The 115,343-nt window shown below is 59.0% G+C and carries 98 protein-coding genes and 2 pseudogenes (1 of these 100 running past the window's edge); 65 read left to right on the top strand and 35 right to left on the bottom strand.

Features of this window, described 5'->3' with window-relative positions; all coding sequences use genetic code 11:
- Nucleotides 1-88, bottom strand: partial view of a helix-turn-helix domain-containing protein gene (locus M0D64_RS29305; RefSeq protein ID WP_266260321.1) — the 5' end (the start) only. It extends 839 nt beyond the left edge of the window; only the first 88 of its 927 coding nucleotides appear in the window; the start codon lies at nt 86-88; its stop codon lies off the left edge, out of view.
- A gap of 784 nt (nt 89-872) precedes the next feature.
- Here M0D64_RS29305 and M0D64_RS29300 point away from each other — a divergent pair.
- The 3 genes from M0D64_RS29300 (at nt 873) to M0D64_RS29290 (ending at nt 4,797) form a co-directional block, all read left to right on the top strand.
- Nucleotides 873-1,826: a GlxA family transcriptional regulator gene (locus M0D64_RS29300; RefSeq protein WP_266260320.1), complete on the top strand. Its 954-nt coding sequence runs from the start codon at nt 873-875 to the stop codon at nt 1,824-1,826.
- Nucleotides 1,827-2,301: 475 nt separating this feature from the next.
- Nucleotides 2,302-3,183: a UTP--glucose-1-phosphate uridylyltransferase GalU gene (gene galU, locus M0D64_RS29295; protein WP_266260319.1), complete on the top strand. Its 882-nt coding sequence runs from the start codon at nt 2,302-2,304 to the stop codon at nt 3,181-3,183.
- A gap of 702 nt (nt 3,184-3,885) precedes the next feature.
- Entirely contained in the window at nt 3,886-4,797 is a 912-nt protein-coding gene (locus M0D64_RS29290) for a GlxA family transcriptional regulator (RefSeq protein ID WP_266260318.1), read from the top strand.
- Nucleotides 4,798-4,899: 102 nt separating this feature from the next.
- Here M0D64_RS29290 and rfbC read toward each other — a convergent pair whose 3' ends face one another.
- Nucleotides 4,900-5,448, bottom strand: coding sequence for a dTDP-4-dehydrorhamnose 3,5-epimerase (gene rfbC, locus M0D64_RS29285; RefSeq protein WP_171925590.1), 549 nt, complete (start codon nt 5,446-5,448; stop codon nt 4,900-4,902).
- Between the two features lie 2,343 nt (nt 5,449-7,791).
- On the opposite strand from rfbC, the gene M0D64_RS29280 reads away from it, so the two are divergent.
- The 16 genes from M0D64_RS29280 to M0D64_RS29205 all read left to right on the top strand — a co-directional run bounded on the left by M0D64_RS29280 (nt 7,792) and on the right by M0D64_RS29205 (nt 27,657).
- Nucleotides 7,792-8,049 carry a hypothetical protein gene (locus M0D64_RS29280; protein WP_266260317.1) on the top strand — a complete coding sequence of 86 codons (258 nt, stop codon included), beginning with the start codon at nt 7,792-7,794 and terminating at the stop codon, nt 8,047-8,049.
- Nucleotides 8,050-9,274: 1,225 nt separating this feature from the next.
- Nucleotides 9,275-10,804 carry a mannose-1-phosphate guanylyltransferase/mannose-6-phosphate isomerase gene (locus M0D64_RS29275; protein WP_266260315.1) on the top strand — a complete coding sequence of 510 codons (1,530 nt, stop codon included), beginning with the start codon at nt 9,275-9,277 and terminating at the stop codon, nt 10,802-10,804.
- A gap of 46 nt (nt 10,805-10,850) precedes the next feature.
- Nucleotides 10,851-12,230 carry an undecaprenyl-phosphate glucose phosphotransferase gene (locus tag M0D64_RS29270; RefSeq protein ID WP_266260314.1) on the top strand — a complete coding sequence of 460 codons (1,380 nt, stop codon included), beginning with the start codon at nt 10,851-10,853 and terminating at the stop codon, nt 12,228-12,230.
- Between the two features lie 393 nt (nt 12,231-12,623).
- Entirely contained in the window at nt 12,624-13,670 is a 1,047-nt protein-coding gene (locus tag M0D64_RS29265) for a polysaccharide biosynthesis/export family protein (RefSeq protein WP_308102516.1), read from the top strand.
- Nucleotides 13,667-14,107 carry a low molecular weight protein-tyrosine-phosphatase gene (locus M0D64_RS29260; protein ID WP_266260313.1) on the top strand — a complete coding sequence of 147 codons (441 nt, stop codon included), beginning with the start codon at nt 13,667-13,669 and terminating at the stop codon, nt 14,105-14,107. Before M0D64_RS29265 ends, M0D64_RS29260 begins: the two co-directional genes overlap by 4 nt.
- 3 nt (nt 14,108-14,110) lie before the next feature.
- Nucleotides 14,111-16,315: a polysaccharide biosynthesis tyrosine autokinase gene (locus tag M0D64_RS29255; protein ID WP_266260311.1), complete on the top strand. Its 2,205-nt coding sequence runs from the start codon at nt 14,111-14,113 to the stop codon at nt 16,313-16,315.
- A 66-nt stretch (nt 16,316-16,381) separates the two neighbouring features.
- The gene (gmd, locus tag M0D64_RS29250; protein WP_266260308.1) at nt 16,382-17,500 is read left to right on the top strand and encodes a GDP-mannose 4,6-dehydratase; all 1,119 of its coding nucleotides are present in this window, start codon (nt 16,382-16,384) and stop codon (nt 17,498-17,500) included.
- Nucleotides 17,501-17,505: 5 nt separating this feature from the next.
- A complete protein-coding gene (locus tag M0D64_RS29245) occupies nt 17,506-18,456 on the top strand; it encodes a GDP-L-fucose synthase (RefSeq protein ID WP_266260305.1) in 951 nt (316 codons plus the stop codon).
- Nucleotides 18,457-18,733: 277 nt separating this feature from the next.
- A complete protein-coding gene (locus M0D64_RS29240; protein WP_266260304.1) occupies nt 18,734-19,984 on the top strand; it encodes a hypothetical protein in 1,251 nt (416 codons plus the stop codon).
- 24 nt (nt 19,985-20,008) lie between these two features.
- Nucleotides 20,009-21,169 carry a glycosyltransferase family 4 protein gene (locus M0D64_RS29235; RefSeq protein ID WP_266260303.1) on the top strand — a complete coding sequence of 387 codons (1,161 nt, stop codon included), beginning with the start codon at nt 20,009-20,011 and terminating at the stop codon, nt 21,167-21,169.
- A complete protein-coding gene (locus M0D64_RS29230; protein ID WP_266260301.1) occupies nt 21,166-21,768 on the top strand; it encodes a putative colanic acid biosynthesis acetyltransferase in 603 nt (200 codons plus the stop codon). Before M0D64_RS29235 ends, M0D64_RS29230 begins: the two co-directional genes overlap by 4 nt.
- Complete coding sequence (locus tag M0D64_RS29225; RefSeq protein ID WP_266260299.1) at nt 21,765-23,078, top strand: glycosyltransferase WbuB; 1,314 nt, start codon at nt 21,765-21,767, stop codon at nt 23,076-23,078. The genes M0D64_RS29230 and M0D64_RS29225 overlap by 4 nt, the downstream gene beginning before the upstream one ends.
- A gap of 400 nt (nt 23,079-23,478) precedes the next feature.
- The gene (locus M0D64_RS29220) at nt 23,479-24,768 is read left to right on the top strand and encodes an oligosaccharide flippase family protein (protein WP_266260298.1); all 1,290 of its coding nucleotides are present in this window, start codon (nt 23,479-23,481) and stop codon (nt 24,766-24,768) included.
- Between the two features lie 74 nt (nt 24,769-24,842).
- Complete coding sequence (locus tag M0D64_RS29215; protein ID WP_266260296.1) at nt 24,843-25,571, top strand: DapH/DapD/GlmU-related protein; 729 nt, start codon at nt 24,843-24,845, stop codon at nt 25,569-25,571.
- Nucleotides 25,568-26,488, top strand: coding sequence for an NAD(P)-dependent oxidoreductase (locus tag M0D64_RS29210; protein WP_266260294.1), 921 nt, complete (start codon nt 25,568-25,570; stop codon nt 26,486-26,488). Before M0D64_RS29215 ends, M0D64_RS29210 begins: the two co-directional genes overlap by 4 nt.
- The gene (locus M0D64_RS29205; RefSeq protein WP_266260292.1) at nt 26,485-27,657 is read left to right on the top strand and encodes a glycosyltransferase family 1 protein; all 1,173 of its coding nucleotides are present in this window, start codon (nt 26,485-26,487) and stop codon (nt 27,655-27,657) included. Before M0D64_RS29210 ends, M0D64_RS29205 begins: the two co-directional genes overlap by 4 nt.
- Before the next feature lie 354 nt (nt 27,658-28,011).
- Here the strand turns inward: M0D64_RS29205 and M0D64_RS29200 are convergent, their stop codons facing one another.
- The 5 genes from M0D64_RS29200 to M0D64_RS29180 form a co-directional block, all read right to left on the bottom strand.
- Entirely contained in the window at nt 28,012-29,370 is a 1,359-nt protein-coding gene (locus tag M0D64_RS29200; protein WP_266260291.1) for a hypothetical protein, read from the bottom strand.
- A gap of 33 nt (nt 29,371-29,403) precedes the next feature.
- Complete coding sequence (locus tag M0D64_RS29195; RefSeq protein ID WP_266260290.1) at nt 29,404-30,906, bottom strand: hypothetical protein; 1,503 nt, start codon at nt 30,904-30,906, stop codon at nt 29,404-29,406.
- A 679-nt stretch (nt 30,907-31,585) separates the two neighbouring features.
- Nucleotides 31,586-32,800 carry a glycosyltransferase gene (locus M0D64_RS29190; RefSeq protein WP_266260326.1) on the bottom strand — a complete coding sequence of 405 codons (1,215 nt, stop codon included), beginning with the start codon at nt 32,798-32,800 and terminating at the stop codon, nt 31,586-31,588.
- A 43-nt stretch (nt 32,801-32,843) separates the two neighbouring features.
- Nucleotides 32,844-33,461, bottom strand: coding sequence for a hypothetical protein (locus tag M0D64_RS29185; protein ID WP_266260289.1), 618 nt, complete (start codon nt 33,459-33,461; stop codon nt 32,844-32,846).
- Between the two features lie 204 nt (nt 33,462-33,665).
- On the bottom strand, nt 33,666-35,039 hold the full coding sequence (locus tag M0D64_RS29180) for a UDP-glucose/GDP-mannose dehydrogenase family protein (protein WP_266260288.1): 1,374 nt from the start codon (nt 35,037-35,039) through the stop codon (nt 33,666-33,668).
- A gap of 699 nt (nt 35,040-35,738) precedes the next feature.
- On the opposite strand from M0D64_RS29180, the gene M0D64_RS29175 reads away from it, so the two are divergent.
- From M0D64_RS29175 to M0D64_RS29160, 4 genes are all read left to right on the top strand, one after another.
- Nucleotides 35,739-36,227 (top strand): GDP-mannose mannosyl hydrolase, encoded by a 489-nt coding sequence (locus M0D64_RS29175; protein ID WP_266260287.1) that lies wholly within the window; start codon nt 35,739-35,741, stop codon nt 36,225-36,227.
- A gap of 538 nt (nt 36,228-36,765) precedes the next feature.
- Nucleotides 36,766-37,068 carry a hypothetical protein gene (locus M0D64_RS29170; RefSeq protein WP_266260286.1) on the top strand — a complete coding sequence of 101 codons (303 nt, stop codon included), beginning with the start codon at nt 36,766-36,768 and terminating at the stop codon, nt 37,066-37,068.
- Nucleotides 37,069-38,113: 1,045 nt separating this feature from the next.
- On the top strand, nt 38,114-40,489 hold the full coding sequence (locus M0D64_RS29165) for a YjbH domain-containing protein (RefSeq protein ID WP_266260285.1): 2,376 nt from the start codon (nt 38,114-38,116) through the stop codon (nt 40,487-40,489).
- Nucleotides 40,490-40,508: 19 nt separating this feature from the next.
- Nucleotides 40,509-41,243, top strand: a complete 735-nt coding sequence (locus M0D64_RS29160; protein WP_266260284.1) for a carboxypeptidase regulatory-like domain-containing protein — start codon at nt 40,509-40,511, stop codon at nt 41,241-41,243.
- Between the two features lie 231 nt (nt 41,244-41,474).
- Here M0D64_RS29160 and M0D64_RS29155 read toward each other — a convergent pair whose 3' ends face one another.
- Both M0D64_RS29155 and M0D64_RS29150 read right to left on the bottom strand, forming a co-directional pair.
- Nucleotides 41,475-41,783 carry a hypothetical protein gene (locus M0D64_RS29155; RefSeq protein WP_171925641.1) on the bottom strand — a complete coding sequence of 103 codons (309 nt, stop codon included), beginning with the start codon at nt 41,781-41,783 and terminating at the stop codon, nt 41,475-41,477.
- Nucleotides 41,784-42,236: 453 nt separating this feature from the next.
- Nucleotides 42,237-43,220 (bottom strand): GlxA family transcriptional regulator, encoded by a 984-nt coding sequence (locus M0D64_RS29150; protein WP_266260283.1) that lies wholly within the window; start codon nt 43,218-43,220, stop codon nt 42,237-42,239.
- Nucleotides 43,221-44,292: 1,072 nt separating this feature from the next.
- Between M0D64_RS29150 and M0D64_RS29145 the strand changes: the two genes are divergently transcribed.
- A complete protein-coding gene (locus tag M0D64_RS29145; RefSeq protein ID WP_120298521.1) occupies nt 44,293-44,478 on the top strand; it encodes a hypothetical protein in 186 nt (61 codons plus the stop codon).
- A 119-nt stretch (nt 44,479-44,597) separates the two neighbouring features.
- On the opposite strand, the gene M0D64_RS29140 is transcribed toward M0D64_RS29145, so the two are convergent.
- The 4 genes from M0D64_RS29140 to M0D64_RS29125 form a co-directional block, all read right to left on the bottom strand.
- Nucleotides 44,598-44,795: a hypothetical protein gene (locus M0D64_RS29140; protein WP_171925604.1), complete on the bottom strand. Its 198-nt coding sequence runs from the start codon at nt 44,793-44,795 to the stop codon at nt 44,598-44,600.
- 397 nt (nt 44,796-45,192) lie between these two features.
- Nucleotides 45,193-45,366 carry a hypothetical protein gene (locus tag M0D64_RS29135; protein ID WP_174825310.1) on the bottom strand — a complete coding sequence of 58 codons (174 nt, stop codon included), beginning with the start codon at nt 45,364-45,366 and terminating at the stop codon, nt 45,193-45,195.
- 144 nt (nt 45,367-45,510) lie between these two features.
- The gene (locus tag M0D64_RS29130; protein ID WP_266260279.1) at nt 45,511-46,926 is read right to left on the bottom strand and encodes an MFS transporter; all 1,416 of its coding nucleotides are present in this window, start codon (nt 46,924-46,926) and stop codon (nt 45,511-45,513) included.
- Nucleotides 46,927-46,965: 39 nt separating this feature from the next.
- Entirely contained in the window at nt 46,966-48,006 is a 1,041-nt protein-coding gene (locus M0D64_RS29125; RefSeq protein ID WP_266260277.1) for a porin, read from the bottom strand.
- A 196-nt stretch (nt 48,007-48,202) separates the two neighbouring features.
- Between M0D64_RS29125 and M0D64_RS29120 the strand changes: the two genes are divergently transcribed.
- The 5 genes from M0D64_RS29120 (at nt 48,203) to M0D64_RS29100 (ending at nt 53,386) form a co-directional block, all read left to right on the top strand.
- Nucleotides 48,203-49,057 (top strand): fumarylacetoacetate hydrolase family protein, encoded by an 855-nt coding sequence (locus M0D64_RS29120; protein ID WP_266260324.1) that lies wholly within the window; start codon nt 48,203-48,205, stop codon nt 49,055-49,057.
- 93 nt (nt 49,058-49,150) lie between these two features.
- Nucleotides 49,151-50,818, top strand: coding sequence for a bifunctional 3-(3-hydroxy-phenyl)propionate/3-hydroxycinnamic acid hydroxylase (locus tag M0D64_RS29115; RefSeq protein WP_266260276.1), 1,668 nt, complete (start codon nt 49,151-49,153; stop codon nt 50,816-50,818).
- A gap of 10 nt (nt 50,819-50,828) precedes the next feature.
- Nucleotides 50,829-51,671, top strand: coding sequence for a VOC family protein (locus M0D64_RS29110; protein WP_266260275.1), 843 nt, complete (start codon nt 50,829-50,831; stop codon nt 51,669-51,671).
- Entirely contained in the window at nt 51,656-52,378 is a 723-nt protein-coding gene (locus tag M0D64_RS29105; protein ID WP_266260274.1) for a class II aldolase/adducin family protein, read from the top strand. Before M0D64_RS29110 ends, M0D64_RS29105 begins: the two co-directional genes overlap by 16 nt.
- Nucleotides 52,379-52,618: 240 nt before the next feature.
- Nucleotides 52,619-53,386 carry an IclR family transcriptional regulator gene (locus M0D64_RS29100; RefSeq protein ID WP_154563621.1) on the top strand — a complete coding sequence of 256 codons (768 nt, stop codon included), beginning with the start codon at nt 52,619-52,621 and terminating at the stop codon, nt 53,384-53,386.
- A 15-nt stretch (nt 53,387-53,401) separates the two neighbouring features.
- Here the strand turns inward: M0D64_RS29100 and M0D64_RS29095 are convergent.
- Nucleotides 53,402-53,653, bottom strand: a pseudogene (locus tag M0D64_RS29095) (hypothetical protein); the annotation flags it as partial.
- Between M0D64_RS29095 and M0D64_RS29090 the strand changes: the two are divergent.
- The 14 genes and pseudogenes from M0D64_RS29090 to M0D64_RS29025 form a co-directional block, all read left to right on the top strand.
- Nucleotides 53,654-53,920: pseudogene (locus M0D64_RS29090) on the top strand (FAD/NAD(P)-binding oxidoreductase); the annotation flags it as partial.
- Entirely contained in the window at nt 53,917-54,276 is a 360-nt protein-coding gene (locus M0D64_RS29085; protein WP_266260272.1) for a RidA family protein, read from the top strand. The pseudogene M0D64_RS29090 and the gene M0D64_RS29085, both read left to right, overlap by 4 nt.
- A gap of 99 nt (nt 54,277-54,375) precedes the next feature.
- On the top strand, nt 54,376-55,473 hold the full coding sequence (locus M0D64_RS29080; protein ID WP_154563623.1) for a branched-chain amino acid aminotransferase: 1,098 nt from the start codon (nt 54,376-54,378) through the stop codon (nt 55,471-55,473).
- 652 nt (nt 55,474-56,125) lie between these two features.
- Nucleotides 56,126-57,172 carry an LLM class flavin-dependent oxidoreductase gene (locus M0D64_RS29075; RefSeq protein WP_266260271.1) on the top strand — a complete coding sequence of 349 codons (1,047 nt, stop codon included), beginning with the start codon at nt 56,126-56,128 and terminating at the stop codon, nt 57,170-57,172.
- 47 nt (nt 57,173-57,219) lie between these two features.
- On the top strand, nt 57,220-58,692 hold the full coding sequence (locus M0D64_RS29070) for an aldehyde dehydrogenase (protein ID WP_266240908.1): 1,473 nt from the start codon (nt 57,220-57,222) through the stop codon (nt 58,690-58,692).
- Nucleotides 58,693-58,702: 10 nt separating this feature from the next.
- Nucleotides 58,703-59,017, top strand: coding sequence for an NIPSNAP family protein (locus M0D64_RS29065; protein ID WP_154563629.1), 315 nt, complete (start codon nt 58,703-58,705; stop codon nt 59,015-59,017).
- A gap of 60 nt (nt 59,018-59,077) precedes the next feature.
- Entirely contained in the window at nt 59,078-60,139 is a 1,062-nt protein-coding gene (locus M0D64_RS29060) for an ABC transporter substrate-binding protein (RefSeq protein WP_308102515.1), read from the top strand.
- A gap of 85 nt (nt 60,140-60,224) precedes the next feature.
- Entirely contained in the window at nt 60,225-61,058 is an 834-nt protein-coding gene (locus M0D64_RS29055) for an ABC transporter permease (protein WP_266240940.1), read from the top strand.
- A 1-nt stretch (nt 61,059) separates the two neighbouring features.
- Entirely contained in the window at nt 61,060-61,857 is a 798-nt protein-coding gene (locus M0D64_RS29050; RefSeq protein WP_154563633.1) for an ABC transporter permease, read from the top strand.
- Nucleotides 61,854-62,936, top strand: coding sequence for an ABC transporter ATP-binding protein (locus tag M0D64_RS29045; RefSeq protein ID WP_168435831.1), 1,083 nt, complete (start codon nt 61,854-61,856; stop codon nt 62,934-62,936). The genes M0D64_RS29050 and M0D64_RS29045 overlap by 4 nt, the downstream gene beginning before the upstream one ends.
- 91 nt (nt 62,937-63,027) lie before the next feature.
- Nucleotides 63,028-63,720: a GntR family transcriptional regulator gene (locus M0D64_RS29040; protein WP_154563635.1), complete on the top strand. Its 693-nt coding sequence runs from the start codon at nt 63,028-63,030 to the stop codon at nt 63,718-63,720.
- Nucleotides 63,721-63,905: 185 nt separating this feature from the next.
- The gene (locus M0D64_RS29035) at nt 63,906-64,493 is read left to right on the top strand and encodes an amino acid synthesis family protein (protein ID WP_154563637.1); all 588 of its coding nucleotides are present in this window, start codon (nt 63,906-63,908) and stop codon (nt 64,491-64,493) included.
- On the top strand, nt 64,483-65,310 hold the full coding sequence (locus M0D64_RS29030) for an alpha/beta fold hydrolase (protein ID WP_154563639.1): 828 nt from the start codon (nt 64,483-64,485) through the stop codon (nt 65,308-65,310). The genes M0D64_RS29035 and M0D64_RS29030 overlap by 11 nt, the downstream gene beginning before the upstream one ends.
- An 11-nt stretch (nt 65,311-65,321) precedes the next feature.
- Nucleotides 65,322-66,248, top strand: a complete 927-nt coding sequence (locus M0D64_RS29025) for a flavin reductase (protein ID WP_266240909.1) — start codon at nt 65,322-65,324, stop codon at nt 66,246-66,248.
- 49 nt (nt 66,249-66,297) lie between these two features.
- Here the strand turns inward: M0D64_RS29025 and M0D64_RS29020 are convergent, their stop codons facing one another.
- From M0D64_RS29020 to M0D64_RS29005, 4 genes are read right to left on the bottom strand one after another with little or no spacing between them, the layout of a single operon-like run.
- On the bottom strand, nt 66,298-66,393 hold the full coding sequence (locus M0D64_RS29020; RefSeq protein WP_266240910.1) for a 4Fe-4S dicluster domain-containing protein: 96 nt from the start codon (nt 66,391-66,393) through the stop codon (nt 66,298-66,300).
- Between the two features lie 53 nt (nt 66,394-66,446).
- Nucleotides 66,447-67,388: an electron transfer flavoprotein subunit alpha/FixB family protein gene (locus M0D64_RS29015; protein WP_301717697.1), complete on the bottom strand. Its 942-nt coding sequence runs from the start codon at nt 67,386-67,388 to the stop codon at nt 66,447-66,449.
- Complete coding sequence (locus M0D64_RS29010; protein WP_266240941.1) at nt 67,385-68,158, bottom strand: electron transfer flavoprotein subunit beta/FixA family protein; 774 nt, start codon at nt 68,156-68,158, stop codon at nt 67,385-67,387. Before M0D64_RS29010 ends, M0D64_RS29015 begins: the two co-directional genes overlap by 4 nt.
- Before the next feature lie 46 nt (nt 68,159-68,204).
- Entirely contained in the window at nt 68,205-69,392 is a 1,188-nt protein-coding gene (locus tag M0D64_RS29005; RefSeq protein WP_266240911.1) for an FAD-binding oxidoreductase, read from the bottom strand.
- Between the two features lie 186 nt (nt 69,393-69,578).
- Between M0D64_RS29005 and M0D64_RS29000 the strand changes: the two genes are divergently transcribed.
- On the top strand, nt 69,579-70,544 hold the full coding sequence (locus tag M0D64_RS29000; RefSeq protein ID WP_266240912.1) for a LysR family transcriptional regulator: 966 nt from the start codon (nt 69,579-69,581) through the stop codon (nt 70,542-70,544).
- A 258-nt stretch (nt 70,545-70,802) separates the two neighbouring features.
- Here M0D64_RS29000 and M0D64_RS28995 read toward each other — a convergent pair whose 3' ends face one another.
- On the bottom strand, nt 70,803-71,408 hold the full coding sequence (locus M0D64_RS28995) for a helix-turn-helix domain-containing protein (RefSeq protein WP_154563653.1): 606 nt from the start codon (nt 71,406-71,408) through the stop codon (nt 70,803-70,805).
- Between the two features lie 224 nt (nt 71,409-71,632).
- Here M0D64_RS28995 and glnT point away from each other — a divergent pair, with 224 nt between their 5' ends.
- The 6 genes from glnT (at nt 71,633) to M0D64_RS28965 (ending at nt 79,340) form a co-directional block, all read left to right on the top strand.
- On the top strand, nt 71,633-73,021 hold the full coding sequence (glnT, locus tag M0D64_RS28990) for a type III glutamate--ammonia ligase (protein ID WP_266240913.1): 1,389 nt from the start codon (nt 71,633-71,635) through the stop codon (nt 73,019-73,021).
- Nucleotides 73,022-73,032: 11 nt separating this feature from the next.
- Nucleotides 73,033-73,941, top strand: a complete 909-nt coding sequence (locus tag M0D64_RS28985; RefSeq protein WP_266240914.1) for a glutamine amidotransferase family protein — start codon at nt 73,033-73,035, stop codon at nt 73,939-73,941.
- A complete protein-coding gene (locus M0D64_RS28980; protein WP_266240915.1) occupies nt 73,929-74,618 on the top strand; it encodes a protein glxC in 690 nt (229 codons plus the stop codon). Before M0D64_RS28985 ends, M0D64_RS28980 begins: the two co-directional genes overlap by 13 nt.
- A gap of 25 nt (nt 74,619-74,643) precedes the next feature.
- Nucleotides 74,644-76,005, top strand: coding sequence for an FMN-binding glutamate synthase family protein (locus tag M0D64_RS28975; protein ID WP_154563659.1), 1,362 nt, complete (start codon nt 74,644-74,646; stop codon nt 76,003-76,005).
- 80 nt (nt 76,006-76,085) lie between these two features.
- Nucleotides 76,086-77,522 carry an APC family permease gene (locus M0D64_RS28970; protein WP_154563661.1) on the top strand — a complete coding sequence of 479 codons (1,437 nt, stop codon included), beginning with the start codon at nt 76,086-76,088 and terminating at the stop codon, nt 77,520-77,522.
- The gene (locus tag M0D64_RS28965; RefSeq protein WP_266240916.1) at nt 77,523-79,340 is read left to right on the top strand and encodes a bifunctional protein-serine/threonine kinase/phosphatase; all 1,818 of its coding nucleotides are present in this window, start codon (nt 77,523-77,525) and stop codon (nt 79,338-79,340) included.
- 82 nt (nt 79,341-79,422) lie between these two features.
- Here M0D64_RS28965 and M0D64_RS28960 read toward each other — a convergent pair whose 3' ends face one another.
- Genes M0D64_RS28960 through M0D64_RS28930 form a run of 7 tightly spaced genes read right to left on the bottom strand, consistent with a single transcriptional unit; the run spans nt 79,423 to nt 87,652 of the window.
- Nucleotides 79,423-81,774 (bottom strand): DUF1989 domain-containing protein, encoded by a 2,352-nt coding sequence (locus M0D64_RS28960; RefSeq protein ID WP_266260270.1) that lies wholly within the window; start codon nt 81,772-81,774, stop codon nt 79,423-79,425.
- Between the two features lie 22 nt (nt 81,775-81,796).
- Nucleotides 81,797-83,164 (bottom strand): NAD(P)/FAD-dependent oxidoreductase, encoded by a 1,368-nt coding sequence (locus M0D64_RS28955; RefSeq protein ID WP_266260269.1) that lies wholly within the window; start codon nt 83,162-83,164, stop codon nt 81,797-81,799.
- A 28-nt stretch (nt 83,165-83,192) separates the two neighbouring features.
- A complete protein-coding gene (purU, locus tag M0D64_RS28950) occupies nt 83,193-84,050 on the bottom strand; it encodes a formyltetrahydrofolate deformylase (RefSeq protein WP_054041202.1) in 858 nt (285 codons plus the stop codon).
- 51 nt (nt 84,051-84,101) lie between these two features.
- Nucleotides 84,102-85,232, bottom strand: a complete 1,131-nt coding sequence (locus M0D64_RS28945; RefSeq protein WP_266240919.1) for an aminomethyltransferase family protein — start codon at nt 85,230-85,232, stop codon at nt 84,102-84,104.
- 51 nt (nt 85,233-85,283) lie between these two features.
- Nucleotides 85,284-86,300: a DUF3445 domain-containing protein gene (locus M0D64_RS28940; RefSeq protein WP_266240920.1), complete on the bottom strand. Its 1,017-nt coding sequence runs from the start codon at nt 86,298-86,300 to the stop codon at nt 85,284-85,286.
- Between the two features lie 12 nt (nt 86,301-86,312).
- Nucleotides 86,313-87,248 carry a PDR/VanB family oxidoreductase gene (locus tag M0D64_RS28935; protein WP_266240921.1) on the bottom strand — a complete coding sequence of 312 codons (936 nt, stop codon included), beginning with the start codon at nt 87,246-87,248 and terminating at the stop codon, nt 86,313-86,315.
- Nucleotides 87,245-87,652 carry a dimethylamine monooxygenase subunit DmmA family protein gene (locus tag M0D64_RS28930; RefSeq protein ID WP_266240922.1) on the bottom strand — a complete coding sequence of 136 codons (408 nt, stop codon included), beginning with the start codon at nt 87,650-87,652 and terminating at the stop codon, nt 87,245-87,247. The genes M0D64_RS28935 and M0D64_RS28930 overlap by 4 nt, the downstream gene beginning before the upstream one ends.
- Nucleotides 87,653-88,108: 456 nt before the next feature.
- Here M0D64_RS28930 and M0D64_RS28925 point away from each other — a divergent pair, with 456 nt between their 5' ends.
- From M0D64_RS28925 to M0D64_RS28915, 3 genes are read left to right on the top strand one after another with little or no spacing between them, the layout of a single operon-like run.
- Complete coding sequence (locus M0D64_RS28925) at nt 88,109-88,825, top strand: sensor histidine kinase (protein ID WP_301717696.1); 717 nt, start codon at nt 88,109-88,111, stop codon at nt 88,823-88,825.
- Complete coding sequence (locus tag M0D64_RS28920; protein WP_266260267.1) at nt 88,797-89,444, top strand: response regulator; 648 nt, start codon at nt 88,797-88,799, stop codon at nt 89,442-89,444. The genes M0D64_RS28925 and M0D64_RS28920 overlap by 29 nt, the downstream gene beginning before the upstream one ends.
- A 15-nt stretch (nt 89,445-89,459) precedes the next feature.
- A complete protein-coding gene (locus M0D64_RS28915) occupies nt 89,460-90,200 on the top strand; it encodes a PAS domain-containing protein (protein ID WP_266260266.1) in 741 nt (246 codons plus the stop codon).
- Nucleotides 90,201-90,266: 66 nt separating this feature from the next.
- On the opposite strand, the gene M0D64_RS28910 is transcribed toward M0D64_RS28915, so the two are convergent.
- The gene (locus tag M0D64_RS28910) at nt 90,267-91,955 is read right to left on the bottom strand and encodes an APC family permease (RefSeq protein WP_266260265.1); all 1,689 of its coding nucleotides are present in this window, start codon (nt 91,953-91,955) and stop codon (nt 90,267-90,269) included.
- Between the two features lie 193 nt (nt 91,956-92,148).
- Between M0D64_RS28910 and M0D64_RS28905 the strand changes: the two genes are divergently transcribed.
- Entirely contained in the window at nt 92,149-92,844 is a 696-nt protein-coding gene (locus tag M0D64_RS28905; RefSeq protein ID WP_266260264.1) for a mobilization protein, read from the top strand.
- Nucleotides 92,845-92,861: 17 nt separating this feature from the next.
- On the opposite strand, the gene M0D64_RS28900 is transcribed toward M0D64_RS28905, so the two are convergent.
- Nucleotides 92,862-93,815 carry a LysR substrate-binding domain-containing protein gene (locus M0D64_RS28900; protein WP_266260323.1) on the bottom strand — a complete coding sequence of 318 codons (954 nt, stop codon included), beginning with the start codon at nt 93,813-93,815 and terminating at the stop codon, nt 92,862-92,864.
- A 342-nt stretch (nt 93,816-94,157) separates the two neighbouring features.
- On the opposite strand from M0D64_RS28900, the gene ansP reads away from it, so the two are divergent.
- The 5 genes from ansP to M0D64_RS44940 all read left to right on the top strand — a co-directional run bounded on the left by ansP (nt 94,158) and on the right by M0D64_RS44940 (nt 99,385).
- Nucleotides 94,158-95,654: an L-asparagine permease gene (gene ansP / locus M0D64_RS28895; protein WP_266260263.1), complete on the top strand. Its 1,497-nt coding sequence runs from the start codon at nt 94,158-94,160 to the stop codon at nt 95,652-95,654.
- 83 nt (nt 95,655-95,737) lie between these two features.
- On the top strand, nt 95,738-97,153 hold the full coding sequence (locus tag M0D64_RS28890; RefSeq protein ID WP_168435833.1) for a circularly permuted type 2 ATP-grasp protein: 1,416 nt from the start codon (nt 95,738-95,740) through the stop codon (nt 97,151-97,153).
- A 94-nt stretch (nt 97,154-97,247) separates the two neighbouring features.
- Nucleotides 97,248-98,189: an alpha-E domain-containing protein gene (locus M0D64_RS28885; RefSeq protein WP_266260262.1), complete on the top strand. Its 942-nt coding sequence runs from the start codon at nt 97,248-97,250 to the stop codon at nt 98,187-98,189.
- Nucleotides 98,190-98,197: 8 nt separating this feature from the next.
- A complete protein-coding gene (locus M0D64_RS28880) occupies nt 98,198-99,028 on the top strand; it encodes a transglutaminase family protein (RefSeq protein ID WP_266260260.1) in 831 nt (276 codons plus the stop codon).
- Between the two features lie 81 nt (nt 99,029-99,109).
- Complete coding sequence (locus tag M0D64_RS44940; protein WP_308102514.1) at nt 99,110-99,385, top strand: DUF883 domain-containing protein; 276 nt, start codon at nt 99,110-99,112, stop codon at nt 99,383-99,385.
- Nucleotides 99,386-99,449: 64 nt separating this feature from the next.
- Here the strand turns inward: M0D64_RS44940 and M0D64_RS28870 are convergent, their stop codons facing one another.
- Nucleotides 99,450-101,687: an NADP-dependent isocitrate dehydrogenase gene (locus M0D64_RS28870; RefSeq protein ID WP_266260259.1), complete on the bottom strand. Its 2,238-nt coding sequence runs from the start codon at nt 101,685-101,687 to the stop codon at nt 99,450-99,452.
- A 243-nt stretch (nt 101,688-101,930) separates the two neighbouring features.
- On the opposite strand from M0D64_RS28870, the gene aspA reads away from it, so the two are divergent.
- The 3 genes from aspA (at nt 101,931) to M0D64_RS28855 (ending at nt 106,818) form a co-directional block, all read left to right on the top strand.
- The gene (gene aspA / locus M0D64_RS28865; RefSeq protein ID WP_266260258.1) at nt 101,931-103,358 is read left to right on the top strand and encodes an aspartate ammonia-lyase; all 1,428 of its coding nucleotides are present in this window, start codon (nt 101,931-101,933) and stop codon (nt 103,356-103,358) included.
- Between the two features lie 116 nt (nt 103,359-103,474).
- The gene (locus tag M0D64_RS28860; protein WP_266260257.1) at nt 103,475-104,767 is read left to right on the top strand and encodes a dicarboxylate/amino acid:cation symporter; all 1,293 of its coding nucleotides are present in this window, start codon (nt 103,475-103,477) and stop codon (nt 104,765-104,767) included.
- Between the two features lie 89 nt (nt 104,768-104,856).
- Nucleotides 104,857-106,818 (top strand): enterotoxin, encoded by a 1,962-nt coding sequence (locus tag M0D64_RS28855; protein WP_266260255.1) that lies wholly within the window; start codon nt 104,857-104,859, stop codon nt 106,816-106,818.
- Nucleotides 106,819-106,876: 58 nt separating this feature from the next.
- On the opposite strand, the gene M0D64_RS28850 is transcribed toward M0D64_RS28855, so the two are convergent.
- Nucleotides 106,877-108,733, bottom strand: a complete 1,857-nt coding sequence (locus M0D64_RS28850; RefSeq protein WP_266260254.1) for a beta-galactosidase — start codon at nt 108,731-108,733, stop codon at nt 106,877-106,879.
- A gap of 253 nt (nt 108,734-108,986) precedes the next feature.
- On the opposite strand from M0D64_RS28850, the gene M0D64_RS28845 reads away from it, so the two are divergent.
- Nucleotides 108,987-109,676, top strand: a complete 690-nt coding sequence (locus M0D64_RS28845; RefSeq protein WP_266240931.1) for an oxidoreductase — start codon at nt 108,987-108,989, stop codon at nt 109,674-109,676.
- A 35-nt stretch (nt 109,677-109,711) separates the two neighbouring features.
- On the opposite strand, the gene aroE is transcribed toward M0D64_RS28845, so the two are convergent.
- The 5 genes from aroE to M0D64_RS28820 are packed head-to-tail and all read right to left on the bottom strand — an operon-like array spanning nt 109,712 to nt 113,564.
- Nucleotides 109,712-110,545, bottom strand: a complete 834-nt coding sequence (aroE, locus tag M0D64_RS28840; RefSeq protein ID WP_266260252.1) for a shikimate dehydrogenase — start codon at nt 110,543-110,545, stop codon at nt 109,712-109,714.
- On the bottom strand, nt 110,545-111,765 hold the full coding sequence (locus M0D64_RS28835) for a CaiB/BaiF CoA-transferase family protein (protein WP_266260251.1): 1,221 nt from the start codon (nt 111,763-111,765) through the stop codon (nt 110,545-110,547). The genes aroE and M0D64_RS28835 overlap by 1 nt, the downstream gene beginning before the upstream one ends.
- A complete protein-coding gene (locus M0D64_RS28830) occupies nt 111,765-112,223 on the bottom strand; it encodes a MaoC family dehydratase (RefSeq protein ID WP_093635361.1) in 459 nt (152 codons plus the stop codon). Before M0D64_RS28830 ends, M0D64_RS28835 begins: the two co-directional genes overlap by 1 nt.
- A gap of 1 nt (nt 112,224) precedes the next feature.
- Nucleotides 112,225-112,617, bottom strand: coding sequence for a VOC family protein (locus M0D64_RS28825; protein WP_266260249.1), 393 nt, complete (start codon nt 112,615-112,617; stop codon nt 112,225-112,227).
- Nucleotides 112,614-113,564, bottom strand: a complete 951-nt coding sequence (locus M0D64_RS28820) for a ketopantoate reductase family protein (protein WP_266260248.1) — start codon at nt 113,562-113,564, stop codon at nt 112,614-112,616. Before M0D64_RS28820 ends, M0D64_RS28825 begins: the two co-directional genes overlap by 4 nt.
- Nucleotides 113,565-113,659: 95 nt before the next feature.
- Here M0D64_RS28820 and M0D64_RS28815 point away from each other — a divergent pair, with 95 nt between their 5' ends.
- On the top strand, nt 113,660-114,565 hold the full coding sequence (locus M0D64_RS28815) for a LysR family transcriptional regulator (protein WP_266260247.1): 906 nt from the start codon (nt 113,660-113,662) through the stop codon (nt 114,563-114,565).
- A 260-nt stretch (nt 114,566-114,825) separates the two neighbouring features.
- A partial coding sequence (locus M0D64_RS28810; RefSeq protein WP_266260245.1) for a porin occupies nt 114,826-115,343 on the top strand: 518 nt, incomplete at its 3' end.

Below are 115,343 nucleotides of genomic sequence, written 5' to 3'. Positions count from 1 at the left end.
GATTGTCGATCGTGTAACGGGACAGCGATGAATCGAACGTGTCCTCAGCCTGCTTTGACGAAGGCTGGATGTCGTAGACGGAACTCATACGCTCCTGCCAGGCCAGGAAGCTTTGACGGGCGTCGCCTTGAACGCTGAAATTGCTGTGCACGATGCCCGGAGCAAGCGTTGGCGGCTCCGGCGGCAACAACAGGCGGCTTAGCGGTATTGCTGTGTGTTGCGGGTCGTCGTTCAATGCAGGGCTCGGTGTTGATTTTCGTCCAGTATTGATCCGCCCCGTGCGGCTGAACTTTAATTTGAGCCACTAGCCCGCTCGGAACGCGCTAGTGTTTGTTGCCAAGCATACCAGTACTTACTTTGCCGTACAGCACAGCGAACGACTCACTGGCACATCGATCATTTCAGTACTCGGAAACCACACACGCTCTTGAGCAGACCGACTACAGGTGGCCGCAGCACATTTCCGCTCCGGCTTGTTGGAATGATCGCTTGCGAGGAAGGCCCGCCTCCGTGCGCGACTCGCGAGTAGCACTTTTATGGACTTCGATGATGACGACCATACGTGTGCTGGGAATTTAAAGATATTTAATATGAATATGCTAATCGACTGTTTTTGTGCGATGTCTTTTGAAATGCTTTTTCATTAAAACCGGCAATTTCTCATGGCGGAATGTTGGGCCTCGTGTGGCGGCTAATGAATTGATCGTGGCCGCCAATATGTTGTTCGATTCGGCCAGAAAAATACGTCGCAAACCATCCTTATGTACGATCAGACTCAACAATTAATCCGGCTCAAAGCAAGCTGGAACAGGCAACTAATTTCCGGGGAAAATCAGATGGAGTGTCCTTCAGTCCTTTGCCGCACCAGCGCAATGCCGCCCCACGTTTCGCCTGAGGCTGGCATCGTGAGGCGTATTGGCATAGTTCTGTTTGGCGGCTTTGCCCTTCCGGAGGCTGCAGCGGTCGTGGAGGTATTCCAGTCGGTGAATGCGCTCACTGAGGGCGAACGGCGCGACGGAATGCGTTACGACGTTAGCCTGTTGTCGGTGGCGGGAGGCAGGATCGTCAGTTCTTCATCGGTATTCGTCTGGACCGAAGGCATCGAGGCGCGGCGCGACGCAGAGCGCTTTCACGCTTTGTTCATTGCTGGCGGCGTAGGGGTGAACGATGCGCTACACGATGAACGCCTGATTGCCTGGCTGCGTCGGACGCATCCGCGCAGCGACTTGGTATTCCCGATCGGCGAAGGACAATTGCTGCTAGACGTCGCCGGATTCGGGCAGGCCACCGGTGTTAGGCGCTACGGCAAACACGCTTGCGAAATGATGCAGATCGGCGCCGCCAATGGACCTTCGAGCGTCGCCGCCGGCCCGTTGCAAACAGCCATCGCAGTGGTCGAGGAAGATTTCGGTAGCGAAATTGCGCGTCAGATCGCTGACTGGGTCGCACCATCTCCGGATACCCGGTTTACTGCAATTGTGCGCAAGAATGTTTCGGTAGGCGTGAGCGAGAATATCAAGGCGTCGGCAAAATGGCTGGAGGCGAACGGTCACCGTTCGATCTCGATTGACGCCGCCGCGCAGATCGCCGGCATGAGCGAGCGCAATTTCCTCAGGCGTTTCAAGATCGAAATGGGTGTGACGCCGTCTGACTATTTGCTGTACGTGCGGCTTGATATGAGCTGTCGCCTGCTTGTTGAAACCGCCCTGCCAGTCGACAAGGTGGCGCGTCATTGTGGCATTGGATGTGGCGGTCGGCTCGCGAAACTCTTCCGCAAGCATCTTGCGACGACACCTACCGAGTATCGCGCGAGCAAGCGGGCTTGAGTGGCCAATAGCGGTGGGTGCATTTCGGACATTGTTCGCCTTGCTAATTACCATCGGGTTGGAAGCCGGTCGAATCGTTAATTGTCAAAGCGCAGCTATTCTTTCTCGCTATTTAATTGCTATTTATTGCTGGTAGTTTTAGGTACTCGAATTGCCGATATCACGCCTGGTCACCGTGCTGCATGGAGATTAATCAATCGCAATCTGCTTCCTCTTCGATCGATGGTTTTTTGAACAATGGCCAACTGAGGCCTTATGCTTCCGCCTAGTCGTTTCGGTACCTGGGTGGGCGACAACGAGCCGTTTGAATCGCAGCGGTCGTCACCGAACTACTGATGGCAGCCTAAAGCGCCGCCCTTCGCGCACTTTGCCTCTGCGCGTCGCTGCCGAGGGCGCAGGTTTTCCGCGGCTATCGATGTGGGGCAGAGGTGGTCCGACCATGGATCGGCCATAGCAATCATATTCCGAGTCTTTTATGTTAAAAGTTACAAAAGCAGTGTTTCCGGTAGCTGGTCTTGGCACCCGATTTCTCCCTGCTACGAAGGCTAGCCCAAAGGAAATGCTGCCGATCGTCGATAAACCGCTGATTCAATATGCGGTGGAGGAGGCCATGGCAGCAGGCATCACCGAAATGATCTTCGTCACGGGCCGCAGCAAGCGTGCCATCGAAGACCATTTCGATAAGTCGTATGAAGTCGAGGCTGAACTGGAAGCGCGCGGTAAGAACAAGTTGCTGGAGTTGGTGCGCAGCATCAAACCGAGTCATGTTGACTGTTTTTACGTGCGTCAGTCGGAGGCGCTCGGCCTCGGGCACGCTGTGCTGTGCGCTGAGAAGCTGGTGGGTGATAACCCGTTCGCCGTAATTCTCGCGGACGACTTGCTATACGGCACCCCCCCTGTCATGACGCAGATGATCGAGGTGTTCGATCATTATCATAGCTCGGTGATCGGTGTTGAGGAAATCTCGGCGCAGGATACTAAGTCGTACGGGATCATCGACGGCAAGGAATGGGGGGATTCAATTATCAAAATGGCGGGCATCGTTGAAAAGCCTGAGCCGAGTATGGCACCTTCGAACCTGGGTGTGGTGGGTCGATACGTGCTGAAGCCGCGAATTTTCAAACATCTTCGCGCAATCGCGCCGGGCGCGGGCGGCGAACTCCAGTTGACGGATGCGATCCAGTCGCTGCTAGCCGATGAACAGGTACTTGCATACAAGTATGATGGCACGCGCTTTGACTGCGGCAGCAAGCTCGGCTATCTGAAGGCGGGGGTGGAATTTGCACTGCGGCATCCCGAAGTACGCGTCGAGTTTCGTGCTTACCTGGAGCAGCATCTGTCTCTCCTGCCGATGTGAGTTCGCCGCGCCTCGTGTAAAGCATATTCACATGCTGTGTTGCACAGCATGTGAATACTGAGCCGGATTGTCAGCGTTTGCCGTTAAAGCAATATGGTTCAGCGCGGACTTGACGTGTTGCCCGCCACAGCTAGGCGACGCGCATTTCGCGCGATCTACAGCGAGACGCGCAATAGCCGCTCAGCAGGCTCTTCGCGAGCGCCCTGCCATCTAGCTGAATCAAAAAAACACCACCAATTGCGTTGGCGAAAACGATCTCTCCGACGCCTCGAAACGCCCGCCGATGCGAGGGCGGCAGAATTCGTCAAAATATTGAAGCCAAAGAACGCGACATTCGGCCATCTGCGATTCGTGGCATTTGCAAGAAGATCAACATCATTATTTAATTTATATAGGATGCCGAATAATGTAATGGAAGATGATCGAATAATCGCGAACCGGACATCCGCCGCTGAAGCTTCTGCCTGAATGCTGCAATCGGTCCGTGACCGCCAACGTATTATCCTATTCGGCCATCCAGCGATCTTATGCGTGCCGCTTGTGTACGATTGTCCAGACAGTCAAAACGGCTCAAATGTAGCCGTAGGAGGCCACTTATCTTCCGGGGGGGATGGCTGGATGGCAGTTTTTTTTGCCCGCAGTAGTCGTGATGCGACTCAGTCTCAGGTATTCCATGACGTTCGCTCCGTAAGACGTATAGGCATGGCACTGTTCGACGGTTTCTCGCTACCAGAGGCAGCCACGGTAGTGGAGATTTTCCAGTCAGCCAATGCGCTCTGCATGTCCTTGCGCATAGATGGGCCTCGCTACGACGTTCATCTCGTGTCGGTCAGCGGTGGCAGGATAGCGAGTTCGTCATCGGTGTTTGTTTGGACCGACAGTATCAAATCACGTGGTCATGCCGACGATTTTCATGCGCTCTTTATCGCCGGAGGTGCAGGCGTCCACAGCATGCTGAGTGAAGAACACCTGATTGCCTGGCTGAGCCAACTCGACTTGCGCAGCGAACGGATTTTTCCAATTTCCGAAAGACGCTTGCTACTGAACGTCGCTGATTCATCGAATATTTCCCGCAAATTTCGCCGTGGCGAAGGTGCTCATGAGGTCGCGTGGAACGGACTGAAAGTGTCTACTTCCCAGCGATCAAGCACTCCGCTGCGAGCTGCACTAGCGCTGATTGAAGAGGATCTCGGCACGGAAATCGCGCGGGAGATCTCCGGCTCTCTAAGGTTGCGCTATGACGAACAGTTTACCTCCGTTCCAAAGAAGAACGCGTTCGGAGCTGTGAGCGAAAAGATACAGTCGTCGGCACGATGGTTGGACATGAACTGCGGAAGAACGATCACGATTGAAGAAGCGGCGCAATTCGTCGCGATGAGTGAGCGGAATTTCTTGCGCCGCTTCAAGATGGAAATGGGTGTGACACCGTCCGACTACCTCTTATACGTTCGAATTGACAAGTGCTGCCACCTTCTTTCCGAAACGGACCTTCCGGTCGACAAGATCGCGCGGCGATGCGGAATCGGAAGTGGCGGACAGCTTTCGAAAGTATTTCGTAAATACCTTGGAGTAACGCCGACAGAGTACCGTGCAAGCAAACGGTCGTTTACTTAGGTGCGTCGACAGATGCGATAAAAGACTATTCGTGGGGTACATCGGTCGAATGACATGCAGTCGAATCAACGGATGCATGTCGACCATGAGTGGGGATTGCGATCAATAAACCTCGGCAACGCTGAAACTCGTACCCACCGCATCACGCGCGGATGTGATTGGCGCCTTGTCCAGATCCCAGGCAATCGCGATATCGGGATCGTCCCACTGCAACGTGCGTTCATGCTCGACAAAGCCGCGCTCGGTTGTCTTGCAAAGTACCTCTGCGACATCCGACAACACGAGGAAACCATGCGCAAACCCCGGCGGAATCCATAGCTGACGGCAGTTGGATGCCGATAGCCGTGCACTGGTCCAGCGCCCGAACGTGGGCGACAAGCGTCGCAAGTCAACCGCCACGTCGACCACCTCACCGTTCACTACACGCACTAGTTTCCCCTGCGGGCGCCGAATCTGATAATGCAGACCACACAGCACATTGTGGGCGGACACCAAGTGACGCTCCTGCACGAATCGATAGCCGCGCGCCACATGTTCCTCGAATTCCTCTTGGTCGAAGCTGTCAAACGAAATGCCCCGCTTATCTGATTGGATGCATGGTTCGATCAGCTTGACGTCGCGAATTGCCGTGTGCTTAATCTGAATTGTCATCTGTAACGCATAAGATTGGGAATTGAAATTGACTTCGACGTGATGCGAAACGATTTCAAGCCGGTTTTAGCAGCGTTCGGCAAGATATCTCTCAAGAATATCCGTCTCCAGGACCATGGATGATACAAGAGTGGGCTTAGTCTATGGCGCCAAAAGATTGGTTCGAGACGCCATCTATCACTCCAATCTCTAACTTCTTGTTATCCAATTGCGTGGCGAGTTGCCGAGAAAATCCGCTTGTGAAAGATCGCGGAAGAATAGCAACCTAAATTCGGCGGAATCCTTCAACGTTTTGGCGGATCGGATCAGACACAACGTAGGACTATGCGTCGCGGGAGGTCTGATCTTTACACGCGTTAGGGGTGCAACTGTCTGTGGGGTATACAGGGTTTATTTTGACGTTCACTCGAGGGGACGCCACACTTATTTCCGATTACGCATTGCGATATAACCTAATTTCCACACACGATGAAGCACCGACTTGTTGATTTTGATCTGTATGCACAAACAGAATTGCTTGCCTATCTGGTCGCCTCACAACTAGTAATGCGTCAGAGGACAAGCCAGTGGCTAAATTTCGAGCAACTTGTCGAATATTCACATCTTTGGCTGCGGTTAAGCGGTCGCAGAGCTGACTGGCTTCAGCGCGTCGGGCTTGCGTGCCGTGCGCAACGTTTAGCGGAACAGATAGAGCAAACTTCGCGAGAACGGTACGACGCAAAGACTGTGGCACGTATGTTTTTTGATGGTCTGCGCCTGGACTTGCGATCCCCTGTCGTGACGGAGATCTTCGTCGTGTGCGCGAGTAATCTCCCGGGTCAGGTAGTCTTCCATGGTGAGCATGGCGTGACGTGAAACTGGTAGGCGGTGGTGGGGGAATAGGCGAATTGGACTGAAGTTCGCCTGGTCGTGAGTTCGTGAGCGCCTCAGGATGTCATCGGAAATTGCCTTACTTGACGGAGGTGCCATCTTACGCGCCATCGCTTAACAAAGAGAACAACCCGTTGTGCGTAATATCCCCAACCCTGTTGGCTATCCAGATTAACAATGTCTTGGTCAAATTCTTCCGACACACACACGCGTGCAGATCTACTGACCTATCTCGTCGTGTCGCAGTTAATCAGACGTCGACTGACTGGGAAGTGGCTGACTGCGCAACACGTGATTCAATGCACGCATCTGTGGATGTGCGTTAACGGCAGGATCGACTTGCTCCAGCGTGTGGCGCTGGGCAGTTGCGCACAGGCCCTGGCGATGCATGTAATGCAAGTGTCGAAGGTTCGATTTGACACCAAGACGTTAACAGATGCATTTGTCGATCACGTTCATCTCGACTATCAATCTCGAGCCGTCGTGGAGGTGTACCACGCCTGCACGGTCCATATCACGTCGGGATCGCGCTTCTCGGACCGCCGTGCGAAGCGCGACAGGCTGTAGCCTGCGTTGTGTTGTTCTGGCCAATGCAGACCACTACAGGCTATACCTGTGGCGGCGCGTTGGATCTTCTGATCGGGTGCATCTTGAGAGACTGATGGTTGTTCTGTTGGATCTTGCGGTTCTGAAGTAGCTGGGATCTTGCCGATTTAATATCGAACGCCTGCGATTGGTGGCCAGCAGTTACCAGTCCAATTTGGCGGTTGAGTACAAAATTATGTCGGAACAGCGTCGCAGTCGTCGACGAAAATACACTTCTCTCAAGCCTCCGGCAGTAATCCTCGGAATAGCCGGAAGCTTTTTTAAACCGACACCATGTGTCGGTTTTTTTTCGGGAAAATTAGGAGCGGTCGAAAATCAATGTTGACCGATTAAGAAATGTATCCGCGAGCTTATGAAATCTCTCCGCTTCGACCTTTAGTAGTTGGGTGAGCTCGGTCCGCGTTTGTTCTGGGCGTGTCGATGCACAGATGGCTTCCATCGCCAAATATCGTTCGTCGAGGAGGGTGTTTAACACTCTTGTCTAGTTTCGTTCGCGAGATGAGCCATGCGACTCACTCTGGTAAGCAGATAGGTGATCAGACGATCGGTGTACCGAAAGTATTAGCAAAAGTCTTTCGCTATCAGTCATGGCTACCCCCGTTGTATGGTTGGTAGATTTGCGTAAAAAATCCGACTGTACTGCTGTGCAGCAAGCGGCCATCTATAGTCGATCACGCCAGACGTGCTGCTCCGACCAGTGCCTGGATCGCCGACTCGCACCGTTCCGGAGCGGTGCATGCCAGCAGGTCACATACGTCAGCCGGCGGAGCGAAAGACGACGGATAAAGCCAAACGTTTGTCATGAAAAATGCTGCGTTGCAGGATAGGCTCAAGACGTCTCAATTGTTAAATCAAGTGGCGAAATATATGACGATCGCTCTTTCGATTCTTTCGAAATTTTGTTTCGGCTGGACGCTTGTCTATCTGATCTTCAGCTTGCTTTCTGCTTTGAAGGTCGGGAGGCGGCACTTCCAACCGGTCGTCTTTCTTGAGTTTCAGCCGCATCGCGCGCGCGGCCCTTGGGAAGCTGCAAGGGCTAAGTTGATGATGCGGATGGGGCTATGCACGATCTTCATCGTGCCCGTCGGGATTGCGTCTTTTATCGTGTCAATGTTTATTTCGTAGATCTGCAACGTCAGCTTCAATCGAGGACTGCTAACAACATCAATGAAGGCTTCCCTGGCGCGGTGTTAGCCGGACGTCCTGTCCCAGGCAATAAAAACAACCACTTGAAGTTACAGACAGTCAGTCGCAATTCTCAGTGACGCTTTCGGAACAGTAATTGTTCCGGTCGTGGGGGATCGCCTCGAATGCAGCCTTCGGTATCGGATGAAATCATGTCGGTTGTGGCGGCAATGGACCGGAAAATTGGGTGGAGTCAGCCAAATCCATGGCGCATTTTGCCACGGTAGTTTGCTCATATTTTTCTGACCCGGTGCACCTCATTGACCTGAAGAGCTGACGCGAATTGGTTTGATAGCATCAGATTAGCGGAGCACGAGGATTGGAATCCACAGGTCGCTTCAACGTGTGCAAAGGGTGTATGGGCTGGCTTTCGCACCTGCAAATGTCCATTCAATTCGTGCAGATTGTGGACCATCGAAACTGAATGGATTCGGATGCGTTGTATGGGCTCGGATGCCCCTTTGGAAGAGCGTAGCGGTGGAATTGACGCAGCCACGGAGTAGAGTCAAGCAGGCGTCAAACAGTGAGACTTTCTGGATAAAGAATGCCCAGTCGAGGTCGTGGCAGTTCACCCTAAATTGCTACGTGAATGGGCTGTTGTATGTGAGCCAAGCACAATGCGCGAGACACGTGAATAGCCTATTCAGACACGTCAGGAGCGAATGGGCTAAAACGCCAACATGTTGGCGTTTTCCGTCAGTCACATTACGTCTGAAGGCAGCCTATGTATGATGCACTGCAACTGAAGCCGAGGCGGTCGTTTTAAAAATGAGAGGTGACGGTAGTGTTTGAGATTTAAGCTATTGCAGATCATTCATTACGGCACTCGGAAAAGGCGAGCAGCGTTTTTTGTGGAGAAATGACGTACATCATCGGACTTTTTAAAATGCGCGATCTTTATGGTCGGTGCGAGAAGTACGAATCTCATGTCAGGTTAATACTCCACGTCACTGCCGCGTGTGGCAGCAACTGGCGCCAGTCGTAAACCGCACCGCTCAATTCAACTCGCATCTGTTTTGGGGCAGACGTTGTAGTGTCGCTGGACATGACTTTGGCGAACTTTGTACGGCCCATGATCGAGGGAGATACGTCAGGCCGCCTACAGTGTGGGGAAATTAAAAGTGCAACATTTCTGATCCTGTTGGAATGTCGAATAGGAGTGCGTATGGGTTACACGTCGGTGAGTGAGGCGGAAGATAGTGATAGTGATATCAAGATAGTTCCGACGGAAGAGCGGGTTGCCGCTGCAGCGGCTGTGCGACTCGTACCTGTTGTACTTGCGGGAGGAGTGGGTTCGCGACTGTGGCCCGTGTCACGGGAACAATATCCAAAGCAATTGATTGATTTGCTGGGGCCGGATTCGTTACTACAAGCAACTGTGCAACGGATGAAAGGGTTCCATGCCGATGGAGGTACGGTGAGCACGCCGATCATCGTATGCGGCGACGATCACCGCTTCGTTACGTCGGAACAACTCCGGGCAAGAGGAATCGACGCACGCATCGTGGTTGAACCGACGCGACGCGACACGGCACCCGCGCTGACACTCGCCGCTGCGGCGGCATGTTCGGATGGTGACGACGCGATCATTGTTGCAATGCCGGCAGATCATTCGATCGAGAACCTCAATGCCTTCCAGTCGACGATTGCGTTGGCGGCTCGGCATGCACAGCACGGCGCGATTGTGACACTGGGCGTGCCGCCGACGCGTCCTGATACGGGCTTTGGTTACATCAAGCTTGGTACTGACCTTAGCGGTGGCGCGCATCGTATTGAGCGATTCGTCGAAAAACCCGTGGCCGAATTGGCCGCGCGGTACATCGCATCGGGGCAGTACTGGTGGAACAGCGGAATATTCGTTGTGCGGGCGAGCGTATGGCTCGCTACGCTCAAGATCATACAGCCGGCGATGCACGACGCGTGCTTGTTAGCCCACGCGCAAGGTACTTGCGATGGGTTGTATTTCCGTCCTGGTGTAGAGGCTTTCAAGTCTTCCCCGTCGGACTCGATTGACTACGCGGTGATGGAACGTCTCGGATCGGACGAACGACTCGCGGAAGGCGTGGTGGTATCGCTTGACGCAGGGTGGTCGGATCTTGGGTCTTGGGACGCCGTATGGGAAGCACTCGACAAGGACGCGGACGGCAACGCTGCGCGCGGACGAGTCGTGTTCGAAGGGACGACGTCCAGCTTCGCCCACTCGCAGGGGCGTCTCATCGCCTGCGTCGGCGTGGCCAACGTGGTCGTTGTGGAGACCGACGATGCCGTGCTGGTCGCCGACCGCTCGCGCTTGCAGGAAGTAAAGAGTGTGGTTAGCCGGATGAAAGCGCTGCAAGCTCCCGAGGCCGATGCGCATCGAAAGGTACGGCGCCCATGGGGTTACTACGACTCAATCGATCGTGGTGAGCGCTTTCAGGTAAAGCGGATCGTCGTCAATCCGGGCGGCCGCCTGTCATTGCAATTGCATCACCATCGCGCCGAGCACTGGATTGTGGTAAGTGGCACGGCGCTCGTCACTCGCGGCAGTGAGGAATTTATGCTCAGTGAGAATCAGTCGACGTTTATTCCGCTGGGTGTGACGCATCGTCTGGAGAATCCGGGCAAGTTGCCACTCGAACTTATCGAAGTGCAGTCCGGATCGTATCTCGGCGAAGACGACATCGTTCGTTTCGATGACACATACGGGCGCGCGTGACGCGTCGGTATGTTACGCAGTCCAACTTCAGGCGGGGAATCGCGAGATGCTCGGGATACAGGCGTTATTGGCGCGGCTTGTCGATTTGGTCCTCATCGTGTCGGGGGCCGTGGTGGCGTCGCATATTCGCTTTGAGGATCTAGGGCAGAGTCGGGGAGACGGGGCGTTCATTACGTTTTCCGTCGCATTCGCGTTGGTGTCGTTTCCGGTTTTCGGCTTGTACGAGTCGTGGCGTGGCCGTTCGTTGTTGCGATTGACCGGGCAGGTTTCGATTGCGTGGCTGGTGGTGCAGGCGTGCGGACTGGTGCTGATGTTTTCGCTGCATCGCACGGATTTCATCTCGCGCCTGTGGTTCGCCTATTGGACCGCGATCACGGGCGGTGCATTGATCGTATCGCGACTGATGTTACATGCCGTGCTGCGCAGCGTGCGTTATGCCGGCCTGAATTTGCGCAACGTTGCAGTGCTCGGGGTCGGGGCTCATTGCCAGGAAGTGGTGTGCAAGCTCGAGGCGTCCCCTTCCAGCGGTTTTCGTGCATCTGCGGTGTTTGATGTGGGGCCGGGAGGAAGTGTCGCGCTGAACGGCGTGCCGGTGTTCGACGACTTTCACAAGTTTGCCGAACACGTTCGGAGCGCCGGCGTACAAGAAATCTGGCTGGCTTTGCCGTTGGCGGAAGCGTCGACCATGCTGCGCTTCGTCAATGAATTCCGTGACGACCTCGTGAATATCCGCTTCATTCCTGACGTGCGCAGCATGGCGTTATTCGAAGGCGGTGTGATCGACCTGATCGGAGCGCCGGCGATTAGCCTCGTCGCATCGCCTTTGCCAGCACGCGCAATCGTGCAGAAGGAAATATTCGATCGCGTATTTGCGGCTCTTGCGTTACTCGCGTTGATACCGTTGTTGACGATCATTGCGGTTGCCGTGAAGTGTTCATCGCGCGGGCCGGTGTTTTTCACGCAGTATCGCAAAGGGGCCGATGGCCGCGTGTTCAAAATCTACAAATTCCGATCGATGCGTCTACATGCCGAAAAGACAGGCGTGGTCACGCAGGCTACGAAGGATGACCCGCGCATCACTCGCGTGGGTGCGCTGCTGCGGCGGACGAGCCTTGACGAGCTACCGCAGTTTTTCAACGTTCTTCGCGGCGAAATGTCGGTGGTCGGGCCTCGTCCGCACGCGATCGAACACGATGAGCTTTATCAGAAAGTCATCAACGGCTACATCCATCGCTACCGGATCAAACCGGGCATTACAGGTTGGGCGCAGGTGAACGGATTCCGCGGTGAGACGGACCGGGTCGAGAAGATGCAGAAGCGCGTGGAGCATGACCTTTACTACCTGCGCAACTGGTCGTTCGCGTTGGACATGCGGATTGTCGTGACAACGGTAGCGAGGGGACTGGTTAGCAGCAACGCGTATTAGCGATCCAGATGAAACACTCGTGCGATAAATAAGTTTCGGAATTGACGCTGTGAACCGCGCCTTCAGGCTTGTCGGCCCGCGAGGTGATGCGTGGCCGATTCCTCCCGCGTGTACGCATACAGACCACGTGTTCCGCATGGAGAAAGCGCTTGACTCCAGATCTGAGTGCGCATTAGCCGAATCCGGGAAATGGCTTTTCGTCATTCCCGAGCGGCAATAGCTATCGCCATGTGAAAGAAGAGTTGGACGAAATTCGAGGAATAACTGATGGGATTTTTTGGAAAGTGTAGTGGAGACGGAGTGGAACGTCCTGATCGCCGCTGTACTCGTCTACTGATGAGTGTCGCCGCAAGCGCTGTGTTGTCGGCATGTGCAGTGGCTCCTGGTATGCGGATGACTACTCCGGCAACGCTGTCGGTCGCAAGCGGGAACTCAGAGGTGCCGCCGACCGAAATGCAGATTCCGATTACCGATATCAACGTCGCCTTGACGCAAAGGATGCGCGAGGCGGATGCGCAGGCAAACGCAGTACAACTGGGCGAGCTGATGAGTAAGCCGGAGCCGTACACATTGGGGGCGGGCGATGTCCTGCAGATCACCGTATGGGATCACCCTGAACTGATGGCGGCTCTGGGCGCCCAGACGCAAACGAACAACCGGCCCTTCGATCCGGCGCAGGGATTCGTGATTGACAGCAACGGTAATGTGCAGATGCCATACGCGGGTAACGTTCATGTTGCCGGCCTACGTGTCGATCAGAGCCAGCAGGCGGTGTACACCGCATTGAGCAAAGTGTTCGTCCGGCCGCAGGTGACGGTGCGTGTGGCTTCGTTTCGTGCCAAGCAGGTGTATGTGGACGGTGAGGTGCGCGCGCCGGGCGCTGTTCCGATTAACGATGTTCCGCTGACCCTGTTCGAAGCCGTCAACCGGGCCGGGGACTTCAGTACGACAGCCGATCAAAGCCGGATGGTCCTCGTGCGGGACGGTGTGTCATATCGGTTGAATCTCACAAGCATGCTATCGAGCGATCAGAATCCTTCAAAAATACTGCTAAAGAACGGTGACTTGTTGCGTGTCGTTTCGCGTGATGACAACGGCGTATTTGTCATGGGCGAGGTTAACAAGCCTGTAACCGCCATTCCCATGAAGAGCGGCAAGCTGACATTGAGCGATGCGCTATCGCAAGCCGGCAGCGTGAATAGTGCCAGTGCGGACGCAGCGCAGCTCTATGTGATTCGGGGCTCGTCCGACACGACGCCGCGGGTATTCCATCTCGATGCGCGCTCGCCAGTCGCAATGGTGCTGGCAAATCAATTCGAGTTGCAGCCCAAGGACGTCGTGTATGTGGATGGTAACGGTCTGGTTCGCTTCAGCCGCGTGCTGAATCTGCTGCTGCCAGCGATCAACGCAGGTATGACTGGGGCGATCGTCGCGAAATGATAGACAGCATCCTTGTTGTGTGTGAAGGAAACATCTGCCGAAGTCCGATGGCTCAGGCGCTGCTCACAAAGCAGTTGCCCGGCGTCAGTGTGATGTCCGCCGGCTGGGCCGCGGTCATCGGACGCGGTGCCGATCCCTTCGCTGTCGAATTGATGGCGGAGCGTGAGATCGACATCAAAGGCCATATTGCCGTGGACCTGAACCTGCTTCACATGCGCTCGGCAGAACTTGTTCTGTCGATGACACAGGAACAGCGCAAGAGGATCGAAACGAACTATCCGTTCGCGAAGGGCAAGGTCTATCGCCTCGGCGAACATGAGGGCATAGACGTGCTGGACCCGTACCGCAAAGGACGCGCGGCCTTCGAAATGGCCTTGGCGCAAATTGAGCGTGGCGTGGCGCACTGGCTCGACGCAATGGTTCGACTGACTCACTAATCTATGGCATCCGTAAACCAAAATCGATTCATCGATTCGTCGAATGGCGATGAAATACATCTTTCCGACTACCTTTCGGTTATCGCGGAGAGTTGGAAGCTGATTGTTGCCATCGCAGCGTCTGTGCTGATAATCGGAACTCTCTATGCGTTTATCGCAAGGCCGGTGTATCGCGCGGACGCGATGATCCAGGTTGAAGACAGTGCAAATTCAACCAAGGACGCACTGGGCGAACTGGCGTCGATCTTCGACACCAAGCAGACGGCCGATGCGGAGATCGAGTTGATCCGATCGCGACTCGTGGTCGGCCAGACAGTGAAATCGCTGCACCTCGATATCAGCGCGCAGCCGCGTTATTTCCCGCTCATCGGCGCCGTCCTGGCGCGGCGTGCGGGGGCCAATGAATTGGCACCGCCTCTGTTTGGCCTCGGGCGTTTCGCGTGGGGCGGCGAGAAGATCGAAGTATCGCGATTCAATGTGCCGCGTGACCGATACGACGCGAGGTACACATTGGTGGCGCGCGGCGGAGACAAATTCGATCTGGTCGATCCTGATGGCGACGTTGTTCTTCACGGGCAGGTGGGTAGCGTTACCCGAGGCAGCGAATCAGCGGGTCCAGTTGAATTGCAGGTCTCGCGTATTGAAGCGCGACCGGGCACGCAATTCTTTCTGACCCGGGCTTCCACGCTCCTCACGATCGATCAGTTGCAGGATGCGCTTGTTATCGCCGAGAAAACCAAGCAGTCCGGGGTGATCGGCGTTTCGCTCGACGGCTCGGACAGCAAGCGCACCGCCGAGATAATCAATACGATCGCAGCGACGTATGTCCAGCAGAACATCGACCGTAAGTCTGCCGAAGCGGAGCACACACTCAGCTTTCTTGACCAGCAATTGCCGCAGCTTCGCAAACAGCTCGATCAGGCAGAGGATCGCTATAACGCATTTCGCAACCAGAAGGGAACGGTCGATCTCACCGAAGAAAGCCGTCTTCTGCTGCAACAGATTGTCGACAGCAAAACCAAACTCGTCGATCTGCAGCAACAGCAGATCGAGATGGCGCAGCGTTTTACGCCATCACACCCGGGAGTTGTAGGACTGGGGGCGCAGATCGCGTCGCTCGAAGCGCAACAGACCCGGCTGAACAAGCGCGTCTCGACTTTGCCGGACACGGAACAGTCCGCCCTGCGCCTGTTGCGTGATGTGCGTGTCAACACGGAGTTGTACACGAACCTGCTGGACAGCGCGCAGCAGTTGAAGATCGTCAAGGCGGGTCAGGTCGGCAATGTCCGCGTGGTTGACTACGCTGTTGCGGGCGAGGTGCCGGTCAAGCCGAAGCGGACGCTCGTGATCGTGCTGGCGGCGGTGCTAGGACTCATTGCTGGAACGGCGGCGGCATTCGTCAAGAACGCGCTGTTCGGCGGCGTGGAAAACAGCGAGGAAATCGAACAGGCGCTGGGCCTGCCGGTTTACGCAGCCGTGCCGCACAGCGAGACACAGGTGCATTTGCGTCAGGGCATGCGGCGGGGCCGCACCGGTCATCACGTGCTTGCCTCGATCGCGTCGCACGACGTGGCCATCGAAGGGATTCGGAGTTTGCGCACCGCGCTGCAGTTTGGTCTGCTCGACGCTGCCAATAACGTGATCGTCATTACCGGTCCGCGTCCTGAGGTCGGGAAATCCTTTATGTCGGTGAATCTGGCGGCGGTGCTCGCGAGCGGTGGTAAGCGCATCTTGCTGATCGATGCGGACATGCGGCGTGGCGATTTGCACAGCTATTTTGGTGTGTCGAGACACCCGGGGCTTTCGGATGTCATCGCGGGATTGGACATCAACGGGGCGGTCCTGCGTGAAGTGCTGCCGAACCTCGACGTCCTGCCGAAGGGTTCATTGCCACCGAATCCGGCCGAACTGCTGATGAGCGAGCACTTCAAGACAATGCTCGAGCATGTTTCGAGTCTCTACGACATCGTCATTGTCGACACGCCGCCGTTGCTGGCCGTGACCGATGCGGCGCTGATCGGTAAGCACGCCGGCACGACCTTACTGGTGGTGCGTCATGGCCGCCACCCCATGCCGGAAATCCTGGAGTCTGCCAACCGCCTGCGCAATGTCGGCGTCGCCCTCAAGGGCGTGCTGTTTACCGATGTGCCGCAGAGACGTCTTGGCTATGGCACGTATTACTACGGTTACGAAAGCAGTGCGGAATAAGCGTCCCAACACCCGAGCAAGGCGCGAGGACGGTCCCGGCGCATCGATTACGAGGAGCATCACACCATGAGTCACAAAGTTGCCCTGATTACCGGCGTCACCGGTCAGGACGGTTCGTACCTTGCCGAATTACTGTTGAGCAAGGGCTATGAAGTTCACGGCATCAAACGCCGTTCGTCGCTGTTCAACACGGAACGAATCGATCATCTGTATCAGGACCCGCATGCGTCCGATCGCCGCTTCATCCTGCATCACGGAGATCTGACCGACTCGACCAGCCTCGTGCGGATCATTCAACGCGCCCAGCCTGACGAAATTTATAACCTCGGAGCACAAAGCCACGTCGCTGTCTCGTTCGAGGAGCCGGAGTATACGGCGAACGCTGACGGCATCGGAGCGCTGCGCATCCTCGAGGCGATCAGGATTCTCGGTCTCGAAAAAAAGACGCGCTTCTATCAGGCATCGACGTCGGAACTCTACGGATTAGTACAGGAAATCCCGCAAAAGGAGACCACGCCTTTCTACCCGCGTAGCCCGTATGCGGTGGCCAAGCTGTACGCCTACTGGATCACCGTCAACTATCGCGAAGCTTACGGCATCTACGCGTGCAACGGCATCCTGTTCAATCACGAATCGCCGGTGCGCGGCGAGACCTTTGTGACGCGCAAGATCACGCGGGCGATCTCCCGCATTGCAACGGGCCTGCAGGAATGTCTGTACCTCGGCAACATGTCCGCGCTGCGCGACTGGGGTCACGCGCGCGATTACGTCGAGATGCAATGGATGATGCTGCAACAGGAGCAGCCCGAAGACTTTGTTATTGCCACGGGCGTGCAGTACAGCGTGCGTCAGTTCGTTGAGCAAGCCGCTGCCGAATTGGGCATCCATTTGCGATTTGAAGGAGCGGGCGTCGACGAGGTTGGCATTGTCGAACGCGTCATAGGTGGCGAAGCGAAGGTGGCGCCGGGCGACGTAATCGTGCGTGTCGATCCGCGTTACTTCCGCCCGGCCGAAGTGGAAACGCTGTTGGGCGATCCCACCAAGGCGCACGAAAAGTTGGGCTGGAAGCCGGTTACGTCGTTCGAATCGCTGGTCAAGGAAATGGTGCGGGCTGACTACCAGGTCGCGAAGCGGGATGCGTTGGTGACGCTCGCGGGTTTCAAGACGTTTGAGTACAACGAGTAAGCACCATGGACAAGAGCGCTCGAATCTTTGTCGCCGGACACCGTGGGATGGCTGGCTCGGCATTGGTACGCAACCTCGCGACCCGTGGTTACTACAATGTGATTACGCGAAGCCGTTCCGAGCTCGACTTGACGAATCAAGTCGCCGTAGAGGAATTTTTTCGTGACGGTGCTATCGACGTGGTCCTGCTTGCCGCCGCCAAGGTCGGCGGCATCCTAGCTAACGAGAGTTACCCCGGGGACTTCCTGTATACGAACCTGATTATCGAGGCCAATGTGATCCACGCGGCCTATCGAGCCGGTGTTCAGAGGCTGGTGTTTCTCGGGTCGTCCTGCATTTATCCACGCGAATGCCAGCAGCCCATCAAAGAAGACTATCTACTGACCGGTCCGCTCGAGAAGACCAACGAGCCCTATGCGATAGCAAAGATCGCGGGCATCAAGTTGTGCGAAGCCTTCAACTATCAATACGGAACGCAATACCTATCGGTGATGCCGACCAACCTTTATGGACCAAATGACAACTACGACTTGAAGACTAGCCATGTGTTGCCGGCGTTGCTGCGCAAGGCGCACGAAGCGAAAGTCAGTGGAGCCGATAGTATGACGGTCTGGGGTACGGGCCGTGCACGCCGCGAACTCCTGCATGTCGATGACATGGCTGATGCAGCTGTATTTTTGCTTGAAAGTGAGATCAGTGGGGGCTTGTACAACGTCGGCTGCGGCGCGGACGTCACTATCGAGGAACTGGCGCGTGCGGCAATGCGTGCAGTGGACTTCGAAGGCCGCATCGAGTTTGACGCCAGCAAACCGGACGGCACACCGCAAAAGCTGCTCGACGTCAGCAAGCTCGCTGAGCTCGGCTGGCGCGCAAAGATTGGTCTCGTAGACGGATTGGCCTCTACGTATCGGGATTTCCTGCGACGCTACGAGTCGCGAGTTCTGGAACGGGCCTAGTCGCGTACCGAGAGCATACGAAATTGAACCGATTCTACGGAAGCTGTGCGACGTGGGGCTGTGCCCAACAGACCGTCTCGCACCTGATGGTGACGTGGAAGTTCTACCACGCGCGTCTATTGAGGCCGAAATCGATTGATCTGGTCGCGGCATGCATGATGGTGCTGCGTATTGCAGAGTCGCTAACCACGAAGCTTGCTGTCAAACGCTATTTGAATTTGGATTGCCATATTTTGAGTGCTGGAGAGTTTGATCGGAATGCGTACAGGAGCGCAACATGACTACACTTATGCTCGTCGAGCCCGAAGCCACCGGTCACCGGATGATTCTGTACGTGCGTCTCATCGTTGCGGAGGCGCTTGCTCGCGGATGGCGGGTGATATTGCTGACCACCGCTTCGGCGACTCTTCATCCCGCTTGCAAGGCAGTCGTGTCCGAGTTCGGCGCACGATTGAGAATCGTGTTGATGCCCGACGTAGCGCGTGGAGGCAGTGGCCAGCTCGATTTGCTTCGTGCGCAATACTTGTCAATTCGCGCGTTCCAGGCAGGTTATCGGGCGGTTTCGCGGCATGATCGTGTCGATTTCGTCTACCTGCCCTATTTTAACTATATCGATAAGGTTGTGGGCTGGTATGGATCGCCGTTTGGCAATGTACTTTTCGGCGGAATGATGGTTGCCGCGAGGTTTCATCACTACAAATGTGGTATCGCCGGGGTGAGCGGCAAGCAGGATAAGATCAATGAGTTGTTGTTTCGTCTCGCGCTGCGTGTGCCGAATTTCGAATTGTTGACGTCGATCGACGAACCGCTGGAGACTTACGTGCATTACGCGATTCCACGCCACTCCAGAAAGTTTCGCTACGTTCCGGATGTCTCGTCTATTCGGCAACCTTGCGAACGAATCAGCGCGCGTGCAACGTATGGGTTTTCGGCAACCGATTTTGTTGTCGTGTCATATGGTTCTTTAAGTCCGCGCAAAGGGCTAGCAAAATTGTTGACCTTGTTCGGAGCACCGGATCTTCCGTCGTATTTCCGGTTGTTGCTAGTGGGATCGCAGGACGCTGATGCGCAGCGTATGGTTAGCGGATTTATTTCTCGTCATCCAGAACGCGAAATGCAGCTAGTTATCGTCGACCGCTTCGTTACCGACGTGGAGGAGGGGCAGGTATTTGCTTGCGCCGACGTTGTCTGGCTTTGTTATGAAAACTTCAGTGGCATGAGCGGCGTACTGATTCAATCTGCACAGGCGGGTGTTCCGGTGGTCACAGCTGGCGATGGTTTGATTGAACGCAACCGCAAGAAGCACGCGCTTGGAATCCAATGGGGCGAGTTCGCAATCGCGGATAACGCTGGTATGCGCTTCGACTGGTCGCGGCTGATCAACTCGGTCTCCGCAATGAGTGGTTCCGCGTCGTTACGCAAGTTCGCTGGGGCGCATGCGCCGCAAGCGTTCGGACGTAACGTCATAGATGCGATTGCCGCCGCCCGCACCCGGCGCGCTGTTTCGGAGCAGTGCCCTGTTTCTTGATTTTTTCGGAAGTGTGGAGCGTGCATGGTGAGTAAAGAACTCATGTCGGAGCCAAGCAGCGAGGGTGCCGCGACAGCCGGTCGGTTTTCGGCGAAACGTACGGTTTTCTATGTGCAACCTTTAATTGCGCGGTACCGCGTGGAGGTGGTTGCCGCATTGGGGCGGATTTTCAAGGTAAAGGTATTCGCCAGTTCACACGGGGTCGAGTCGCGCGGATTTTCGAGAGAGCAGCCGGTGTGTGAGGAGTTTGTCGAGACTGGCATTACTCATCTACTTTCGCGGCGAATCAAGATCCAGAGCAAGGTATTAGGGCGTATTGTGCGCGAACGCCCCGCCGCTGTTTTGATTTTCGCGGACGTGACGTACCTCTCGTTGTGGCTCGCGCTAGCTTCGGGGCGCGCATTGAGAGTTCCGGTAGTGATTCATGGTCAAGGGCTCTACCGGTACGCGAAACCGGGTTTGGCACGAGTTCTTTGCTATCGAGCAGCAGTTGCGTTGTCGACTCAATATGTTTGCTACTCGGAGGCTTCGAAACGTTCGCTTGAGCGAATCGGTTGCCCGAGTTCGAAACTAGTTGTGGCCAGTAATTCGCTTACTGTCACGCAGACTGTGGATCCTTCAGAAAAGACGGGCGCGGAGCAAGGCGTGTTGTTTCTCGGGCGCTTGCGCGATGGCTCTAACGTGGAATATCTCATCGAGGCGGTGGAGCAGATGCGGAACGCAGGCCATGCAATCGTTCTGCATGTGGTGGGCGATGGAGAGCTGCGTGATCGACTGAAAAATACCTATTCGCATTGCAACTATCTCTTTTGGCACGGCGCAGTCTTCGACGACAAGGAAATTGCGGTGATCAGCCGAGCGTGCCGAATCGGATGTTATCCAGGCGCTGCGGGTTTGAGCGTCGTACACATGTTCGGATTAAGTTTGCCTCCGCTAGTACATGACCAGTTGTCGCTGCACATGGGTCCCGAACCCGAGTATGTAGAAGATGGCCGAACCGGGTTTCTGTACTCTCGGGAAGGCGGAGCAAATTCACTGGCCGCATCCCTTTGCAATATCTGGACTCGTCCACCCGAAGCAATACAGGCAATCGCCACGTGCGCCTTTTCGAAATATCGGCAACTCAATTCACCGACGTTGGGCCGGAGGTTGGCCGACATCGTTGACAGGGCGGTTGAACTATGAAATCTGAACCCTTTGCCACGGAGGGCGCTGCGCAAGCGGCAACGGAGCGGACGTTCCAGGACTTGCGCCAGTTTTCTGTGCCGCGCGGATTCAGGGGGCGTAACGCATTGGTCGTCCAGTTATGGTGGATTTGCTCGGCGCTGTTGTTCCGCGCGTCGCCTCAGTTCTTGTATGGCTGGCGCCGCTTTTTGCTGCGCGCGTTCGGCGCACGCGTTGGCAAAGGAGTGTTGCTTAGGCCGACGGTCGTAGTGACCTATCCATGGAAAGTAACGTTCGGGGAATACAGTTGGATCGGCGATGATGCAGTGCTTTACAGCCTTGGCCCGATCGAGATAGGAGCACATGCGGTGGTTTCTCAACGGTCCTATCTGTGCGGCGGTGATCATGATCCGGCGCGCGTCGATTTTGCGATCCGCGGCAAGCCTATCCATATCGGCGAACAGGCTTGGGTGGCTGCAGGGGTGTTTGTCGCGCCGGGAGTGACGATCGGCCGTGGCGCACTGATTGGCGCGCGCAGTTCGGTGTTTGCTGATATGCCGGCGGGAATGGTTTGTTTAGGTCACCCGTGTCGTCCAATAAAGCGCAGGGAAACCGCATGAAGATCCTGATCTATGGCATGAACTACGCGCCGGAATTGACGGGTATTGGCAAGTATTCGGCCGAGATGGCCGAATCACTTGTGGCTTTGGGACACGATGTGCGCGTGGTGTGCGCCCCCCCTTACTACCCTGATTGGCGTGTGGCGCAGGGCTTCAGCGGATGGCGATACAGCCGTCGGGCGCAAGCAGGTGTGGATGTTTGGCGCGGCCCAGTCTGGGTGCCCAAAACTCCGGGTGGCGCCAAGCGTATGGTGCACCTCGTCAGCTTCGCAATATCGAGTTTCCCGGTGGTTTTGCGCCAGGTGCTCTGGAGACCGGACGCCGTCGTAGCTGTTGCGCCCAGTTTGATGAACGCCCCAGTCGCCTGGTTCAGCGCGCGGCTAGCACGCGCGAGCGCCTGGCTTCATATCCAGGACTTTGAAGTCGATGCTGCGTTCGGACTTGGGATGTTGAAGGGGGCTCGACTCAAGCGAGTTGCGCTATCTATCGAGCGTCTGCTGATGCAGCGCTTTGACGTGGTCTCGACGATTTCGAGAAAGATGATCGAGCGCGCCGCGAGCAAGGGCGTGCCCCCAAAAAAGCTGTTCGCGTTTCCGAACTGGGTTGATATAGACAAAATTTTTCCGCTTGAAAAGCCAAGCGAAATGCGTCTTGAACTTGATATACCAACGTCGGCAACGGTCGTACTGTATTCAGGCAACATGGGGGCCAAGCAGGGACTAGAGGTGCTTGCAGCCGCCGCGGTGTCGCTTGCGAATCGGGAGGATCTTGTGTTTGTGTTCTGCGGCAACGGACCGACGAAGAAAGTGCTGATGAAGCAATGCGAGGGTTTGGCGAACTGCCGCTTCGTGTCGCTACAACCGATCGAACGTCTGAACACGCTTCTGAACCTTGCCGACATTCACGTGCTGCCGCAACGCGCAGATGCGGCAGATCTCGTCATGCCGTCGAAGCTCACCGGCATGCTCGCGAGTGGTCGCGCGATTGTTGCCATGGCACGGGCGGGAACGGAGTTGCACGACGTAGTGGTACCTCGTGGCGTGGTTGTGCCGCCAGAGCAGCTCGAACCGCTAGCCAACGCGCTCATTGCACTGGCGTCGGATTCCGCGAGGCGCGCCACGCTCGGCGAGAAAGCGCGTGCCTATGCGGTATCGGCGCTGTCCCGAGATGCAGTGATGGGCGACTTCGATGCGAGACTCCGCGCCTTGCATCCAGAAAACAGGCGGCAAATGGAAATGGAGGGTGGCGACCAGCAGCAGGCGCAGAAGCCGACAGTGGCGGCCTTCCACGCTGACAGGAGCGACCGGTAATGAGGGCTTTCTTAAGGATCAGAGATCTCCTGGCACTACAGAAAAATCGACAGAAGACGAGTGGGATGATCCAGGACCTGCGCGAACGAAGCGTCGACGTGGGAGCGTAAGGATCAAGCCATTCCGCCACGGCAGACTTGCTATCCCGGGTGCCGACGCTATGCGAGTGGGCGCCGCTTCGCAACGCCGCGATCGGCCGCATTGAGGCAGTAATACTTGAGCGGACTTGTGTGACATAAGACAGGCTCAGTCAATTCGCATAGCTTATGTTCTCGACGATAAATTATTTTCACATTAACAAATGAAACAGATCGCAGCATTGGTCTCCAACATTTTTTCGCGGAGCCGGTTTGATTCGTCGACTGAGCAAGGACGATCACGTGAAAGGGAGCGGAGAATCATGCTGTCGAGCATGGCTGCAATTTTGGCGAAGTTTCTTTCAGCGGCAGTGGGCTTGATGACGGTGCCTATTACCCTTAAATATCTGGGGCCTGAGCGGTACGGGTTGTGGATGACCATATCTTCAATCGTCGCAATGCTCGGGTTCGCGGATCTTGGAATGGGTAACGGTTTGCTCAACGCTGTGGCGAAGGCGCATGGAGAGGGGGACACCAAAGCAATAAAAAGAAGCTTTGCAAGTGCCGGCATTTTTTTGTCCTGTATCGCATGCGCCATTCTTGCGGTCTTCGGTCTGATATACCCAGCAGCGCCATGGGCAGATTGGTTAAACGTACGCACCCCATTGGCGGTATCGGAGTCGGGGCAGGCAGTAGGAGCATTTGTAATTTGCTTCGCGTTTAATATACCTGCAAATCTCGTTCAGCGATTGCAACTAGGTCTGCAGATGGGGTTTGTTGCGAATTTATGGCAGATAGTGGGGAGTATTTTTGCATTTATTGCGGTTCTTGTCGCGGTGCATTATGAAGCGGGGCTTCAATGGTTGGTTTTTGCGCTGAGTGGCGCGCCAGTTCTGGCGGCGCTATTGAATGGAGTAATCTTTTTCCTTGTTGTCCGTCCAGATTTGATTCCGAAATTTTCGGACGCCTCGTGGGATGATGCGGCACGCGTTGGAAAAACTGGCGTGTTGTTTGTATTTTTACAGTTAATCGCTGCCGCTGCATTTGCTTCAGATAATTTCATCATAGGCAGGATACTTGGGATGGGTGCTGTATCCCAGTATGCAGTCGTCGCGAAGATGTTCAGTGTCATCCCGTTGATATTGTCTACCTTGCTGACGCCATTGTGGCCAGCGTACGGTGAGGCGTTGGCTCGAAACGATATAGATTGGGCCGTGCGCGTGCTTAAGAGGTCACTGAAAATGGCCCTTCTCGGAACGCTCGCGCTTTCTTCGCTCCTTGTATTGTTTGGAAATGAAATAATAGAAGCATGGGTTGGCAAAACGATAGCCCCAACGATGGCTATATTGTGTAGCTTTGCTATCTGGAGAATTTTGGAAGCCGTAGGTAGTACGTTTGCAGTTTTTTTGAATGGGGCAAATATAATTCGAACGCAGTTGATATTGGGTTTTGTGACTGCGTGTTCGGCAATCACATTAAAAATATTTTTCGCGAAAGAGGTTGGATTTGTCGGGGTGGTTTTGGGGACGTCTATTAGTTATGTATTGTTTTCAATTGTCCCTTACTGTTTTTTATTTTGGAGATTTATTCGAGTTGGGAAGATGCGATTTTAAATTATTGATTTTGTCGTGATCTGTATGCGTAAGTGTGAGATTGATTTGTGTAGCCAGTATCTAGTGGATATGATATGAAGATCTCCTCTGTGATTGGCAGCTTTGCCAGAAATGTTTTACCTCCAAAAATATACTTCAAATTCTATAGATTTATAAGGCGGACTAGATTGCAGGTGGGTGCGAGGTCATTTGTACATGATACTGTGCAGATAATCGGGCAATCAAATGTTGTTATAGGTCGGAACGTTGTGATCGGTGAAAGTGGCTGGTTTAACGTGAACCACAGGGAGGCTGGAAAGTCGGCTATTTTGATTGGAGATAACTGTTTTTTGGGCAGAAGAAGTTTCCTTTCCAGTGGGGACAAAATTCAGTTCGGAGAGTATTGCCTGACAGCTGCGGATTGCAGGTTCCTTGGCAGTTCGCATGAGATATCCGATCCGTCGACGCCTTATGTTACGACAGGAACAACACGGGGCGATTCTATCGTGATTGGACATAATGTATTCTTCGGTTGTGGGGCGGTCGTTTTAGGAAACGTCACGATAGGGTCGGGGTGCGTGATCGGGGCAGGTGCTCTAATCTTAGAGGATGTTCCACCTTTTAGCATGGTGGTTGGTAATCCTGGAAAAGTTGTCCAGAGATACAGTTTTTCGAAAATGGCATGGATTCCAATCGGTATTTTATGTCCGTCAGATCTGGATGAAAATCCCTCGGACGATACCTTTTTAGCAATGCTTCGTCGAACAGGTGGTACACCTGGTTTGCCGATAATTGCAGCTGGATCAGATATGGGTAATTTATGAGAAGCAAAACTGCGCTTGTTACTGGCGCCAACGGTTTCCTTGGCCGGCACGTTAGCCGAAATTTGTCTGAATCGGGATGGCATGTTCTTGGTTTGGGACACGGCGCATGGACGCCGAAGGAGGCAAACCGTTGGGGAGTGGCAGAATGGTTTTCGAATGATGTCACATTGGACGCTCTGCAAGATATGCATGCACGCCCCCAAGTGATAGTTCATTGCGCTGGTAGTGGCTCTGTGTCGTATTCGTTGACGCGGCCGTTGCACGATTTTTCGCGGACGGCTTTAACTTTAGCAGCGGTCTTGGAATATGCACGGACGCATGTGCCGGAAGCTGTGGTGGTATATCCATCGAGCGCTGCCGTCTATGGCAACGCTGTTTCACTACCGATTGAAGAGCGCGCACCACTGTTACCAGAATCACCCTACGGCGTACATAAGGTAGTCGCAGAGCAGCTTTGCTTATCCTATGCAAGTAATTTTAACATCGCAACGGTAGTGATCCGGTTTTTCTCGATTTATGGAGAAGGATTGAGAAAGCAACTGATTTGGGATGCCTGCAAGAAAATTTACAGTGGCGATTTCAATTTTTTTGGAACCGGTGAGGAAACCCGGGACTGGTTGCACGTTGAGGATGCTGCAAATCTTATTCGTACAGCTATTGTGCATGCGACGCCTGAGTGTCCCATCGTAAATGGTGCATCTGGCCGCGCAACCTCAGTTAGCGAGATTTTAAAGGAATTGTTTTTGAACATCGCTCCGCATCATGTCCCAAGCTTTTCCCGGCGGGAAAAACCAGGTGATCCGAAACATTTTCAAGGGGATGTTTCTGCGGCGCTAAAATGGGGCTGGTCGCCATCGATTGGCATAAATGAGGGGTTGCATCAGTATGTAAAATGGTTTAAAGGGGAGGTTGTATGATTAAGGTGGCATTTGTTTTTGGTTTCCGGAATGAAAATTGGCTGGGTGGAATTAATTACTATAGAAATTTGATTTCAGCAATTAAATCGCTGCCTGACAGAAAAATCGAGCCTGTCATTTTGACTGGTACCCGAGGTTCCGAAGATTTGCTTCGAGATTTTCCTCAGCTCGAGGTTGTAAAAACAACACTGCTGGATCGGCGCCATCCTTCGTGGTTTTGCAGAAAATTGTTATATCGGGCAACGGGTCGTGACATTGTCTTTGAGAAATTCTTGATTAAAAACGGTGTTTCCGTTCTTTCGCATCATCATCCTCTGGGGAGGCGGGCGAGGGTGCCGGTCATGGGCTGGATTCCGGATTTCCAGCACAAACATTTACCGGAGCTATTTTCGGAAACTGAATTGAAATCTCGAGAAAAATGGAACGGCGAGATTGCTTCGCAATGCTCAAGGGTTATTGTCAGTAGCGATCATGCGCGAAAGGATTTGGAAAAATACTTTCGAGTGGAGGCGCAGCGCATAAGCGTGCTTAAATTCGTGGCGAATTATCCAAAGAATCTTGATTTGTTGGATCGTGCCGCCCTTGAGGAGAAATTCTCTTTCGCGGGGGAATATTTTCATTTGCCGAATCAATTTTGGCAACATAAAAATCACGAGATTGTCGTTGATGCGTTAAAAATATTGAAGGATAAGGGCCGGAAGGTTATTGTTTTGGCGACAGGAAGTGTCAGTGATTATAGAAATAAAGATCACTTCAATTGGTTGTGTAAAAGAATTGGTGAGGCTGGAGTTGGGGATGGGTTTAGGATACTTGGGGTGGTTTCATATAGCGATCTTGTTTCGCTTATGGTTCATGCTGCTGCGGTTATAAATCCATCTCGATTTGAAGGTTGGAGTACCACTGTGGAAGAGGCAAAAACACTTGATAAAACAATAATTTTATCGAGAATTGAAGTTCATCAGGAGCAAGCCCCGAAAAACGCACTGTATTTCGATCCAAAAAATGCTAGCGAGCTGGCGGATTGTATTTCGAAAACGTTGTCATGTAATTTTCGAGAAAAAAGTGATAAGCCACCCTTGAATGAGATGGCGAATTCAAATAATTTGGCGCGGCGAATTGCGTTTGCGAAGGAGTTTCAGGAGGCTGTGCTGGCGGCAGCCTATCCGTAGGAGAAATTTTATTCGCTGATGTTATGAGTGGCACTTTATATGCGCGGGCGGCCAGTTTATCGAAACACGGAGCTGCACCGTGAAAAAAATGAATTGGATCTCCGTCGTGAGTTTCGCTCTCGCGCTCAACGCAGTATGTTTTAGCAACGTAGCGCCCCCAGCCGCGGCTCGCCGCAAGCGACCGGTAGCCGCCCGCGACGAATGATTTGATGCCGCTGTCTGCAGAAACGAACGGTAATTGCTGGCGACAATCAGACAATCCACAACGGAATATCGCAAGCTACAATCAATGCAACCACTCGCCGCGTGGAAAGTTGATCAATGCAATCAACGTCAGTTATATCTTCGAGGTCGTCATATTTCACTATGCAACTCTTGATGATTAAAGGTGTGTATTGAGGTTGTCTGAGATTCCCGGTTCAACGCCGCGTCGGTACGGGATGCAATGATTCCACGACAGTGATCCGCAACCATGAGTCCCATCGATAACCCGTAGGCGAGCCCACTGAACCGCTGACCCATTGGATTGCCGCCGATCGTAGTCAATATAAATCCGACTAGCATTATCAGGTGCCGTCCGCTGTTTCGCATGAACTGTGTCGCTACAGCGGAACGATACGAACGTTTGTAAGATCTTGCGCATCGGTAGCAACCGTAGAGCAACGCACCGGGAAATGCGAGACCGAACAAGATGCCGCCGGCGAAGAGCTGATAGACCCAGAGGTTATGGCCTCCCTCCCAAACCGACATGGCATCGAGTCTTGCCTGTCCAAGATAAGGCGCGAGCTCCGAAATATACTCTTGAGCGTATCGGTATGGGTGTCCGTAGCCTTCGCCTATCACCGTCGATGAGAGAGATGACGTAACCTGGTCGTACTGATTCTGTGCCTCGGCTACACGGGTCAGGGTTGTCGGATCTATTCCATTTTTATCCTGCTGGAAGAGGAAAATCCGTTGTTCCCACATGTCGGCCAAATTCGGGGACGCTAGCACTGCAGTCCCACCGGCTACAGCCCCGATTATTGCCGCGATCAGTGTCGCACGAAGCACTGACCTTGCGAAGCGCAACACATTCGGCGATGCCATCCAGATCGCGAACAGGAAGAGACCGACCGTTCCAATCAGAAGACTCCGCGTAACGCTGAGCAGCTCAATCGCAATGGACAGAACAAGTACGGCCACATACATCAGTTTCACGCGCCGAGCGACGATGATCTCGTGCAGCAAAAACCCTTGAAGACCCAAAAATACAGGCGAAACGACGTGGTATCGCACCTGATCGATCGGGCCGCCAGCCAATAGACCGGCTACAAGAGTGAAAACGAGTGATAAATACATCGCATTGACGAGGGTGTCCTCGATCAATTTCCGGCGCCCGGGGTGCCACGCCGAAACGCCGACCTTATAGGCAAGAAAAAACAAAACGTAAGGTAATAGGACGCGCAGATAATTTGCAAAATCATTCTGGATTGCAAATTGCGTGAAAAGACTGCCCAATAAAGTAACGTATAGCGCGCTCGAAACAAATTTTTTCAACTGGAGATTCGCGCGGAAACGTGGAGCAATCGCGAGCAAGCAACCGCCCGAAAAAATTGCCAGAGCGACCAGCACGATCTGCCACGAATGGTCGCCATTCTCGTCTGTTTTAATATCGAAAACGAGAGGAAAAATAAACGGCCAGATGAGAATCGAGGTGCTTGTATTTATTTTCATAGAAAAGGTGCTTCCGGTGTTTTGGGCGATTGATTAAAGATTTGTCAGGATCCATCCGGCGGTAGCACTCGAAGCGCGACGCCACGTGAATCTGACAATTGTCTTGTCGGTCTTGATGACATATTTCGCGTCGCCTCCGCATCGAACTGTCAGTGTATTAGGTTCGCGTACAGCACCGTCAGCACGTATTTCGTAGTAAAGTCCGTTGAATAATTGATTCAGTGAATCGGGCAAATCAATGGAGCGCGGGGCTGTAAATTTACTCTCAAATGAAAGTAGATTCGGATCGCCAAGCTTGATCGAATAATTAGAGTCTCCAAGATTTTCGGACAGGCGATCATTCTTATATTGACTAATCGTTAGCGTTTCGCCAGACACGGTCTTCAGGTTGTCGCAGATTTGCCAGGGATGAGTTCTGAGCACCATATCCTTGATGCGCATGCCTCCCTTGTCGCCGCTGATCAGGAAGACATTTTCGCCAAGTTCGGTTGCGTCCGCGACTAAAGTGCCGAGTTCGAAATTCCCCGTGGCGCCACCAACACCGGTGGCAAAAAGCGTAATCGTGCCGTGCGCGGGATTCAGTATCATCGCGTTGCCACCGATGCAGAACTGACCGATGTCGACGTGACACGCCGGCCCGAGCGCGATCAAGTTCTGGTTATCTCGGTAAATCCCGTTCTCTAGCTTCATTGCACCGATCGTGCAGACGGTCCCCGGCTGCATCGATATGAGTTGTGCTCCGCGGTTGGCGGCGATGAACTCGATCGTGTCGATGGTCCAGTTATAGCCTTTGATGTTCCGGAAGACCGGGCCGGCCATGCTGTGGCATTCGACGAAAAAGCGTCCCCACCGGTTATTCGGCACCGCATTGACTGCGCCTGTCCAGTCCATCGCTCCACCGCTCAGCTTGCCTGCGAAGACCAGACCGTCCCAATCGCCGCCCCACGGACCTCCAATACCAGGCTTCACCTTGATCGCATACGAGCCGCGCGAGAAGCGTAAGTTCGTCAGCGAGAATTCACACACCATTTGTGAGAAGAGGATCGGATTAGCGTTCTCGTTCGAAGCCGGCTGATCGTTCATGTAATCGAATTCGATGTTCGAAATCCGCCAGGTGTGCATCAACGGCTTGGGACCGGTCGGGTCGATGTTAAGGATTGGCACGTTGTCCGTTGTTTGCAGAATCCGCGTAGCGCCCGCAATATCGCCATCTATCGCCCATTCATACCCGGCCGGGATGATGAGAGGTGCGCTGATGCGGTAGGTGCCAGCGCCCAGCGTGCCACGTTTGTGGTTAGCAACCAGATAGTTGATCCAAGCCTGAAGCGCAACCGTGTCATCTGTTTTGTTGTCTCCCCGGGCACCGCCGCGAGCTCGCGCGCTGAAATTCTCGTCTTCCAGCAGCGTTTCGACTTTCATTTGAGGCGCGGCAAGGTTCGTCTCAGCCGCGCGGGTTCTTGAAATCCGGGAGAAATATGCAACCCCGATTCCCATTTGTGCCAGGCGGGCAAGCGCCGCGCGTCGTATCGGGTCCATTCGGTTTCCACTCGATGCGCCCCTGGATCAGAGGACTGTTTAGAATTTGGCTATGTTTTTCCGGTGAACGCTTTAGCGATATTCGCGCCATGCAGCGCGCACCGCTGGACATGAGGCAGAGCAAGGGTTGGCGGCATCGGTAACCGCGACGTAATCCGTAACACCCTACTGCATTACGCCACACCCAACACACGACCGCCTTCAGCCGTATTTTCGCAATAGCCACGCCAAGAATAGTTTCATCCGTAGCGCACCTGCATCGGCCAAAAGATTGAAGGATTCGGACGATGTAAAGCCCGAATCCGCACTACTCCCATTCAACCGCCTCCACTGTTTAAATTGCAGATGTCGGGTCCAGTCGCGCGCTCTCACCGCCAACTGATTGCTGCGACGGTGCCTTATGCAACACAATCGCGGCGCAATCATCGCCGCGCCGCGCCACGCATCAATCAATTGACGCCCCGTGGGGAGACGTTGAAAGCATAGGTGACCATCGCGAGCACTGACCTTACCCCTGTTTGGCAAACGGCCAAAACACCCGTGTCACCGACACGGGGCAGAAGAATTAAAGCTCAGCGGATGAGGGAAGTCGTTGCGTGACCATGAGCCTCTGAAAGCAGGAAATCAGACGGAACCTCAGGCGCTGGCTCTCGCAAGTGTCTATTTCTAACGAAAATTCCTATGTAACGTGGTTCACCACAAAGTCCGGCCGCTCGCCATCCCCAATCAGCCAACGATAAACCGAGGCCATCTGCTGTGCGACGTAACTCCACACGAAACGCTCGACAACTAACGCCCTCCCTCGCTCCCCTACGGCGCTCAACTCGCCCTGTTCGGTCGCTCCGAACTTGAGCAGGAAGCGCTTGATATCTTCAACATCGGCCTCTATCCTGAACGCGGCACCTGTCACGAATGCCTCGGGCAAATTGCATTGGTTGGTCAATGCACATGGCACGCCTACTGACCATGCCTCGAGCGGGACCATCGGCAAGCCCTCACTGAATGACGGCAAGATTAGGCCGTCGCACATTGCATAAGTTTGCCACTTCGCCTCCTCAAACTGCGGCCCCACAAATCGGACGCGATAATCAGCGGCACGTCCGTCGACTATCCTATGCAATTGATCGATATAGCTCTGATCTCCCCAACCGCCGATGACCAGTACCAGACGCTGATCCAGCGATCCCGCTTGAATTAGTGATTTCCATGCCAGTAGAAGATTGTCCAGCCCCTTCTTGGGGTGTAGGCGTCCAAAATACAGCAACAGCCGCTTACCTTGAAGGCTATCGTCCCACCATGACGGCCTCGTATGCACTGCAACGTCAGGCATCTCCACGCCATTCGGGATGATCGCAATCGGCTGGCTGAAGCCGGCGGCACGGATGCCGTGAGCCTCTTCCAGACTTAGCGCATGAAAGCAAGTAGCGCCTTGCAGGTGAGCCCGTTCATACGCGGCCAACGCGAGCCACTTCTTGAGCTTTGAACGATTCAGTATCCAACGATCAAGCATGCCGTGCGGAGAGATCAGATGCGGTTTACGATACTTGCGCCGCCACGCAACCACGTCCGCGGAGGGGTGCATCCAGATACCGTGTGTATGGACCAATGCCGCGCCAGAATGCATCAGTGAGCGACGCATAGCTGGGGAAAAGCCTACTGAAGGCGGACCCAACGACCTTGAGGTCGTCAATGGCGTGGATTTCCATGCAGCCCGATCTTGGTGCGTATGCACGTCCTCCAGTCCATATACATGCGGCGTGACCCCAGCGTCAGGCAGTTGAAGGACCATCCCCCTGACTGCATCGAACAAGCCCCCCGCAGTACGAGAAACTGACGATGTTACGATTGCGATGGTGGGCTTAATTGCGTCGTCTTCGCCGCGTTCTAATATCATACTCATGCTATCCACAATGAACCTTACCCTTCGAAAGATCTATTTACCAAGGCGACTTGTAGATGATGCTTGCTGTATTCGAATAGATTGGACTACTGAGTGAATTCAGTTGCGAGGTGGAAGCTGGATCCCGCGTAACGGTTGACGGTTCGAACTTGTGGATTTCCTGCCCCTTCCTCGCGACGTGAAAGCTAGCGCCGTGGCTGTGCGATGTCGTTTCTGCAGAGGAAGCGTTCCTCCGGTCGATGAGTTCGGGGGACAGCAATTGTTCAACCGGCGTTGGCCTGTAGCTGGTCGCCTGGCGCGCGGCGGCTTGGTCAGCAGGTCGGTTGTCAAGACCTGACAGGTAGGTATCCTCGTAGTCCTCCGGGGCACCTAGCAACGGACTCAGAGGAGAATTTTGCCGGGGCTGTGCATTGCGTGTCTGGTTATCTCGCGACGATGAGGCACGGGTGTCGGGCAGATAGGTTTCCGAGTCGTCCTGCGGCGCCCCCAGCAGGAGGCTCAGGGGTGACGCTGAAGCGGACTGTGCGTTGTTCCGTTGACTGCGAGACAAAGTGTGGTCCTGCACCGAATTCGACCTGAATTGTGCGCTGGCCGACGCACAGGCGAGGGCGGTCACCGCCAGCGCTAACGCCATGAACAAGGTTTTCATTTTCATATGCGACTCATGCATATCCAGGTCGATCCATCGGCTAGATTGCCGCTGTCTGCGCCGAACCACAATCAATCAAAGCCCCTCGCCTCGTTGGCGAAGGGCGTGCGCGGACACATGAACGCCAATGAGAGATTCCCGAGCACCTTCAACTCATCCCGCGCGATATGCAGGCCTGGCGCGTAGCGCTGCGGGTATGTGGCCAATTCGTCACCACGATGCAGTGCGGGCCGCATCGCGGCCGATCGTATAGTACGTCCAGCCGCTATCCCGCATCGCACCGGGGTCGTATAGATTGCGTCCGTCAAATACGAGCGTGTCCTTCAGTGCCGCCTTCACCTGCTCGAAATCCGGGCTGCGGAACTCCTTCCATTCGGTCAGGATCACCAGCGCATCGGCGTTTCGGAGCGCCACGTCGCGCTCTTTCGCAAAGGTCACACGCTCGTAATGGTCGGGACCGAGGTCTTCCGCCAGGCGCCGCCGGGCTTCGTCCAGCGCGACAGGGTCGTACACGCTGACCGACGCGCCAGCGCGAATCAATGCTGCGATCAGTTGCCGGCTGGTTGCCGCTCGCATATCGTCGGTGTTCGGCTTGAAAGCGAGGCCCCAAATGGCAAAGTGCTTGCCATTAAGTGCGTTGTTGAAGTGCTGTTTGATCTTGTCGAACAGCACCGTCTTTTGCAGGGTGTTCACATACTCGACCGAAGCTAGGACGTTCAGCTCCATGCCGTTTTCGTTGGCGGTATGCATCAGCGCCTGCACGTCCTTCGGAAAGCAGGAGCCACCGTATCCGCAGCCGGCGTACAGGAAGCTGTAACCGATGCGTGGATCAGAACCAATGCCGCGCCGGACATGTTCGATATCCGCGCCAACGCGATCCGCCAGGTTCGCGAGTTCATTGATGAAGGAAATCCGGGTAGCGAGCATTGCATTGGCAGCGTACTTGGTGAACTCGGCCGATCGCACGTCCATGCACAGGGTGCGTTGATGATTGCGGTTGAACGGTGCATAGAGCTGCTCCATCAGGCTCTTCGCGCGCAGCCCCGGGACGTCGGAATCGTATCCCAATACGATACGATCAGGTCGCATGAAGTCCTCGACTGCAGCGCCTTCTTTGAGAAACTCAGGGTTCGAGACGACGGCGAACTGTGCGTCGCTGCCGCGTGCCGCCAATTCCTCCAAGATCGCATCACGCACCTTGTCCGCGGTACCCACCGGTACGGTCGACTTATCTACAACGACCTTGAATGAGTCCATTTGCCGGCCGATGCTACGCGCGGCAGCAAGCACGTACTTCAAGTCTGCGGAGCCGTCCTCATCGGGTGGGGTTCCGACCGCGATGAACTGGATATCGCCGTGTGCGACCCCTTTGGCGACATCGGTGGAAAACGTCAGGCGACCGGCATCGCGATTGCGTGCGATCACTTCCGATAGACCGGGTTCGTAGATGGGTACGCCACCGTTGTTTAGCTCTTCAATCTTCGCGGCATTGACATCGAGACACAGCACATCATTGCCCAACTCCGCGAGGCATGCTCCGGTGACAAGACCGACATAACCTGTTCCGACGATAGTGACTTTCATGGATTATGGTGCGCGTAGAAAGTGGAAATATTCTGCGAGTCGGCACGCAAATGCACGCCTGATCGGCTTGTCCAAAGGCGTAACGGTCCGACGAACTCGCATCTTTACTCAACGAAACCTGTTTCGGGAATATCTGGCGCAAGGCGACAAGGTAATTTCTCTTTCCGTCAAGGTTTGATCGGCATGGCGAGCTTGGCGGATGCGCAGCGAGAGTGTCCGCTTCGCTAGTAGGGAGCTGACGGTTGGGAGATTCTGGTGAATGAAGGGTGGTTTGCAGCGGTGGTGCCTCTATACGGAAGCGCCACTCTCTCTTTCACGACGCTGTTGCATTGCTGGTCAACAGTTCGCATATCAAGCATATCCGAGGTTCTTTCGCGCACTTCTATGAGACTGCACGTGACATTCACCGCATAGCGCGGCGTCAAGTTTCATTACGTGAGTAGCGTAGCGCTGCATTGACGAGATAAGTGACGAGAAGACGGCGGATAAGGTCCCAAGATTGTCGGACAGGGCCCAATCTTGCAACGTACCCTTGCTGGGATACGCACGGCTCCGGTGCGCGAAAGTACGCGTACGATGGCTATCTCAAAGACATACCGGCACGGGGCACGCGCATTGATCAATGCTTTTTTCCCGCAATCTGTGATGGCTTTCTCACACGTAACAACGTTCTTTTCGATCATTTCCTGCTGAATGACCATGCTTCCAATCCATATGTACTTGAATGTCGTTGATGCAACACCACTGGTAGCCATCGACCTTATCATCGAGAACGAGATGGGCGATTATCTTCTCGGGCGCCGCGTCAACAAACCCGCTCAAGGTTTCTGGTTTGTCCCGGGCGGTCGCATTCGCAAGAACGAGCGCCTTGACGACGCCTTTCACCGGATCGCAAGCGAGGAACTTGGTCGAGCCGACCTCAGACGGGCCGACGCCGACCTTCTTGGCGTGTACGAACATCTGTACGAGGACAATTTTAGTGGTCAATCCGGCATCTCGACTCATTACGTTGTACTCGGGTACAAGCTGCGGGGCGCTATTGAACTTGCGAGCCTGCCCGACCTGCAACACACGGCGTACCGTTGGGCCACGAAAGAAGAGATCACGACCGATGCGGAGGTTCATCTGAACACGAAAGCTTATTTCGTTGGTCCCGCGCTACGGTGCGGAGGTCGTTTTTCAGTATGACATGGACGCCCTCCTCGAACCCGGGGCCGACTGTTTCGCCAAGCGCGAATACGTTGGCAAAATGGTTAGCCCGCGCATGCACGCGGCGGAGGATTAAAGAATTATCGTGTCCGTTAACGTCAGAGGTTGGTTGGTATCTGCCAACCTGTCTCCACGCACGCCGGTGCTCACTCATACTTCCATTGCTTGTTGGTCTCGGTGAGTACTTCCGCATCTTTTAATCCTCGTGTTTCCCACCAATTCTATACGTGAGCGCTTGTTTTGATTCTTCGAGATGTCGGATGGGGACGGACAGCACGCCTCGTGAAATACGTGTGTGGTCAGGCGTTGGAATTGGCGCGCACTGGAACTCGCAATAGCGTTAGTGGCCGGTGGACCGGTGACGTGGCCCACTTCAACGGACGGCGCGGCGAACCCCTGGCGCCGGTCGTCAAGGAATGACACGAACACCATAAAGTGTTGAAGCGTACTGGTAGCGCACAGGACTCACAAGCGCTGGATTAATTGGAAACGGGGTTGGTAAGCGGGAGAATGATCGGTGACGGAGAATGAAATCATCCAGGAGTCGGCCGCGCTGCGTGGTCAAGGCAAATATCGGGAAGCGATCGACCTCATCGAGGCGAGCCTTCCGAACATTGAGGGGAACATCCGACTCAATGCCCAACTCGAGGCATTCCGGGCCGCAGTAGAAGCCGGGGATGCCGAAACGGCGCACGAGTATGCGACAACGATCGCGGCCGAAGAACCGGGTCGGCCGAGCATCCTAACCGTTGCTCTGACCAACGGCGTATTAATGTGGCCGATCACGCCGGAAACGGTGGCACGGGGCGGCCACGCTTAAGTGAACCGCAGCGCGGCGCGTCATGGCAGCGGACGCTGGACGGCTGCGCGGCGTCTCACCGCGCAGTGCGCGAGATGAAAGGCGACGGCTTGCGCTGCATTTTATTCCCGGCAGCGGGACGTCGTCGCCGCCGTCGGTATTCCTGTCCAACACCTACTTGCTCGCTTAGCCGCATGGCTTGGCCGTCGACTGATCGTAGGGGGATCATCTGCCATGAGAGAGAGGGCAGGGGCAGCTTGAAGCGCTCGCAATCGCGTACGTGATGGCAAGGAAATAAAAAGAAGCCCGCCGGACGAGGTGCCGGCGGGCAAAAAGAATCGAGGAGTGTCGTCGGACCGGGATGCCCCCTCGAATCGGCCAGTCGCTAGTATCGAGCGATAAGAATGGCGCGGCGCACAAATGGCGGTGATAGTTAAGATTTTGTCCGAATCGGGCATTCGCTGCTATTACTCAGGCTGAGCGCAAGGCATAGATCCAATCTCGAAGACCCACATCCGATCCCCCCGCATAGAGTTGAAAAATGGAGTATTCCGCCAACATGTTAGCTTTTTCCGTCAGCGGCATTCTGCCATGCAGCAATCTGGATATGATGCACTGCAATCTAAATAGACTTTTCTCTGCGCTGTAGCGAATCTTGGAAGCCGCTGTGTCAGGCAGTTCAATATTCTTTGCTGCTCAAGGTCAAATTGGCAATTTTGGTTGGTAGTAAATTGGCACATCGTATTGAAATAAATCACCAGGATCGTCGTAATTAATTCGGCATGCTTATTTATTGCATCGGCAAGTTCGCCTGATATGCGAGGGAGATTTTTCTAACGCGATCCAGCCATGGGGTTTCGTGAAAGCGCGTGGCATGAAAAGAGAGACATCGTCCAGAATTAGCGAGAAACAACACGAGGCGGCTGAACTGGACGTGGGCGTGACGTATCAGCGAGTGGACTGGCGATGAATACGTCGAGTATCAAACATCAAGATAGGCTGATAATCGCTGCGATCGCGACGGGTTGGTCCACAGCAACGCGAACTGATACAAGCAATCAAAAATATGACTCAAAATTTGCGCGGACAACAACTCCGATCGGCGCCGCGCGCGCTGGCGCTTGCTGCAGCCTTAGCGTTCTCCGCTTCGGCGCACGCGACCGACCCAGCGCTCAATGCGCTCGGACAGGCGGGTGGTTTGGTGATTCCGTATGCGTTTGCACTGCCCGAAGGGACGGTGGAGGCGCAGTACAACAACTACATCGATCCGCGCTACGGGAAGAAAGCGACGGGCGCGCAAATGTATTGGGGCGCGGTGGGGTTGCTGCCTTATGTGGAGTTCTCCGGCGGACTCGCCAATTACCCGGCTGATGTCCACGCGCCATTCAGCGGCGCCGACCACTTCCTGTTTCGTCACCTGATGGGCGACGTCAAGATCGAAGTGCCGAAGTTCTTCAAGTACCAGCCGAGCATTGCGTTCGGTGTGACCGACATTGGCGGCCAGACGCATTTCTTCCGGTCGAAATACGGCGTGGTGTCGCAGGCATTTGGACCGGTGACGTTGACCGCCGGTTACGGCCAGGGCGATCGCCTCGATGGTCTGTTCGGCGGCGCGCAGGTCTCGCTGTGGAACACGGGTTTGTCGCTGCTTGCAGAAGACGATTCGAAGACGCCTTACGCCGGCGTGCGCTATCAGTCTCCGCGGATTAGCTGGCTCGCCGATGCGAACGTGATCGGCACGTTCATGCGTTCGATCCGCTCGACGGATGGTGTGTCGCCGCGGACGTCGTTCTCGGTGGGCATTCAGATTCCGCTGGGCAAACGCTTTAGCAGTGCGCGGTGTGCAGACGGTTTGTGCGAGGGCCCACAGGTGCCGGTCGCGCAGACTGCGGATGCCAACGATGACGGTCCCATCCGCCTCGCCAGCCTGCAACCGGTGGACATGCGTGCAGCCACAGCCAGCAACAACCCGCTGGCTGCGGCGCCGATTACGTATGTGCCGCCGCTGCAGTCGTATGCGTCTGTGATGCTGAGTGATGTGACGGCCAAATCGTCGGATGCGCAGTCTCCCGCCATTCCGGAAGCGCTGGACACCTCCGCGCTCGATGAAATCGCCGCGCAACTCTTTGCCGCCGGCCTCGAGCGTGTGCGTGTCGGGATGAGCGGTCGCGATCTGGTGGTTGAGTACGAGAACCACCGCTACAACCAGAACGAAGCGGACGCGCTCGGCATTGTGCTTGGCGTGGCGAGCGTGAATGCGCCGCACGGCACGGACAGGATTCATGTGGTGATCAAGAAGGCCAATGAGCCGTTAGGCGAAGTCATTGTCGATCGCGATGCGTTTGCGCAGTTCGTTGCGGACGGTGCGCCAACGGCCGCAAGCGCATCAATGACGATGCGCACGCGTCCGACTTACGACGCGGATTCGATCGCATGGCATGGCAACGAGCACACGCATGGGCTGACGCGCATTCAGATCGAACCGATCGTCAGTTACCTGTACGGCACCGAGTACGGCAACTTCGACATTTCGCTCGGCGCCAACATTGAAGGGTTCGTGCCGCTGTGGCGCGGCGCGGAGCTGTACGCGAGTTACATCGCACCGATCTACAACACGAAGAACATGGACGACGGCCGCGTGTTCAGCAATTACCGCCTGCGCGGCGGCCTGAATGCGGTCGCATTGGCACAAAGCTTCTGGATCGTGCCGCAAGTGTTCAACGTGGCATCGGTCGGCAAGTTCGATTACTCGTACGTGGGTGTGCAAAACGAAACAACGGTGTTCGTGCCGGGCCGTCCCGACCTGATCCGCTTGCGGCTTGCCTATTTGCACCATGAGCCGGGCCATGACGAATTGCAGAGTGTGAAGAATGCCGAGCTGACTTACCGCTGGGTGCAGCCGTCCTGGAAGCTGTGGATCGAAGCGGGCGTGGCGCGTTTTGTGGGTGGAGACAAGGGACCGGTCGCGACGCTGACGCGCTGGTTCGACGACGTTTCGGTGAGCGTGCACGGCGAACATAGCGGGCAGGGCACGTTTGTGGGCGCCGCAATCAGCTTCCCGCTGACGTTGCGTCAGGGCATGAAGCCGGGGATCAGTCAGGTGTATGGCTCCGAAGAGTTCGGGCTTGATTTCCGCACGCGGGTGGGATCGACGAATTATCTGTCGGCCAATGGAGCGGAGAACATGACCTTCCCGTATAGCACGCAGCAGTTCTTGCTGAATCAGGGCCGCTTTAGCGGCGAGTACTTCTCGACCCAGCTTTACCGGATGCGTGATGCGTATCTGCGTTACGGGCAGCCTGGTAGTGACGGAACGAAGCCGAAGCCGCAAGTGAGTGTGCCTGCGGTGTCGACGGGCGCGGCGCTTTCGCATGGGGTCTGCGGAAACGGTTTGCAGGGTGTAAGCGACGGACGGGCATTGGTGCCGGTCAATTGTGACTGACTTTCTTTGGAGGTAGGCGATGAAGCTTCTAAACGGCGCCACGCTGCGCACGCTGCAGTTCGGATCGATAGTGCTTGCGACCAGTGCGCTGGTCGCATGCGGTGGCAGCGGCGACTCGCCGGGCGCGACGGTGAGTGGTACGGCCGCGGTGGGTGTAGCAATGGCAAACGCAAGCATTGTCCTGACTTGCAAGAACGGCACGGGTAGTGCGACGGCTAACGCAAGCGGCGCGTATTCTGCAACCTTCAAGTTTGACGGACCGTGTGCGATTACGGCGACCGGCGGCGCGATCACGATTCATTCGTTTGCGGCCGGCGCGGGTACGTACAACGTGACTCCCTTGACCGAATTGCTTTTGAGCTATCTGGCCGGGCAGCTTGGAACCACGGTTAGCGGGCTGCTGTCGGGAATCTCGAGCAACGCAACATTTCAGAGCGCGCTGTCCAATAGCACTGTGATCGCGAACGCACAGGCGGCCGTCGCCCAGTTGATCAAGACCCGGTACGGGATCACGCTTTCGTCATCTTCGTTCTTGACGGTTTCGTTCACGCCAGGGCAGCCCGGCGCGGATGCGGATTTGGACACTTTGCTGACCGCTGGCGCGATTACCGCGAATGGTCAGCCAGCGGCGTCGTTGACAGCCGCTGCGACAGCGGCGGGGGCGGCAGCGCCGATCTCCGGCGGGGGTAACAGCGGCGGTGGAGCAACCGGTGGAACGGGCGGCACCGGTGGCACAGGAACCACAACGAAATAGCTTTCACGCGCGGAAGCAGAGAATCGGGCCGCCGGACCGGTTCAGGTCCTCAACGGAACTGGGCCGGCCGCTCGCTAAAGAACCTTTGTCCAATACGAAATCGCTCTAACAAGCCTGGAGGGTATTTGAGGCTTCGTATCGCGATGGTCTGGATTGGATAATGAGGGTCTTTGCGATTCTGCCGCCAATATCCATGAACGGAACTACAAGGGCTTGAGACGTGAAAGGCAACTATTCGTAGCCGAGCCTATGACTCAGAATGGGCGCGAAAAAGAGTGCTATCGCAGAGCCCGCTGCCTTACCCTCGAGCACCGCGGCCGCAGCAGCGGCCTGCATTCCGTACAGGTGCGTGGATAGATCAAATAGCTGAGGTAGGCAGTAGAACGCTGCGATCACAATGCAATAACCTTGCATGACCGATATGCGCCAGCCTTTCTCGAAAGCGACAGCAGCGGCGACAACGCGCAGAACGCCGAATAATACAAGCGCACCCACAGCAGCCTGTTCGCGGAGCAAATACTCTGGAATAAACTCGCCCATAACTTCCCGTTCACCTGGAACGTTAAACCACCAGAACCATCTGAAATTGAAAGCCGCCAATTCGAACGTTGCCATCGAATGCCGGCCGCTCAGGACAATCGGTCTTCGGAATTCAGAAACGAGTTGACCGGTTTTGATGTTATCGAAACCGTCCCGGGACAATGAAAGCACGGCTGAATGAACCACTATATTGGCCGATATAGTCAAGCGCTACGTTCAGTAAAACGGGCGCGTGTTATCCATGCGCGGCCCTGCTTTTCAATATCCACGGTCGTGTTGGCCGTGTCTGCTTTGACTGTCAACGCGACTGCGAAGGGACTCATTCGTCTCGGCAGACTGTCACGGGTAGTAATCGGGGAGGGCAATCTGTGGCGTCCGCTTGGAGTAGGGGCTGCCGCAGTGCTCCCCGGATTGGGCTCGTGCCTTTGATCCGGCACCTGTGCTTGAGGCCTTCTACAGTGCCACTTCGTTGCGCATCCGATAGTCTGTCGGTGTCGTCGCCAGATATTTTCTGAAGAGTTTCGACAACTGCCCGCCGCTGCTGATACCACAGCGGCGCGCGATCTTGTCGACTGGCAAACGCGATTCAATGAGCATCCGACAACTCATGTTTAATCGTGCACGAAGTAGATAGTCGGAGGGCGTCACGCCGATCTCGCTCTTGAAACGGCGCAGGAAGTTGCGCTCGCTCATCGCCGCGACCTGCGCAGCATCGTCGATTGAGATGGGACGATCGACGTTCGCTTCCAGCCAGCGTGCCGACGCCAGGATCTTCTCGCTGATCTGCGGCGCCGCGTTTAGCGTGACCGACGACGTGAAAGGTGTATTGGGTTGCGGCGCGATCGACTCTGCAACCTGCTGCGCCAAATCGGCCCCGAGATCCTCCTCGACGATGCGTAACGCCGTGGATACGGCGCCCGGCGCTTCCGTCAGCGACTTCGCCGGATACAGGCCGTGCGCTTCGTTGCCGCCATAGAGAAGCGGGCAGTAGCGACTGGGCAGCCCGGCCGCTTGCAGCAGCAACAGGCCCTCTGCGATCGGATGCACGATCTCGCTGAACGGGTGCCTACGGCGTAGCCAGTTGCTCAGCCGCTCGTCGCGGCATGCCTGCTGTACGCCCGCACCGCCGGCGATGAACAACAGATGTGTCTGGTTCGTGCCTCGGTGCGACTGGACGTCGTCGGTCCAGACAAATACCGATGACGAACTGGCGATGCGCCCACCCGCGGCGGAAAGTAGCGAGACGTCGTAGCGTGCACTGCCAGATCGCTGCGCGGCGACGAGCGAGTTTGCCTTCTGGAAGATTTCGATGATTGCTGCGACCGTAGGCAGTGCAAATCCGTTGAACAGCGCAATGTCGATGCGAGTCAAAGCGTTCGTTTGCATCGGCACGGCACTTTGCCGCGAGATGCGCGGCAGAGTATGTACCAAATCCATTTAGTTTTCCCCGGAAATATGTGGTCTGCAAAGTCTTCTCCCTAAGACTCTGTCTTTTTCTTATCGGAGCATCCTATACATATGATTCCCTTGCCAGTATTTAATGGCCGAATTAGCCAACACATTGGCTGTTGCGGACACTGAGCAGCGAGATTGCGGGCAGTCTTGCTGGGCTTATGATTCTACCCGCGAACTGGCAAAATTTCGAATGCCCAGTGCGTCTCTCAGAAAAATTGAGACGGAATGTATAGCGCATCCTTTTTATATTTATATGTGGTAACGAATAATTGTTTGTCAATATCGCTGAATTGCCCATTGCAAGCGAAACATCTCGTAAGTAATTCAATTTGGAGCTATGTTGACCCAACCTAGTGCATTCGCTATGTCGCGTCGCAGGCTTTCACAAAACGCCACTGCCGACGCCGGGAAAGTAGACGCCTCAGGCCATTCGCGGGGCGACGTCCAGCTGCTTGGTCTTTTCGGACAGAAGTTTTCCGATAAACGCCTCAAAACGGTGCGACACACGGGAAGATGTAAAATTTCGGTCGGCCGCTCAGAATACGCGCTTGCAAAGGCGCGCCACGCGTCTCGTTGCCCAGCTACGCCGTAGGGCAGCGACCGTGTGCCGATTTCGAAGGTACTGCATCACGATACATCCAGGGATAGGGTGCATCTGCACGTTAACTCAATGCGATACCTCGCGAGCCGACTCTACTTTGCCGTCACGCCGGAATCTAACGATCAGGGTTCGTGGGACTCGGCGTCGTTCGGGCCGCGTGCGGATTGCTCAATACTCTGGAGCAACACCAGCGGCCGAATGGTGGCTTTTTGGGCGTATGTGGTTTGCTGCCGGTCAGCAGGCTTTCGTCTGCGATGCGCCCGGATTTTCACGAAAGGCGTTTCCCGCCGACTTGCGCATGGGGAACGCTTGTGTCATGTGACGTGTGATGTTTAACTCGTTTACCGCACTGGCATCGTTGCGGGCGGGGGGCGGGGGGCGGGGGATAAAAATTTTTAGCAAACGATTGCGGATAAGGCTAAATAAGCTTTGCGCGCGACCGTTAACGGGTTCATGCACAAACAAGACATTCAGACAATTGTCTCCGCAGCTCGCGAAACGGCCGATTCTATCGTCGGTGCGCGCGAGTGGAAGACGGCCGAAGATGCCAGCGCGATGCGCGATGTGATCTTTTGGGACATGCTTGCCAAGCGACTCCCTAACACGAACATCGCCGATTTGCTGTCAATGTTCGATTAGATGGCGGCGTCGGCGCGGTTCAGGCGCGGCATTTCCACCGCTCGCGGCACAGTCGGCCGCATGGCGTGATTGCGGACGTATCCGATGTCCGTCAATTGGTGTCTGAAGCTTTACGACGACTACTGGTCACCAAGACCCACCAGGGAAAAGATCTTGACGACTGATCCTGGTTTCGGTTGACGCTCGCCCTGTTGCTGAATGAAGACTTGCATCGCGCGCGTCATCTCCTGGCCTGAAAGTTTGCGATAGGCGCAAATGTTGTACGTGACGCCGTGCTGCCGGTCTTTGATGAAATTGTCTACGTTCGGTAGCTGCATGCTTCCCTCGACAACGTCGTGCGATTCTCCAGCGGGAACTGATCATCCTTCGTCCCTGGCCGTGGACGGCAGTCGCAATCGTTGACTAGGCAGAGCGTGTGCGGACCTGACCATCCCGTTTCCTGAGCGACAGTATCTCCGGTGTTTCGCGAACCTCCACACGAGTAGTCCCCAATCTCATTCATACCGCCTGGTATAGATGAGGTCCACGAAAAAGAGCCTGCCGCCCGAGGGAGCGGCAGGCTAAAAGTTCGAGGGGTGGGGTTCGCTTGAGAGAAGCGCCCCCTCGAAAGACCGAAGCTGAGTTTAGTCGTTCGAAGCAGACGGTGGAGGTACGCGGCGGATGGCGTCATGCTCTTGACGGAACAGGACATGAAAAAGGGCTCATCCCGGTCCTTTACTCCGCCGGCGAATGATTGACACTGATATCGATGCGGATCTCCGGGTAGCGATCGAGAAAACGCCGCAAAACAGGCTGCATGACGATCATGTGCCCGGCACGCGCGACGTTGATGCGCAGCAAGCCGGCAGGAAGTTCAGCAATGGCGCCTAATTCGTCCGAAGCCAGCACGAGCTCCCGTACTGCCGGCATTATTCGCTCGAAGAAAATCGCGCCTGTCTCTGTCAGGCTAACGCCTCGGGTATTGCGGTTGAACAGCGCAAGCCCGACACGGCGCTGAAGATTCCGGCTCGTCCCGCTGCTACCGGCGCCGCGTTATCTTTGCTCCCCGGCCGGAATTCGCGTGCGTTGCTGGAGCAGCGCGCCGCTCAGCAGTGCGAGTGCGGCGATGGCGCCCGGCACGAGTCCGGACAGAAAGATCTGCCTGGCATTCCAGTGCTGCGCGAGCATCAGGGTGCCGGCGACCGGACCGAGGATCGATCCGATACGGCCGACGCTCAGCGCACACCCGACGCCCGTCGCCCTCATCGAGACAGGATAGATTTCCGCCGCGAGCGAATTGAGGCCCGCCTGCGCGCCCTGTACGGCACAGCCTGCGCCCAGCGTGCAGGCCAGAATGAGCGCGCTGTCGAGGGGCAGCAGCACCAGCATCGCAACAAATGCCATGTACAGGATGAATTCCGTAAAGAGCACCGGTGTCACGCCGAACCGGTTCATCAATTTGCCCTGCGCGATCGATCCGATGATGCCGCCGACGCTGAATGCCGTAATTGCCTCGATCCCGATCGACACATTCTGCCCGTTCAAAACAAGCACGGCGGGAAGCCAACTGATCGAGAAATACAGAACCATCAGGTTGAGGAAATAGGGGATCCACAACAGGATTGTGGTGGGCGCGCGGCCGTCCGTGAACAATTGCCGGATCGTTGCGCCACCTGGACCGCGGACGGTGTCGACAAAGGCGACGGCGTTCAAGTCAAGATCCGGAGCGATCCGTCGCATGATTGCATTGACGCGCAGGTTCGCATCGCCGCGACAGATGAGGTAGCGCACCGACTCGGGCATCCATGCCGCCAGCGCCGCTGCGATGATCAGCGGCAGGCCTCCGCCCACATAGAACACGGCATGCCACCCGAAGTGGGGCAACAATGCCGCACTGACCAGCCCGCCTAACACCGCGCCGGCCGGCATGCCGCAAAAGAGCAGTGTCACGGAGATTCTTGCGAGGCGGCGGGGCGAGAACTCGGACGCGATGGCGACGATGTTCGGCATGGCACCGCCCAGGCCGACACCGGTCAGGAACCGGACGACCAGCAGTTGTGGCAGTGTCGTCGCGTAAGCGGTGAGGAGTGCAAATGCGCCGAACGAAAGTGTGGACGCGATCAGAATCTTTTTCCGGCCGTAACGGTCGGCGAGCGTGCCGCATACGACCGCGCCCATCATCAGGCCGACGAGTCCCGCTGTGAATACCGGTCCGAACCGGTGCAACGGAATGTGCAGGTCGGCGGAGATGGCGGGAGCAAGGAAGCCGATGGTCTGCGTGTCGAACCCGTCCAGTACTGCGACCAGCATGCATAAGGCCACGGTAAAGCGTTGCAGGGCCGACATGGGGCGCGCGTCGATGACGTCGCCCACGAGCGCTTCGCGCCTGCCGCCGCTCGCGAGTGGCCGGTCTGATTGTCCAGATTTGCCGCGGCCGGCGGCATCCAGTGTGACGTGAGCGATACGCATGACATTTCCTCGCATTTAATCCGTGATGGATTGACCAACCTAGAACGTGTGGCGGATACCTGCCTGGAAGCCGAGCTCGCTGCCACCGGCAAGCGGCACATTGCGCGTGATGGGCCCGGCTCCGCCAAGGGAAAACACACCGCCGTTGCTGTTGCTGACGTAGGCGAGCGTGCTGAACAGGAGCGTGCGCTTCGATAGCGCATAGGTTCCGATTGCGCTTGCCTGCCATGCCCGTGGGGCGTTTGCGCCGCTGACATCAATCCATCCCCAACCGGCGCCCACTGCCAAGTCAGGCGTGATGCGCCAGTCGCCTGAGAGCGAGTAGATGCTGGCATACACGCCGCGCACGTTGGCCGGCGCATTGGCGCCGGGGTTGTCACCACGGTAGTAAGACAGGTAGATGCGGCCGTGGCCGTAGTCGTAGTTCGCGGCGGCGAAGGTTGATTTGATCGAGAACGACGCGTTCTGGCTTTTCTGTTCGGCGTAGTTCAGACCGAAATACCAGGGGCCGCGCGAATAATCGATCATCGCGACATAGACGTTGTTGCCGGTGTGCGGCGACGCCTGTCCGCCAAGCGACACGAGTCCCTGCACCTTGAATCCATAGAGACTCGGGGAGATATAGCTGAGCGAGTTGTCGTAGCGGATGCCGAGGCTTGACGAGTTGTTGATGATCGAACCGTAGGTTGCCCCGTAGAAAGCATCGAGTCGCGCCAGCATGATGTACTGCGGTGAGTTTTGCCGCCCCGCGCGCACTTCGCCGAACGGCCCGGAAAGACCCACCCAGGCTTGCCGGCTGAATGCGCGTGTGGGATCGGCAGCCGAACCCTGCGAAAGCGAGAAGCCATTCTCGAGCACCGCGTTGACGTGGTAGCCCGCACCAATATCTTCCACGATCCGCAGGCCCAGACGACTTTGCTGATACCCGGCGCTGTCAATACTGACTGCCGTTCCCTTACCGGTGGCATGGGTCACGCCAAGATACGAATCGACGATGCCGTATAGCGTGACCGAGCTTTGCGCGTACGCGGTTGTGGCGCTTGTGCATAAGAGTGCGGCCGCCAGCCATGCTGCTTTCATCTATCTGTCTCCTTCATGTTGTTGTGTCATCCAGTCGTTCGCCGGTGTGTTGGCATCCGCGCAATGGCGTGAATATTGACCCTATACCGATACAAACATAACTATCGTTAACGCCTAATTATCGAAATACGATAAATTGGTTGACGTTAATTCCAGTTGCGTTATGATTCAGACATCGATTCCGGAGGGACATGAGATGAAGCTGGTGAGTTTCGAGTATCGGGGTGCCGCGTCGTTCGGCGTGGTGGATGGCGATAGCCTGGTGGACCTGGCGCCCATCGCCGGCGAAGTTGGCGGGACGTTGAAGGCGGCGCTGGCGAAAGGGAGCCTGCCGGCAATCGCGCATTGGGTCGCCGGCGCGAAGGAGCGCATCGCGCTGACGGACGTGAGGCTGTTACCCGTTGTGCCGGACCCGGAGAAGATTCTGTGCGTCGGCATCAACTACCTGTCGCACGTGAAGGAGACGGGGCGGGAGATTCCCACGTTTCCGATGATCTTCTCTCGTTGGGCTGATTCGCAGACCGCACACGGCGGCCCGATTGTTCGGCCCAGTGCGTCTGAAAAACTGGACTTTGAAGGCGAATTGGCAATCGTGATCGGCAAGACCGCGCGTCACGTGCGTCGGGAGGATGCCGCGCAATACGTCGCCGGATATTCCTGCTACAACGACGGCAGCGTGCGGGACTGGCAGAAGCATACGATCCAGTTCATTCCGGGCAAGAATTTTCCGTCAACCGGCGGATTTGGACCGTGGCTGGTCACGCCCGATGAGGTCGGCGATCCGTCGAAACTGACGTTGGTCACGCGCCTGAACGGCGTAGCGGTCCAGGAAGCGAAAACCGACGACCTGATCTTCGACGTGGGTCAATTGATCGAATACTGCTCCACGTTCACCGAACTGCGCCCGGGTGACGTGATCATCACCGGAACCACAGGCGGCGTCGGTGCCTTCCGCTCACCTCCCTTGTGGATGAAGGCTGGCGATGTGGTTGAGGTCGAGATCTCCCGCATCGGCACGCTGAGCAATGTGGTGGTCGACGAGGCCCGCTAGGAATAAATGTCCAGGAGGCGCCCGCCTTACGGTGGGCGGCTGGTGCGCGTCCCTGGTGGCGTCGCCGGTAGCTGATGCTGATGGAGTCAGGAATTGAAGATTATTCATGCCGACGTACTCGTAGTCGGAGGTGGTCCGACCGGGCTGGCGCTCTCGAATGTGCTCGGGAGCGCAGGCGTGCAGTTCACGCTCGTGGACCGCAAGCCATCCACAATCGCAGAGCCGCGTGCTGTATCGATCGACGACGAGTCGCTGCGAACCATGCAGGCAATCGGGCTTGCGGAGCCCGTGATGAAAGACGTCGTTCCTGGTTACGGCGTTCATTACTTTACGCGTTACGGTGGGCGGTGCTTTGGCAAAGTGATTCCGACTGCCAGCGAATATGGCTTCCCGCGCCGGAACGCGTTCCGACAGCCTCTGTTCGAAGCAACGGTGCGCGAGGGGTTGAACCGGTTCGAATGCGGCCAGGTGCTGTTCGGTCATACGCTCGAGTCCTTCACGCAGGACGACGAGGGGGTGGTCGCCCAGGTCACGGCTCACGATGGCGCGCAGATGGAAATTCGCGCACGGTACCTCATTGCCTGTGATGGCGGCCGCAGTCCGGTGCGCGAAATGCTCGGTATCAAGATGGTCGGCTCGACGTTCAAGTCGCGATGGCTTGTCATCGATACGGAGGACGACGACGATACGTTCTCGCAGATGCGGGTCTACTGCGACGCGAAGCGGGCTGTCGTCGACGTGCCGGGACCACACCGCACGCGGCGGTTCGAGATTCTGGTTCATCCCGATGAGTCCGCCGACGCGATCATGGAACCCGCAGCGATCCGGAAACTGCTCATGCCGTTCCGGGGCGACCGGGAGACGAACATCATTCGCAAGGTGGTCTATACGTTCCACGCGCGGGTTGCTGAACGCTGGCAGGAGGGGAGGGTATTTCTCGCCGGTGACGCCGCTCACCTGACTCCGCCCTATGCCGGGCAGGGGATGAACAGCGGCGTGCGAGACGCGTTCAACCTCGGCTGGAAGATCGCCGCTGTGCTGGAGGGGCGCTTGCCTGCCCAGGTGCTCAACACCTACGAGATGGAGCGCCGCGAGCATGCATGGGCGTTGATCCGCCTTGCGCTCAATCTTGGGACGGTGATGGCGCCGTCATCGCGTCTGAGCGCGTTCCTCTGGCAGTCGTTCTTTACCTTCGCCGGTTATATCCCGCCGCTGCGCGACTATTTCCTGCAGATGAAGTTCAAGCCCAAGCCGCGCTTCAAGGAGGGGTTGCTGGGACCGGAGGACGATCTCGGCAAACAGAGTTATCGCGGGCGCATGCTGCCGCAACCCCTGGTTCGGACCGCCGATGGCAGGACATGCCTGCTTGATGATCTGGCTGGTCAGGGGTTCGCACTCATCCAGTATGGTCCGGCTAATGGCAGCGGGCTGGCTGCGCTGGATCATCCGCTGTGGAGAACGTTACGTTGTACAAGGGTGCATGTCTTGCCTGCCGGCTCGCCCTTTCCGACGCTTCGAAGTGGCGCCTCGCACAGATTTGTTGTTGACGTTAATGGCGTGTTTGAAACGCCGCTCGCACACCACGAAGGACGCGTGCTGCTGTTACGCCCTGATCGCTATGTTGCCGGGTCTTTCAAGGTGGAGGAGCAGTCACGGTTCGCCGCTGTCTATGCAGCACGACTCGGTATCGATCGCTTTGACGAGCGTGTGGCGGATGTCGTCACGGTGACTGAGTCCGCTGCTGCGTCATCGCATGTCTGAGGGGAATATCATGGTAACTACGCTTCAGCAGGCCACGCCTGCACGACTGCATCATCTGCATATCGTGTCGGATGATCCGCAACAGCTCGCTGCTTTCTATCGCGCCCGGCTTGGCCTTGAGGATGTCGAGTCGCTGGACGACAGGATCGTGCTAACGGGGCCGTCGCGCGCGGTGGAAATCAGCGATTCCCGCAGCGGGCGTTTGCCTCATTCGGGTTTCGTGCTCAAGTCCACGCAGGAACTCGACAGACTGCGTCAACGATTGACCACGAGCGACGTTCAATGCTTGCCTACCGACAGCGTGCTGTATCAGTCCGGGGCGTTCATGGTTCGTGATCCCCAGGGCCGGCTGGTTTCTTTTGGGCTGGCGGCTGATGGGCCGCAGCGAAATGGTATGCCGGGGCGCCTGCAACATACCGTATTCCAGACGACGGAACTGGAACGTGTGATTGCCTTCTATACGGAAGTCATCGGCTTTGCGATCTCGGACGAGGTGGTCGACGACAGCGGCAAACCGATGGTGGTCTTCATGCGTTCTGACGACGAACACCACACGCTCGCGTTCTTTCAGGGCAGCCAGAATGTCTGGGATCATCACTGCTACGAGACGAGCGAATGGAATGACATACGCGATTGGGGCGACCTGTTCGCGAAGGCGGAAGTGCCGATTTTCTTCGGGCCAGGCCGCCATGGACCGGGCAACAACCTCTTCTTCATGGTCACGGACCCGGATGGCAACCGGTTGGAATTCTCGGCGGAACTGGCACACGTCAGTATTGACGATGCGCCGGGCGTCTGGCCTCATGGCGAACGTACGCTGAATTCGTGGGGACGCGCATGGATTCGAACCTAGAACAGGTCATTGCCGAGCTGGTCGTTGCGAATCATATTCTGTTCGACGAGCATGTTGTCGACGCGTTTGGGCACGTCAGCGTGCGGCATCCCGACAAGCCGGGGCATTTCCTGCTTTCGCGCTCCATGGCGCCATCGCGGGTACGTGCCGAGGACATCATCGAGCATGATGAAAATGGTGAACCGGTCGATGCGAATGGACGAGGCGTGTATCTGGAACGGTTCATCCATGCCGAAATCTATCGGGCACGGCCCGACGTCGTTTCGGTGGTGCATAGTCACTCGGCATCCGTCATTCCGTTCGGTATATCCCGGGTGAGCCTGAAGCCGGTATTTCACATGGCCTCGTTCCTGCATGGCGCTACGCGCTTCGAGATCCGTGAGAGTTTCGGCGATGAAACCGACCTGTTGATCCGCGATGCGGAGAAAGGCCGCTATCTGGCCCAGGCACTTGGTGGCGCCTGTGTGTCTCTGCTTCGCGGTCACGGTTCGGTCGTGGTCGGTGGCAACCTGCGCGAGTCCGTGTATCGGGCTGTCTACACGGAGGTCAACGCGCGGATCCAGGCTCAGGCGATTGCGCTCGGTACGGAAGTCGACTATCTGAGCGCTGCGGAATCCGGCGCTGCTACCCGGGCCAACGCGACCCAGACCAGCCGCTGCTGGGACCTGTGGGCCGAGCAGGCGGCGCGGCGCAAGACGCAAGTCTGACGCAAGTTCAGACGACTCGAGACGCTTACATCGCGGCTGCCGTGATTGTCCGGTCAATATGCATTCTTCAATACGGCCGCATCGGCCGCAATCCAGCCGTCCGCACGGACGGCGACTTCCCGCCTTGGTCCCACATCGATCAGATCTTTGATCGGCGTGGGGCGCGGTGTTTACATGGATTGCACAAAATTATCTAAAGGTGAGAAAATTTAACCATTTTCCTGCCAATAAATACTTGCCATGGCCGCATCTGACCGTTCTCTTTCCGTCCTGAAACTCTTCACGGTCGAGCATCCGGAATGGACCGCGGAAGACGTTGCCGCAGCGCTGGACGTTGGAATTGCCACGGCCTATCGTTATCTGTCTGCGCTCGACGAAGCAGGGTTGATCGCCACGACCCGCCCTGGTCGCTACGGCTTGGGGCCGGCGATCACGCAGCTCGACCGGCAGTTGCAGTTGACCGACCCGCTGCTGATCGCCGCGCGCCCGGTCATGAATGATCTGTCTGCCTACGCGCCGCCCGGCTCGGTCGTGTTGTTGTGCCGCGCAGTCGGTGAAAGCGTTCTGTGCATTCACCGCGTGCATGCGCCGGGCAGTTCGCCGGCGGTCAGCTACGAACGGGGACGGCCTATGCCGCTGTTCTATGGCGCGACTTCGAAGATGCTGCTCGCGTATCTGCCGCCGAGGCGTGTGAAGGCGCTCTTTGAGAAGCACACCAAAGCGATCGCGAAGGCGGGGTTGGGCAAGACACTTCCCGCCTTCCGGTCTGTGCTGGGCGAATGGCGCAAAGCCGGTAGTGTCGTGACACGAGGAGAGGTCGATACCGGTTTGGTCGGGATCGCGGCGGCCATTCTGTCGGCTGACAGGACGGGCGTCGGAAGCATCAGCTATGTCGTGACCGGGCAGACAGACGAGAAAACGATTGCTCGCCTCGCCGCACTGGTCTCGACCGGTGCGCGGGAGATCGAGATGGAGTTGCGCGACGAAACGGCTGCCGTTCCGTCCTGATTCGCTGCTCCGGTTTCAGGTCTGCCTGCGAGCAGATCGATCCGGCCCGGCATCGACGCTCGCCTCGCGATTTCCCCGTGCGGAAATCTTCCCCGCCTGGATACCCATCGCGCCAATGGCCACAGCGGCCAGCGCGGCCGGTACCGCGAGGCTATTGAAGATGAGCTGGAAGTCCCAGCCCATCGTCAACAGAATGCCGCCGATGGACGCACCGACGATACCGCCGATACGGCCGATTCCGAGCATCCAGCTTACGCCCGTCGCGCGGCAGGGCGAGTGCGCGAAATGGCACGCCTCGGCTGCACCGGGCCGAACCATACCAAGTTCTTCAGCCGGTGCGGTATGGGACCCTGCCAAGGTCGTCTGTGTGGGATTACCGTCACGCAAATATTGGCCGAATCACGGCACGAGACGCCGCAGCAAATTGGAGCGTATCGCGCGCGTGCGCCAATCAAACCAATCCCTCTGCACTCGCTTGGCGGATTGCATATTGGTTTAGGCGAAGCAAATACTGATGAGGATGCCTCGGAATGACGACTCAAACTGAACGCATTGACGTAACCGCGCGCATGAGCAAGATCGTGCGTCACGCAAATACCGTTTATCTATGCGGACAGACTGCCAAAGGAGCGGACGCGCACGACATCGCGCAGCAGACGCGCGAGGTACTCGAGCGAGTGGACGCTCTTCTGATCAAGGCGGGCAGCAACCGTTCGCGGATTCTGTCAGCACTGGTTCATCTTCGGAACATCAGCGACTTCGCGGCGATGAATGAGGTGTGGGAATCATGGCTTCCCGCCGGAGATGCCCCCGCGCGTACGACTGTGCAGGCACATCTTGCTTCTGAGGAACTGCTGGTAGAAATCACCATTGTGGCCGCTGTCGTATAGGCTGGAAGATGTAGAAGACCGGATACGTGGCCAATGGCACCAATGCCGTTTACGATGGCAGAATTCAGGACACGCATTTTTTTTGGGAGGTACTGAGACATGAGCACTGAGAATCAACTGCGGTTTGTCATTGAGCCGCACGCCAACTCTACCCCCGCTGACCAGATTGCCGCCAAGCTAGTCAACCCGGTGTTCGGGCGCGTCTTCTCCGATCACATGGTCACGATCCGCTGGACCGAGGGTACGGGCTGGCATGACGCCAAGGTCGAAGCCCGCCGTCCGTTCGAGATCGACCCAGCCTGCGCGGTGCTGCACTATGCGCAGGAGATTTTCGAAGGCATGAAGGCATATCACGGCGAGGACGGCAAGATATTGCTATTCCGGCCGCAAGCCAACGCCAGGCGTTTCCGTGAATCGGCCGAACGCATGTCGATGCCGCAACTGCCTGAAACCGCGTTCGTTGAAGCGGTCGAAAAGCTGGTTGATATCGACCGCGCATGGATTCCGGCCGCCGAAGGTGCCAGCCTTTACATCCGCCCGTTCATGTTCGCTTCGGAGAGTTTTTTGGGCGTACGCGCTGCGCACGAGTACATCTTCTGCGTGATCGCCTGTGCGGTTGGTCCCTACTTCAAGCCCGGCAAGTCGGCCGTCACCGTTTGGGTGTCGGACAAATACACGCGCGCCGCTTCGGGCGGTACCGGCGTCGCGAAATGCGGCGGCAACTACGCTGCCAGCCTGATTGCGCAGACCGAAGCGTCCAGCAAGGGCTGCGACCAGGTCGTGTTCCTCGACGCCGCGCAACACAAGTGGATCGAGGAACTGGGCGGCATGAACGTGTTCTTCGTGCTGGACGATGGTTCGCTGCGCACTCCGCCCCTGTCGGGCACGATCCTGCCGGGCATCACGCGCGCCTCGATCATCGAATTGGCCACGCGTGAAGGTATCGCTGTCGACCAGTCGCCGTACTCGTTCGAAGCATGGCAAGCGGACGTCGCCAGCGGCCGCGTTAAGGAAACATTTGCCTGTGGCACCGCGGCGGTCGTCACGGCGATCGGCGAGGTCCGTCATGCCGGCGGCGAGTTCAGGATCGGCGACGGTGGCGAAGGCCCCGTCACGCAACAGATTCGCACCAGGCTCACCGGCATACAGCGTGGCAGGATCGCCGATCCGTTCGGCTGGGTCCATCACGTCGCTTGAGCGATTTGGCCGAATAATATGGACTGAGTAATTTGTCTGATGCGCGCCGCCGGGAGATAGCGACACCTACCAGGAACCGGCGGCGCGATCATTGACGTCAGAGTCAGTGCGTTATCCAGGCCCCGCAATTCGTGATTGTCCGCCGTTTCGGCTCACCAATTACGGTGCTCGTGCGGACCTCTACGGATGCTTCAACATAGACCTGCGTCAGTTGACTCTCGCGAAGCGGTAGCGGATGCACTGACGACTTTCATTTGCTTTTGCCAAGGCAACAGCCCCCGCGGTAGGCCTGATGGGTGCGGCGCTTGGGTGCGTCTGAGCGCACGTGAGATGACGGACGCCAGTCCCTGATTCCCGCGGACGAAATCGGCGCCGTACCCTGCCTGAACGTGACCTGTGCCGATCGCCGCAGCAGGTTCGGCGAGTCCTGTTCCTGGCCAACCACGCCTACACCATCGCTTTGGGCGCTCCGCCGGCGGCAGCGCGATATATTATGGTATTCCATAATATTGAAACGCTTGATCTGAGCGCTCTGGTGGAATACCGTAATACCAACCGCGGCGTCCCAGCGGTCGACACGGAGCGACGGCGTCCTTCAACGAGCGCCGGTCGCGGCAGGACCGACTCCCAGCTTTCTGCATACAGGTCGATCATGAAATTCTCGCTGTTTGCTCATATGGAGCGTTACGACGCTGCCACGCCCCACCGGCAACTCTTCGACGAGCTGACCGAACTCGTTCGGATCGCGGAAAAGGGCGGTTTTGAAACCGCCTGGATCGGCGAGCATCACGCGATGGAATTCACGATCGCGCCCAATCCCTTCATCAACCTTTCGTATCTGGCCGCACGCACCGAGCGGATTCGCCTCGGCACGGGCACGGTGATCGCGCCGTTCTGGCATCCGATTCGCCTCGCGGGCGAGGCCGGCATGGTGGACGTCGCGAGCAACGGGCGGCTCGACCTGGGCATTGCGCGTGGCGCCTACTCGTTCGAATATGAACGTCTGTTGCCCGGACTCGATGCTTTCGGCGCCGGCGCCAGAATGCGTGAACTGGTTCCTGCGTTGCGCCAGTTGTTCAAGGGCGATTACGCGCATCAGGGCGAGTTCTGGTCGTGGCCGTCCACCACGCCGGTACCGCGTCCTGTCCAGCAGCCCCATCCGCCGATGTGGCTGGCCGCACGGGATCCGAACTCGCATGAATTTGCGGTACGCAACGGCTGCAATGTGCAGGTGACCTCGCTCGCCGCGGGCGACGGCGAAGTCGTCAGTCTGATGGAGCGCTTTAACGCAGCTTGCAAGGCTAACCCCAATGTTCCGCGGCCGCAGATCATGATGCTAATGCACACCTTCGTCGGCGCGGATGCCGCCGAAGTCGACACGGCCGTCGAAGACCTGTCGCGCTTCTACTGCTACTTCAGCAAGTGGTTCAAGAACGAGCGTCCGGTGACGCATGGCTTCATCGAGCCGTTGACCGACGCCGACATCGCGTCGTTTCCGCAATACGCGCCGGAGCAGATTCGCAAGAATCTCGTGATCGGCCAACCGGGTACCGTGATCGACCGTCTCAAACAGTATGAGGAACTCGGTTTCGATCAATACAGTTTCTGGGTCGACAGCAACATGAGCTTCGAGCGCAAGCGCCGCTCGCTTGAACGCTTCATCTCCGATGTGATGCCTGCCTTCGCCGCGCACGGCTGATTGCCGGTCGTCCTCGAATCGACGTTCTGCACTCAGGAGCAGAAGTTATGTTGAAGTCGTTCCAGCATTACATCGACGGTGAGTTCAGCGAGGCGGCCGACACCTTTGACAGCGTGAATCCCGCGACCGGCGCCGCATGGGCGACGATGCCCGCAGCCAGCGCGGCGGACGTGGACCGCGCGGTGAACGCTGCGGACCGCGCGTTGTTCGCGCCAGAGTGGGCGGGTCTGACGGCCAGTCAGCGCGGCAAGTTGCTATACGGGCTCGCGGACCTCGTTGCGGCAAACGCGCTGGAGCTCGCGCAACTTGAAACGGCGGACACGGGCAAGATCATTCGCGAGACGCGCAGCCAGATCGGCTACGTCGCCGAGTACTACCGCTATTACGCGGGCGTCGCCGACAAGATCCAGGGCGCCTGCCTGTCCGTCGACAAACCCGATATGGACGTTTTCCTGCGACGCGAGCCGGTGGGTGTGGTCGCCGGTATCGTGCCGTGGAATTCGCAGCTGTTTCTCTCGGCCGTGAAGATCGGACCGGCGCTCGCCGCCGGTTGCACGATCGTCCTGAAGGCGTCTGAGGAAGGCCCTGCACCGCTGCTCGCATTCGCCAGACTCGTGCATGAGGCGGGCTTTCCGCGGGGCGTCGTTAATATCCTGACCGGTTTCGGCGTGGACTGCGGCCGCGCGCTGACGAGTCACCCGCTCGTGTCGAAGATCGCGTTCACGGGCGGCCCAGACACCGCGCGCCAGATTGTGCGTAACTCCGCCGGGAACCTCGCGGCAACGTCGCTGGAACTGGGCGGCAAATCGCCGGTGCTCGTTTTCGACGACGCGGATGTAGACAGCGTCAGCAACGCGGTGATCGCAGGCATCTTCGCCGCGAGCGGGCAAAGTTGCGTGGCGGGTTCGCGCCTGTTGGTGCAGCGCGGCATCCGTGACCGGCTGCTCGCGCGGCTCATCGAAAAGGCGCGCGCGATCAGGATCGGCGATCCGCAGGACGTGGGTACCGAAATGGGGCCGCTCGCGACGCGCAAGCAACGCGATCACATCGAAGCCGTGCTCGCTGCCAGTCTCGAAGCGGGCGCCACGCTGCTGACGGGGGGCGGCCGTCCAGAAGGACACGGCGAGGGTTTCTTCTTCGAACCGACCATCGTCGATTGCCCGTCATCCACCGTTCCAAGCGTCGCGCAGGAGCTGTTTGGTCCGGTGCTGAGCGTCATGACTTTCGACACTGAAGCCGGAGCGCTCGCGCTCGCCAACGATACGAAGTATGGCCTTGCGTCGGGCGTGTTCACGCGCGATCTGACGCGCGCGCATCGGCTCATTCGGCAATTGCGTGCAGGCATCGTGTGGGTCAATACCTATCGCGCCGTGTCGCCCATCGTGCCGTTCGGCGGATATGGCTTGAGCGGCCTCGGGCGCGAGGGCGGCCTCGATGCGGTGCTCGACTACACACGTACCAAATCCGTCTGGATCCGTACGTCGGACGACCCGATCGCCGACCCGTTCGTCATGCGCTAAAGAGGCTGACATGTACTACGAAATCCGCACGTACAAGATCAAAACAGGCGCGGTGCCCGCGTATCTGAAGCTGGTCGAGGAAGAAGGCATCGAACTGCAGAAGCGCTATCTCGGTGAACTCGTCGGCTACTTCTTCTCGGAGATCGGGCCGCTGAACCAGATTGTCCACATGTGGGCATATCCGAGTCTCGACGAGCGCGAAGCGCGCCGTCAACGGCTTGCGGAAGATCCCGCATGGCAGGCTTTCATTCCGAAGATTCAGGCGCTGATGGAAACGATGGAAAGCAAGATCATGAAGCCCGCCGCGTTTTCGCCGCTGAAGTAAGCACCGTATTCGCAAACCGTCCTCTCGAAGCCAGCCGTATCCTTTCAAGGAGCAGTCGTCATGAAGCAAGCGCTACGTATGCCCGCGCGGGCGCGCGCAGTGGCCGTCACTGTGGTTGCCGCCGTGGCCGCCACAGCGGCCGTGTTGATCCATGCGCCGGTGTCAGCGGCCCCCGCGCCGATCGTATTCGCCAGTTGGGGCGGGACGACGCAGTCGGCTCAGCAGAAGGACTGGACGCAACCGTTCACGCAGGCATCGGGCATTCAGGTCCTGATGGACGGCCCGACCGATTATGGCAAGCTCAAGGCCATGGTCGACAGCGGCAACGTGCAGTGGGACGTGGTCGACGTCGAAGGTGATTTTGCGTATGCGGCGCTGCGTGACGGCCTCGTCGAACCGATCGACTATTCGGTGGTAGACAAGGCGCAACTGGACCCGCGCTTCATGTCGGCGGGCGCTGTGGGCAGCTTTTACTATTCGTTCGTGCTTGGCTACAACAAGGCGGCGTACAAGAGCGGCGCGCCGGCGAACTATACCGACCTGTTCGACACGAAGCGCTTTCCCGGCAAGCGCACGTTCTACAAGTGGTCTGCGCCCGGCGTGCTCGAAGTCGCTTTGCTCGCCGACGGCGTCGCGCCTGACAAACTCTATCCGCTCGATCTCGATCGCGCCTTCAAAAAGCTCGACACGATCAAGAGCCAGATCGTCTGGTGGAGCGGCGGCGCTCAGTCGCAGCAATTGATGGCATCCGGCGAAGCGCCGATCGGCGTGTTCTGGAACGGCCGGCTGCATGCATTGCAGCAGACCGGTGTGGACGTGGGCATATCGTGGAATCAGAACCTGACCGCAGCGGACATGCTGGTCGTGCCGAAGGGCACGAAACATAAAGCCGAGGCCATGAAGCTCCTTGCCAGCGCGACGGGTGCACAGGCCCAGGCGAATTTCGCGGCGGAAACCGGTTATGCGCCCGTCAATCTGAAATCCGCCGCGCTTCTGCCGCCGGATGTCGCGAAGACCCAGCCGGATCAGTACAAGACGACGCAGATCAATCTCGACATGAAGTACTGGGCCGATCACCGCGATGAAATCGCGAAGCGCTGGTACGCGTGGCAGTCGAAGTAAAGCGCGGCCGGACGAACCCAGCGAAGGAGTCATCATGTCGAATGCCGTCAGTACTATCGCGGAACCGCCGGTCGTGGCGCCGAAGATGACAGTCGGCCTCAGGAAAATCCGGCTGATCGCGCCGGCGCTGTTCCTGCTGGTTGTGTTCTTCGTGTTGCCGGTGCTTTCGCTGCTGCTGCGCAGCGTGCTGGAGCCGACGCCCGGCATTCAGAACTACGCGCAGCTATTCGGCTCGACCACCTATCTGCGCGTGTTCGGCAATACGTTTTTCGTCGCTTCGGTGGTGACCGTCGTGACGGTTGTGATCGGTTTTCCGACCGCGTGGCTGCTCGCGATCGCGCCGCGTTGGATCGGCAAGCTGATGTTCGCGATCCTGCTGCTGTCAATGTGGACCAATCTGCTTGCGCGCACTTTCGCATGGATGGTGCTGCTGCAACAGACTGGCCCGATCAACCGTTTGCTGATGTGGCTTGGCGTGATCCATGAGCCGTTCACGCTCGTGAATAACCTCACCGGTGTGACAATCGGCATGACCTACATCATGTTGCCGTTTCTCGTGATGCCGTTGCATGCCACCTTGCGCGCGATCGATCCGACCACGCTGCGCGCCGCCGCAATCTGCGGCGCGACCCGCTGGCAGGCATTCTGGCGGGTGCTGGTGCCGCTCGCGATGCCAGGCATTGCGAGCGGCGCGCTGATGGTGTTCGTGATGGCGCTCGGCTACTTCGTCACACCCGCGCTGTTGGGCGGCCCGGAATACATGATGCTTGCCGAACTGATCGCCCAACTTGTCCAGCAGTTGCTGAATTGGGGGCTGGCGGGGGCGGCCGCGTTCGTGCTGCTGCTCGTCACGTTGTCGTTGTACGCGGTGCAGCTTCGCTTCTCGAGCCGCGCCGTGAGCGCCACAGGAGTTCACTGACATGCTGCTCGATTTCGATCGTCTTGGCCCGTTGCGCTGGCTGCTGCTGAGCGTCGGCGGAGCGGTGTCGCTGTTCCTGCTGCTGCCGGTGCTGTTCATCGTCGCGCTCTCGTTCGGTAATTCGCAATGGCTAATGTTTCCTCCACCCGGCTGGACGCTGCAGTGGTACGGCATGCTGTTTGCCGATCCGGGCTGGCTCGACTCGCTGCTGACGAGCGTCGAGCTGGGGCTCGTCGTGATGGTGCTGTCGGTAGTGCTGGGGCTGCTCGCGTCGCTGGCGCTGACACGCGGCAATTTTCGTGGACGTGCCTTGCTCAAGGCGTTCTTTCTGACGCCGATGGTGCTGCCCGTCGTCGTGCTCGCCGTTGCGCTGTATGGCTTCTTCCTGCGTATCGGCTTGACCGGCACGCTGGTCGGTTTCGTGATCGGCCATCTGATCATCGCGTTGCCGTTTTCGATCATCGCGATCAGCAACTCGCTGGAAAGTTTCGACACGTCGCTCGAGGATGCCGCGCTGATCTGCGGCGCCGGGCCGCTTGAAGTGAAATGGCGCGTCACGCTGCCGGGTATCCGGCTCGGCCTGTTTGCGGCGGCGATCTTCTCGTTTCTTGCGTCGTGGGACGAGGTCGTCGTGTCGATCTTTATGGCCAGCCCGACGCTGCAGACGTTGCCGGTGCGCATCTGGAGCACGCTGCGGCAGGATCTGACCCCGGTGATCGCCGCCGCGTCGTCGTTGCTCGTCGGACTGACCGTCGTCCTGATGTTGCTGAGCCTTGTATTGAAGAGAGGTAAATCGTGAGCGCGCCGTTTTTGCAGATTCAGCGTCTTCGCAAGACCTACGATCAGGTCGTCGCCATCGATCAGGTGTCGCTCGACATCGAGAAGGGCGAGTTCATGACTTTCCTCGGGCCGTCTGGCTCGGGCAAGAGCACCACGCTGTACATCGTTGCGGGCTTCCAGTCGCCGACCGACGGCCGCGTGTTGCTCGACGGCAAGCCGCTGCTGTCGGTCGCGCCGAACCGCCGTAACATCGGCATGGTGTTTCAGCGCTACACGCTGTTTCCGCATCTGACGGTCGGCGAGAACGTCGCGTTTCCGTTGCGCGTGCGACGCTGGGCGGAGGCGAAAGTGCGCGCGAAAGTCGATGAAATGCTCAAGCTCGTGCATCTGGCCGATTGCCGTGACCGGATGCCCGGGCAGTTGTCGGGCGGCATGCAACAGCGTGTCGCGATTGCGCGTGCGCTGGCCTACGATCCGCCAGTGCTGCTGATGGACGAGCCGCTGTCCGCGCTCGACAAGAAGCTGCGTGAAGAACTGCAGACCGAACTGCGGCGCATTCATCAGCAAACCGGTGTCACGATCCTGTACGTGACGCATGATCAGGAAGAGGCATTGCGCCTGTCCGACCGGATCGCGGTGTTCAACAAAGGGCGCATCGAGCAGGTCGGCACGGGTGAGGATCTTTACCGAAAGCCGGCGTCGCGCTTCGTGGCAAGCTTCATCGGCAATTCCAACTTCCTGCCGGTCACGTTGGCCGGCGGCCATGCGGACTCGCATGCGGTGTTTCCCAACGGCAGGCCGGTGCCGATCGCGGGCTGCGACCATGCGCTTAACGCGGGCGACGGCGGCGCGCTGATGCTGCGGCCCGAACAGATCCGTATCCGCGTGCAGGCGCCGCACATGGCGAACGATGGCTTGCCGGTCGTCGTGCGTGACATCACGTATCTGGGCGACACCATGCACTATTCGGTGGCGACGCCCTGGCAGCAGGAGATCGCGGTGCGCACAGCGGTGGGCGCCCATGAGGCGGGGCTCGCGGTGGGCGCGCAAGCCTGGCTCGACTGGGACCGCGCCCATGCGCAGGTGTTTCCCGCATGACGCGCGGCATCGCGGTCCGTAGCCGACGACTGTGCGATACTATGGTATTCCAAAAACCAACTGACCCAGCATCTCGCTTGGGAAGCTCGCCATGATCGAACAGATGCGCGTTGACCGTAGTGCGCCGACCCTTCGCGAACTCACGCTCGAGAAGCTGCGCGAGGCCATTTCGCAGGGCTTCTATCGTCCAGGCGACCGGTTGATAGAGCGAACATTGTGCGATCAGCTTGGCGTGAGCCGCACCGTGGTGCGCGAAGTGCTGCGCCATCTGGAAACGGAAGGGCTGGTGGAGACGGTCGCGCATTCCGGCCCCATCGTCGCGCGGCTCGATCCGGAACAGGTGCAGGAAATCTACGAGATTCGGGCGTTGCTCGAGTCGGAGGCGGCCCGGGCTTGCGCCGAGCTTGCAACGCCCGCGCTCGTGAAGCAGTTGCGCGAAATCCGCAAGGAAATCGAAGACGCTTTCGACAAGTCCGACTTTCGCCGGGTGTTGGCTTACACCGAACGCTTTTACGAAGCGATGTTCGCGGGCGGCCACAAGCTGATGATGCATCAGGTGGTCAAATCGCTGAACGGCCGCATCAACCAGTTACGTTCGGTGACGATCTCGTCGCCGGGGCGCGGCGTGGATTCGAATCGCGAAATGAACAAGTTGTTGAGCGCGATTGCAAAGAAGGACGGCGCTGCGGCTGCTGCCGCGTCGCTCGAGCATGTGCGGCGCACGGCAGCCATCGCCATGGCCACGCTCGCCGAGCGTGTCGCGGATCAAAGCGAAAGCGCCTGAACACTTCGTATCGTTCGCCAGAAAAACCGTCGCGCGCGACGGTTTTTTTTCGTCCGTGCACTGAAGGGAGTCTCGTAAACCCGTCGTCGGGATGAAAAATCTTGCATACGCTAATATGGAATACCATAATACTCACAGCGCGCCGCGCACTGAGCCAAGGCGCATCTGTCTCCGGAGGAAGTCTGATGAAGCTCGAGATTCGCAAACTGATCACCTATGTGGAAGACACGTTCATCGAAGGCGGCAAAGCTGCTGCCCGGCCGTTGAAACTGTTCGCGGCTGCGGCGGTGCTGCGCAATCCATGGGCCGGGCGCGGCTTCGTCGAGGACCTGAGGCCGGAGATTCACTCGCTCGCGCCGCAACTCGGTGAAGTGCTGACGGCCGAGATTCTGCGCATCGCCGGTTCCGGCGATGCGGTGGAGGGTTACGGCAAGGCGGCGATCGTTGGGACGTCAGGTGAAGTCGAACACGCGTCGGCGCTGATTCATACGCTGCGCTTTGGCAACAAGTTTCGCGAAGCGGTCGGCGCTAAAAGTTATCTGAGCTTTACGAACCTGCGTGGCGGCCCGAACTGCCCGGTCACGATCCCGTTGATGCACAAGGGCGACGAAGGCATGCGCTCGCACTACCTGACCATCCAGTTTTCGATCATCGACGCGCCTGCGCCGGACGAACTCGTGATTGCGCTCGGTGCGTCGATTGGCGGGCGGCCGCACCACCGGATCGGCGACCGCTATCAGGATCTGAAGGAGCTGGGCTCCAATGAAGCGTGAAACCGACATCGCAAATGCGTCGATGAAAGGCGTGTTTGACGGCACGGCCTACAGCGTGGCCGGCGAGGGTGATGTCCTCGTGCTGATCCATGGCGTGGGGATGAATCGCTGCGTGTGGGAGCCGCAGGTCGCAGCGTTGAGAGCGCACTTTCGTGTCGTTAGCTACGACATGCTAGGACACGGCGCGAGCCGGCTGCCGGCCGCGTCGCCGCAACTGGACGAATACGCGGCGCAGTTGCTGGCGCTGCTGGATCACCTCGGCATTCGGACGGCGCATGTCGTCGGTCATTCAATGGGTTCGCTGATCGCGCTCGAATTCGCATTGCGCTACCCGCCGAGGGTGACGAGCGTCACCGCGCTCAATGCGGTGTACGACCGCACGCCGTCGCAACGGGCCGCCGTCATGCAGCGCGCGGCGTCGCTGAACGGCGGGCTCGACCAGCCGAGCATCAATGCCACGATCGCACGCTGGTTCGACGACCCGGTGCCGGGTCATCTGGCGAACGTCGCGGAGCTCGTGCGCTCGTTGCTGGAGAGCGTCGATCTCGAAGGCTATGCGCGCGCGTACCGGCTTTTTGCGAGTTCGGACCAGGCGCATCTGGGCCGCTTGCCGCAACTCGCGATGCCGGCGCTGTTCATGACCGGCGAATGCGATCCGAATTCGAGTCCGGCGATGTCGGAGTCAATGGCGGCCGCAGCGCCGCTCGGCCGCGCCGAGATTATTGCCAACGAACGGCACATGATGAACGTCACGGCGCCGTCGATTGTGAATCAGCGGCTTCTGCACTTTATTCGCGATGTGAGCCGTCAGTCCTGAGGAGCAGCGCCATGACCGATTCTTCTTTTGACATCATCCAGTTTCGCCGCGCGTTGGGCGCGTTCGTCACCGGCGTGACGGTGGTGACGACGATCCAGCCGGACGGCACGCCGCGCGGTTTTACAGCGAATTCGTTCACGTCGGTGTCGCTCGATCCTGCCTTGATCCTCGTGTGCATCGCCAGGACCGCGTCGAGCCATCCGGTGTTTTCGCAGACGCAGCGTTTTGCGGTCAGTGTGCTTGCGGAAGACCAGCGGCCGGTGTCGGGCGTGTTCGCGTCGAAGAGCGCGGACAAGTTCGCACAGGTCGCCTGGCACGCACGGCGCACCGGCAGCCCGGTGATGGACGGCGCGGCGGCGAGCTTCGACTGCGAGACGCATCAGGTGGTGGACGCCGGCGATCACATCATCCTGATCGGGCGCGTGGTGGACTTCACGCATTCCAGCGCGACGCCATTAGGGTATTGCCGCGGCGCGTATGTGAATTTCAGTTTGTCGCAGGAAGCGTTGGCGGCGACTGGCCAACGTGCGCAAGTCGGCGCGATTCTCGAACATGCCAGAGGGCTCGTGCTGACCAGGACCGCGAGCGGATTGCAGTTGCCTACCGGCACGCGGCTCGAACCGCCGGCGGACGCTACGAGTTTGCGCGGCGTGCTTGACGCTCTGAAACTGAACGTCAACCTCGATTTTCTGTTCGCGGTGTTCGAGGAGAAGGGCGTCACGCACATCTACTATCGCGGGCGCGTGGTCGACGACGCGCCGGCAGTCGCGGACGTCCGCTATGTGCCGCTCGACGCGATACCATGGAACGAGATTCGCGACCCGGCCGTGCAGTCGATGCTGCGCCGCTACGTGAAGGAGCGGACCGAAGATGCCTTTGGCATCTATGTCGGCGATGTCGAAAAAGGCACCGTGCAATCGCTGATGGCAAATGCGTGAATGCATAAGAAAGGCGGCTTCGACTCCGAAGCCGCCTTTTTTACGGCGCTCACATGTTCGCGTAGTTCGGTCTATCACCACCTTCCGGCGTGACCCAGACGATGTTCTGGGTCGGGTCCTTGACGATCAGTGCGTTGCTTGCCATAGGGTTCTCTTAGCGGTCCGCCAGCGGTTCAATCGCGCCCGCCAGATGAAGCGTCATCGGCTCGTGCCTGCTGCACCGACATGCGCTTCGATCTCGCCCACCACCTCGAACAGATCGCCGACGAGCCCGATGTCCGCGACCGAAAAGATCGGCGCGTCCGGATCTTTATTAATTGCGACGATGGTCTTCGAGTCCTTCATCCCGGCCAGATGCTGAATCGCGCCGGAGATGCCGAATGCAAGGTAGACGTCGGGTGCGACCATCTTGCCGGTTTGCCCGACCTGCGCGGTATTCGGCGCGTAGCCGGCATCCACCGCGGCCCGCGATGCGCCGAGCGCCGCGCCCATCTTTTCCGCCAGTTCGCCGAGACGATCCATGTTGTCCTTCGATGCCAGACCGCGCCCGCCCGCGACGACGATCCGCGCGTCGGGTAATTCGCGGCCAGTCCGTGCCGATGCCTGGCGCTCGACGAGCTTCGTCCGGCTAAAGCCCGCAGCCGGTTCGAGCGTCACGCGTTGCGCGTTGCCGCCGCTGTCGGTCGCCGGCGCGAACGACGACGCCCGAAATGTCGCGAACGTCACGGCGCTGGCCGTGTTCACATTGGCGATGACGCTTCCCGCATAAAGGCCGCGCACGAAGCCGCTATCGCCATCAACCGCGACCACGTCCGGAATGAATGCGCCGCCGGCTAGCGCGGCGGCGCGCGGCAATGCACTGCGACCGAGAGTGCGATGACTCGCCGCGATCAGCGAATACGCCTCGTGGATTGCGTGCAATTGCGCGGCGAGCGTTTCAGGCACGACGTGCTCATTCGCTTCGTCGGTCATCACGAGCACACGTTCAATGCCGGCGATCTTTTCGACAGAGGCTGCAAGCGCGGCATCAGGCAATAACACGTCAACCGGCCGACCGTACTGCATGGCAGCGCTGATGACCCGAAGCGTCGCATCGGCAAGCCGTCCACCTTCCGTTTCCACAACGACAAGGCTTCTCATGCCGACACTCCTGTTTGATCGAACACGTGCCGCTCGGCCAGTGCTGCGATAAGCGCGGAGGTATCGGCGACCTTGATTCCCGGCTGGCGAACCGGCGGATCGCTGAGTTTGACGATGTGGGCCTGCGGCGCGAGTTCGACGGCCAGCGTGGCGGCGTCCACGATCACGAGCGGCTTCTGCTTCGCCTTGACGATACTCGGCAAGGTCACGCGGCGCGGCTCGGCGAGGCGAAGGTCGGCACTGACGACAGCCGCGCCTTCGAGCCGCCACGTCGCCGTGCCGGTGTCGTCGTCGCACATGATGGACCAGCCTGTGCCATCGGCCGAGAGTGCGCCTGCGTTCAACGCCTGCGGCCAGTCGAGCAGGGCGGCGAGCATGGCGGCGACACCACCGATGTCGCCGTCGATCGCCTGCTTGCCGCATAGCACGAGGCCGTACTCGCGACTCGCCATATGAGCGTTCAGCAGACGCGCCACCGCGAGCGAATCGAGCGTGGCGGTTGCCGCCGATGTGTCGATCAGCACGGCATCGTCGGCACCCATCGCGAGCGCCGTGCGCAACACGTCCTGGCTGGCTTGCGTGCCGCACGTGATCACCGTCACCTTCGATGCAACGCCGGCTTCCCTGAGTTGCAATGCCTTTTCGACCGCGCATTCGTCGAACGGGTTGAGCGACATCTTAAGGCCGGTGGTGTCGATCGAACCGTTCGACGAGACCCTCACGCGGACGTTGGCGTCCACCACGCGCTTGACTGGAACCAGAATGTTGATTGTCATGACTTGAGCACCCTTTACGTCCTGTATTTACGTCCAGTAGTCAGGAGACCGCGCCCGAGCCATACTTGCCCACCAGTAGCGCGCCACTGGCGAACCGGTCGAGCGCATAGGGTGCGAGAGAAACATCCGTGGGCTGGCCGAGCGCATGCTGCGCGAGGATCTTGCCGATGCCCGGCGACAGCTTGAAGCCGTGCCCGGAGAAGCCAAAGCCGACAACGAGACCCTCGATATCGGCGACCTTGCCCAACACCGGATTCCAGTCGGGCGTCACGTCGTACACACCGGTCCATGACGAAGCGAGACCCGCGGCCTCATAAGCCGGGAAGCGTTCGGCGACCTGCGCGCCGACTTCGGCGACATAGTCGAGCGAGATATCGCCCTGTTCGGTTTCCGGCGAGTTCAGCGTTTCGCCCACCACGCCTTCGGACACGAGCATCTGGCTGCCGCCATAGCTGCGGTAATAGAGCATGCCGGCCGAGCCGAGGTCCTTGAACGCCGGCATCTTGAACGAATACGCGGCACCGTCGCATTCGAGCGCAAGCACCGTGTGACGCTCCGGCTTGACCGGCAGCGGCACACCGATCCAGCCGGCGAGTTCAGGCGTCCAGATGTTCTGCGTGCTGATGAGAGTGCCGCAACTGAAGTTGCCCGCGCTGGTTGCGACGCCGGTGATCCGGCGTCCTTCGCGGACGAGGCCCGTGACCGTCACGCCTTCCATGATCTTGACACCGCGCCGGCGCGCCGAACGGGCGAAGCCGGTCGCCACCAGATAGGCATCCGCAAAACCCGCCTCCGGTTCATAGCCGATCAGCGCGGCGTCGTCGAAGTTCGCGATCGGCAGGCGCTCGTGCGCTTGCGCCCTGTCGAGTAGTTGCACTTCGATGCCCATCTCCTGCTGCGTGGCGAGCGAGGCGCGCAGCGGCTCCAGCTTGTCGCCGTCGGGCGCGCAGATCAGATAGCCGCATTTGACGAGACCACAGGACGCTTCGTCGTCGCCGAGATAGTCAGCGAAATTATTGAATGCCCACCACGAAGAGCGCGCGAGTTCGACGTTCTGGCGCACCGAATAGTGCGTGCGCAACAGGCCGGACGACTGTGACGTGGTGCCCGCGCCGATCGTGCCCTGTTCGATAACCAGCACGCTTTGCGCGCCCAGGACGGCGAGATGATGGGCGACCGACGCGCCGATGACGCCAGCGCCAATCACGATGAAATCGTAGTGGCTCATGTGGACCTCTGTGTAGGCAATGAGGCGAATTCTAGGAAAACGTTGGCCGCGCCAATTTTGTATTAGGCAAACTTATGGCGAGCCAGTGCAATTTCTCATCCTGTGCACCAATCCTGCGAACCTCGGCACCATGCTGTCGTGTCGCACAGGATGACCGGCATGTCACCCACGCGAGCGGAGCATTTCATGAGACGAACCCCGACCCCGATCGATCTGCGCGCGTTGCAGGCTTTTGTGGCTGTCTGCGACAGCGGCTCGATGACGGGCGCGGCGAAGCAGCTCGGCGTGAGCCAGAGCGCCATCAGCCAGTCGATTGCCGCGCTGGAGCGAGATCAGGGCCTGACGCTGTTCGATCGCGAGAGCCGTCCGCCGCGCCCGAACGTAGCGGGGCGCGCGTTGCTGGAGTTGGCGGGGCCGTTGATCGAACACGCGCAGATGGTGAGCACCCGCATCGGCGATGCCTCGCAGGCCGGCAAGATGCCGGTACGCCTGGGGTGCGTCGATTCGTTCGCGGCCACTGTCGGGCCTGAATTGATTCGTGCGGTGTCGAATTCAGAGCGGCAGATTTCGATGTGGTCCGGTCTCACGCCGGGGCTTAGCAAACAGTTGCACGACCGCGAACTGGATATCGCGATCTGCACGCAGACCACGCTGAGCGACGCACGGATCGTCGAAGTGCCGCTGTTTTCCGAGGCATTCGTGGTGGTGGTTGCACGCAGCCACTTGAGCGGACGCCGCAATATCGACTGGCGCACGCTCGCGCTCGAACTGCCGCTGATCCGCTACACGGCGCGCTCGGTCATCGGCCAGCAGATCGAGCGTTTCGCGCGGCATCTGGGTATCAACAGTCCGCGGCGTTACGAGTTCGACGCGACCGATCCGCTGCTGAGTCTGGTGGCCGCGCGGGTGGGATTCGCGATTTCGACCCCTTTGTGTCTGTGGCAGGCGCGGCACTATCTGGACGATATCGCGGTGATGCCGTTGCCGCCGAGCCGCCTCGGGCGGCGCGATTTTTTCCTGCTGCATCGCCAGGGCGAGTGGGAACAGTTCGCCGGCGACATCGTCATGCTGACGCGCGGCGTGCTGGATAACGCGATTCAACCGTCGCTCGCGCGGGCGCTGCCCGATCTGCCGGACGATGCATTGCGCTGATTCAGGCGCGATAGCGCGCGTTTGTATAAGTGTTGCTTTTAACGCTGCTTAACCGCACACCTCGTTTTTGTGCAAAGTCGCACCAGTCACAGCGACGATGTGCACCGCAGTCAGGCTGATGAACCTTTCAGCGTCGAAATCAGGAACGACGCATGGCGCCCAAAGCGTTTATTGGTGGGAATCTTTGATTCACTCAGATAAACATGGCACAAACGTTGCATTGATAGAGGCATCGACTGAGACGGCCGCAGCGAGCGATCAGTCAGTTGCACTCGATTGCGGATACACGAAGATCGACAGGAATTGAATGGGCGTCTTGATCAGGCGTTCCGGACCGTGCGGTATCTCGCCCTGGAAGGTGAGGGTGTCGCCAGGATGAAGAATGTAGGTTTGCTGACCGTGGCGGTATTCGATCACGCCCTTGAGCATGTGAATGAATTCGGTGCCCGGATGCTGAAACACGGGAAAGCGTTCGGCTTCGTCCTCCATCGTGATCAGGAAGGGTTCGAAAAGCTTATGCGGACCTTGGTCATAGGCAAGCAGGTGATAGGTGTGGCCGCTTTTGGTGCCCTTGCGCACCACTTCCATGCCGCTGCCTTTTTTGACGAGTTGTGCACCGCCTTGCGGCACGTCGAAATTGCGGAACAGCATGGAGAGCGAAACGCCGAGTGCCTGGGCGATGCGGTTGAGGACCTCGAGACCTGCGGAAGTCTGCGCGTTTTCGATCTTCGAGAGCATGCCGCGGCTGATGCCGGCCTGAGCGGAAACCTGAGCAATGGTCAGGCCGTGGCGTTGGCGTAATTCGCGAATGGTGTTGCCGAGGTAGCGTTCAAGCGGCGTTTTATTGTCTTCACCGATTTGCATGTAAGCCTCACGTAAAAGGAAAGCGTAGCAGATTGCCGCGCCAAGTCACGCGCAAAGAGTTTCACAAAAAGAATCTTTGTTTCTCACCAATAAAGTATCCGGCCGATTGAAAACAAGCTCGAAGCGCGCCAAAACCGGCGTTCGGGAGCGTGTTGCGTAACCCGGTCACACGCGTTGTGTGTGGCTTTTCCAAACCACGAAAGATGCAGTTGCAAGGAGTGGCGATGAACCTGAACGATGCGAGCAAGCTGCCGGTCAACGAGCTCGGATGCGTGCCCCGTTTCGGCTCGGCGGAAGAGGCGCAAGCGTATCTGACGCAGCAGGGCGTGAAGTACGTGCTGGCGCAGTTTGTCGATATTCACGGCGTGGCCAAGGCGAAATCGGTGCCGGTCAGTCATCTGAAGAGCGTGTTGAAAGCGGGTGCCGGTTTCGCGGGGTTTGCGATCTGGGGAGTCGGTATCGAGCCGAACGGCCCCGACTATATGGCCGTCGGCGATCTGGCGACGCTCACGCCGGTGCCGTGGCAGCCGGGTCTCGCACGGATCGTCTGCGACGGTCATGTGGATGGCGAAGCGTGGCAATACGATTCGCGCGTGACCTTGAAGAAGCAGGTCGCACGGATGACCGAGCGCAACTGGACGCTCTTCACAGGTCTGGAGCCGGAATTCTCGCTGCTGCGCCGTTCGGCGTCCGGCACGCTGGAGCCATGCGATCCGAGCGATACGCTCGCCAAGCCGTGCTACGACTACAAGGGACTCTCGCGTACGCGCGTCTTCCTGGAAAAGCTCACCGAATCGATGCGCGCGGTCGGCATCGACGTCTATCAGATCGATCACGAAGACGCCAACGGGCAGTTCGAAATCAACTACACGTACACCGATTGCCTGACCTCGTGCGATCACTACGTGTTCTTCAAGATGGCAGCCTCCGAGATCGCCAATGAACTCGGCATGATCTGCTCGTTCATGCCGAAGCCGTTCGCGAACCGTCCCGGCAATGGCATGCACATGCATATGTCGATCGGCGACGGCGAACGCAATCTGTTCGCGGACCCGTCGGACAGGCTCGGCATGGGCCTCTCCAAGCTGGGCTACCAGTTCACGGCGGGCCTGCTCGCGCACGCGCCGGCGCTGGCCGCGCTGTGCAATCCGACGGTGAACTCGTACAAGCGCCTCGTTGTTGGCCGTTCGCTGACAGGCGCAACGTGGGCGCCGGCCTACATCAGCTACGGCGACAACAACCGTTCGACGATGGTGCGCATGCCGGGCGAGCGCATCGAACTGCGCTTGCCGGATGGCGCATGCAATCCGTATCTCGCGACGGCGGCCGTGATTGCCGCGGGGCTGGACGGCGTCGACCGTGGTCTGTCACCGGGCGACCCGGCTAACGAGAATCTCTACGAGTGGTCGCCCGCGAAACTAGCCGAACACGGTATCGGCGTGCTGCCGCAAAACCTCGAGCAGGCGCTCGATGCGCTGGAAAGCGACCGCGTGATCTGCGACGCGCTCGGCCCGGTTGCCGATGAATTCCTCAAGCTCAAACGGATGGAGTGGCTCGAATACATGCGCCACGTTTCGGACTGGGAACTGAAGACCTACCTCGAATTTTTCTAAGGAGAAGCACCATGTGCGGAATTGTGGGCTTGCTGGTCAAGACGCCGGCATTGCGCGAACGGCTCGGCGAACTGATGGTGCCGATGCTGATCGGCATGACCGAGCGCGGACCGGATTCGGCGGGCCTCGCGGTGTTCGGCAAACAGGTCGATGCGAGCCAGCGCAAGCTGAGCATCTACGCGGGCTTCACCGACGAAGGCGCGGACTTCGCATGGCAACCGCTGCTGGACGCATTGAACGCGGCGATGGACGTGACCGCCCGTGCCGATGCGAAGGGCAATCATGCGGTACTGACGGTGCAAGGTAATGTCGAGCGCGTGAAGACGTGGTTGCGCGAGCGCTATCCGAAGCTGTATCTGCTGTCGAGCGGCCGCTCGATCGATCTGTACAAGGATATTGGCTCGCCGTCGCAAGTCGCCGAGCGCTATGACTTTGCGAACCTGACAGGCTCGCACCTGGTCGGCCACACACGCATGGCGACCGAATCGGCGGTGACGCCCGACCGCGCGCATCCGTTCACGGCCGGCGACGACTTCTGCCTCGTTCACAACGGCTCGCTCTCGAACGCGCATGGTGTGCGCCGCAAGCTCGAACCGCAAGGCATTCACTTCGATACCGACAACGATACCGAAGCCGCCTGCCGCTTTCTCGAATGGCGGCTGCGCGAAGGCGACACGTTGCCGGTCGCCTTGCAGAAGGGTTTCGAAGAACTCGACGGCTTCTACACGTTCCTGATGGGCACTTCGACCGAACTCGCGCTGATTCGCGATCCGTTCGCGTGCAAGCCGGCGGTGGTCGCGGAAAACGACGACTACGTCGCGATCGCTTCCGAGTTCCGTTCGCTCGCGCATCTGCCCGATATCAAGAACGCCAGGGTCTTCGAACCCGCACCTGAGGAGATGTATGTATGGAAAGCCTGACTTTCGATCTGGCGCGCACAACGGTCCGTGAGCTGAACCAGTTCCTGCACAAACCGGCGAGCGAACTGGAGGGCCAGGCGGTGACGGTCGTCGCGCCGAATGGTGCGCATAACCTCGCAGTCGGTGTGGATGCGCCGGTGCAAGTGACGATCGCCGGTCACGCCGGCTATTACGCGGGCGGCATGAACAAACACGCGACGATCGAGATCGACGGCAGCGCGGGAACCGGCGTCGCGGAAAACATGATGAGCGGCAAGGTGCATGTGAAGGGTTTCGCGTCCAACGGCGCGGGCGCTTCGGCGCACGGCGGCCTGCTGGTGATCGACGGCGATGCGGGCCTGCGCTGCGGTATTTCGCTCAAGGGTGGCGACATCGTGGTGGGCGGCTCGGTGGGCAGCTTCTCGGCGTTCATGGCGCAGGCGGGCCGCATGGTGATCTGTGGCAATGCGGGTGATGCACTCGGCGACTCGCTTTACGAAGCGGTGCTGTACGTGCGCGGCGACGTGAAATCGCTCGGCGCGGACGCGCAGTACGAGCCGATGACGCAGGCGGATATCGACGCGGTGCGCGCGCTGCTGACCGCCGCTGGCATGGACCACGACCCGGCGTCGTTCAAACGCATCGCCTCCGCTCGCACGCTCTATCACTGGAACGCCGACGCGAACCAGGAATATTGAACACACGCTCTCTAAGAAGGCCCCCATGGAAGCCAAATCCGTTCAATTCGTCCGCTTGCAGCAGGAAGAGTCGCAAGGCTACGACCGCAAGACGATCGACTATATCCACGCCGCCGCGCAGCGCGGCCTCTACGAAATTCGCGGTCTGGGCGCGAAACGCCGTGTGCCGCATTTCGACGATCTGCTGTTTCTCGGCGCCTCGCTGTCGCGCTATCCGCTCGAAGGGTATCGCGAGAAATGCGCGACGCAGACCGTGCTCGGCACGCGCTTCGCTAAAAAGCCGGTGGTGCTGGATATTCCGATCACGATCGCCGGCATGAGCTTCGGTGCGCTGTCCGCGAACGTGAAAGAAGCGCTCGGCCAGGCCGCGACCGCGATGGGCACCTCGACCACCACCGGCGACGGCGGCATGACGCAGGAAGAGCGCCGCTCGTCGAAGACGCTGGTCTATCAGTGCCTGCCGTCGCGCTACGGCTTCAATCCGGACGACGTGCGCCGCGCCGATGCGATCGAAATCGTGATCGGCCAGGGCGCGAAGCCGGGCGGCGGCGGCATGCTGCTCGGGCAGAAGGTCAATCCGCGCGTCGCCTCGATGCGCACGTTGCCGGCCGGCGTCGATCAGCGTTCGGCGAGCCGTCACCCTGACTGGACCGGCCCGGACGATCTGGCGATCAAGATTCAGGAACTGCGCGAAATCACCGATTGGGAAAAACCGATCTACGTGAAGGTCGGCGCAACCCGCACGTTCAACGACGTCAAGCTCGCGGTGCATGCGGGCGCGGACGTGGTGGTGATCGACGGGATGCAGGGCGGCACGGCGGCGACGCAGACCTGCTTCATCGAGAACGTCGGCATTCCGACGCTGGCCGCGGTTCGCCAGGCTGTGGACGCGCTCGAAGACCTGAATATGAAAGGCCAGGTGCAACTGATCGTCTCGGGCGGCATCCGCACCGGTGCTGACGTGGCGAAGGCATTGGCGCTCGGCGCGGACGCGGTGGCGATCGGGCAGGGCATGCTGATGGCGCTCGGTTGCAACAGCGACACGTACTTTCAGAACGGCGCGCTGCATTCGGCGGCGGCGGACTATGCGGCGCTGAACACGTCGCCGGGTTTCTGCCATCACTGTCACACGGGCAAGTGCCCGGTCGGCGTGACCACCCAGGACGCGGTGCTCGAACAGCGTGTGCAGCCCGATGAAGGCTCACGCCGCGTGCGCAACTACCTCAAGACGCTAAACATGGAACTGACGACGATCGCGCGAGCGTGCGGCAAGCAGAACGTCCATCACCTCGAACCGGAGGATCTGGTTGCGCTGACGGTCGAGGCCGCGGCAATGGCGCGCATTCCGCTCGCGGGTACTTCCTGGATTCCCGGATGGACCAAATGAATTGAATTGTTTTGAGTTTTTTGACTGTGGAAAAGTTGAGTGCATTCAACCTTGATTCACCAATCTATCAGGAGCCCGACATGAGCACTCCGCAAAGCACCACGCAAGCAGCGCCGGCACCATCCGGCGGTCTGCGTGCCGGCACGTTAGGTTTCCCCGAGGTCATCGGCCAATCTATCGCGAACCTTTCACCGACCTTCACGCCGTCGATCAACGTGACCGCGATCGCGGCGCTGGCCGGTGCGGGCACATGGTTGATTTATGGTCTTTCGACGCTCGGGCTGCTGCTGGTGAGCATGAGCATCATCGCGCTCTCGAGCCGGATCGCGTCGGCCGGCTCGTTCTTTATCTATATCTCGCGCGCGCTTGGGCCGATGGCGGGCGGCATTGCCGGCTGGGGTCTGATCGCAGCTTACGTGGGCACTGCAATGGGGGTTGGCGCCGCAGGCGTAGTGTTCGTGCAGAACGCTTTTACGGCCTGGGGTGTCAATATCCCGTCGTGGGCGGTCTACACGATCTTTGTCGGCCTGGCCTGGTTCTTCTCGGCGCGTGACGTGAAGCTCTCCTCGCGCCTGTCGCTGGCAATCGAAGCCGCTTCGGTGGTGATCGTGGGCGGTGTGCTGATCTATGTGCTCGCGCTGCATCCGGACCATATCATCGACCATACGCAACTGGGGCTGCAGGGCGTGAGCGGTAAGGGCATGGCACAGGGCATGGTGCTCGGCATCTTCTCGTACGTGGGTTTCGAGAGCGCGGCCTCGCTCGGCCAGGAAACCAGGAACCCGCTGCGCGTCATTCCGCGCGCGGTGGTCTGGTGCGTGATCCTGTCGGGCCTGTTCTTCATGTTTGTGGCCTATTCGATGACGATCGCCTACCACGACGACGCAGCCAAGCTCGGCGGCGATTCGGCCGTGCTCAGCACCTTGCTCACGAGCGTCGGCGCCTCGCCGCTCGGTCCGGTGTTTTATCTGATTGCCTCGGTCAGCGCGTTCTCGTGCGTGCTTGCGTGCATCAACTCGTCCAGCCGTCTTCTGTATTCGATGGGCCGCTATCAGTTCGTGCATCGCTCGATGGGCATGGTGCACCGCACGCATCAGACACCGTACATTGCCGTTGCGTTTTCCTCCATCGTGACTTTCGTGGTGTGTATCGCGATGCTCGGCACGGGACCGCTCAACACCTTCGGCTATACCAGTACGTTTGCGACCTTTGGCTTCCTGGTCGTGTATTTCCTGGTCGCCATCGCGGCACCGGTTTATTTGAAGAAGCAGGGCGAGCTCAAGACTAGCAACGTCGTGTGGGGCGTGCTCGGCGCACTGGCGATGGTCGGCGCGGTGATCGGCAGCGTGTATCCGGTGCCCGATTATCCGTATAACATCCTGCCGTATCTGTTCGTTGCGTATATGCTGGTTGGCGCAGTCTGGTTGTTGATGCTCAAGAAGCGCTCGCCGCAGGTGCTCGAGAAGATCGAGCACGATCTGGAAACCAGCGACGTGATGACCCACGGCAAAAAGTAAATGAGTGAACCCTTCTCCCAGGATAGCTTGCCCGCACCGAACACCAGCCAGGTGCCAGACGATCCAGAGGGAAGGCCTGCTAGCGGTCGCGGAATGGGCGGCCAGGAAATCGATCTGCAATTGAGGCCGGAGCGCGGCGAGTGCGCCGCGCTCGAGATCGGTTGTGTTTCTTTCCCTGCCCGCGCCCGCGGGCAGGATCACATCAACGAAGACTACGTCGGCGTGATGCTCGGCGATCTGGCGGCGCGCGCCGCGCGTGGCAGCGTGATCGCTCTCGCCGATGGCGTGAGCGGCAGCAAGGGCGGACGGGTCGCAGCCGAACTCTCGGTGCGGACCTTTATCGATGCCTATTACGGGCTCGCCGACACCTTGCAGCCCGGCGTGGCCGCTGCGCGCGCGCTCGAGGCAATACACGGCTGGCTGCATCAGATCGGCCGCGTCGACCCAGCACTGAAGCAGATGTCCGCGTCCTTTGCGGCGCTGATCGTGCGCCGCGCTACCGCGTATCTGGTCGCGGCCGGCGATGTGCGGCTCTATCTGCTGCGCGATGGCCAACTGACCCAGCTCGGTGACGACGACGTGGTGCCGGTCGCCTTCGGTTCTTATGTGGCTCACGCGGTCGGCATGCTTCCGACGCTGGTGACGCGCATCGAAACGCTTGAGCTGCGCGAGGGCGACCGACTGCTGATGTGCTCCGACGGACTCTATCGCCGCGTGCCGATGCGCGAACTGCAGACGGTGCTGGCGGCGCGCGGCGGTGCGCTCGAAACGGCACGGCGGCTGGGCGCGCTGGCGCTGACGCGCGGCTCGCAGGACGACGTGACGAGCGCGGTGCTCGATGTGGGCGCCCTGCCTTCGCTCGATGTCGGTTACCTCGAACGTGTGGTCGGCGTTTTGCCTATTCCGGCTGTTCCCGACGCCGGCGAGGTGGTCGACGGATATCTGCTCAAGAGCGTGTTGAGCGATGGCTTCTATTCGCGGATTTTCGCCGGCTACGATCTGGCCGATCCGAACACGCCGCTGGCGCTCAAGTTTCCCAAGCCGCGTGTCGAGCAGGACGAGAACGTGCGGCAGTCGATCGTGCGCGAGCGCTGGCTGGCCGGCAAGATCGGCGACGACGGCGTGCTCGCGCCGATGCCGATCGATGCCGACCGGCAAACCCGGCTCTATGTGGTGATGCCGCTCGGCGCAGGCGTCACGCTCGAAAAACTGCTGGCGGCGCCTCAGCCCATGGCACTGCCACGTGCGCTCAAGATCGCGCAACAGCTAGGCCATTCGATCGACGTGCTGAATCGCCGCAATATCTTCCATCGCGATATCAAACCCGAGAACGTGCTCGTGATGTGGGGCGATAGCACGCGCCTGCTCGATCTCGGTTTCGGTTATATGCCGGGCATGCAGTTGCCGGGCCCGGACGCCGCGCCGGGCTCGCCCGCTTATATGGCGCCTGAGTTGATGAAAGGCGCACAGGGCGATGCGCGCTCCGAGGTGTTCGCGTTTGGCGTGACCCTGTACCGGCTGTTCAGCGGCGGCAAGCTGCCCTACGGTTTTAATGGACGCGTGCCGCTCTATCAGTACCGGCCGGACGCGCCGCAATGGCTCGACCTGGTGCTGGAGAAAGCCCTGCAGACCGACCCGGCGCGCAGGTATCAGGACGTGCTCGAAGTCTGCGCTGATCTCGATCGTTTTTCGAGCGGTCGAGACGCGATGGCGCCGATTCGGCGCAAGCCCTTGCTCGAGAGCGATCCGGTGCTGTTCTGGCAGGTGGTCGTGGTGCTGTTGTTGGCGCTGCTGTTGTGGTCCCTGATGCGGCATTGAACGGGGTTGGTGGCGTGGCCCCGCCGCGCCACCTGGCGCAAGCCGCGCGCCATGGCCCACGCAGGGCCCGTGCTGCAGCCGTTCAAGCGCGGACACGGCTCTTGTCCGGATCGTAGAAGATCGGCGCCACGACCTGAGCGTCGATGCGTTTCTGATGCCCGTCGATCTTGCCGACCTGCAAGCGTGTTCCCGGTTCGGCATAGGCGATATCGATACGGCACAGCGCAATGTTCTTGCCGAGGATCGGCGAACGCACGCCGCTCGTGACCACGCCGATCTGCGCGCGCGCGTTGTGTTGCCCGTGCACGCAATCTCCATGGTGCGCGGGTTCGTTGCCGTCGAGTTCGAGTCCGACCAACTTGTGCCGCGGATGCGCGCTGCGGGCAAGCAATGCGTCGCGGCCGATGAAGTCGTCCGCTTTGGTTTTCAGCGGTACCGAGAAGCCGATGCCGGCTTCGAACGGATCGGTTTCGTCGGTGAACTCGTAGCCGGCGAAGATCAGGCCGGCTTCGACGCGCAGCATATCGAGCGCGTTTAGTCCGAGCGGAACCATGCCTAGCGGTTTCCCAGCCGACCACAAGCGGTCCCACACGCGTTCTGCATCCTGCGGATGACACCAAACTTCATAGCCGAGTTCGCCGGTGTAGCCGGTGCGCGAGACCATGATCGGACAGCCCTCGTAATTGTCGAGCCGGCCGACCAGAAAGCGGAACCAGCCGAGCTTTTCGAGCGCCGGCTGGGTGGGCGGCGTCCACACCATCTGCTTCAACAACTCGCGGCCTAGCGGTCCCTGAATCGACAGATTGTGAATCTGATCCGAGGCCGATTTGATCCACACTTTCATGCCGAGCGCCGCCGCCTGCTCGCGCAGCCAGACACCGGCGTAGTCTTCGCCGCAAATCCAGCGGAAATTGTCCGGGCCGAGGCGCAACAGCGTGCCGTCGTCGAGCATGCCGCCGTGCGGATAGCACATCGCCGAATACACGACCTGGCCTACCGCGAGGCGCCGGACGTCGCGCGTCAGACAGTATTGCAACAGGGCTTCCGCGTCGGGACCGATGATCTCGAACTTGCGAAGCGCGGACAGATCCATCATGGCGACGCGCTCCCGGCAGCCGAAGTATTCTTCGACGGTGCCGAAGCCCTCGTAATGCGTGGGCAGCCACCAGCCGCGATAGTCGGTGAAATGGCGGGTGAGCGCAGACGTCTTTGCATGAAAGCCTGACTCGCGGGTCAGGACCGGTTCGGCATCGGGCGTGGTTCGGGTAGCCATGGCAATGGAGAAGCGTTCCTTGTTCGGATAGACGCGGATCTGGATATCGGTCGGATTCCAGCCGTTCGCGGGATCGATGTCGTCGGGACAGGACGAACTCACGCACACGAGGTCGGTCAGCGCGCGCATCAACACGTAGTCGCCCGGGCGCGACCACGGTTCATCGAGCGTCATTTGCTGATGGGCGTTGATGCCGGTATTGAAGAAGAAATTGATCGCGGGCCAGCCGGGGCGTGGCGCCACGTTAAAAGCGGCGAGGGCGCGGCTCATGTTGTCGCTGCAGTTGCTATGGCCGAAATAGCCCTGGCTTTCGTAATAGCGCGCCGCGCACGCCAGGGCAAATGAGTCGTGACGGCCCACCGTGTCGCGTACGACTTCGAGCATGGGCTGCATGTTTCGATTGAAGAACTTCGAGAACAGGCCGGGAGCGGGATACGCATTGCCATTCAGCGTTCTCGTCACGGTCTGGTCGAGGTCGAGTTCCTCGTTTCTATCCAGCGCGGCGAGATCGAAGGCGACGAAATCCGAACATTGCCGACCCGCGACGTCCAGTACCTGAATGTATTCTCCCGCGCGCACCGTGTACGCGGTGGCGGTGCCGGGCTGGATCGTGAAGTCGTTCAGCGTGTCCGCCAATGGTGCGGGAAGCGGCGGGGCGGCGAGCAGCGCGGGATTCGCGCGATCGATCGTGAGGCGCAAGCCGGTGGGCGGGTTCTGCGAATCGATCGCCCTTGCGGCACCCGGCGCGGCGACGATGACGAGCAGCGCTTCGGAGGCAATGAGTTTTCGCGTAAAGCCCGCCGGTGTGTCGCCGCTCCAGATAGTCGCCGCGGACTGCAATGCGTTCGCGTGAACGCCACGCTTGAGCAGACCGGTCAGCACGTGCGAGGCCGCGCTGTTATGCAACAGACTCGCCATGAACGAAGCGCCCGCCGACGCTTGTAGGTCGAGCGCAGCCAGCGCCGCTTCGCCGTGTGCATCGAAAGCCATGAGTTCGCAGGGCTGCAGGCCTTCGATATCCACGATCTGTAAAGTATCGCCGGGCGTGAGCGCGACGACCGTGAGGCCGCCGCCCGCCACGCGATATCGTTCGCATCCGGCCGCGCGAGCAAATAGCGCCGGCTCAGCGGGACGCGAGCTTATGGGGGTGCGTATCAGCATGTTCTTCCCTGGCTCGCGCCGCTTAGCCGGCGGTTTTCAACGCCGCAACGGGTTCGCCAAGATACGCGTCCATCGAGTCATCGAGTGCCGATAGCCACGGCGTGTGATGAGGTGGGGATTGCGTGCCAGTCATCAGCGAGCGATAGGACTTGTTGCGATAGCCCATGATGTCGTCATGCTTGTCGTGTTTCCATTCGAGGAAGGTTCGGTTCACCCCTTCGATGTCGAAACTCGGGTAGTCGGTCGCATCGAGCAGCTCCTGAATGTAGCTACCCTGAAACTCGAACATCTCCTGGTGGGTGACGAGCCTTTCTTCTTTCGCGCGCCATGCGAGGCTGTGTGCAGTCATCTCCGCTTTCGGCGGCAGCGTGATGCGCCCGAGGATTACATCGCGCGCATACCAGGCCTGAGCGTCGAACATGTTGAACGAATACCAGAGGTCCTGCATGCCGAGGTAGATCAGGCCTGGATTGTCTTCCCAGAAAATACCTTTATAGAGGTTCAAAGGCCACAGGCGATTGCCGGTCTTCAGGCGCAGTTCGTCGGGTAGAAACGGGAAGTGATGCTGATATCCGGTGCACAGGATGATCGCGTCGACGCGCTTGTGCGTGTCGTCGGCGAAGTAAGCGATATTGCCGCGCACGCGCTGCAATATCGGTTTCTCTTCCCAGTTTTCGGGCCAGTGATAGCCCATCGGCGCCGTGCGATAGCAACTCGTGATGCTCTTCGCACCGTACTTGTAGCACTGGGAGCCGATGTCTTCCGCCGAATAGCTGCTGCCGACCAGCAACACATCCTTGTCCTTGAACTCCAGCGCGTCGCGGAAATCGTGTGCATGCAGGATGCGGCCGCCAAAACTCTCAAAACCGGGGAAGCTTGGCGCATTCGGTGTCGAGAAGTGGCCACACGCGTTGACGACGTAGTCGAACTCTTCCGACGTCGTTGTGCCGGCGGAATAGTCTTGCGCAGTGACGGTGAATTTCCTGGATGCGGCGTCGAAGCTCACCTGGCGGACCGCCGTATTGAAGCGAATATAAGGCCGTACACCGGCTTTCTCGACGCGTCCGCGAATATAGTCCCACAGCACCTCGCGCGGCGGATACGAGGCGATCGGTTTGCCGAAGTGCTCCTCGAATGTGTAGTCCGCGAACTCCAGGCATTCCTTTGGTCCGTTGGACCACAGGTAGCGATACATGCTGCCGTGCACCGGCTCGCCGTTCTCGTCGGTGCCCGTGCGCCATGTGTAATTCCACATGCCGCCCCAGTCCTTCTGCTTCTCGAAGCAGACGATATCGGGAATGTCTGCGCCTTTTTCTCTCGCGGACTGGAAAGCGCGCAATTGCGCCATCCCGGAAGGGCCCGCACCGATGATTGCAACGCGTTTTTTCATAGTTTGCCGCCGATGAGTTGAGCCTGGGTTAGCGGAAGATCACGGTGCGGTCGCGATTGAGGAAGACGCGATGTTCGGTATGGAATTTCACCGCACGCGACAGCGCCACTGTTTCCGTATCGCGCCCGATCGCTACGAGCCCGTCCGGTTGCAGGACATGATCGACACGCTGCACTTCCTGTTCGATGATCGGTCCTTCGTCGAGATCCGACGTGACGTAGTGCGCGGTGGCGCCGATCAGCTTGACGCCGCGTTCGAATGCCTGGTGATACGGCTTGGCGCCTTTGAATCCCGGCAGAAACGAGTGATGGATATTGATGGCCCGGCCGGCGAGCTGCTTGCAGAGGTTGTTGGAGAGAATCTGCATGTAGCGCGCGAGCACCACGAGTTCCGTCTCCGTCTCGGCGACGATCTTCAGCAGTTCCGCTTCCTGCTGATCCTTGGTTTCCGGTGTCACCGGCAGATAGATGAAACGGATGCCTTCGCGCTCCGCCATCGGCCGCAGGTCCAGATGGTTGGAGACGACGGCGGTGATCTGCATATGCAACTGGCCTTTGTGATACCTGTACAGCAGGTCGGAGAGGCAATGGTCGAACTTGCTGACCATCAGCAGCACCTTCATCGGTTGCGCGGCGCTGTAGAGCTTCCATTGCATCGCGAAGTCGTTTGCGATGCTGCCGAAGTCGGTGCGTAGCTTGTCGATGCTGCCGGTCTTCGCGTCGTTGAAGCGGAACACCGCACGCATGAAGAATGTGCCGTTGGATTCGTCGTCGAATTGCGCCAGCTCGCTGATATAGCAGCCCGATTGCGCGAGATAGGACGAGACGGCCGCGACGATGCCGGAGGTGGCCGGGCAACTGATCGTCAGTATGTAATTCTGGGTCACTGCGACACTCCTGAAAATTCGTGAGAGACGTAACGGGAGACCGTCGACGGATCAGCCGATCGCGGTGCGTTTCTTCTTTTCCGGATCGTCGAACGGCAATTCGGCCGCGCTTGCACGGGCCTTGATGCGGCCGCGCACTTCGAGCGGTGCACCGGGGCGGGCGTAGTCCACGTCGAGGCGGGCGATCGCCATCGAGCGGCCGGTCAACCGCGAGACCATGCCGCATGTGACGACGCCGACCTGCTTGCCGTCGTTCCACAATGCGTCGCCGCCGTTGGCTGCTTCGGTGGAGTCCACCAGCACGCCGAAGATCTTGAAACGCTCCTTGCCTTGCAGACGGAAGTGTTCGCCCGCGCCACAGAACTCGGTTTTTCCCGGCGATACGGTGAAGTCGAGGCCGAGTTCCCACAGCGTGTCGCCCGCCTTTTCGTTCGCGAACGGGTACATCTCGGAGTTGTCGTAGGGGAAGAACAGCAGATAGCTTTCGACGCGTAACCAGTCGAGCGCCGTGAACGCGCACGGGATGATGCCGGACGCCGCGCCTTTGTCGAGGACGGTGTCCCAGATGAAGGGTGCATCCGCGGCCTTGCAGAAGATTTCGTAGCCGCGTTCGCCCGTATAGCCGGTGCGAGAGATCATCACCGGCTTGCCGAAAAGCCGCGTTTGCAGGTGATGGAAGTAAGGCAGATCGCGAATACCCGGCACGTGTTCCGCGAGGAAGTCCACGGCGGCGGGACCCTGTAAAGACAGATCATGCAGATCGTCGTCGAACAGCACGGCGACCTGACGGCCCTGCGCGGAGCGAACGAGGCGTTCATAACCGGTTCCGGAGCCATGCACGACCATGAACGCATTCGGCCCGGTTCGGTAGACGATGCAATCGTCGATAAACTTGCCGTCTTCATTCAGCATCGCTGCATAAACCGACTTGCCGGGGTAGAGCTTGCTGACGTCGCGCGTGGTTGCCCAGTTGAGCAGGCTTTCCGCGTGTGGGCCGACGTAGTGGACCTTCTTCAGACCGGATACATCCATCAAACCAGCCTTGGTGCGAATCGCCTCGTGCTGATCGGCGAGGTCGCCGGAGTACGTCCATGCGGTGCCCATTCCGTTCCAGTCTTCGAGGTTCGAGCCCAATGCGCGATGACGGTCCGCAAGCGCGGAAATGCGCCATGAATTAGCCATGTCTGCTACTCCAGAGGTGAGGATGTGTTGGTGTACGAAATCGACAAGGCATCAGGTGCCGTTGTCGAACTGGCTCAACCAGTCGACCAGAGTCTTCCGGTAACGCGTCATACCCTTGTAGTCGGCAATCGGTTCAGGCAGGTCGCGCAGCACCCGATGAAGACGGCGCGCCCACGCCGGCTGAGTGACGAGATCGGCCATGCTGGCGAGATACGTGCGGATGCTGAACATCATCGCGTTACTCTGCGGCAGCCGCGCCATAAATTGCAGTTCGACGCGCAGATGCACGCATTGCGCGACGTTCTCCGGCGTGACCTGACCGCGCTCCGCGCCCCACAGGTGGTAGTTCTCGGGTGCGGTATCGAGGCGGGGGTTGATCGTGAGTGTCCAATTCAGACGGCGTACCGGGCGGTCTACCTGGATATGCAGCAGATACTTTAGCGCGCGATCGAAGATGCCCATGTCGTGTGCCATGGGCACCGGCGAATGCCATTGCTTGAAACTCATTCCCGCATCGAACGCGAGCGACCAGTCGGCAGGGCCGGTGATGACACCGGCATCCATGAAGAGGTCGCCGTCACGCTGATCGAGCAGCGCAATATCGCCTTGCGTCTGCCGCATGATGTATTCGAGCGGCTCGCACGGCAGCGTCTCGGCATTGCCGAAACGAAACGCCTGCTCGATGCCGAGCGCGCGATTGCGCCACAACCACTTGTCGCCTGCGCGGGTAAGTGAAAACAGTTTTGGATAATCCTGGGCGAGATGCTCCATGATCATTTCCAGCGCGTCCCACGACGCTCTCTGCATGTGCGGCATCACCATGCAGCGGCGCGAGTCGTTTTGCAGCACGATCGCGCGTTCGGCGACTTCGGAGCGGTAGTGCTCGTCGATATCGAACCAGTGCTCGAAGACCGAGCCTGGATCGCGTGACGTGGCCGGCTCGATATTCACCGAATACATGTAGGCGTCTTCGGGAAACGGGAAGGGGAAGCGGGCGATGGCGGCTTCGCTGTTGCGAAACGAAAACGTTTCACGATAGCTTTCGGCGGGCTTCAGAATGACGCTCATGGCGGGCGTTCCTCAAAGATCCAGGAAAAGGGAGGTGCTGTGGGCGCGCGAGACACACGGCATCAGGTGCGTGGCGCGCTCGGATTCGTGAAGGAACAGATCGCGGTGGTCGACTTCGCCGGTAACGTGACGGGTCGAACACCGACCGCAGACACCGCCGCGGCACAGGTTCGGGATGTCGAGTCCGCTTGCTTCGAGCGCTTCCAGCAGGCTCTGGTCTGCCGCCACTTCCAACCTCGAGCCACTACGCATGAGTGTCACGACGAACGGCGTGCCGGACTGCGGCGCAGCAAAGGCTTCCCAGTGCACGCGGCCGTCCGGCCAGCCGAGGGCACGAGCCGTGTCTCGTACCGAGTCCAGAAGGGTTTGCGGACCGCACACGTAAACATGCGTGCCCAGCGGGCGACCGCGTAGCACCCGTTCGACATCGAGGCGCGCGCGCTCACCGTCGTATCCATGGAAGCGGCTGCCGAGGCGCTCGCTCAACTCGGCGCGATACGCATCCGTGAGCCCTTGCCGGTAGGCGTAGTGCAGTTCGAAGTCGGCAACATCGCGCTCCAGTGCGGTGACATGCGCGACGAACGGTGTGATGCCGATGCCCCCCGCGATCAGGATGTGAGCGCGAGCGCTGGAACGCAGTGCAAACAGATTGGCCGGCGGCGTGATTTTCAATGCCGCACCTTCACGCATTTGCTCATGCATGAATACCGAGCCGCCGCGCGAATCGTCCTGTTTGCGTACGGCAATGCGATAGCTGGATGCGTCCGCCGGATCGCTAATCAACGAATAGGCGTTGCGCAATGGGCGGTCATCCAGTGGCAACTGCACCTGGATATGGCTGCCCGAGGAAAACTTCGGCAGCCGACCGTGCCTCGCGACCAGGGTGAACTCGCGTACCACCGGCGTCAGCAGCCGCGTTGCTTCGACTCGAACCTCGATTGTGTTCATGCGTGGCGCACCAGGTAAGGACGATCCGGATCGGCGCAGACGCCCAGATAGGCACCGACGCGCTGCGAGAAATGCTGGCGCACACTCAGGTTGATTCCACAACCGGCACATTCGACTTCGGGTAGCGCCTCGTACACATGCGAAGCGCTGCAGTGCACGCAATAGACGGCGCGTGGTGCGGCATCGAGCTCGGAGGTGATTTCTTCCGGCAGCATGCCCGCTTCGCCGGCGAGGCGGCGGATGCGCCAGATGAACGCTTCGTCGCCGCATACATAGAGCCGTAAGCCGATTGCCGCGCGATCCAGGGTCGCGAGAAGATGGCGATCGAGCGCGTCGTGTGTCGGGAAGAACGATGCACGGCGAGCCGTTGCCGACGTGTCGCCTTGAACGAGCAGCGTGCTCACGTCAGGCTCGACCGGCAGCGTCGCGATGAAAGCTTCGACCTTTGTAAGTGCGTCGGCTTGGACGACCACAACGTGTTGGCGCGCATCCTCACATATCCGGAGCGCCTGATATCGCGGAAGGCTCGGAGGCGAGCTTGGTGTTCTGTCGTGCGTCGATGTCATGTCTTTAGTCGCCGGTTCTGTCGATGCGGGTCAAGCACGTGGATCACGTTTCGCTTCAAACGTGTGCATTTGCATCTGAACTAAAACGGGGCGTGTGCTCCATTCGAGTGCGTTGCAAGACGCTGGTCTGACGGATAAAACACTCGAAAAGCGACGTTCCCCACAAGCAAAATAGTTTCTTAAAGGGAAACACCGTTCAATCCTGACAACGAGGTATGCCCAAAGGAGTAGTGCCGCAAACGGCACGTTTCTTGCCTCTAAAATCGCTTTTCTCGTGGGGTGGCCTGGATGGCGGTGACCCGGACCCTGATCCAGCGCGATGCATCCACGCAAGTGGTGGATGGGGGCGATGAGGCCGATTGCGACGGGGGCACCCGTGCGCTTATCCGTGAGCTTCACGATTCGGTCGCACAGCAACTGGGCTTCATGTCGTTTCTCGTCAGCCGTGTGCAACAGCAGGTGCGTAATCCGGAGGCCGCCGAACCGCTGCTCGCGGAGTTGCGGACCACGATGACGCGGCTGCAGCGCGACGTTCGCCAGTTGATCACCGGTGCGCGCCTGACGCTCGAAGGGCGCTCGTGGCGCCAGGCGCTGGCTGATTCCGTCGATGAATTTTCGCGTCGCTGCAACGTGGTCTTCGAACTGGATAACCGAATGCCGGAAATCGAACTCGCGCCGGACGTAGCGCTGCACGCATTGCAGATCGTGCGCGAAGCGTTGTCGAATGTGGTCCGCCACGCGCATGCAAGACATGCGCGGATTGAAGTGATAGACGACCCCGCAGGCGCTTTGTGTGTGACCGTGACTGACGACGGGCTCGGGTTGCGGCCCGCATCGGTGGAGGAAAATCACTATGGCTTGGAGATCATGCGCGAGCGGGCGCGTGCGATAGGCGCGCAAGTTGCAATCGAGAATGTGCAGCCGAATGGCACGCGGGTGCGCCTGCTTGTCCCGAATGACGATGCCAGAAAGGAGTTCCTTGATGGGTCCGACGACGTTGCTTCTGATTGACGACCACCCGCTGTTCAGGCGTGGCCTCGCCGAGTACTTCAACTCGACCGGGGAGTTTCAGGTAGTCGGCGAAGCTTCCAGCGGCCGGCAGGGCATTGCGCTCGCGGAGCAGTTACGACCCGGCCTGATCCTGATCGATCTTCACATGCCGGGACTCGGTGGCTTGCATGTGCTCGATGAATTGGGCCAGCTCGAAATCGAGAGCCGCAAAGTCGTGCTGACCGCTTCGCTCGATCGCAAGGAGTTATTGAGCGCGCTTCGCCTCGGTGCCGACGGCTATATGCTGAAGGAAACCGAGCCCGACGATCTGCGCTTATACATACGCAACTGCGTGCAGGGCGTGATCGTGCTGGACGATTGTCTGGTCACGCTGCTCGCGAAAGACGACGATGGTCCCGAAGGTGAAAAGGGCGCTCGCCGGGTCGAACTGACCGAGCGTGAAGCGCAGACACTGGCGCTCATTTCGGAAGGCATGAGCAACAAGCAGATCGCCCGGCAATTGGGCATCAGCGATGGCACCGTTAAGGTCTATGTAAAGAATCTGCTGCGCAAGCTGAATTTGCGTTCCCGGCTCGAACTGGCAGCGTGGGTTCACCGCGATGCCCTTACGCGTCAATGATGAAGGCGTAAACGAATGCAAGACAATGCTGTTGTAAGCGAATTCGCCGCAGCCGCGATGAACCTCGATGCCTATCCGGTCGCGTTGCTTCAAGTGGATAACGAGGGCAGCATTCGCAGCGCGAACGCGGCATGGGCCGAGCTGATGGATGCAAGCGCCGTGGGCGTGGAGATGGCCGCCTATGTTCATCCGGAAGATCGCCTGATCTGGCGCGAGATGCTGGAGCGGCTGCGTAACGACGCCGGTGTCTGTAGTCGCGAGCGGATACGCTTTGTTCATCCTCACGGTCAGCTTCGCTGGTTGGAGGTGGCATGTCGTCGGCACGAAGACGCCTTCTTTATCTCCGCGTTCGACACCACGGCGCAAAAGCGTCAGGAGACTTCAATCGAAGCCAGGTTGCGTAGTGCGATGGGACTCCTGAACGGCGTACCGGGATTGATCTATCGCGGCCGCAACAATCCATCGTGGTCAATGGAATTCGTCAGCGACGGCTGCGAAGAATTGACGGGCTATCCAGCCGCCTGGTTTGTCGACAGTCATGAACATAGCTACAGCCAGTTGATCGTGCCGGACGACGTCGATTACGTCTGGCGTGGCGTGCAGGAAGCACTGGCGGATCGCAGGCCGTTCGAACTGCGTTATCGCATTCGCGGCGCGAATGGCGATCTGAGAAACGTATGGGAGCGCGGCGTCGGTATTTATTCGGCAAGCAGCGAGGTGCTGGGTATAGAAGGCGCGATCTTTGCCGTGCGATGAACTTCGCCCGTGTTGCGCGGAGATTCGCGCAACACGGGCGTTCGGTCTTCAGAGAAGCGTGCGCAATCAGGTCGTGATCCAGTGGCTCACGAAGACGACTACCACGCCGAGCACTAACGCCGCATACGGCAGGAGACCCGCGCGCCGTTTGATGCTGGCGTTCGACAGATCCATGTCGTCCAGCATTGCGTCCGGGAAGCGGCCTTTGTCAGTCACGTAGTGGCGCCAGATGAACACCGGCACGATCAGCGCCGAGAAGACGATGCCCGAAATCAGCGTGCCCTTGCCCCATACATCCGCACCCAGTCCCATCAGTGCGAGATTGACGAACGACAACACGGCGCCGGCGCCGAGTACCCATTTTGGCGCTTTGAAAGGGCGCTCCCAGGTTGGCCGGTCGAGCCGATGGATCCACGCGGCATTGAGATTCAGGAAGTTGAAGATGATGTAGCCGACATTCGACATCGCGAGTACGACGACGTAGTCGGACATCAGCAGCAGCACGAGATTGAATACGAGGTCGGTCCACATCGCGCGGGTCGGTGCGCCGTTGTGGTTGACGTGCGAAAGATATTTGGGCAGCCAGCCGTCGACGGAAGCCTGGTAGAGCGTGCGCGACGAGCCCGCCATCGAGGTCATGATGGCGAGTACGAGCGCGAACACCAGCATGGGCTTCAGAATGAATTCGCCCCAGTTGCCGGCATGCACGATTTTCGCCATCGCTTCGGAAACACCCATGCCGCTGTAGATGCCAGGCGAAAGGATGCCGTCATAGACAGCGGGTTGCGTGACATTGCCAGCGGCATCCTTGACCTCGGGCGAGACGAGTTGGCCGAGACCGAGGGCGCCCTGGAACGCGAGTGGGACTAGCGTAAAGAACACGAGGCACAGGAGTCCGGAATAGACAATCGCCTTGACCGTGTCGCGGCGCGGATCCTTGAATTCGCGTGTGTAACAGACTGCCGTTTCGAATCCGTAGGTGGACCAGGCCGCGATAAAGAGTCCGCCGGCCATCAGTTCGATACCGCTCAGATTCCACGTGCCGTCTATCACGCGGCCGCCGGCGTCTTTTGCCAGCGGATAGAGTGGGAAAAGGTTGTGCATTGGCAGATCGCCCGTCAGCAGCGGGTAGACGCCAACCAACAGGAGCGGCAGCAGTGCGGAGATCGCGAGAATCATCTGGAGCCGCGCGGCTTGAAGAATGCCGCGGTGCTGGATCGCGAAGGTTGTCAGCAGAATCGCGGCACCGATCACGAAAGTGGCATTGACTCGCAGACTCAGGCCGCTCGACAACCAGCCCAGATCGACCAGCGTGATTTGCCAGGTGTTGATTGCGGCGGTCGCCGGGAACAACATGTTCAGCACGTAGCCTGCGCCCAGGCCCGAGCCGATCGCCAGCACCGGCGACCACGCGAACCAGTTGCACCACACGGAGAGCGGAGCGAGCAGCTTGCTGTAGCGCACCCAGGCGACCGCGCCATACACCGATGCGCCGCCGGACTTGTGCGGAAACAGCCCAGCGATCTCAGCATAGGAAAAGGACTGGATGAAGCCGAAACAGATTGAAATCGCCCAGATGATCCACGACGGCTTGCCGACGGTCGCCGCAATCGAGCCGATCGAGAACAGCACCAACGCCGGTACGCCGCTGGCTACCCAGAATGCGCCTGCCCAGCCGATCTTTCTATGAAGACCTGTTGCGTCTACCGGCGCGGCAAGATGAAGCTCCTGACCTGCATCGTTTACGGAACTCACGTTCGGCTCTCCAGAGGTGTTGTCACTCTGGCGACATTCACCGGCCAATATCGGTGGGGCAAGCGGCGCGAAGAGGTACTCCCTTGGAGGGGGGCGTAAGAAATTCTCGGTAGACTAAGTCGCAGTTCCGCCTTTTAGATCTGGTATTTTTTGTTTTCAACCCAGCCGGCTTCATAACCAAGGATCTGCACAGATGAGCTTCATCCACTTTATTGGCGGCGAGAAGGGCGGCGTCGGCAAATCGCTGGTCGCCCGCGTTTTGGCCCAGTATTTTATCGACGAGAGTATTCAGTTCGTCGGTTTTGACACCGACAAATCACATGGTGCCTTGTTGCGCTTCTATGCCGATTTTGCCGCTCCGGCAGTACTCGATCAGCACGACAGCCTGGATCCCATTATCGAACATGCACTCGAAGATCCGCAGCGGCGTGTTCTGGTCGATCTTGCCGCCCAAACGCAGCAGTCTCTCGGACAATGGCTGGACGACGCGGACGTCGTCGGTCTTGCCGAAGAGCACGGTCTAACGCTGACCTGGTGGCACGTCATGGACGCAGGACGCGATTCGGTCGATCTGCTGCGACAGTGGCTTGACCAGTTTGGTGGACGAATCAAGCTGGTGGTCGTATTGAACGAACTTCGCGGTGACCGCTTCGAGATCCTGGACGCATCCGGTGAACTCGCGCGTGCTGAAGCGCTCGGCGCGAGCGTGATCACCCTGCGCCGTCTGCCCGACGCGACGATGCAGAAGATCGATCGGCAAAGCGCAAGCTTTTGGGCAGCCGTCAATCATCATGACCGCGCCGCCGCAGGCTTGGGTATGCTCGAGCGGCAACGCGTCAAAGTGTGGCTACATCGCGCTTATGGTGAATTGGCGAAGGTCGCCTTATAGCTGCGCACCGACTGGCCTCACGCCGCGGTCAGGATGTCTGGTAACCGATCCACCCGCGGCTCAATCAACTGGGAGCTGATGAAAGCCCAGAGCTGTTCGGCTGCCTTGCCCCGCTCCTTGACCGGACGGTACAGGCGTATCTCCAACTCAGTCGCCCAAGTGTCCGAGCCTGCACGAACCAGATTTCCTTCGTTTAACTCTTTGGTGATACAGCTCTCTGGAAGCCAGCCGATCCCGTGGCCGGCTACAACCATGCCTTTTAACGCCTCTGACATGTGAGTCTCAAAGCAGCGGAACAGGGAGTACGGTTCCGTCGCGTTCATCAAGAGCATTTCGACAACGTTGCCAAGGAATGCACCGGATGAATAGGCGAGCAGGGGCAACGGTCTGCTGCTCTTGCCAGGGAGTTCGAAGAGAGGCTTGCCGTCACTGCCTGCTGCCGAGACAGGCACGATGCGCTCGACACCGAGTGTAAGGAATGGAAAGTGATTGGGATCGAGAGCGATCGGCAATTGCGGGTGGTGATAGCCGATCAGCAGATCGCAGTCGCCTGCCACGAGGTGTTGCACACCCTCGGGCACGTTGACGGCCTGAACCCGGGCCATGATGTGGCCGAACTCGCTGGTCAGGCGCTTGAGCCAGTCGGGAAAAAGCGTAAAGACAAGGGTATGGGCAACCGCGAAATGAACCACATGGTCGTTTTCCGCGAACTGTTCATATCCGCCCACCAGGTTGCGTGCCGCATGCATGCTGCGCAGGATGTCCGCCGCGAGACTGCGAAACATCCGGCCGGCGGGCGTGAGGGTGATCGGATTGACGCTGCGATCGACGAGCTTCGTGCCCATCCACGTTTCGAGCGCCACGATCCGTCTACTGAAAGCTGACTGGGTGAGATGCCGGCTGCGCGCCGACCGGGAGAAACTCTTCGTATCCGAAAGGCTAAGAAAGTCTTCCAACCACTTTGCTTCCATATTGATCACTTGTGTTGGGTCAATCGACAACCGCGTCTGCGCGACGCGGCAACGCTAGCCTACCGTTCCTCATTGCAAGAATACCGATGTTTTTTTTCGATAGGTGTTAGTCGAAATATGCATGAGCGTTGCCCCCATAAATTGGGCTACATACCTTTTGTCTGCCTGCCCTCGGTGACCCGATACAAACTGCCCTTGGTCCGGTGCTAAAAACGAACGACCGTTCTGAAATGTCAGTTGTTGATTTGCAGCTTAATCGACGCGCCATCGCGCATACATCCTTCCGTATATGTCCCCGGGATTGCGAAGTCAAGTGCCCGCATTAAAAGGATTGAACTGATTATGTCCACACTGCACAACCCAAATTCCCCGGCAGCCACTGGCGACGTAGATAAGAAAAGCTGGCTGGAGTCGCACGAAGCGGGATATCACAAAACGTTGGGTAATCGTCAGGTTCAGATGATTGCCATTGGCGGGGCGATCGGCACTGGCCTCTTTCTCGGCGCGGGTGCGCGCCTGCAAATAGCGGGTCCTTCGCTTGCCGTGGTCTATCTGGTTTGTGGCGTCTTCTCGTTTCTGATCCTGCGCGCGCTGGGTGAGCTGGTGATGCATCGGCCGAGCAGCGGCAGCTTCGTGTCATACGCCCGGGAGTTCCTCGGTGAAAAAGCTTCGTATGTCGCCGGCTGGATGTACTTCCTGAACTGGGCGATGACCGGCATCGTCGACATCACGGCCGTCGCGCTGTACATGCATTACTGGGCGGCGTTCTCGTCCGTGCCGCAATGGGTCTTCGCACTGATTGCGCTGTGCATCGTCGCGGCGATGAACCTGATCGGCGTGAAATGGTTTGCCGAAATGGAGTTCTGGTTCGCGCTCATCAAGGTTGCCGCGATCTCGCTGTTCCTCGTGATCGGCTCGATCATTCTTGGCACCGGGACGCACGTCGGCGGGCACACCACGGGCGTGCATCTGATCAGCGAGAACGGTGGGCTGTTCCCGCATGGTTTGCTGCCTGCGCTGGTGCTCGTGCAGGGCGTCGTGTTCGCGTTCGCTGGCGTCGAGTTGGTCGGCACGGCTGCGGGCGAATGCAAGGACGCGCGCAAGGTGCTGCCGCGCGCCATCAACAGCGTGATCTGGCGCATCGCCGTGTTCTATGTGGGCGCTGTGGTATTGCTGGTTTGTCTGTTGCCGTGGAGTGCCTACAAGGCGGGGCAGAGCCCGTTCGTCACGTTCTTCGCCGCGCTCGGCGTGCCGGGTGTCGGCTCGGTCATGAATGTCGTCGTGCTGTCGGCGGCGCTGTCGAGCCTGAACTCGGGGCTGTATTCGACCGGGCGGGTGTTGCGTGCGTTGTCGATGGGCGGGTCCGCGCCGCACTTCCTGTCCCGCATGAGCTCGCAGTCGGTGCCGTACGCCGGCATTCTGGTCACGGTCGCGATCTATATCGTGGGTGTCGTGCTGAACTATTTCGTGCCGTCGAGCGTGTTCGAAATCGTGCTCAACATGGCCTCGCTCGGTATTCTCAGCACCTGGGGATTCATCGTGGTTTGCCAGATGAAGCTCCGGCAGGCGGTGGCCCGTGGTGAGGCTGAGCCGGTGACGTTCAGAATGCCGGGCGCGCCGGTGACGTCCTGGCTGACACTGGCGTTTCTGGTGGGGGTGCTGGTACTGATGGCATTCGACTATCCGAACGGCACGTGGACCGTTGCCGCGATTCCGGTCGTGGCTCTGATCCTGGTTGCCGGCTGGTACGGGGTGCGCCGCCGCGCGCATGCGATGATGAAGCCGACGATCCCGTCGGTCACCCTGACTCAGAGCGTGCTCGAGGACAACGCGGGCTAATGCGGGCTAATGCGGCGGCGCGCAGCGCCTCCCTGTTGCATCGACAACAACAGTAACAACAGCAATAACGACGGAGAACCGAAGTGAAGCCATTCGATGAGATGCTGACGTCCGCTGACGGGGTCCGCGCGCCTTATGAACTGCTCAAGCAATGGCTCGATACGCAGCATCCTGCGAATCTCGCGCAGAAAGCCGATGACGCGGAAAGCGTGTTCCGCAAGACGGGCATTACGTTTGCCGTGTACGGCGAAGAAGAGGCCGCCGAGCGTCTGATTCCGTTCGACATCATCCCGCGCATCATTTCCGGTTCGGAATGGACGCGCCTTTCGCAAGGCATCGAACAGCGCGTGATCGCCCTCAACGCCTTTCTCGACGATATCTATCATCGTCAGGAGATCGTGCGCGCCGGGCGTATCCCGAAGGAACTGATCGCCCAGAACGAGGCCTTTCTGCCGGAGATGATCGGCTTCCGGCCGCCGGGGAACGTCTACACGCACATCATCGGCGTGGACATCGTGCGCACGGCCGAAAATCAGTTCTACGTGCTGGAAGACAATGCCCGTACACCCTCCGGTGTCTCCTACATGCTGGAGAACCGCGAGACGATGATGCAGCTTTTCCCCGAGCTGTTTCAGCAGGTCAAGGTGCGGCCGGTCGAAGCCTATCCCCAACTGCTGCGCGAGTCGCTTGCCGCGGTGTGTCCGCCCGGCGGCAACCAGGACAATCCGACCATCGCGGTGCTGACGCCCGGTATCCACAACTCCGCGTACTACGAGCACGCGTTCCTCGCCGACCAGATGGGGGTTCATCTGGTCGAGGGCAGCGATCTCCAGGTCGTGGACGGCCGCGTGGCAATGCGCACAACCGAAGGGTTCCGCGCCATCGACGTGCTGTATCGCCGGCTCGATGACGCCTATCTCGATCCGCTGACTTTCCGGCCCGATTCCGTGCTTGGCGTCGCCGGCATCATGGACGTCTACCGCGCGGGCAACATCACGATCGCCAACGCACCGGGCACCGGCATCGCCGACGACAAGGCGATCTATTCCTATATGCCGGAAATCGTCGAGTTCTACACGGGGCGCAAGTCGATCCTCGAGAACGTGCCGACCTGGCGCTGTTCCGAGCCGGGCAGCCTGAAATACGTGCTGGATCATCTCGAAGAACTGGTGGTGAAGGAAGTCCACGGGTCGGGTGGTTACGGCATGCTGGTCGGGCCCGCCGCGTCGAAGAAGGAGCGGGAAGATTTCGCAGCCAAGCTCAAAACCCGTCCGAACAACTACATCGCGCAACCAACGCTGGCGCTGTCGACCACACCGATCCTGACCGAAAAAGGTCTCGCGCCACGCCACGTGGATCTTCGGCCCTTTGTGCTGGTGTCGGACCGCATTCGCATCACGCCGGGCGGTCTGACGCGCGTCGCCTTGAAAGAAGGCTCGCTGGTGGTCAATTCGAGCCAGGGCGGCGGCACCAAGGACACCTGGGTATTGGCTGACTGAGGGCCGACCGAGGGCCGGTGGCGAGCCTCACAGAACGCCAGCCTGATACAGAGCTGGCACACGGAAAAGAACAGACACTGGAATTGGACAGCACATGCTTCTCGGACGCACAGCAAGCGGACTCTACTGGATGCACCGCTATATCGAACGCGCGGAAAACATCGCACGGATAGTCGACGCCGGGCTGCGTATGGCGCTGACCCGAACGTCCGATGCGCAGGCAACCTGGTCGTCCGTGGTGGTGACATCCGGCACGGAAGAGGGTTTCCGGGAGAAACACGACGCCTATAGCGCCGCCACCGTTTCCGACTATCTGCTGCGCGACGGCCACAATCCGTCGAGCGTGCTGTCGTGCATCGAAGCGGCGCGCTCGAATGCCCGCATGGTTCGCACGGCGCTCACCCGCGAGGCGTGGGAGAGCGTGAACGAAGCGTGGATGGTGGTCAGGCGTGTGCTCGCAACGCCGGTGGCGGCGAGTGAACTGCCGGTCGTGCTCGATCAGATCAAGCGCCAGACCGCGCTGATTCGCGGCACCTTCCACGGCACGATGCTCAGAAACGAGATTTTCGATTTCGCCCGCATCGGCACGTTCATCGAACGCGCTGACAACACCGCGCGCATTCTCGACGTCAAATACCACCTGTTGCTGCCCGCGGTGTTCTATGTGGGCACGACGCTCGACAACTACCAGTGGGAATCGATCCTGCGCTCGGTCGACGCGCATCGATCCTACCGCTGGGTGTACGACGTCCAGTACAAGCCGACCAATATCGCCGACTATCTGATCCTCAACGGCCGCATGCCGCGCTCGCTGAACTTCTGCTACCTGAACATCGTCGAGAACCTCGCGTATCTGGCGCAAGACTATGGCGTCACCCATGCCTGCCATAAGACCGCCGACATTACGCTCGCCACGCTCCGCGACAATACGGTCAAGCAGATCTTCGCGCAGGGCCTGCACGAGTTTCTCGAGGGCTTCATCGGGCAGAACAACCGGCTTGGTTTTGAAATCGCCGAAACCTACAACTTCGATTGAGACCGGCCATGCGTATCGCTATTCGCCACACCTCGCACTATCAGTACGAGCAGCCGGTCCCTTATGCGTTGCAACGTCTGAGGTTGCGTCCGCAGTCTTGCCCTGGGCAGACCGTTATCGACTGGCAGGTCACGGTCGACGGCGTCGAGCCGAACGTCTCTTACGTGGACGGTCTGGGTAACCATGTCGATTTCGTGCGGCACGAGCGCAACAAGCGCGAGATCGTCATCGTGGCGCAGGGAACGATCGACACGGAATACCGGGCCGGCATCTTCGGCGCGGTCGATGGCCTTACCCCGCCTTGGGTCTTCGAGCGGGAGACGCCGCTGACGCGGGCTGGCGAACGAATCAAGGCGCTGGCCGCAGACCTGCGCACCGAAGACGAGCCGCTCCAGTCGCTGCATGCGTTGATGAATACGATCCACGACCGGATCGCCTATCAGCCCGGCATGACCGACGTGAGCACGGATGCAGAGACGGCTTTGCTCAACCACCACGGGGTCTGTCAGGACCACGCGCACGTTTTTATCGCCGTGGCGCGAGCGCTCCATATGCCGGCCCGCTACGTCTCGGGCTATCTGTTGATGGACGGTGTCGCGATGCAGACGGCGAGCCACGCATGGGCGGAGGCGTATCTCGACGGACTCGGTTGGGTGGGCTTCGATGCGGCCAACAATACGTGTCCGGATGAGCGCTATGTGCGCATCGCCACTGGCCTCGACTATCGCGACGCGATGCCCGTATCCGGTATTCGCACCGGGCAGGGTGCTGAGACGCTTACTGTCGAACTCAGCGTTTTGCCGGTCCAGGGTCAAAGCCAGAGTCAGAGTCAAAGCTGACGGACCGATGTAACGCCTCATCAGCGGTCGCGCTGATAAGGAATGCGTAGATGTTCTTAACCACGCTTGCAGGGAGGCAGTATGTCAAATTTCGGTAGCGCAGTGAGCGACATCAATGGCTCGTCGGAAGACGTCGCACACGCTTCCAGCGTGGACGCGGAGCCGGTGTCCGGCAAGGTGCGCGCGCGTCTTAAGCGCGCGAAACAGAAGGCGGCCGATGCGCAGGTCATCGTCATCGAGACGGGGCGCAAGTCTGCTCGGGCTGCCAACGACTATGCGCATGACCGTCCGTGGACGACGGCCGGTGTGGCCCTGGGTGTCGGCGTACTGATCGGTTTGTTGATCGGTCGAAAATAGTCCGCCGGGTTACCGGCACATCTATCCGTCGAGTCGCCCTGATTGACAGGGCGACCGGACCCTCTTAACCCTGCGTAGCCGCCAGTGCGGCGTTCAGCGTCTTGCTCGGACGCATTACATCGGCCAGCATTTCGGCGTCAGGCCGGTAATAGCCACCGATGTCCGCCGGCTTGCCTTGCACGGCTGACAATTCGTCCACGATGATCTGCTCGTTGTCAGTCAGTTGCTTGGCCAGCGGTGCAAACTGTGCGGCAAGCGCGGCGCTTTCGGTTTGCGCCGCCAATTCCTGAGCCCAGTACAGGGCGAGATAAAACTGGCTGCCGCGGTTGTCCAACTGACCGGTCTTGGGCGACGGGTTTTTGTTCTTGTCCAGCAGTTTGCCCGTGGCCGCATCCAGCGTTTTAGCCAGAATTCTCGCCTTGTCGTTGTCGGTCTTGATGCCCAACTCTTCCAGTGACACGGCGAGTGCCAGGAATTCACCCAACGAATCCCAGCGCAGATGGTTTTCTTCCACGAGTTGCTTGACATGCTTGGGCGCCGAGCCGCCGGCACCGGTTTCGTACATACCGCCGCCTGCCATCAGGGGAACGATGGATAGCATTTTTGCACTCGTGCCGAGCTCCATGATAGGGAAAAGGTCGGTGAGGTAGTCGCGCAGGATGTTGCCCGTGACCGAGATGGTATCGAGGCCGCGAATGACACGCTCCAGCGTGTAACGCATGGCGCGCACCTGCGACATGATCTGAATGTCCAGGCCCGTGGTGTCGTGGTCCTTGAGGTAGGCCTCGACCTTCTTGATCACCTCGGCTTCGTGCGGGCGGTACGGGTCCAGCCAGAAGATGGCCGGCATGCCGGAGTTGCGGGCGCGCGTGACGGCCAGCTTGACCCAGTCGCGGATCGGCGCGTCCTTGACCTGGCACATGCGCCAGATGTCGCCTTCCTCAACGTTCTGCGTGAGCAGTACTTCGCCGGTGGCGAGGTCGACGATGCGCGCTTCGCCCGCTTCGGGGACTTCAAAGGTCTTGTCGTGCGAGCCGTATTCCTCGGCCTGCTGGGCCATCAACCCGACATTGGGGACCGTGCCCATCGTGACGGGGTCGAAGTTGCCGTTGGTTTTGCAGAAGTTGATGATCTCCTGGTAGATGCGGGCGAACGTGCTTTCCGGGATCACCGCCTTGGTGTCCTTCGGACGGCCGTCGGCGCCCCACATCTTGCCGCCGATGCGGATCATGGCCGGCATCGAGGCGTCCACGATCACGTCGTTGGGCGCATGCAGGTTGGAGATACCCTTGGCTGAGTCCACCATCGCCAGTTCGGGGCGATGCTCGTGGCAGGCGTGCATATCGCGGATGATTTCTTCGCGCTTCGAGCTGGGCAGGCTTTCCAGCTTGTCGTACAAATTGACGAGACCGTTGTTGACGTTCACACCCAGTTCGTCGAACAGCTTGCCGTGCTTCTCGAAGGCTTCCTTGTAGAAAATCTTCACCGCGTGGCCGAAGACAATGGGGTGCGAAACCTTCATCATCGTCGCCTTGACGTGCAGCGACAGCATGACGCCAGTCTTGCGGGCGTCTTCCATCTGCTCTTCGTAGAAGTCGCACAGCGCCTTCTTGCTCATGAACATGCTGTCGATGATCTCGCCGTCCAGCAGCGACACCTTGGGCTTGAGCACAATGGCTTTACCGCTTTGTGTCAGCAATTCCATCTTCACGTCGCGGGCGTGGTCCACCGTCATGGACTTTTCGCCATGGTAGAAATCGCCGTGCTTCATGTGAGCCACGTGGGTGCGCGAAGCCATGCTCCACTCGCCCATGCTGTGCGGGTTCTTGCGGGCATAGTTTTTTACGGCGGCGGGCGCGCGGCGGTCCGAGTTGCCCTCGCGCAGTACCGGATTGACAGCGCTGCCGAGGCACCTGGAATAGCGTTGGCGGATGGCTTTCTCAACGTCGGTTTTCGGCTCTTCAGGGAAATCCGGCACCGCGTAGCCCTTGGCCTGCAGCTCCTTGATCGCGCCGACCAGCTGATGGACTGAGGCGCTGATGTTGGGCAGCTTGATGATATTGGTGTCGGGCAGGAGGGTGAGGCGGCCGAGTTCGGACAGGCTGTCGGGCACCCGTTGCGCCTCGGTCAGAAATTCGGGGAACTCGCCCAGGATGCGGCCCGCGAGGGAGATGTCGCTGGTGGTGACGTCGATGCCGGCCGCCGCGGTGAACGTGCGGACGACGGGCAGGAAGGCGCTGGTCGCTAGCAGCGGGGCCTCATCGGTCAGGGTGTAGATGATTGTCGGTTGCTGGGTGCTCATCGCTTGCCTCAAGATCGGGAAACCTGTTTTGGATGTCACCGGCCGCGTCACAAACCGGCATTCGTGTTCGAATTCTGCCTGATTTCGGTTTCGCCATCATGTAATTTCCGACAAACCCGGCTGACCTATGCGTGGACTGGCGCGGGTCATGAAAAATTAGCATGACGGTCGCGCTGGATTTTTGTTTCCTCCATATAGGTGCAAGGGTGTCTTCAACCTCCATCCCGCGTGAGGAACATGTCTATGGCCGCTGAAATCTTCTTTAGAACCGAACATGATCTGCTTGGCGATCGTGACGTTCCCGCTCACGTCTACTATGGGGTTCACACGCTACGCGCGCTGGAAAATTTCCCGATTACCGGTTCGCCGATCTCGGTATACCCGGAGTTGATCAAGGCACTGGCTTGCATCAAACAGGCCGCCGCACAGGCGAATCATGAACTGGGTCTGCTCGACGCGACGCGTTGTGACGCCATCGTCGGCGCCTGCGCTGAATTGCTGGAAGGCAAGCTGCATGATCAGTTTGTGGTTGACGTCATTCAGGGCGGCGCGGGGACATCGACCAACATGAATGCGAACGAGGTGATTGCCAACCGCGCGCTCGAACTGTTAGGGAAGAAGAAAGGCGAATACCAGTATTTGCACCCGAATGAGCAGGTCAACATTGGCCAGAGCACCAACGATGTGTACCCTTCGGCCCTGAAAGTCGCGACATGGTTCGGCATTCTGAGTCTCATCAACGCGATGGCCGTTTTGCGGCGCGCTTTCGAAGCAAAGTCGCTGGAGTTCAAGGACGTTCTGAAAATGGGACGTACGCAATTGCAGGATGCGGTGCCGATGACGCTCGGCCAGGAGTTCAGCACCTACGCCGTGATGCTCGGAGAGGATGAGGAGCGGCTTCGGGAGGCGGCGCTGCTGATCTGTGAAATCAACATGGGCGCGACCGCGATCGGAACGGGCATTACCGCGCATCCCGATTACGCACCGCTGATCCTGAAGCATCTCAAGGAAATTACCGGCATTCCGCTTGTCACGGCACCCAACCTCATAGAAGCGACGCAGGACTGTGGCGCTTTCGTTCAGTTGTCCGGCGTGCTCAAGCGCGTGGCAGTCAAGCTTTCAAAAACCTGCAACGACTTGCGTCTGCTCTCCAGCGGTCCCCGTGCGGGTCTTGGGGAAATCAATCTCCCGCCCATGCAGGCTGGCTCGAGCATCATGCCAGGGAAGGTCAACCCAGTCATTCCCGAGGTCGTGAACCAGATTGCGTTCGAGGTCATCGGCAACGATGTCACCGTGAGTTTCGCGGCCGAGGCAGGTCAGCTCCAGTTGAATGCGTTCGAGCCGATCATCGCGCACAGCCTGTTCAAGAGCGTGACCCACCTGCGCAACGGCTGCCTGACACTCGCCGAGCGCTGTGTCAAAGGCATTACCGCCAACGAGGCGCACTTGCGCGCGTCGGTCGAGAACTCGATCGGCATCGTGACGGCACTCAATCCGTACATCGGCTACGCCAACGCGACATCCGTCGCGATGGAGGCACATGCCACGGGCGGACGCGTCTACGACATCGTGCTCGCGAGGGGGCTGTTGTCCGAGCAACAGCTCGACGAGATCCTCAAGCCCGAGGTACTCACGCAGCCCACGCCGCTTCATATCCCGCCGAAGCAGTAAAAGCGATCTGACCGTATGAAGCACCCGGTGTCGAGCCGGGAGACGACGCGTTGCCCAGGTACTAATTGATTGATGCTCAACCCACGATCTAGCGCAGTTGCCGGAGACAGGAATTCATGAAGACGAACAAGCTTACGACGTGGATCATGGTCGCCATGGTTCTGGGTGTTGCTGTGGGTTACCTTTGCAACATCAACGCACCCGACGCAAAGGCCGCCAAGGCGATCGCCGGTTATTTCTCGATTGCCACAGATGTGTTCCTGCGTCTGATAAAAATGGTCATCGCGCCGCTGGTGTTCGCGACCCTGGTGGGGGGCATCGCCAGCATGGGGGACTCGTCCGCCGTCGGTCGCATGGGCGCCAAGGCAATGGGGTGGTTCATCTCCGCCTCGGTGGTATCGCTGCTGTTCGGTATGCTGTTCGTGAACGTCCTGCAGCCGGGCCACGCGCTTAACCTGCCTCTGCCGGACATCGCCGCCACGACCAATCTGCAGACCTCCACGCTGAACCTGAAGGACTTTGTCACCCACGTTTTCCCCAGGAGCGTGTTCGAGGCGATGTCCCAGAACGAGGTGCTGCAGATTCTGGTCTTCTCGCTGTTCTTCGGTTTCGCCATCGCGTCGTTCAAGGGCCGCGCCGGCCAGCATCTGCTCGCGCCGATCGACGACCTGGGCAAGACGATGCTGCGCGTTACCGACTACGTGATGCGCTTTGCCCCACTCGGCGTATTCGGGGCGGTGGCCGCCGCGATCACCGTTCAGGGCATCGGCGTGCTCGTGACCTACGGCAGGTTCATCGGCGAGTTCTACGTGGCCCTGCTGGTGCTGTGGGCGGCATTGATCGGAGCGGGCTATCTGTTCCTTGGCGCACGCGTATTTACGCTGCTCAAGCTGGTCAAGCAGCCAACCATCCTGGCTTTCTCGACCGCCAGCAGCGAGGCCGCCTATCCCTCGGTCATGGAGCAACTGAAGAAGTTCGGTGTACCCGACAAGATCACCGGCTTCGTGTTGCCGCTCGGCTATTCGTTCAACCTCGATGGCTCGATGATGTACTCCGCCTTCGCGTCGCTGTTCATCGCCCAGGCCTACAACATCCAGCTCAGCCTGACGGAGCAGATCACCATGCTGCTGGTGCTGATGATCACGAGCAAGGGCATCGCCGGTGTGCCGCGGGCGTCCATCGTCGTGGTGGCTGCCGTTCTGCCGATGTTCAAGCTGCCCGAGGCCGGCGTTCTGCTGATCCTCGGCATCGACCAGTTTCTCGACATGGGCCGCACGGCGACCAACGTGATCGGCAATAGCATCGCCACCGTGGTGGTGGCCAAGTCGGAAGGCTTGCTCGGCGTCACGCGCGATGTCGACGAGGACGACATGCTAGAGCCGCCTGAGCAGAACGCCCTGGCGAACTAGGCCGGAGCCGGGTTCGCCGGCAGGCTTGGACGCGCTGGGCCGTTGCCGGTACTCTATGGACGTTGCTCCTGCTCGAGACAGGCCTCTCAATGCGCGTCAACGATGCTTTCCCCACGCAAGCCGGCATGCCCGTGTTCCAGACGACGGGTGATGCCTGCTCATTCGGTAACGACGCGCTCGCGTTGCGCTGGACCGTCAGGGACGAACGTCTCGCCGATTTCTCACTGATGGATTTCGCGGGGCAACGCACGCTGCCCATCGTGGCGCCATTCGCGCTATTGCTCGATGACGGAAGGTCTGTTGGCGTGGCCGAGCTGAGAATCCATGCGCCGCTGAACGAAACCGCGCTCGCACCCAACCCCCACGCGTCCCGCCTGGCTGAACGAATCGCAGGCCGACGCGTGAGTGCCACACTCGTCGACGCTCAAGGCCGTCTGAAGGTGGAGTGGAGTGTGGAGCAGCGCGAAGGCTCACGATACCTGCGCGAAAAGCTAGCGATTACAGCGCTTCTTCGGGACGAAAATATCGCCGTCGTTTCATTGCTGGAGACGCGTGCTGCTGACGCGCAGGCCAGCAGCGAACTGAAGGGCACGCCTGTCATCGCGGGCAACTTCTTCCTAGGCTTCGAGCTGCCGCTGGCGGAAAGTCATGTGGACGGCGACAGCGTCAGCTTTACTCTGCAACGCGCATTGCCGCTGGAAAAGAACAGGACGCTGGTCTACTCCGCCGTGGCCGGCGTCGTGCGCGACGGCCAGTTGCGGCGCGACTTCGCCACCTATCTGGAACGGGAGCGGGCTCACCCGTACCGCCCGTTTCTGCACTACAACAGTTGGGGCGACATCGGCTACCTCACGCCGTACACACAGCAGCAAGCGCTGGAGCGCATCGAAACAATCGGCCGCGAGTTGCATGAAGCGCGCGGCGTGCAGATCGATTCGTTTCTGTTCGACGACGGCTGGGACGACCTTAGCGGCGGCTGGCATTTCAGCAAGGATTTTCCGCATGGCTTCGTTCCGCTGCGCGACGCTGCAGCACGATACGGCGCCGCGCCCGGCGTATGGCTGTCCCCGTGGGGTGGCTACGGAGCGCCGAAACAGGAGCGCGTAGCGCGCGGCCGTGCCGCCGGATATGAGGTCATCGATAACGGACTCGCGCTATCGGGGCCGAATTACTATCGACGCTTTCACGAAGTCGTGATGGCCTTGCTTGATGAGGACGGCGTCAACCAGTTCAAGTTCGACGGGACAGGCAACGCCGACACGGTGTTTCCAGGCAGCCTCTTCGATAGCGATTGGGACGCGGCGATCCAGCTCATCGAGCACATCCGCGCGGTCAAACCGGATACCTTCATCAATCTCACTACAGGGACGCATCCGTCGCCGTTCTGGTTGCGCTACGCGGACTCCATCTGGCGCGGTGGCAGGGACGACGATCTGGCCGGAACCGGCACTAACCGTGAGCGCTGGATTACGTACCGCGACGCGCAGACGTACCACAACGTCGTGGTGCGCAGTCCGCTCTTCCCGCTCAATTCGCTGATGCTGCACGGCATCCTCTTCGCGCAGTGCAATCCGCGCCTCAACACGTCGGCAGGCGATGATTTCGCCAACGAGGTGCGTTCCTACTTCGGCAGCGGCACGCAATTGCAGGAGCTATACATTACGCCGGTGCTGCTGGGCGAGTCCGACTGGGATGTGCTCGCGGAGGCCGCCAGATGGGCGCGCGAAAACGGCGATGTACTGCGCGACAGCCACTGGATCGGCGGGGCACCTGACCAGCTAGCGGTCTACGGTTGGGCAGCGTGGGCGCAGCACAAGTCGATCGTGACGCTTCGCAATCCGGACAGCCGCGCGCAACGCTTCACGCTGGATCTGCGGCGACACCTGGAGTTGCCGGCCGCGGCGGCGGCGCGCTTCAATGCACATAGCATTTGGCATGGAGGGGTTTCCGATATTCCAGCTTTGCTAGACGCTGACGTGCCGCAGGAAGTCCAACTCGCGCCGTTCGAAGTGCTTACGCTGGAACTGTTGCCGATCGTTGAAGCGGGGTAGTGATGCGGATGTGGCCGCATTGTTGCCGCATGCCCGGAATCGGCCCACGGCGCTCCCGCTAGGACAACGTATCCGCCAGTTCCACCGGCTTCGCCTGGATCTGGTGCAAGTCGAAGATAAGCACCTCGTTGTCACCTCGCACGAGCCACGGCGCGGGGCAATACAGGCGCTTTTGCGGACCGATATTCCAGTAGCGTCCGAGATTGTGCCCGTTGACCCAGACGACGCCCTTGGTCCAGTTGCTCATGTCAAGCCAGGTGTCGCCGACTTCATCCAGCCGCAAGCTTGCCTTGAAGAATAGCCCGGGCTTCAGCGGGTTCGCGCAGCTTCCCTTCAGGTTGGCGATAAACGTTTCATCCATCGGCAGCAGGAAGACTTCCCAGCCCTTGAGCATGGCGAACGACCCATCGGCGATTTTCATCCTGACCGGGTCGACCAGTCCTTTGCGGTCGACGAGCGCGGGGCCGAAGTTGACCCGCCCCATGCCCTCCACGAGGATCTCTAACGATACTGGGCCACCTGAGTTCGACTCGCGCTCCGGCAACGTCGAAGGTAGCGCGAGTGGCGTGCGATGCATCACGTGGAGCGGCTGTGCGTACTCCGGCGGTATTTGCGCCCTCGACACGCCGCCCGCGTAGCGTTCGCCGACGAAAACGGTCGCATAGTCATGAACACTGCTGATATCCAGCACACCACTCGCGTACTCTTGCAACTGCTTGCGGTACAGCACGAAGCCAAACGCCTGACCATAACTCTCGAAGGACTGTGGATCGATGCTCTGTTCGCGCGGCAGCGCCGCGGGCAGGTTGTCCCAGATCGACGCGTAGAGGGTTGGCATCAAAGCATCGACGCCTGTGCATTCGAGCGTGGCGATGGCGCCAGGGACATCGGGCAACGGCGCAGGCAGGTAGCCGCCGATGATGTCGCGGTACTTCATATACTTCGGTGTCGCCGCGCCCTGCTCGTTGATCGGCGCCGAATAGTCGTAGCTGGTGATGTCGGGCTGATAGTTGCCTGAATCATCCACGTTCGCGCCGGCATAGAAACCAAAGCTCGTACCGCCGTGAATGACATACAGATTGAACGACCGTTTCGACTGCATGAACGCGGTCAAGGTGTGCGAGAGGTCGTAGTTCAACCCTGCGAAACCCGGTTCACCCCAATGAGTGAGCCACCCTGGGTACACCTCACCGGCCATCGCGGGCACCGCGGGGAATTCCCGGCGGACGGTTGCGATTTGCGCCGCATCGCCATTGCTCAACGCAATCGCACCACCGCTTACCGTGGTGCGATTGCGTTCGAGTTGCAGGAGGCCATCTTCGGTGTAGAACGGCCCGGTTACACCTCCTTTGAGCCAAAGCTGCCTGAGCTCTTCGAGGTATGCCGGATTGCTCGCATACGAACCGAATTCATTTTCGATCTGGATCATCAGGATCGGTCCGCCGTTTTGGGTCAGCAACGGCTTAATACGTGGGACCAGTTCCTCGATGTAGCGAGCCACCGCCGCCATGTAACGAGCATCGGTGGCCGAGTCGGTCCTCAACTGGACGTCCGGATCGCTCAACAGGTAGGAAGGGAGCCCTCCCAGATCCCATTCGGCGCAGACGTAGGGCCCGGGGCGCAGCAGCACCCACATTCCTTCGGACTGGCACAGCCGGATGAAGGCCTCGATATCGCGGTTGCCGCTGCGGAAATCGAACACGCCCGGACGTGTCTCGTGGTAATTCCACATGATGTACAAGGCGATGCAGTTCATCCCCATCGCCTTGGCCATCCTGATTCGATGCTGCCAATACTCGCGCGGGATGCGGGCCGGGTGCATCTCGCCGCTGCGAATCTGGAACGGCTCGCCGTCGAGCAGGAAGTGTTCGCCGTCGGGGCTGAAAGAGAAGGTGTGGCCGCATTCGAGGTTCACGGTGCACTCACACTTTGGCGCCTGAGGCGCGGTTGAACTAAGCGAAGGGTGAAAACCAGCCAACGGCCACCTTTATCCGCATGGTTGTATACGTGGTATGCGCGTTGAACGCCTTGCTGGTGGATTTCTCGCGCCCTAACCTGAATCTGACATTCAGCGGTCCTTCGAACAGTTTCCTGGGCCGGCCATCTCATGCAATCCATACATCGACGAACTCCCGATTTCGGAAGACGAAGATCCTATTGGAGAAGACATGCACGACAACCTCCTCCCGGTCATCATCACACGGAAATGGCAACTTGCCGAGAGTTACCATGCCGTCGAACTTCAAGCCAGGTCCCGATCGGAGCTTCCGTCGTTTGACGATGGCGCTTGCATCACCCTTGTTCGGGACAACGTCATCTGCAAGGAAAGAATATATCCGCTGTGCTGTTTTACGTCCCGGCCGAGCGCATATGTGATCGCTGTGCGACAGGATGATGACGATACGGACGCAGAAACGGCTGACATCTCACTGAGTCAAGGAGACGAGGCGTTCATCGTAACGCCACGGAGTCCTACGGTTGTTTTAGACGATAGCACACGATCTATTCTTTTTGCTGGAGGCGTTGGCGCCGCATCGATAGCGGGAATCGCGAATCGGCTTGCCTTGGCAGGTCAAAAATTCGAGCTGCACAACTTCGCTCGATCACCTGAACGTGCAGTCTTTCGGAAAGAACTCGACGCGCTTAAAAGGGAAGGTGGGATCCATCACCATTTTGGCTTGAATGCTGACCGATTGGAGCAGACCACTTCGCACGCGATGAGCCCGGCACATGCGAACACTCAGATCTACTGCAGTGGCCCCCCAGCATTTATGGATCTTATCGAGCGGCAGGCCCGCGACTGGGTGTATCCGGCTAATATCCACAAAATTGTCTTGGGCGACAGAAAAAATTCATAGGCGCGTCTTTTCCCCGATATGGTGTCGGTTCAAGCTCAATCGAGCGGAACGGTAAGCCTGTCGATTACGGCATGCGTCTGGGGCCGTACGCCGCGCCACCAGGCGAATGCTTCCGCGGCTTGCTCCACCAGCATGCCGACACCGTCCGCGACGCCCGCCACGCCCGCATTGCGTGCGAGCCTCAGGAAAGGCGTCAGTCGCTTGCCGTAGGCGAGTTCATAGGCCACACCCGATGGGCTGAAAACGCTCGGCGGAACCGGCGGCAACTCGCCGGTGAGGCTGGCCGATGTCGCATTGACCACCAGGTCGAAGCGTCCCATCGTTTCAAGCTCGCCGTAGCCGCAGGCGACCAGGGGACTTCCGGCCGCGACTTGCGCTACCAGCGCCTTTACCTTGGAGACGTCCCTGTTTGCGATGACCAGTTCACCAGGCCGCGCCGCAATGAACGGTAGCAATGCGCCACGCACTGCGCCCCCCGCGCCAAGAACCAGCACGCGCTTGCCGGCCATCGGCAGGCTCAGGTTAACTTCGATGTCGCGCACCAGGCCGACACCGTCGAAGTTCTCGGCAACGATCCGGCCATCCTTGAAGCTCAACGCGTTGGCCGCGCCAGCGAGTGCGGCGCGCTCGCTGCGCTCATCGGCGATCGCGAACGCCTTCAGTTTGAACGGCGCGGTCACATTCATGCCTTTGCCGCCCCCCGCAACGAACGCACGTACGGTCCCGGCGAAGGCATCCTGCGGCTCGACTGGACCCTCGATGGCCGTATAGGACATATCCTGCTGCGTCTCTTGCGCAAAGAGGCCGTGGATCAATGGAGATTTCGTATGGCCGATTGGGTTGCCGATCACGGCGTACTGGTCAGTCATCACGGCCTCAGCTTTGAATACAGCACACCATCGGTTTGCATTGCGTCGATTTCGGCGGCACCGAAGCCGAGCGACTGCGCGACTTCCGCGTTGTGCTGACCGAGATCGGGCGCGACCTCGTGAATCGTCGTGTCGCAGTCGGAGAACCGGAACGGCAGGTTCGGCAGACGCAACTTCCCGTAACGCGGGTGCTCCTGCTCGACGACCATGCCTCGCGCGACGATCTGCGGATCGGTGAGCACTTCGTCGATGCGTTGCACCTTCGCGCAGGGCACGTCAATGGCATCGAGCAGGTCCAGCACCTGTGCGACCGGTTGGTTGGCCACCCAGGGCTTCACGATGGACAGAATCTCCAACCGGTTCGCATTGCGTCCCGCGACGGTGTGAAAACGCGTGTCAGTGCCGAAACCAGCGGGGCCGCCATGCGCTTCGATCAGCGCTGCGAAACGCTTCCACGCGTCGTCTACTTGCGCGGCGATCACAAGGTCGCCATCAGCGGCACGGAACACGCCGTAGAGCGTCGACGTCGGCATGTCGTGGCCGGTCTGTTCGGGGACGATGCCTTGCATCGTGTAGCACTGCACCGCGTATTCGTGCATCGACACCAGCGTGTCGTACAGCGCCATATCGATGTGCTGGCCCCGGCCGCTCGTCACGCGGCCGAGTAGCGCTGCGTTGATCGCCGCCACCGCGTGAATGCCGGTGTACATGTCGCCGAGCGAGATGCGCATCAGCGGCGGTGGCTCGCCGGGATTGCCGATCATCTGCATGATCCCGCTCTTCGCTTCGGCAATGAGGCCGAAGCCGGCGCGATGCGCGTCCGGCCCCGTATGGCCGTATGCAGAGATCGAGCAGTAGACGAGGCCCGGATTGCGCGCGGACAATTCGTCATAGCCGAGCCCGAGCTTGTTCAGCGCGCCGGGCCGATAGTTCTCGACAAACACGTCCGCCGAGTCGCACAGACGCTGCATGAATTCCTTGCCGCGCGAGTCCTTCATGTTGACGCTAACACCGCGTTTTCCCATGTTGAGCTGCAGGAAGTAGCCGCTTTGCTCATCATCGAGCACGGTGGCGTGCTGACGTCCAGCGTCGCCGCTGACCGGACGTTCGACCTTGATGACTTCGGCGCCGAGCGCTGCGAGGCAGCGCCCGACGTACGGGCCAGCCAGAAAATGGCTGTAGTCGACGACGCGAATACCTTCGAGAGGACGGGCTTGCATCAGAACGCTCCCGGCCGGCGCGGCACCATCAGACGATGTTCGCCGTGCTGGACAACCTGGCCATCCTGATTGATCAGATCGGAGGGCAGCACGACGATGCCCCAGTCTGGACGGCTTTTGCTCGCGCGCATCGCGCCCACGCGGAATTTCACGTGCAGTACGTCGTTGACCTTGATCGGCAGGTTGAAATCCCACGTCCAGCCGAGCGACATGCCGGGCAGGAAGCGATAAGTGCTTTGGGTCTTGAGGCCATCGGCAATAGACAAGCCGAACAGGCCGTGTGCGACGATCGAGCCGAAGTGGCTCGCGTTCGCGTATGCCTCGTCTACGTGGACCGGCGTGTGATCGCCAGTGAGATCGGCGTAGGCCAGAATGCGTTCTTTGGTCACCGTGTAAGTCGGGCTCACGCATTCGTCGCCTTCGCGGGCATCGTCCCAGTATTTATCGACGATCGTCATGTCACACCTCCGCGCGCGGATTGATGTCCAGTGCCCGCGCCACGCACGAGGCGGGCCTGGCCTGAATCAGTTCGACGGCGAGTCCGTCCGGCAGGCGCAACCAGTTGCGTCCCTGCGGCATTTCGCTGACGTCGTATCGATGCGCGGCGGCGAGCGCCGCCTCCATGTCTTCGCACATCACGCCGAGATGGCCGAGCCGGCCTTCAGGCGCGTCATGGTTGGGGTTATGGATGAGTTGCAGACCGCCGAGCGTCCAGTACTGCCGGGGTTCCTCGACCGTGCCGTCGACCTCGCGCATCGTCATGCCGAGCACGTCCTCGAAAAAACGGATATGCCAGTGAATATCTTTCACCCAGATGGCGACGTGCTCCAGATAGGCCTTGCTGCCGTTCATGCGGTTGTCTCCCTATGTTGTCGGTCGGTCATGGCGCGCTCGATGCCCTTGATGCAGGTCACCAGCGTCGCGTTGACCGGGGTCGGGACGCCGTGCCGTTGTCCCCAGCACACGACCGCGCCGTTGATAAAGTCGATTTCGGTGATGGAGCCCTTCTCGAGGCTTTGCAACATCGAGGTCTTGAAGGCAGGGGAGAGTCCTTCTCCGGCGAGCGTCCACGGGCGTTCGGGATTAGTGGTGGAGAGCTTCACACCGGCGGCGCGAGCGACCGCCATCGCCTCGGCGACCGCTGCGAGCGCGGTCGTCTTCAGAAGCGCTTCGTCGTAGAGTTGGCCGTACGTCAGGCCGGTGATGCCGGTCAGCGCGCCAGTCGCGACATTGACCAGCAGCTTGTCCCACATCGTGCCGACGATGTTGTCGCTGACCGTGGTGGCCAGTCCGGCAGCGTTGAAGGTGTCGGCGAGCGCCGTCGCGCGGGAGGTAATCCGGCCGTCGAGTTCGCCGATGTAGGTGGCCTTGCCGGCGACGCCTGACTCGATGTGGCCGGGGTTGCGCATCACGCCGCCAACGTACGTCTTGCCAGCCAGCACGCGTTCGCGCCCCACGATGCCGGCGAGCACATCTTCGTGCCCCAGGCCGTTCTGTAACGACAGGACCAGCGTTTCGGGTCCGATCAGCTCCAGTGCGCCGCGCATCGCGGCATCGGTGTGAAACGATTTGACCAGCACGACGACCAGATCGACGACACCGGCCTCGGCCGCCTGTGTCGCCGCGCGGACCTTCACGCGACGAGAACCCTCCGCATCGTCCACCTGTAGTCCGTCACACCTCATCGCCTCCACATGCACCACCGAACGGTTCAGCAACCAGACCTCGTTGCCGCCTTCGGTCAGCGCCGCGCCAATGGCACAGCCCAGCGCCCCAGCACCCAGAATCGCAATCTTCACTGCCGTCTCCTTAACTTGGAGACCAAGATACGGGCCGACGCTCATATCGGCAATGCAATGAATACAATGATGTCATTGCGGAGGGCAATAATCCTATGAACTCGACCGAACTTCCTGATCTGAAACTTCTACAACTTTTCGACCTTCTGTACGACGCCCGCAGCGTCACGCGTGTGGCCGAGCAGCTCGGACAAAGTCAGCCGACGATTAGCATCTGGCTCGGGCGTTTGCGGGAGCATCTGCAGGACCCCTTGTTCATACGTACATCTGGCGGTATGGCGCCGACGCCGCAAGCCGATGCGCTGATCGGTCCGTGCCGGGAGATTCTCGAATCGCTGCGACGCTTCGCTGCGTGGGAGATCGCGTTCGATCCAGCCACCGCGAAGCGGCGGTTCCGCATCTGCATGACCGACGCCAGCCACATAACATTGCTTCCACGATTGCTGGCGCACGTACGCGTGCAGGCGCCGGGCCTGCGCCTCGAAGCGACGAGGATTGACGGCAATACGGAGCGGGCGCTGGAATCCGGTGAGGCCGACCTTGCGATCGGCCATGTGCCCTGGCTTGGCGGTGGGATTTACCAGCAGCAGCTATACCTGCAGGACTGGGTCTGTCTGGCGAATCGCCGTCACCCGAGGTTAGGCACCAAACTCGGCCTGAAGCACTATCGCGTGGAGGGACATGTCACGATCACTGCGGGGACGGGAGCGCAACTGCTCGAACAGGCGCTGATCCGTGAGCATATCGATCGCGACGTGGTGCTGGAGTTACCGGGTTTCCTCGGGCTCGGGGCGATCATCAAGAGTACCGACCTGATCGCCACGCTGCCGCGACACATCGGTGAGACGCTGGCAAAGGTCAATGATCTGGCGGTCCATCCGTGTCCGGTTCCTGTGGATGGTTTTGCCGTTCGGCAGCACTGGCACGCCAGATATCACCACGAAGCGGGCAACCGTTGGCTGCGTGGTCTGGTGGTGCAGTTGTTCGGAACCTCGGGCTGATCAGGCCGGCCGCGCTAACTCAATCAAAATCGCACCAGAAAAAAACTAACTAGATCGTACAAATGCGTATAAACCCCGAAAGACATCGGATCGCGTTTGAACGACACTTCGTGCTGGTTTGGAGATCCAGGCGTCACTCAGTGCTCACCCCTCTTCGCATTTGCACCGGCATGCTGAGCCGGCTAGCTCTGCACACCTTGGATTAGCGGGGCGATTACGGGTGTTAGAGATTGAGAAAAGATTTTTAAAGAGGAGCAGAAATGAAAAAGGTAATAGCAACCTCGGCCCTTGGGTTGGTCGCCCTCGGCGCACACGCCCAGAGCAGTGTGACGCTGTACGGGATCGTCGATGCGGGGATCGGTTATCAGAGCAGCCAGACGTCGCTTGGTTCAACGAGTGGCGGCCGCTCGGTGATCAAGATGGTGAACGGCATCTGGGCGGGCAGCCGCTTCGGTTTGAAGGGCTCCGAAGATCTGGGCGGCGGCACGAAGGCGATCTTCCAGTTGGAAGAAGGCTTTAACAGTGCAACCGGCGCACAGGCCGTCTCCGGTCTGGCGTTCAACCGGCAGGCGTACGTCGGCGTGGCCAACGCCACCTACGGCTCGTTCACGGCCGGCCGTCAATACACGTCGTACTACACGCTGCTGTCGCCTTATAGCCCGACCACGTGGCTGACGGGCGCGTACGGCGCACACCCGGGCGATATCGATTCGCTGGATACGCTGTACCGCGTGAATAACTCGCTGGTGTACACGTCGCCGAGCATGTATGGCCTGAC

This window comes from Paraburkholderia sp. WS6, assembly GCF_030464835.1.
Classification (GTDB): domain Bacteria; phylum Pseudomonadota; class Gammaproteobacteria; order Burkholderiales; family Burkholderiaceae; genus Paraburkholderia; species Paraburkholderia madseniana.
This window is presented reverse-complemented; position numbering and strand designations above follow the sequence as displayed.

Coding starts and splice junctions, on each gene's coding strand:
- M0D64_RS29185 (WP_266260289.1), bottom strand. CDS start 33,461: ATGAAAATGAAAACCTTGTTCATGGCGTTAGCGCTGGCGGTGACCGCC.
- M0D64_RS29265 (WP_308102516.1), top strand. CDS start 12,624: ATGACTACTCCGGCAACGCTGTCGGTCGCAAGCGGGAACTCAGAGGTG.
- M0D64_RS29275 (WP_266260315.1), top strand. CDS start 9,275: ATGGGTTACACGTCGGTGAGTGAGGCGGAAGATAGTGATAGTGATATC.
- M0D64_RS29290 (WP_266260318.1), top strand. CDS start 3,886: ATGGCACTGTTCGACGGTTTCTCGCTACCAGAGGCAGCCACGGTAGTG.
- M0D64_RS29205 (WP_266260292.1), top strand. CDS start 26,485: ATGATTAAGGTGGCATTTGTTTTTGGTTTCCGGAATGAAAATTGGCTG.
- M0D64_RS29300 (WP_266260320.1), top strand. CDS start 873: ATGCCGCCCCACGTTTCGCCTGAGGCTGGCATCGTGAGGCGTATTGGC.
- M0D64_RS29180 (WP_266260288.1), bottom strand. CDS start 35,039: ATGAAAGTCACTATCGTCGGAACAGGTTATGTCGGTCTTGTCACCGGA.
- M0D64_RS28945 (WP_266240919.1), bottom strand. CDS start 85,232: ATGGCTAATTCATGGCGCATTTCCGCGCTTGCGGACCGTCATCGCGCA.
- M0D64_RS28880 (WP_266260260.1), top strand. CDS start 98,198: ATGCGTATCGCTATTCGCCACACCTCGCACTATCAGTACGAGCAGCCG.
- M0D64_RS28920 (WP_266260267.1), top strand. CDS start 88,797: ATGGGTCCGACGACGTTGCTTCTGATTGACGACCACCCGCTGTTCAGG.
- M0D64_RS29155 (WP_171925641.1), bottom strand. CDS start 41,783: ATGGGCGAGTTTATTCCAGAGTATTTGCTCCGCGAACAGGCTGCTGTG.
- M0D64_RS29210 (WP_266260294.1), top strand. CDS start 25,568: ATGAGAAGCAAAACTGCGCTTGTTACTGGCGCCAACGGTTTCCTTGGC.
- M0D64_RS29085 (WP_266260272.1), top strand. CDS start 53,917: ATGACGACTCAAACTGAACGCATTGACGTAACCGCGCGCATGAGCAAG.
- M0D64_RS29160 (WP_266260284.1), top strand. CDS start 40,509: ATGAAGCTTCTAAACGGCGCCACGCTGCGCACGCTGCAGTTCGGATCG.
- M0D64_RS29025 (WP_266240909.1), top strand. CDS start 65,322: ATGACCGATTCTTCTTTTGACATCATCCAGTTTCGCCGCGCGTTGGGC.
- M0D64_RS28940 (WP_266240920.1), bottom strand. CDS start 86,300: ATGAGCGTCATTCTGAAGCCCGCCGAAAGCTATCGTGAAACGTTTTCG.
- M0D64_RS29270 (WP_266260314.1), top strand. CDS start 10,851: ATGCTCGGGATACAGGCGTTATTGGCGCGGCTTGTCGATTTGGTCCTC.
- M0D64_RS29260 (WP_266260313.1), top strand. CDS start 13,667: ATGATAGACAGCATCCTTGTTGTGTGTGAAGGAAACATCTGCCGAAGT.
- M0D64_RS28965 (WP_266240916.1), top strand. CDS start 77,523: ATGAGTGAACCCTTCTCCCAGGATAGCTTGCCCGCACCGAACACCAGC.
- M0D64_RS29190 (WP_266260326.1), bottom strand. CDS start 32,800: ATGATATTAGAACGCGGCGAAGACGACGCAATTAAGCCCACCATCGCA.
- ansP (WP_266260263.1), top strand. CDS start 94,158: ATGTCCACACTGCACAACCCAAATTCCCCGGCAGCCACTGGCGACGTA.
- M0D64_RS28870 (WP_266260259.1), bottom strand. CDS start 101,687: ATGAGCACCCAGCAACCGACAATCATCTACACCCTGACCGATGAGGCC.
- M0D64_RS28995 (WP_154563653.1), bottom strand. CDS start 71,408: ATGCAAATCGGTGAAGACAATAAAACGCCGCTTGAACGCTACCTCGGC.
- M0D64_RS29050 (WP_154563633.1), top strand. CDS start 61,060: ATGCTGCTCGATTTCGATCGTCTTGGCCCGTTGCGCTGGCTGCTGCTG.
- M0D64_RS29120 (WP_266260324.1), top strand. CDS start 48,203: ATGAAGCTGGTGAGTTTCGAGTATCGGGGTGCCGCGTCGTTCGGCGTG.
- M0D64_RS29145 (WP_120298521.1), top strand. CDS start 44,293: ATGCACAAACAAGACATTCAGACAATTGTCTCCGCAGCTCGCGAAACG.
- M0D64_RS28860 (WP_266260257.1), top strand. CDS start 103,475: ATGAAGACGAACAAGCTTACGACGTGGATCATGGTCGCCATGGTTCTG.
- M0D64_RS28900 (WP_266260323.1), bottom strand. CDS start 93,815: ATGGAAGCAAAGTGGTTGGAAGACTTTCTTAGCCTTTCGGATACGAAG.
- M0D64_RS29200 (WP_266260291.1), bottom strand. CDS start 29,370: ATGAAAATAAATACAAGCACCTCGATTCTCATCTGGCCGTTTATTTTT.
- M0D64_RS28955 (WP_266260269.1), bottom strand. CDS start 83,164: ATGAAAAAACGCGTTGCAATCATCGGTGCGGGCCCTTCCGGGATGGCG.
- M0D64_RS29020 (WP_266240910.1), bottom strand. CDS start 66,393: ATGGCAAGCAACGCACTGATCGTCAAGGACCCGACCCAGAACATCGTC.
- aspA (WP_266260258.1), top strand. CDS start 101,931: ATGGCCGCTGAAATCTTCTTTAGAACCGAACATGATCTGCTTGGCGAT.
- M0D64_RS29000 (WP_266240912.1), top strand. CDS start 69,579: ATGAGACGAACCCCGACCCCGATCGATCTGCGCGCGTTGCAGGCTTTT.
- M0D64_RS29030 (WP_154563639.1), top strand. CDS start 64,483: ATGAAGCGTGAAACCGACATCGCAAATGCGTCGATGAAAGGCGTGTTT.
- M0D64_RS29040 (WP_154563635.1), top strand. CDS start 63,028: ATGATCGAACAGATGCGCGTTGACCGTAGTGCGCCGACCCTTCGCGAA.
- M0D64_RS29195 (WP_266260290.1), bottom strand. CDS start 30,906: ATGGACCCGATACGACGCGCGGCGCTTGCCCGCCTGGCACAAATGGGA.
- M0D64_RS29280 (WP_266260317.1), top strand. CDS start 7,792: ATGACGATCGCTCTTTCGATTCTTTCGAAATTTTGTTTCGGCTGGACG.
- M0D64_RS29015 (WP_301717697.1), bottom strand. CDS start 67,388: ATGAGAAGCCTTGTCGTTGTGGAAACGGAAGGTGGACGGCTTGCCGAT.
- M0D64_RS29005 (WP_266240911.1), bottom strand. CDS start 69,392: ATGAGCCACTACGATTTCATCGTGATTGGCGCTGGCGTCATCGGCGCG.
- M0D64_RS29110 (WP_266260275.1), top strand. CDS start 50,829: ATGGTAACTACGCTTCAGCAGGCCACGCCTGCACGACTGCATCATCTG.
- M0D64_RS28885 (WP_266260262.1), top strand. CDS start 97,248: ATGCTTCTCGGACGCACAGCAAGCGGACTCTACTGGATGCACCGCTAT.
- M0D64_RS28915 (WP_266260266.1), top strand. CDS start 89,460: ATGCAAGACAATGCTGTTGTAAGCGAATTCGCCGCAGCCGCGATGAAC.
- M0D64_RS29100 (WP_154563621.1), top strand. CDS start 52,619: ATGGCCGCATCTGACCGTTCTCTTTCCGTCCTGAAACTCTTCACGGTC.
- M0D64_RS29245 (WP_266260305.1), top strand. CDS start 17,506: ATGGACAAGAGCGCTCGAATCTTTGTCGCCGGACACCGTGGGATGGCT.
- rfbC (WP_171925590.1), bottom strand. CDS start 5,448: ATGACAATTCAGATTAAGCACACGGCAATTCGCGACGTCAAGCTGATC.
- M0D64_RS28830 (WP_093635361.1), bottom strand. CDS start 112,223: ATGACGATCGTCGATAAATACTGGGACGATGCCCGCGAAGGCGACGAA.
- M0D64_RS29230 (WP_266260301.1), top strand. CDS start 21,166: ATGAAATCTGAACCCTTTGCCACGGAGGGCGCTGCGCAAGCGGCAACG.
- M0D64_RS29130 (WP_266260279.1), bottom strand. CDS start 46,926: ATGCGTATCGCTCACGTCACACTGGATGCCGCCGGCCGCGGCAAATCT.
- gmd (WP_266260308.1), top strand. CDS start 16,382: ATGAGTCACAAAGTTGCCCTGATTACCGGCGTCACCGGTCAGGACGGT.
- M0D64_RS28905 (WP_266260264.1), top strand. CDS start 92,149: ATGAGCTTCATCCACTTTATTGGCGGCGAGAAGGGCGGCGTCGGCAAA.
- M0D64_RS29255 (WP_266260311.1), top strand. CDS start 14,111: ATGGCATCCGTAAACCAAAATCGATTCATCGATTCGTCGAATGGCGAT.
- M0D64_RS29165 (WP_266260285.1), top strand. CDS start 38,114: ATGACTCAAAATTTGCGCGGACAACAACTCCGATCGGCGCCGCGCGCG.
- galU (WP_266260319.1), top strand. CDS start 2,302: ATGTTAAAAGTTACAAAAGCAGTGTTTCCGGTAGCTGGTCTTGGCACC.
- M0D64_RS29215 (WP_266260296.1), top strand. CDS start 24,843: ATGAAGATCTCCTCTGTGATTGGCAGCTTTGCCAGAAATGTTTTACCT.
- M0D64_RS28815 (WP_266260247.1), top strand. CDS start 113,660: ATGAACTCGACCGAACTTCCTGATCTGAAACTTCTACAACTTTTCGAC.
- glnT (WP_266240913.1), top strand. CDS start 71,633: ATGAACCTGAACGATGCGAGCAAGCTGCCGGTCAACGAGCTCGGATGC.
- M0D64_RS29175 (WP_266260287.1), top strand. CDS start 35,739: ATGCTTCCAATCCATATGTACTTGAATGTCGTTGATGCAACACCACTG.
- M0D64_RS28825 (WP_266260249.1), bottom strand. CDS start 112,617: ATGAACGGCAGCAAGGCCTATCTGGAGCACGTCGCCATCTGGGTGAAA.
- M0D64_RS29150 (WP_266260283.1), bottom strand. CDS start 43,220: ATGGATTTGGTACATACTCTGCCGCGCATCTCGCGGCAAAGTGCCGTG.
- M0D64_RS28975 (WP_154563659.1), top strand. CDS start 74,644: ATGGAAGCCAAATCCGTTCAATTCGTCCGCTTGCAGCAGGAAGAGTCG.
- M0D64_RS28835 (WP_266260251.1), bottom strand. CDS start 111,765: ATGCAAGCCCGTCCTCTCGAAGGTATTCGCGTCGTCGACTACAGCCAT.
- M0D64_RS28855 (WP_266260255.1), top strand. CDS start 104,857: ATGCGCGTCAACGATGCTTTCCCCACGCAAGCCGGCATGCCCGTGTTC.
- M0D64_RS29080 (WP_154563623.1), top strand. CDS start 54,376: ATGAGCACTGAGAATCAACTGCGGTTTGTCATTGAGCCGCACGCCAAC.
- M0D64_RS29055 (WP_266240940.1), top strand. CDS start 60,225: ATGACAGTCGGCCTCAGGAAAATCCGGCTGATCGCGCCGGCGCTGTTC.
- M0D64_RS28980 (WP_266240915.1), top strand. CDS start 73,929: ATGGAAAGCCTGACTTTCGATCTGGCGCGCACAACGGTCCGTGAGCTG.
- M0D64_RS29220 (WP_266260298.1), top strand. CDS start 23,479: ATGCTGTCGAGCATGGCTGCAATTTTGGCGAAGTTTCTTTCAGCGGCA.
- M0D64_RS28960 (WP_266260270.1), bottom strand. CDS start 81,774: ATGCTGATACGCACCCCCATAAGCTCGCGTCCCGCTGAGCCGGCGCTA.
- M0D64_RS29225 (WP_266260299.1), top strand. CDS start 21,765: ATGAAGATCCTGATCTATGGCATGAACTACGCGCCGGAATTGACGGGT.
- M0D64_RS28985 (WP_266240914.1), top strand. CDS start 73,033: ATGTGCGGAATTGTGGGCTTGCTGGTCAAGACGCCGGCATTGCGCGAA.
- M0D64_RS28935 (WP_266240921.1), bottom strand. CDS start 87,248: ATGAACACAATCGAGGTTCGAGTCGAAGCAACGCGGCTGCTGACGCCG.
- M0D64_RS29140 (WP_171925604.1), bottom strand. CDS start 44,795: ATGCAGCTACCGAACGTAGACAATTTCATCAAAGACCGGCAGCACGGC.
- M0D64_RS29125 (WP_266260277.1), bottom strand. CDS start 48,006: ATGAAAGCAGCATGGCTGGCGGCCGCACTCTTATGCACAAGCGCCACA.
- M0D64_RS29060 (WP_308102515.1), top strand. CDS start 59,078: ATGAAGCAAGCGCTACGTATGCCCGCGCGGGCGCGCGCAGTGGCCGTC.
- aroE (WP_266260252.1), bottom strand. CDS start 110,545: ATGACTGACCAGTACGCCGTGATCGGCAACCCAATCGGCCATACGAAA.
- M0D64_RS44940 (WP_308102514.1), top strand. CDS start 99,110: ATGTCAAATTTCGGTAGCGCAGTGAGCGACATCAATGGCTCGTCGGAA.
- M0D64_RS29065 (WP_154563629.1), top strand. CDS start 58,703: ATGTACTACGAAATCCGCACGTACAAGATCAAAACAGGCGCGGTGCCC.
- M0D64_RS28970 (WP_154563661.1), top strand. CDS start 76,086: ATGAGCACTCCGCAAAGCACCACGCAAGCAGCGCCGGCACCATCCGGC.
- M0D64_RS29070 (WP_266240908.1), top strand. CDS start 57,220: ATGTTGAAGTCGTTCCAGCATTACATCGACGGTGAGTTCAGCGAGGCG.
- M0D64_RS28845 (WP_266240931.1), top strand. CDS start 108,987: ATGCACGACAACCTCCTCCCGGTCATCATCACACGGAAATGGCAACTT.
- M0D64_RS29105 (WP_266260274.1), top strand. CDS start 51,656: ATGGATTCGAACCTAGAACAGGTCATTGCCGAGCTGGTCGTTGCGAAT.
- M0D64_RS29035 (WP_154563637.1), top strand. CDS start 63,906: ATGAAGCTCGAGATTCGCAAACTGATCACCTATGTGGAAGACACGTTC.
- M0D64_RS29075 (WP_266260271.1), top strand. CDS start 56,126: ATGAAATTCTCGCTGTTTGCTCATATGGAGCGTTACGACGCTGCCACG.
- M0D64_RS29235 (WP_266260303.1), top strand. CDS start 20,009: ATGGTGAGTAAAGAACTCATGTCGGAGCCAAGCAGCGAGGGTGCCGCG.
- M0D64_RS29240 (WP_266260304.1), top strand. CDS start 18,734: ATGACTACACTTATGCTCGTCGAGCCCGAAGCCACCGGTCACCGGATG.